The sequence below is a fragment of the Prochlorococcus marinus str. MIT 9314 genome (assembly GCF_000760035.1).
Classification (GTDB): domain Bacteria; phylum Cyanobacteriota; class Cyanobacteriia; order PCC-6307; family Cyanobiaceae; genus Prochlorococcus_A; species Prochlorococcus_A marinus_B.
Window position 1 is genome coordinate 168,331 of sequence record NZ_JNAO01000013.1, and the last position, 115,343, is coordinate 283,673.

The window sequence follows — 115,343 nt, forward strand, 5'->3', positions numbered from 1 at the left end:
TGTAAAAATAGAACTGACAGATGCAAAATCTAAAGAAGTTGTAGAAACTTTAGAAGTTGACGCTGTACTTGTTGCAACTGGCAGAAGTCCTAATAGTAAGAACTTAAATCTTGATTCGGTTGGTATCGAAACAGTAAAAGGGTTCATTCCTGTAGATGATCAAATGAGAGTTAAGAATGGTGATGAAATAATACCTAATATTTGGGCTGTTGGAGATGTCACAGGCAAATTAATGCTTGCCCATACAGCTGCAGCGCAGGGTACTATTGCTGTCGATAATATTTGCGGTGGTAATGTCGAAATTAACTATAAAAGTATCCCTGCAGCAACCTTTACTCACCCTGAGATTAGTTCAGTTGGTCTCTCTGAAGTTGAAGCTAAAGAGATATCTGCAAAAGAAAATTTTACTTTGGGAGTTGTAAAAAGTTTCTTTAAGGCTAATTCAAAAGCATTGGCTGAATTGGAGAGTGATGGATTGCTAAAGTTGATTTTCAATAAAGATAATGGGAAAGTATTAGGTGCTCATATTTTTGGGTTACATGCAGCTGATTTAATTCAAGAGATTTCGAACGCTATTTCAAGGAACCAAGATGTAATTGAATTATCTAAAGAAGTTCATACTCATCCTACTCTTAGTGAAGTAGTTGAGGTCGCATATAAACAAGCGGCTTCTCAAATAAAATAATATCTAAAATTAATGGAGATAAGACGCAGGCCACCAAATCCAACAGTAAGGGTAGAAAATTTAGAATATGCTGTACCTCATAGAGAAGCACAAGCAAAAAATATTCTTGAAGAAATTGTATGGCACAAGGATATTGAAATTAAGAATTTTAAAAAAATAGTCTCTTTAGAAGATCTCATCAAAAAGATTGAAAAACTTCCTACTCCCAAAGATTTTGTTAAAAATATTTTGGAGTCAAAAATAAAACCAGGAGTTATCGCTGAAATAAAAAAAGCTAGTCCGAGTAAAGGAGTTATTAGAAAAGATTTTAATCCTGAAAAAATAGCAATTTGTTATGAAGGATTAGGTGCATCATGTATCTCAGTACTTACCGATAAAAGGTTTTTTCAAGGTAGTTATGAAATACTCGAAACTGTAAGGAAATCAACTAATCTCCCTCTACTCTGCAAAGATTTTATTATTTCTGCTTATCAGATTTATAAAGCAAGGGTATCTGGTGCTGATGCAATATTATTAATCGCTGCGATTTTAAGTGATGATGATTTAATTTATTTAAAGAAAATAGCTGATAATTTAAAAATGAGTGTTCTTGTTGAAGTCCATAACTCTAATGAATTAGAAAGGATTCTAAAGTTAAAATCTTTTAATTTGATTGGAATAAATAATAGGGACTTAAAGACTTTTAAAACGGATTTAAAAACATCAAAAGAATTGATGCATACATATGCAGATATATTTTTAAAACAAAATATTATTCCCATAAGTGAATCTGGAATTAATTGTTCCGAAGATTTAGAATCGCTTAGATCTGTTGGAATCATGGGAGTATTAATTGGTGAAACTTTTATGAGAGAAACTGATATTGAACAATCGTTCAAGAAATTATTTAACTCAATTTAATATTGACTTCAAATCGTGCTATAAAATAGAACAAACAGAGTTGTACTGAATATATATGCAGGCTGTAATTTCAACAGGTATAGTCGCAGGATTTGTGCATGTAGTTAGTGGCGCTGATCATCTAATTGCAATGGCACCAACAGCGATTAATAATCCCCAAAAAGCTCTTAAAAATAGTTTCTCATGGGGCTTGGGACATTCTTCAGGAGTCCTCTTGTTAGCTTTTTTAGCGATTTTTATTAAGGATATTACGCCATTAAACAAATTTTCTAGTATTGCCGAATTCCTAGTTGGAATTTCACTTCTAATTGTTGGAGTATTTGCTATAAAAAATTCTTTTCAATTAAGTATCCACTCGCATTCCCATAAGCATGAGAATGGAATTGCCCATCGTCACTTTCACTTTCATGTTAAGGAACAAAAAAATAATAATAAGCACTCACATGCTTTGACTGGTTTAGGCTTGTTACACGGTATAGCTGGAGGTTCACATTTTCTTGCAGTTCTTCCTGCTTTAGCACTACCTTTAACAAGCGCTTGCTTATATTTGATTTCATATTTGATTGGTTCACTCATAAGTATGAATCTTTTTACTTGTTTAATATCTTTTACTACCTTTAAAGCAAGTCAAAAATTTATTAAAAAATTAATAGCTTTAGCAGGGGGGCTTTCCTTTTCATTGGGATTATTTTGGATTCAAAGAAGTGCTTCTGTTTTTTTGAATTAAAAAATTTTTTAATTTAGGAATAATTAATTTAGAGGTGACAATCCCAATTATTTTTTCGTTATTGATTAATCCAAATTTATTACTATCTTCGCTAAATTCAACATTGTCGCCAATAACCTCAACGTTATTTTGATTTACTGATATTATCCTTTTTATTAGGTTTTTATTTTTAATTGGATGAGTAAAAATAACTGTTTGTCGATTTTTAAGTATTGATTTATTCTTTTTATATTTTTTAAAAAATACAATGTCACCCTCTTTTAGGTAAGGAAACATCGATTCACCACTAATAATCGCGGTTTTTCTTAAACCTAATAAAAATAAAATAAAATCAAGAAAACTTTTTAAAATAACTCTGATTAACTAGCTTTTACAAAAGCGTCTGATCTTTCTTTTGAAGCCCAGAAAATATTATGAATTTTTTCTACATAACTCATGAGTTCTTCAGCTTGGGATAAGTCAATATTAACTTTGCATGCACTGCATAATTTGGCTGCCTTCCAGATGGTTTCATGTAAGTCTGGATAAGTTTCTAAGTGAACTGGTTTAAAGTAATCTGTCCACAAAATTAGAATCTCTTTCTTTGTTTCTTTTGCTTGCTCTTCTTTAACTGCAACATATCTAGAAAATGTATTACTGTATGCAGCCCACTCTGCTGAATCAGTGCTAGAAGGAGCTTCTAATGAAATAAGTTTTTTTGTCATTGATAAAACTGCTTCAGCTGCAACTCTCGTAGATGCTGGGTCGTAAACACCACAAGGACCATCGCAGTGAGCGTGAACTGACATTGGGGATTTTTTATCTAGAAAAGAATTGATGAATTTACTTAACATTTCAAATATTTAGTGTTGTATATATATTACTTGGAGATTAACTAAATTGAAAAGTCTTAGATATTTTTCTTACTTAATTTAATTGACTTTTAATAATTCAACTTCAAATATTAAAGTCGCATTAGCAGGTATTACATTTCCAGCTCCTCTTGATCCGTATCCAAGTTCCGGAGGTATTGTTAATTTTCTTTTGCCTCCAACTTTCATGCCTGCTACACCTTCGTCCCAACCTTTTATTACTCGTCCAGCACCTAAGGGAAAGCTGAATGGAGCTCTGCCGATACTGGTATCAAATTGTGTCCCGTCTTCTAGTGTTCCTGTGTAATTTACAGTAACTGTTTGCCCGGCACTAGCCTCATCTCCTTCCCCGTTTACAATATCTGCAATAATTAAACCACTTTCTGTAGTCCTTGAATTGTTGTCTATTGGTGTTTCTTCTGCCATAGCGAAAAGTATAGGATTTGGGTCAGATGGGTCTAGTTCAAATAAATTATTATTTGAGACATTTGATGATTTTGCAACAGGTGTTCTTTGAACTGACTGAGTTTCTGATTCAGCAGCATTAACAACTTGAGGTGAATTAAATTGACTGAAAAGAGTTAATGAAACACAAAAAACAAAAACTGCAAAACTGATAAAGACTTCTTTCACTAAAATTTTGAAAGTTACTGGAACTTAGTCTACAGAATGAAGGTACAATAAATGGGTGATTATAAATATAATTTCGTAATTTTAGATTGTTAATCCCAACTCAAATTAAAAGTCTAAGACAATATTTTTACCCTTGTTTAGGAGGGATTTTAGGAGGAATTTCAGTTTCAACTCATTTTTGGCTGATTTTTATGCCGATATCTTTATTTATTTTATGGAAGGGAAGTGAAAGGAGAATAGCAAATTTTTGTTGGGGTTTTTTCTTTATCTTGATAAGTCATTCTTGGCTTTATGATCTTCATCCATTGACATGGCTTGGTTTTTCATGGCTTACAAGTTTAATAATCACCATTTTAATATTATTATTTTGCTCTTTTTTGGGTGGGATATTAGTTTATTTATGGGGATTGTTAGTTGAAATCATTCTCTGGAAAGAAGATGTTTTCAAAATGAAAATATTATCTTTAACAGTAAAAGTATTTTTTTTATCTTTGACTTGGGGTATTGGTGAATTGATACTTTCTCAAACATCTTTTTTTTGGATAGGTTTAGGAGAGAGTCTTATCCCAGGTGATATTTATCTTGCTGGTTTAGCAAGATGGATTGGTGCAAGTGGTTTATGCGTACTTCAAATATTGATTGGGTTTTGGATTTTTTATATTCAAGGTAGATGGGAAAGAAAACTTTACTTTAAAAAAGTATTTCTTTTAGGACTTTTGGTTTTTATTCTCTTACATTTACTTGGAGGTTTAACAACTCCGATTAAAAGAAATTATGAATATCCAGTAGCTATTTGGCAAACTAATATACCAACAAGAGAAAAATTAAAAATAAATGATGAATTTATTGAAGAAAAGCTGTCTATCGCTCAAAAGTATGCTTTATCAAATAAAGTGAAACTTCTTGTTGCTCCTGAAGGGACTTTAAATAGTAATTTTTATTTATCTAAAGGCTTTAAGGTTAATACCCTGGCAGGAGGTTTCAGAAATTCTAATAATGAGTTAAGAAGTTCTTTACTGGGATTTAAAATTGGAAATAAATCTTTTACCTCATTTATAGATAAACATAGACTTGTTCCATTAGGTGAAAAAACACCTAGATTTCTAGATAGTTTTTCAAGAGGATTATCTGCTGTAGGAGGAATTCAACCTGGCTCTGATTCAAGATTGTTTGATCCTAAATTTACACAACCTCTAGCAGTGGTTATTTGTTATGAAATTAGTGATGGATTGAAAATAAGAAAGGCTATTAATAGCGGTGCAAAACTAATAATAACTGCAGCAAATTTAGATCCCTATCCAACTAAGCTTTATAATCAATTCCTGTCTTTGGCAAGATTGAGAAGTATTGAAAATAAAAAGGATAATCTACTTGTATCAAACACTGGTCCTTCGGGTTTAGTTAAAGATGATGGGAAAATAATTCAGCTTCTAGATTTAAATGTGGAGCAAAATAAAGTAGTTTTCCCCAATTTTTCATCCGACAGGACCTTCTATACAAAATTTGGAGATAAACCTATTTTGTTATTGTTTATATTTTTTATGGGATTAAATTTCTTTTGGAAAATTAATTAATTAATCCGCCACCTAATAAAATTTCTCCTTTATAAAAAACTGCAGCTTGTCCGGGTGTTACCGAACTTTGACTTTCTTCAAATATTAATTTAAATTTTTTAGTTGGATTATCTAAATTTTTCAAAGGGATTAAAGTTCCTTTTACTGGATGACTTCTATATCTGATTTGTGCTTCTACTTGTATCTCTTGCTTAGGTTCTTCGATTGAAACCCAGTTAACCTTAGTAATTATCGCTTCTTTACTATATAGATCACTTTTATCTGCTACATAAACTATGTTTTTTACCCTGTCTAAACTTTTTACATATAAAGGTTCAGGCCAAGCGATTCCCAAACCTTTTCTTTGACCTACTGTAAAGTGCTGAATACCATTGTGCGTTCCAAGGACTTTCCCATTTACATGCATAATTTCTCCTTCATTGGGTTCAATGTGTATGTCGATAAATCTCTGCATTGATCCATAATGCTCAACTAAACATAAATCTTGACTTTCTGGTTTTTGAGCAGTTCTAAGGCCTAATCTCAGGGCTTCCTTTCTTGTTTCTTCTTTTTTCATTTCACCAAGAGGAAATTCTAATCTGCTTAGTACTTCTTGTGAAAGAGAATAAAGAAAATAACTTTGGTCCTTGTTTTCGTCAGCACCTCTTAAAAGAAGGAAGTCCTTAAGTACAAAGCTCTTGCAATCAGGTGTTTCAGCAGAAGATGATTTTTTTATCCTTGCGTAATGTCCGGTCGCAATATAAGTAAAGTCCTTTTTGTTTATTGCGTAATTAAGCATCTCTTCAAACTTCACATTCTTGTTGCACATCGAACATGGAAGTGGAGTGAATCCTTTCTCATAGCTTTCAGTAGTTTTTTTAATTACCTCTCTTTCGAAAATTTCTCTTGAGTCTATTATTTTATGATTAATTCCCAAATCTTCACAAACGCCAGCAGCATCTACTAATCCTTCAGAACAACAGGAGCCTTGTCCTTTCATTAGCCAAAGAGTTAGTCCCTCAACATTCCAGCCTCTTTCTACAAGAAGAGCAGCTGAAAGGGAACTATCTACGCCACCAGAAAGACCTACAATAATATTTTTCTTCTTTTTAGTTTTATCATTAGAAGAAAAAAAGTTCTCTAATTTTTTATCCTTTTGTGTCTTTAACATGGAAGTTTAAATTTTTGAACAGTACTCCAATTGCTTTGTACTAATTATGAACGAAATTGTATGGCCAACAATTGACTCGAAACATTTAATTGTTGATTCAAAGCAAATGTTGATATTAGAGAAAGAAATGTTTTCTGATGGAATGCCTCAAGAAGCATTGATGGAAAAAGCTGGTATTCAAATTAGTAGATGGCTCTTGAAAAGGAAACCTCTTCTAAAGTATGGAATAACTGTTTTTATAGGTCCTGGGCATAATGGTGGGGATGGTGCAGTAATAGCTAGAGAGCTTTTTTTGAAAGGTTTTATGGTAAAGGTATGGTGTCCATTCCCGATAAAAAAACCATTAACAAATAACCATCTTAATTATCTTACATCTATTGGGGTCACAAAATTAGTAGAGCCCCCTGATGCAAATGGTAAAGAACTTTGGATTGATGCTGTGTTTGGTAATAATCAAACAAGAAAAGTTGATAATAAATTAGTTAAACTTTTTAATCAAAAATTTCTTAACAGATATGGCAAGGTAATAAGTATTGATATTCCAACAGGATTATGTCCTGATAAAGGAGAGCCTTTTTTAGATAACGCAGTAAAGGCAGACCATACCTTAGCAATTGGTCTTAATAAGATAGGGTTGACGCAAGATTCTGCATTACCTTTTATTGGAGAATTGCACCATATAGATATTGGGGTGCCAATTAGTAAACTTTCCAAAGTTGATAAAAAGATTTTTAAGGTTACCTACAAAGATTTGAAAAATATTAATTTACCTTCTTTACCAAGAAATTCCAACAAATATAAAAGAGGTAGAACATTATTAATAGCTGGAAGTGAAAAATATCCTGGTGCTGCATACTTAGCATTAAAAGGGGCGATATCAAGTGGAGCAGGCTATATCTCGGCTGTCCTGCCTGAGTTAGTTGCTGAATCTATTTGGCAAGTTGCTCCAGAAATAGTTTTAAAGGATACTATGCAATCTAATCAAAATGGAAATGCATCTTTATTTAGTGCATTAAAAAATATTGATTTAAGTGCATTTGATTCAGTAGCTGTCGGCCCAGGAATAGGAATTGATAGTGATGATTGGCAAAAAGCAAAAGACATTCTCACTGGTTTTGAAGGATTATTGATTTTGGATGCGGATGCACTCAATAGAATTTCAGAATCTAAATTATGTTCAAAATTCTTCTTAGAGAGAAGATTTAAGACATGGATAACACCTCATAGCAAAGAATTTTCGAGGTTATTCCCCAATATCAAATGCGAGACTAATGTTGAAAAAGCTCTTAATGCTTCGCAAGAATTTAACATAAGTGTTCTGTTAAAGGGAGCTAATAGCATAGTCGCTGACAATAAAAAGGCTTGGCAACTTTTTGGGACTGATTCACACACAGCTCGAGCTGGATTGGGTGATCTTTTATCTGGATTTATAGCTGGTAGTTCTGCGATTGATTTAACATTTTGTAGAAACATAACAACAGATTTTTTTGCTAAATACGTACTTTTGCATTCATTTGCTGCATCAAAGTGTAAAAAAGGGTCAAATGCTTCTGCTATTGGTGACGAATTGTCAAAATTAATGCGAAATATAAAAATGAGACAAATATCTTGAAAGAAACAATTTAAGAGAGTTATTTATAGTTTTAAACACATAAGTGTACAAATATAACTTGAAATCTGAAGCGCGCATTAAATATTTGGCTATTTCTTAAAAAGTGTAGGAGAGTTTTAGTACCTAAATTAGGTCAGAAAATGGTTTCATCATTACCAACCCAAGCAGAACCTCCCAAGAGGAGGAATAATGACCCAATTAGTTGGTATTTGCAGAATATCGGTAGAGTTCCCTTATTAACACCTGCCGAAGAGATTGAATTGGGTAATCAAGTTCAGAAGATGATGATTCTTACAGAAGATGGACAATTAAGTGAAAAGGTCAATGATTTTACAACTCAGCAAAAAAGAACTATAAAAATTGGTCGAAGAGCTAAAGAAAGAATGATGAAAGCTAATTTAAGATTAGTTGTCAGTGTGGCAAAAAAATATCAAGGTAAAGGATTGGAATTACTTGATTTAGTACAAGAAGGTTCTCTTGGATTAGAGAGGGCTGTTGAAAAATTTGATCCGACAAGAGGATATAAGTTTTCTACTTATGCCTTTTGGTGGATTAGGCAAAGTATGACAAGAGCAATTGCCTGTCAATCAAGAACAATCCGATTACCTGTTCACTTAAGTGAAAGGTTAGCATCTATCAGAAAAGTTAGTAGAGATTTGGCTCATAAGCTTGGTGCTATGCCAAGCAGAATTGAAATTGCAGAGGCAATGGAAATTGATGTTGAAGAATTGGATTCTGTTTTAAGACAAGCTTTATCGACAAGCAGTTTAGATGCTCCAGTAAATGGTGATGATGGTAGGAGCTTTTTAGGTGATTTAATTGCAGATAGTAATAATGAAGAGCCTTTAGATCAAGTTGAACAGAAAATGCATCAAGAGCAACTTGGTAAGTGGTTAAGTCATTTAAGCGAGCAAGAACAACATGTTCTCAAACTAAGGTTTGGACTTGATGCAAATGAGAGACATACGCTTGCAGAAATTGGAAGATTATTAGAAGTTTCTAGAGAAAGAGTAAGACAAGTTGAACTTAAGGCACTAAGAAAATTAAGGAACTTAACCAGAAAATTACCTAGCGGTATTTAATCTAATCTTCTGCCCAAATATATTTGGTTAATTCTTCTGAGGGAGGTTCAGGAGCTTCAATTGCATTTTTAACTGACTCAGATATTTCAGCATCAATTTTCTTTTCAATAATTTTTAATTCTTCTTCTGTAGCTAATTTACCGTCAATAATTTCTTGAGCTAATTTCTTAATAGGATCTCTTTTTCCCCAAAACTCCTTCTCTTTTTCAGACCTTAATTCATCTGGATCTGCAAGAGAATGCCCTCTATATCTATAAGTTAAACATTCTAAAAGTGTGGGCCCTTCTCCTGCCCTAGCCCGCTCAATTGCTCTTTGTGCTGCCCCTCTTACTGCTAATACATCCATTCCATCAACTTCCTCGCCTTGCATGCCAAAGGCAGACGCTTTTCTCCAGATTTCAGGATTACTAGTAGCTCTATCATGAGCCATACCAATAGCCCATTTATTATTTTCAACAACAAAAATTATGGGTAATTTCCATAACTGGGCCATATTTAAACATTCAAAAAACTGCCCATTATTGCAAGTCCCATCCCCAAAAAATGCTGCAGTTACCGCATCACTATTACTATTTCCAGCAACTTCCTTTTTGTATTTACTTGAAAAGGCTGCCCCTAATGCAACTGGAATTCCCTCTCCAATAAATGCATATCCTCCGAGTAGGTGATGCTCTCTTGAAAATAAGTGCATAGATCCACCTCGGCCTTTGCTACAACCAGTCGATTTACCAAAAAGTTCACTCATTACTTCAAATGAGGGAACACCTGCACTTAGTGCATGAACATGATCGCGATAGGTACTACAAAACCAATCATGTTTCTTTTTCATGGCGCCAATTACTCCCGTGCTTATAGCCTCTTGACCGTTATATAAATGAACGAAACCAAACATTTTTCCCCTGTAATACATTTCTGCACACTTATCTTCAAACCTACGACCAAGCGTCATGTCTTCATAAAGAAATAATCCGGTTTCTCGATCTAATTCGGCTTTTTTTATGTCTTGAAGATTTGAGATTCTCTCTACGTGTGTTTCCAAGAAAAATACCTTAACGAAGTTTTGATTTGTTAACATTCTAAGCTGTGAAGGGCGATTTTCATGATTTTCTTTAATAACTCTGTAAGACCTTGTGAAAAAAATTTTTAACTTGATAAAATTTGTCTAAGAATTTTCAATAGGATATTTGTTTGGAACTTCCTTTAGACCATTTTCGTTTAATTGGCGTAAGCCCCTCTGCAACTTCTGAGGAAATATTAAGGGCGTTTCAATTGCGGTTAGATAAAACACCTGATGAAGGTTTTACGTATGAAGTTTTAACCCAAAGATCAGAGCTGCTTCGTCTCACTGCCGATCTACTTACAGATCCAGAAAGTAGAAGAGAGTATGAAAATCTGTTATTAAATGGGAATTCTGGATTGGATTTTTCCTCAAATAGACAAGTAGCAGGTTTAATACTTCTTTGGGAATCAGGTTCACCAAAAGAAGCTTTTAAAATTACGAGAAAAGCATTGCAACCCCCACAAACTCCAGCTTTAGGAAGTAGTAGAGAAGCTGATTTAACATTATTGGCTGCTTTAACAGCTAGAGATTCTGCAATTCTGGAACAACAGCTAAGATCCTATTCGAACGCGGCAGACTTTTTACATGAAGGTATACAACTTCTACAAAGAATGGGAAAGCTTGGAGATATAAGAAAAGAACTTGAAGAAGATTTGGTTGCTTTGCTTCCTTACAGAATCCTAGATCTACTTAGTAGGGATCTAAATGATCAAGAGTCTCATAAAAAAGGCTTAAGTATGTTGGAAAATTTAATAATCAAAAGAGGTGGTTTGGAAGGTAATAATAAATCTGAATATAAAGATTATTTAAATCAGCAAGAGTTTGAAACTTTTTTTCAACAAATAAAGCCATTTTTGACAGTGCAAGAACAGATTGATTTGTTTCTTGAATTACAAAAAAGAGGATCATTAGAAGCAGGATTTTTAGCGTTTCTTTCCCTAACAGCTATTGGTTTCTCTAGAAGAAAGCCGGAAAAATTATTTGAAGCGAGGAGAATTTTAAAGAAACTAAATTTATCAGGTCTTGATTCAATGCCTTTAGTTGGTTGCTTAGATTTGCTTTTAGCTGATATTGACCAAGCCTCCGCACGGTTTTCAAGTAGTTCTGATGAAAATTTACGAGATTGGCTTAATAATTATCCTGGAAATAAGTTAGAGGCGATATGTATTTTCTGTAAAAATTGGTTAGAGAATGATGTTTTAGTTGGGTATAGAGATATTGACTCAAAAGAGGTGGATTTAGATTCTTGGTTTGAAGATAGGGAAATTCAAGAATTTATTGAAAAATTAGAAAAGAAATCAAATAAAATTTCAATTAGGTCAAATCTTCAAAACCAACAAACTGAAAAGGAATCCTCCATAAAAACGACTGAAGATTTTGATAATACACTGGGCAATATTGATGAAAGAAGATTACCTTGGCCTGGTGGCATAAAACAAGGCTTTGAAAAGGATGAGACCAAAGAAATTGAATTCAATGAGGAATACTTTAAGAAAAAACCAATAGAATTTTATAATTTTTTAATTGAAAAGATTGCTGAATTAAAGTTTAGTTTTGGGGAATTCTTAAAGGATAAAGAGATAATTAATCGGTCGCCTTATTTGATTTATATCTATGCGTTTTTGATATTATTTGTATTTGGTATTGGTATTGGATTTTTAAGAAATAATTTAAAAAAATCAAATCAGGACCAATCTATTACTGAAAAACCTTTAATTGCAATAGATAAGAATCAAAAGCTTAGTGAGATAGATATTATTCAAGAAATAAAAAAAAATCCTTCAAGTAAATTGGATTCTATTTCTGAGAAATCTACTTCAATTATTTACTATGAATTCAAAGAACTTAATACTGCTTCACCTTCTTTGGAAGATATAAGGAATTTAATTAATGGATGGCTTCTTAGTAAAAGTAATTACTTAGCCGGAAAGAGTGAAATTAATCTTTCTAAGATTGTCAGTAAAGGACTAATTGATCGAACAATCGAAGAAAGACAGAACGATATCAAGAAAGGAATTTATAAGGAGATTAATTCCCAAATAAGTAAGATTGATATGGAATCGCAAACTTCATCTCGGATAGTTGTTTTAGTAGAATTGAATTATTTAGAAAGGTTAGTAAAGAATTCTGGAGAATTGATTAATGAAACATCATTAAATCCCCTTAAAGTTAAATATATTTTGGGGTTTTCAAATAAATCATGGAAATTGGTTGATTTCGTGAGCGGCTTGTAATTACAAACTTCAAGATCATCTATAATAAATAAAATTACTTTTTAATAATGTTTGATGAACTCTCGTCACGCTTTGAAGACGCAGTAAAGGGTTTAAGAGGCGAAGCAAAAATTAGTGAAAATAATATAAACGATGCCTTGAAGGAGGTAAAAAGAGCACTCCTTGATGCAGATGTTAGTTTGTCTGTAGTAAAAGAGTTTATTTCAGATGTCAAAGATAAAGCTGTTGGAGAAGAAGTAGTTAGGGGTGTAAACCCAGGTCAAAAATTTATTGAGGTTGTAAATAAAGAATTGATTAATATTATGGGGAATGAAAATTCTCCATTATACGAAAATGAAAATAGTCCTACCGTCATTTTGATGGCTGGACTTCAGGGAGCGGGTAAAACAACCGCAACAGGAAAATTAGGACTTTATTTAAAGGAAAAAGATAAAAAAGTTCTTTTGGTGGCTGCAGATATTTATCGACCAGCAGCTGTAGAGCAGCTTAAAACATTGGGAAGTCAATATGAATTGGAAGTTTTTTCAGCTAAAGAAAAAAATAGCAAACCAGAAGAAATAGCAAAGGAAGCATTGAATTTCGCTAGTGAAAATGAATTCAATTCGATAATTATTGATACTGCCGGAAGACTGCAAATTGATGATTCCATGATGGGTGAAATGGTTCGAATAAAAGAAGTTTCTAATCCTGATGAGGTTTTGCTTGTTGTTGATTCAATGATTGGGCAAGAAGCTGCAGACTTAACAAAATCATTTCATGAAAAAGTAGGCATCACAGGGGCGATATTAACTAAGTTGGATGGTGACTCAAGAGGTGGAGCTGCTTTATCAATAAGAAAAATAAGTGGTAAACCAATCAAATTTATAGGTGTAGGCGAAAAAATAGAGGCATTGCAACCATTTCATCCAGAGAGAATGGCTAGCAGAATTTTAGGGATGGGCGATGTATTGACACTTGTTGAAAAAGCACAAAAAGAAGTTGAACTTGCTGATGCAGAAGCTATGCAAAAGAAACTTCAAGAAGCGACTTTTGATTTTAATGATTTTGTAAAGCAAATGAGATTAATTAAAAGAATGGGTTCACTTGGTGGATTAATTAAATTGATTCCTGGAATGAATAAAATAGATGATGGGATGATAAAAGATGGAGAAGATCAACTTAAGAAAATAGAATCTATGATCTCGTCAATGACTCTTGAAGAGAAACAAAAACCTGAAGTTCTAGCTGCTCAACCCTCAAGAAGACAAAGAATCGCTCAAGGTAGCGGTTATGAAGCAAAAGATGTAGATAAAGTTTTGGCCGATTTTCAAAGAATGAGAGGTTTTATGAAACAAATGTCTAACGGAGGTATGCCAGGAATGCCAGGAATGGGAGGAATGCCAGGAATGGGAGGAATGCCAGGAATGGGAGGTATGCCAGGAATGGGAGGAATGCCAGGAATGGGAGGGATGAATAGTAATAAGCCAATGAAAAAACAAAAAAATAATAAAAAGAAAAAAGGTTTTGCCGATTTATAGTTTCTATATTTTTACCTTTAAATGATATTATTATTAAAAACGCATTAATTTAAGATGATTAAATTGCGCCTTAAGCGCTTTGGAAAGAAAAAAGAGGCAAGTTTCAGAATTGTTGCATGCAATAGTACTTCCAGAAGAGATGGTAGACCTTTACAAGAACTAGGTTTTTATAATCCAAGAACTAAGGAAACCAGGCTTGATACAGAAGCTTTAAGAACAAGACTTACTCAGGGTGCTCAGCCAACTAATGTTGTGAGAACTTTATTAGAAAAGGGAGGGTTATTAGAAAAAACAGAAAGACCCTCTATCGCAATTGGTAAAGCAAAGTTAGAGAAGGAAAAATTAGCCAAGGCTAAAACTAAAGAAGAAAATGATAGTAGTAAAACTGAAAGCGAGGGTAATGAAGCTGAAAGCTAGTGAGTTGATAAATTTTTATTCTTATTCAATAACTAGATGAAGGAAGTTTCCAAAACTGGTCACTTCAAAATAGATTTGCCAAGCTCTGATGCCGCTACAGCATTATCTGGACATGGTAATTCTTTCTTAAAAAAATTTGAGTCTCTGACAGGAGTTTCTTTAACTATAAGAGGTTTACAACTTGAGATGAACGGTGTCATATCTAAAATTGAAAGAGCCTCAGCATTAGTAGAACTAACAAGACCAATTTGGGAACAAGGGTTAGAAGTCCCAGAGGCAGATCTTAGAGCAGCTTTAAGTTCTTTAAATATGGGCGAATCGTCTTCACATGCTGAACTTGGAAAAAAAATTCTTGCGCGTTCCAAAGAAGGAAGATATTTAAGACCAAGAACTATAAGGCAAAAAGAATATGTTGAATCAATTGAAAACTTTGATCTTACGTTCGCGATTGGTCCAGCTGGAACTGGTAAGACATTTTTAGCAACTGTTTGCGCGGCACGACTCTTGAACGAGAAAAAAATTGAAAAAATTGTTTTAACCAGACCAGCTGTAGAAGCTGGTGAAAGTTTGGGATTTCTACCTGGTGATTTGCAACAAAAAGTAGATCCATATTTAAGACCCCTATTTGATTCTTTACATAGTATTTTTGGGTTTGACAGAACAAATTCTTTAATCGATAAGGGGATTATTGAAGTTGCACCTTTAGCATTTATGAGAGGAAGAACCTTAGATAATTCTATGGTTATCCTTGATGAAGCACAAAATACTACTTGCTCCCAAATGAGAATGTTTTTAACCAGATTGGGTGATAGATCTAAAATGGTTGTAAACGGAGATATTACACAAATTGATTTAAATAAAGATCAGGAAAGCGGCCTCATCGAAGCATCGAGAATTTTCTCTGAAACTAAAGGTATAAAATTTTGTTATTTAACTGTTGAAGATGTAGTTCGTCATCCTTTAGTTCAGAAAATTATTCAGGCTTATCAATAACTTTATAACTCTGGAGATCCGTACCCTGAAATTTTAAAAATCGAGTAGAATAAAAACATATTTAAAAAAGAAAATGCCTGCAAGTAGTAATTTCAATCAAGCTATTCGTGAAGCACAAACTAGTTCAATTGTTGGACCTAACGTTGTTAAAAAAGCTTTACCTTACGTAGGTGGAGGTATGGTTCTAACTTCTTTAGGCGTTTTAGCAGGTGTCTCACTCATAGCAACAAATCCTGGGCTTTTCCAGCCTCTTTCAATAGTTGCATTAATTGCAGAATTGGTTTTGTTTTTTATAGCCACAAGTGCTGCAAATAATGCAAATAATGCAAAGGCTTTGCCTTTATTAACAGGCTTTAGCTTGTTAACTGGATTCACCTTAAGTGGAATAGTTGCTTTAGCAATAGGAACCATTGGTATTGGTTCTGTTGGAACAGCTGCATTAGCTACAGGTATAACTTTCGTTATTGCCTCTTATACTGGCCAAAGAATGAGTGATAGTGTTGGTCAAGCACTAAGTGGGGTAGTTGGTCTTGGGCTGATAGGACTGCTTATAGCAATGTTTGTTCAATTAATTGGAGGATTCTTTGCTCCAGCCTTTTTTGGAGGTTCAGGACTCGAATTGATTATTGCAGGTTTTGGAACAGTCTTATTCGTTGCAATGTCATTTGTCGATTTCTATACAATGCCAAGAAGATATAATGATGAGCAATACCTTGCAGGGGCTTTAGGTATGTATTTAACTTATATAAATCTTTTTGTTTTTATTTTAAGATTAATGATTGCACTTCAAGGCGGCGGAAGAAGAGACTAAACACATTAACTTAAACAATTAAACCTAAAGCGTAGATTTGTTTCTACGCTTTTTTATTGGGCGATATCAAGAATTTGTTTTTTTATAAATTCCTTTTGCTCTGGGTCATACTTTACTGAATTATCAAAACTATTGCCCATATCATCTAAGTCTCTAAGGACTTGATTGACAGACTTTGTAACTGACTTAGTTTCTAACAGTTTTAAAATAGCCTTGCATCTATCTGAAATATTTTTCGATGTTATCTCATATTCATGATTATTATTTCTTTGATGAATAATAATTTGAGCCGAACTCATTATTAAATTTTTTACTACTATATCTGTTACAGCATCACCACCTTCGTTCAGTTTGTAAATTAGTGAAAAAGGAAGTTTATCTAACAAAAAACAGTCTTTATCTGATAAAGCATATGCAAAAAATCCTCTGAGTCCATTTCTCGTTCTAGTTAGCTCTGCGATTCTATCTGCTAAAACCTCTTCGCTGAGTAGATCTTCACCCCACTCTTTGCACCATTGTGCGGATATGTTTATTGCTTGTGTGAACGAAGCTTCTTTTAAATCTATGGTTTTTTTTTCCATTTTTGTTCAGAATTTTATTATTGATGCATTAAAAGTCTTTGACCAATTATAGATCTGGGTTTGTAACTTTACTAGGAAGGCCAAATGTGGGTAAATCTACTTTAATAAATAAATTGATTGGAGAAAAAATAACAATTACTTCTCCAATAGCGCAAACTACAAGAAATAAATTAAAAGGAATACTTACTACAAAAAATGGGCAAATAATTTTTGTCGATACGCCTGGCGTGCATAAACCTCATCATCGACTTGGAGAAATTTTAGTAAAAAATGCAAAATCTGCAATTAATGGAGTTGATATGATAATTTTTGTAATTGATTCAAGTGAAAAACCTGGTAGAGGTGATGAATATATTTTGAACTTTTTACTCGCAAATAAAACTGATTTTATTGTTGCATTGAATAAGTGGGATTTGGTTAATAAAGAATTTAGGAATTTACGATTAGATCAATATAGAAGATTTTTTGGGATTAATAGAAACTTTCAAGTTGTAAGTGCTTCTCAAGGAGAAGGATGTTCTGAACTAGTCGATATGGCTCTTAAATTTCTTCCTGAGGGACCAAAACTTTATGGCGAAGAGACGATTTGCGACCAACCATTAGATAACTTATTATCTGATTTGGTAAGAGAACAGGTATTAAAAAATACAAGAGAAGAAGTACCTCATAGTGTCGCAGTAAAGATAGAAAAGAGAGAGGAAATGAAAAGAAAAAATGGCAAAGTTTTTACAGCTATTTTGGCCACTATTATTGTTGAAAGATCTACTCAAAAAGGCATTCTTATAGGAAAGAAAGGTTCAATGTTAAAAATGATTGGTCAGTCAGCAAGATCAAATATGTCAACATTAATTGATGGTCCAGTTCACCTTGAGTTGTTTGTAAAAGTTGTTCCAAATTGGAGAAAAAAAGAATCAAGGTTAATGGAGTTTGGTTATGAGGAAGAATTCTAGATGAGTGGTTTTAATTTTGATGTAATTACATTGTTCCCTAAAGCTTTTGAATTAATAAATAATTTAGGAGTCATAACAAGAGCTTTAGATAAGAATTTGATCGATGTAAATTTGCATGATTTAAGAGAATATGGAGAAGGTTCTTACAGACAAGTAGACGATAAGCCTTATGGAGGAGGTGCAGGTATGGTATTAAAACCTGAACCTATTTATAAGGCATATGAATCAATTACAAAATCACCTAAAAGTAAAACTTTGTTGATGACCCCTCAGGGTAAAGTCTTAAAGCAAAAGGATCTTGCGAGATGGTCCACTTTGGATCAAATAATAATTATTTGTGGTCAATATGAAGGTTTTGATGAAAGGATTAGATGTTTAGCTGATGAAGAGATATCGATAGGCGATTATGTCCTTTCTGGAGGTGAAATACCTGCTATATCAATAATAAATGGCGTATCTAGATTACTTCCTGGGACTCTTGGAGATTCCGAGTCGTTAGTAGATGAAAGTCACAACTCTTATTTATTAGAATATCCTCAATATACTAGACCTCAAGTTTTTAGAGAAATGAAAGTACCTGATGTCCTAATTAGCGGAAATCATAAACAAATAGAACTTTGGAGGAATGAAGAAAGGTTTAATAGAACTGTAAAAAGAAGAAAAGATTTAATTAAAAATAAATTCTATAATGATCAAAACAATAATAATGAAGCAGATTTATGGTTTTGGGATATGTAATTATAAAATCTCAATAAGAAAATCTTATTCATAAAATCAATATATGTATTTTTTATATATATGCTGTATTTTTTTAAATTAAAATATTGAATAAATAAATGGAGCTACAACTGAACCTTGAGTGATAACTATTAAAGCACCCATTATCACAATTGTAATTATTAGAGGCGCTAACCAATATTTTTTGCGGACTTTTAGAAAATCCCAGATATCTTGAATTAGTTCAAAAAATGCAGACATAATGCTAAAAAATTTTCTTAAGGTTTATTTTCTTTCCTTTTGTAATTTCTTTGTATGAATTTACATTACCATTCACTCTTTTTAGAGGCTCATATTTAAAAAACTTCATAATTATAGATATTGGTATAAGAACAAAAAAGAAAATTAATCCTAAAATAATATGACTATTTATCCAACCTAAAATATTTCCTATTTTCATCCATATTTTATAGGGAAAATAGAGCAAATTAGGTTTAATGATTCCTAGAAAGACAAATGGCAAACCTACTATAATTGTCCATTCTTTAAATGAATGAGCAAAAATTAGTGGTATTAAAAATCCAAAAATTAAAGGCAATCCAAATCCAAAAATTAATCCGAATTCTCTAAGACTTTTTTTAGTTAATAATTTATTCATGATCAATCTAGTTCAAACTTGTCCATCCAAGTTTCATCAATTTCTAACTTTGGTTGATCTTCTTTAAAAAGTAACTGATTTTGTAAAACCAAAACATCCATTTCAGTTCTCATAAAACATCTATAAGCATCCTGAGGAGAACAAACAATAGGCTCACCTCTTACATTAAATGAGGTATTTATAACACTTGAACAGCCAGTTCTCTTCTTGAAAGCTTTTATTAATCCATGATATCTTGGATTTGTTCTCTGATTTACTGTTTGAATTCTTGCTGAATAATCAATATGAGTAACTGCTGGTATTGCTGAACGGATTATATTTAATTTGTCTATACCAAAAAGATTTTCTTCCTTAGTACTCATTTTTTTACAAAGTTCTTCACGTACTGGGGCAACAAGAAGCATATATGGACTTTTTATATTTAATTCAAATTGTGTAGAGACATCTTCCTCTAATATTGAGGGTGCGAAAGGCCTAAAGCTTTCCCTATATTTTATTTTTAAGTTCATAACGCTCTGCATTTTAATATTTCTTGGATCTCCTATTATCGATCTTCCTCCTAACGCTCTTGGCCCGAATTCCATTGGACCATTAAACCAACCAATAACTTTACCATCATCTAAAAGTTCTGCTAATTTTTCAAAAAGTTCCTTATCTTGTAATTCCTTAAAATTAGCTTTTACGTTTAATAAATATTTTTTAATTTCATTATTTGAATATTCACATCCTAGATAAGTGCCTTTCATAGAATCAAAGGGATTAACCTTTCTAGGTTTTTTATGAAAATCATACCAGCCGAGTAAGGCTGCTCCAATTGCAGAACCAGCATCTCCACTGGCGGGTTGTATCCAAATTTCTTTAAAAATATTTTCTTTGAGCAACTTTCCATTAGCTACACAATTAAGCGCGACTCCCCCTGCTAAGCAAAGATTTTCAATACCAGTTTCCTGCCTAATAGATTTGGCAAGCTTCAAAACAATTTCTTCTGTGACTTGTTGAATAGAGGCAGCTAAATCCATGTGAAAACTTGTCAACTCAGATTCACTAGCACGAGGTTTCTGACCAAAAAGTTTGTGAAATGCACTACTAGTCATCCTGAAGCCTCTATGATATTTAAAAAAATTCATATCTAATCTAAAGGTTCCATCATCTTTAATATCAATAAGTTTTTCTTTAATTATTTGAACAAATTTAGGTTGACCATAAGGTGCTAACCCCATTAATTTATATTCGCCAGAATTAACTTTGAATCCGCAATAATAAGTAAAAGCAGAGTAAATTAGACCTAATGAATGAGGGAAGCTGATATCCCATAGGTGCTTTAATTTGTTATCTTTCCCTATCCATAAAGAAGTTGTAGCCCATTCCCCCACCCCATCCATGCATAATATCGCAGATTCTGAAAACTTACTTGGATAAAATGCTGCAGCTGCATGAGATTGATGGTGTTCAGCAAAAAGGAATTTAGGCATGTCAAAATCATCTAATGGGCACAATTCTTTCTGTAAAGATTTAAATTTCTTTTTTAATTCTGACTTCAAAAATATTTTTTCTTTTATCCAAACCTGCATTGCTGCAATGAAAGATCTCATGCCTCTTGGTGCAACACCGATGTATGTTTCCAAAAGTCTTTCAAATGTAAGTAAAGGTTTTTCATAATAAACTATATTGCTCACGTCTTTTAAATTAATATTATGGGAATTCAAACAATATCGAATAGCGTTTATTGGAAATCCTGAGTCATGTTTTTTTCGTGTAAACCTTTCTTCCTGAACAGCTGAAACTATTTCTCCATCCTTAATAAGTGCTGCAGCACTATCATGATAAAAACAAGATATACCAATAATATATGTGCTCATTTAATTAAATATTATATAAATATTATATAAATACTTTATCATTTGGAAATTATAAATTTAAATAGATTCTTACTATAACAATCCAATATTTTAATCTGTAAAAATATTAAAGTATAGATAATCTGCAATATATTCTGAGGACTTATTGTTGAAATGATTTGGATCTGCTGTATAGAAAAAAGGTTGGAAGTTGTTCTCTTTTAAATAGGAATCAAAACCTTTCTTTAAGTATTCTTTTGGATCTAGAACTTTAATATTTAATTTTTCAGAAATTTTATTTATCTTTTCTCTAGGATTTATTGTTGCACATCCGTAGTTTATATATTTTGGGGAATGATATTTATGTATCCCCTTATTATCTATATCGTATAAAATTGGAGATATGAAAATAAAAAGTTCTGCGTCTAAATTTTTTGAAATTATCGATAGTTTTTTAATCTGATTTTCAAACTCTTTCCAAGCTTTTTGAGATAAGCTTTCAAAGCCTTTGCTTCCAAACGTAAATGAATATGAATTCAAAAGTGAACTACTTCCGTTTTCACAGTTTTCTAAATATCTTTTGCTAGCACCTATATAATGTACAAACCAATTAAAAAAGACAGATTTTTCAAGAGAACTGTATTTTATTTGAGCAAGAAGCTTTTTAAACTTTGTTTTATCAGGATTTTTGGCTCCTTGAAGTTCCAATGGAATCAAATCGTTAAAATTAAATTGGTACATAATGTATTTTATCGAAGAATTAAAATCATCTTTAATATCATTGATGGTTTTAATGGAGTCATTTAAATTATTTCCGTAATCGGAAAGTGCAAGAAATTCTATATTGTTATTAATTCTTTTATCTAATAAAACTTTTTTTTGCATTTTTACCCAATAAATATCCTCATATGGCATTCCAAAACCGTTTGTAATAGAGTCCCCTAAAACTATGAATAAATCTTTATTATTATAGTCAAATTTATGATTTTCATTTATCACTCTAGAAATCCAAATATTTTTATATTTTTTTTTGAAAAAATTTTTATTGAGAATTTTTCCATAAATTAAATTTTCTTTCTCAAGAGAATAACTTTCCCTATTTTTAAATTCTGGGAAAAAATTTCTTGCAAATATTTCTAGTAATCCAAATGTAGAAATAAGAATTATTAAATTCCAAAATATAATTTTTTTAAATTTCATTGAAAAGTTTAAAAACTAAATTTTAATAATTACGGTACAGGAATTTTTATCTGAAAACAAAAAAAATTCAAAAAAAAATTTTTTAGAAAATACTTTTGATTTACATATACTCTGTAATTAAAAACAGATCATCTAATTAAATATATAATAGTGACAATATAATTCACACTTAACGTGAGAAAACTAATTCCAAATTTTTTATAAATTTCAATTTCTTGAAAGGTTATTATATGAAAAAAAAATCACCAAACTTCCGTATTGGAAATGGGTATGATATCCATAGATTAGTCAAGGGTAGAAACTTAATAATTGGAGGAGTGCAACTAGAACATCCCAATAATTTAGGGCTTGATGGACATAGTGATGCTGATGTTCTTAGTCACTCAATAATGGATGCATTATTAGGCGCTCTCTCTCTTGGAGATATTGGAAAATATTTTCCTCCATCTGATAAAAAATGGAAAAATGCTGATAGCTTGTTTTTGTTATCAAAAGTAATTGACTTGATAAGACATCATGGTTGGGAAATAAATAATATTGATAGTGTTCTTGTTGCTGAAAGGCCAAAAATCATGCCACACATAAAACTAATGAAAAAAAATATTTCTGAGATCTTAAACATTGATGAAAATTTAATTGGGATAAAAGCAACTACTAATGAAAAATTGGGCCCTGAAGGGAGAGAAGAGGGTATAAGTTGTCATTCAGTAGTACTACTTGAGAAAAAATGAAATTTAATTTAAATTTGAAAAAAAAATTTCAAAAATTTTGTTTAGTATTAATTTGCTTAGTAGTTTTGATTTTTCAATCTGATATTCCAAATTTAAAAGCTTTTACTATGGATAATTTTCAAAGTGAAATGGTTATAGAGGAATTAAGACTTAAAGTACCTGCTGATGTAAAAGCAGCTTGGCTAAATGCGGAAAAAGAAATATGGGAGCCATGGTTATCTTCTCAAGATGGTTTTTTGGGTAGACAATTATTTTGGGATAAAGAAAAAGAAGAAGCTTTAATTTTAGTAAATTGGAAAAGTAAGAAATTATGGAAAAGCATACCAATGTCAGAAGTAAATGTAGTTCAACAAAAATTTGAAGATAATGTTAAAGCTGCTCTAAATGTAGGCAGTAATCCTTTTAAATTGATTTATGAGGGAGAATTAGATAAACAAAGATGAATTTTGATATCAAGTTTGATTTTCAAAGAAGAGATAGGCTTGGACTCATTGAGGCTATTTGGGGGCAAGATAAGAGTATCGACCAATTAGAAAGATTATGTGTAAATGTATTAAGTAAAAATGAGGTTGTTTTCATTACTAGGATTAATAGTGAAAAGGCTAATTATCTTTTAGATTTGTATGATGATGCACGATTCCATGAAGAAGCAAATTGCCTGACAATTGGGAAAAATTTAAAAAAAATAATTACGAATAAAAAAGTTGCCATAATTTCAGGCGGCTCAAGCGATTTGGCCGTAACACTTGAAGCACAATTAGCGCTCGAAATTTATGGAGTGAATTGTCAATCTTTTATAGATGTTGGAGTGGCGGGACTTCATCGATTGATGAGTCAGTTAGAAGAAATTAATAAATATGATGTATTAATAGTTTGTGCTGGAATGGAAGGAGCATTGGCAACAGTTGTGGGCGGATTGTTGGCTCAACCGATAATTGCAGTACCTGTCTCTGTAGGATACGGCGTCAGCAAGGATGGAGCAACTGCTCTAAATAGTATGTTATCAAGCTGTTCTCCAGGTATTGCAGTTATGAATATAGATAATGGTTACGGAGCAGCAATGGCGGCTCTCAGAATAATTAAAAGTATTTCCTAAATAATCACTTTTTTTCGATTTCTAATAGGTTTTCTATCCATAAATTTAGTTGTTTTGATAGCATTCCTTCTTCTCTCATTTTGATTGCTTTTATCACGACTTCTGTATTTACCCACTCTGGAAATCTTTTCGGCATTTATTTTTATATTCAGTATTTTTAATTTGATACAAATTTCTATAAAAACAAGATCTAAGTAACAAATTTAATCTTTTATGTTTGATTTTGCACCTAATCTAGACAGCTCAGATGAGGTATGTTCACTTTCTACATTTTTTAATCTTTCAATCAGCTCGGAGAGATCTTTATGTGCTAATTCCCCATTTTGCTCCCATTTTAAAGACCTTGAGTTGCTATCAATTTTTTCTTTCATTGTTAAATTTAAGTATTAAGAATATAAAACGAAAAAAGGAGAAATTTGGTTATTGTTTCAAGCCTAAACTTAAAAAATTATGAAGATTTTTAATATATTAAATATTTCTCTTTTATCCACCACCAACTATTGAAACAATTTCTAAATTATCACCATCTTTAAGCTTCACTTTTTCCCATTTCATTGAATTTATAATTAAATTATTTAATTCCACTACAATTGTGTTTGGTTTATATCCCATATGGTGAAGAGCTGTAGATAGTAGAGCATTTTCTTGATCAAGTTCTATTTTTGTTTCTTCTCCATTTACCCTAATTTTCATGAGACAACTTTTTTAGAATCATCATAGCGTCTTCTTTAGGATCTTCAGAATTCATTAATTCCGCAACTAAGGCAACTTTTTTAAACCCATTTCTTTTTAAATATGAAATATTATTTGACTTGATTCCTCCAATAGCAAACCAAGGAATATTTAAATCCTTTGTAAGTTTTTTGATATTTTCAATACCTAAAGGTATTTTATTCTTTTTTGTTGTAGTTTCAAATACTGGCCCTATTCCTATGTAATCACAACCCTCTTTAAGAGCATTTGAAATATCAATTGCATTATTTGCACTTATACCGACAATTTTTGAATATCCTAATAGTTTCCTTGCGGTTTTTAAATCTAAATCGTCTTGACCAAGATGAATCCCATCAGCGTTAGTTGCCAAAGCTATATCAAGTCTATCGTTAACGATAAACAGAGAATTATATCTTTTACATAGATTTTTAATCTGAATTGCTTCTTGAAGATGATCTTGATCAGTTCCCGTTTTAAATCTATGTTGAATAATTCTTACTCCAGCGATTAAAATCTCTTCTATTATTTCTAATAAATTGTCTTTTTGATCTGTGATTACATATAAGTCATTTTCTTTTAAAATTTCCTCCGACTTCTTTAACTTGCTATAACTCAATAAGTCAATTTCAATAGTATAAATTTCATATCTAATTTCAGAAGCTATTTTTGAAAGCTCATGATTCTGAAGCCTTGAGAATTCTTCTATGACTCGTAATGCTTCTTGAACTCTGGCTGAATTAGAACTTATAATTTGCTCAGAAGTTTTTCTGTTGAATTGCTCTTTATGAGTCAATCCTTTACATTTGTCCTCAATGTGATTCCTAGATTGTTTATAAACTTCTAAATGATTTTTTCCTAAAATTTGCCGAAAATTTTTAATCCTTTCAACATATTTTTCTTTGCCCAGACCAAATCTAGCCCAATCTTCTAGAACTCTTAATCCTTCTCTAGCTCGGTCTAGATTAGCGTCAATAATTTGATAAATTCTTAAATCTTCAGTGTCTTCAGTATTGGAATTCAGCATTTGTAATTTATTTTTTGTAGTTTTTAAAAATTCTTAGGGCATTCTCTCTATCATTTTTAATTTGACTAGAAAGTTGCTTAACGTTATTGAACTGGATTTGAGATCTAAGCTTTTCAACTGGTTCTACAGATAGATTTAAACCATATAGATCTATATCTTTATTCATTAAATGAACTTCAACTGCAGATGGCAATAAGGGATTTATTGTTGGTTGAGAGCCAAGATTCATAATAGATTCAATTTTTTGGTTGGAATTTTCTATAGTCGTCCATGCTGCATAGACTCCCTCTCCAGGTAAAAATTTTCTTCCATCTATTTCAAGATTTGCGGTGGGCCACCCTATACTTTTCCCAATACCCTTACCTTTGACAACCTTTCCATTAAAACTATAAGGCCTATTAAGAATTTTGAAGGCATTTTTCAGATCACTCTTCTCTAATAAATCTCTTATTCTGCTACTGCTGATTCTACCTTCTTTATCTTCTAAAATTGGAGTAATCTTTAGTTTTATATCCGTGTCTTTAATCATATTTTTTATAGTGTTTATGTCTCCGCTTCTTTTAAAACCAAATTTAAAATTAGCACCCACAGAAATGTTTTTTGCTTGTAATTGATTTATCAAAATATCTCTTACAAATCTTTCTGCACTAAATTTAGATAGTTCCTTATCAAAAGGAATCAGAACTAATTGTTCAATCCCGAGATCTTCAAGAATAGATAGTTTTTCTTCAGGTAAATCAAGTCTAAGGCGAGTCTCTTTGTATAGAACTTCTCTAGGATGAGGCCAGAAGCTCGCAATTGTTGGGGTATATAGATTGTCTTCAACAACACTTTTTATTAATTTTCTGTGGCCGGCATGAAGTCCATCAAAACTCCCAATAGCTATTGAAGTGGGATTCTTAACTTCAGATGGCGATAGTAAAGAGATCAAAAGATTACGTGCAATTTTATGATTTTGATGGCAAATTTGAATAGATTACAATTTATTCAATCAAATGAATGTCAGACAAAATTGATTTTCAGTCCCTTTCATTTGGAATGAGGCGTGTTGGATGGATACGCTTTTGGGTTCAATCCATTTTAGGTGTTGTTGTTGCAGCTGTTTTGCTGTTTTCTAATGTTGTTAATAATAGCGAAGGACAGCTTGGCTTAGCGCCTGGACTATCACTTACAACAATTTCCTTGATTTTACTACTTTTTAGTCTTTGGCAAGGTTGGTTAATAGTTAGAACGGGTAGAGCAATCTCAAGCAATGCAAGACCTTCAAGAGGACAAACGAGTAAATTAATAAAAAGAGGTCTCATAGTCGATTTATTAGGAATTTTGTTTGGATTAATTGGATATCAAGCTCTTATGGGAGCCTTATTTATACAAGCATCCTCACAAACAACCGGACAATTGATAACAGCGACATCTGATATCCCAATTACTGGTCTTGAAATATTATCAGTTCTCAGTAACACGCAAGTTATTGCTGCTCATTTTTTTGGACTTTGTTTTTCTTTATGGCTTTTAAGAAGGATTTACAAATGAATTATTAATTTTAGGTAAGTCATCTAGGTTACCTCTCCAAAATAAATCTGGTTCTACAGGTGTAAGAGATATTTTATTTTCTTGTATTTGAGATACATCGCTAGGCCAATTCTTAGGACCATAACCTTTCGATTTAAGGTCTAAAACAACTTCACCTGCTAACCAATAATAATCATCACCCCTCGGGTCTTCCCTTTTGGAAAATTGATTTTTATATTTTCTTACCGATAATCTTGTCCAGGATAATTCTTTGATTTTGCTTTTCTCGCAAGGAGGTATATTCAAGTTTAGTAGAAGTGAAGCTGGCCAATTATCATTAATTGCTTGTTCGGCAACATTCATTGCAATTTCTCCAGCAAATTCAAAATTCTTCCATTTAAAACTAGCAACACTTATTGCCATGGAAGGAACATTTTCTAAAGTGCCTTCCATAGCTGCAGCGACTGTGCCTGAACAAAAAATATCTGTCCCTAAATTGGGTCCGTGATTTATTCCAGATAGTATCAGATCAGGTTTATGATCCAAGAGTTCAGATAGTGCTAATTTGACACAATCAGCAGGTGTGCCAGAACATCCCCAAGCTTCAATTCCTTGTCCAAATAACTCGTCAGCTTTTTCCACTCTTAATGGGGATTGTAAAGTAAGACCATGACCAGTAGCTGATCTTTCTTGGTCAGGACATACTACTTTTACCTTATGTCCTCTTTTTTTGGCTGATTTTGCTAATGCTCTTATCCCCGCTGCGAAAACACCATCATCATTGCTAATTAATATGTTTAACGGTTTCATTAATCAAAAAATTTTATTTATGGACGATATTTAAGTAAGATAAAGCAATACTTATTTTTACTATATCAGTGAGTCAAATTGAATCATTAAGTCAAATTGAGGAAAAACTAAATAATCTTTCTCTAATAGCAAAAAATAATATAGACAATTCTAATACTCATGAAGAACTGGATCAATTGAGAGTTTCCTTGCTAGGGAAAAAAGGTGATTTATCAATTATTTTGAAAACAATGGGTCAATTATCTGCTAGTGATAGACCAATTATTGGCCAGAAGGCAAATTTAATAAAGATTAATTTGCAAGAACAAATAAATGAAAGAAAAAGTAAACTAAACAGCGAAGCCTTAGATAAAAAGATTAAAAAAGAAAAAATTGATGTAACTATCCCTTCAATTGGAACACCCCCTGGGAATAAACATCCCTTGATTTCAACTCAAGAAGAAATAATAGACATATTTTGTGGTTTGGGATACTCAGTTGAAAGTGGCCCTGAAATAGAAACTGATTTTTATAATTTTGAGTCTCTCAACATACCTAAAAATCATCCCGCAAGAGATATGCAGGACACTTTCTACTTAGATGAAAATAGACTTTTAAGGACCCATACTTCTCCTGTTCAGATAAGGTACTTAGAGAAGAATCCTCCTCCAGTAAGAATTATTGCTCCAGGGAGAGTATATAGGAGAGATGCAGTAGATGCTACGCATTCTCCTGTATTTAATCAGGTTGAGGTTTTATGTATCGATCAAGACATTAATTTTAGTCATTTAAGAGGAACAGTTCTTACATTTTTAAAGGCCTTTTTTGGAGATATTCCTGTAAGATTTAGAGCTAGTTATTTCCCATTTACTGAACCTTCAGCAGAAGTAGACGTCCAGTGGAAAGGTAAATGGTTAGAAGTAATGGGTTGCGGAATGGTTGATCCAAAGGTCTTAGAAAAAATAGGAATAGATTCTGAGAAATGGACTGGTTTTGCTGCAGGATTAGGAGTTGAGAGATTTTGTATGGTGAGACATCAGATCGACGACATCAGAAAATTTTATACAAATGATATTAGATTCTTAGAACAGTTCTAAATAGTATTTAATTTTTAAATTAGGATTGTCCAACAAATTAGTTTAAGATAGTCCTAGTTTTAATTTTTTGATTGGTACGTAAAGCAGGACTAATCGTTAATGATGGAAAGGAACTAGCTGTTCAAACTGCAACTTCTGTTCAAAAAAAATTGGAAAAATCTAATTTTGAAGTTGTAAGAGTTAGTAGCTCTGGAGGGATGGTTGGTTTCGCTAATCCTGATCAACATGTTCGTCCTTTGGGATATACGAATTGTGTCCCTGAGGGGTTTGACTCATCAATGGAATTTGCAATTGTTCTTGGCGGAGATGGGACCGTACTTTCTGCTGCAAGGCAAACTGCACCTGCTAGAATTCCAATTCTTACAATAAATACTGGTCATTTAGGATTTCTTGCGGAAGCTTACTTATCTAACCTAGATGAGGCTATAGATAAAATAATTGCTAGAAATTGGGATATTGAAGAAAGAACTTGTTTTATCATTAGTGTAATGAGGAATGATCAGAGGAGATGGGAGTCTCTTTGCCTTAATGAGATGGCGCTTCATAGAGAACCTCTAACAAGTATGTGTCACTTTGAAATTTCTATAGGTCGACATGCTCCTGTGGATATTTCAGCTGATGGAGTAATTTTATCTACTCCAACTGGTTCTACCGCCTATTCTCTAAGTGCTGGAGGACCAGTTATCACACCTGATTGTCCAGTCGTGCAATTAACCCCAATCGCTCCACATTCATTAGCATCTAGGGCGTTGGTTTTTAATGATTCTGAGCCAGTAACTGTTTTTCCTGCAACTCCTGAAAGGTTAGTAATGGTGGTTGATGGCAATGCTGGTTGTTATGTTTGGCCTGAAGATAGGGTTTTAATAAGAAAAAGTAAACACTCAGTAAAATTTATTAGACTTGAAGATCACGAATTTTTCCAAGTTTTAAGAAATAAACTAGGTTGGGGTTTACCCCATGTGGCTAAACCTGATAAATAACTATTACTTAAATTTATTTTTTCCCTTTTAATAGAAAAACAGGATTATTTGGTTCTAGTCTCATTCCCTCCGCAATACTTAAGCTTTTATAGGTCTGAATTAAATTTAAATTTGTTTTGAAATTTTTATCTTCTAATTCCTCTTTCAATTCTTTAATAGTTTGAATATTAATTATTGGGATAACGATAATGTCTCCAATATCCATATCTTGAGCTAGTTTATTAATAATCTGGAGTTTAGTTTTTTTATCACATCCTCCAATTATTAATCTATTAGGTTTTTCAAGAGAACTTAAATTATTCATATTCAAGGTGTAATTTATGTCTTCCTCAAGAATAAATTTTGGTTTGACTTCAAGCCTCTTCGAGTTTTCTAGTATTAATTCTTTTGAGCCAATCCTTTTATCGATACAAAACAAATCCAAATTAGGCCTTAATTTTAGTGCCTCCAAACCAATTGACCCACAACCTGCTCCTATGTCCCAGATGACTCCATTTCTTGGGAGCTCTAAAGCAGCTAATATTTGAACGCGAATCTCCCTTTTAGTTAATAAGTTTGGTCTATCATCAAAAGTCTTAAAAATATGGTCACTGATTCCGAAAAGAGGGAGATTATTATTTGAGTAATTTTTCTTTGTTTTTTTAAGAACAATAATGTTCAAACTTGATATATCTGATGGTAAAGACTCTTTGAGATTTAATTTTCTTATCTTTTCATTCTCCAAGCCAATCTCTTCACAGAGCCAAAAATCATAGAAGTCAATAAGATTTAATTCTGATAAGTTTTTTTTGATTATTTCTAAACTCTTGTTATTTGAATCTGTAAGAATAGCCAAACTTGAAGGCCTTGTCTTAAGGGCCTCTACGAACCTATTCGAATCTCTGCCGTGAATACTCACATTAACAGTATCTTGCCATGGGATCTTTAACTTACTAAATGCTAATTGAATACAAGTATTTGAAGGGTAGAAACTTAATTCATCCTTTGAAAAATTTTCTAGTAGTATTCTCCCAATACCAAACCAAAGTGGATCTCCTCTTGAAATTAAAATAACATCAGACTTTTGTGATCTAAGCCAGTTAACAAGTTCCTCATTACTGTTGCTCGAAAAAAATAATTTCTTTTTTTCTAAACCATTTTTGCTCCATAATTTTATTTCTTCAAAATATGAATTTGGAACTGCAATAGAAACTGTTTCTTGAAATAAATTTTGTAATTTAAAAGATAGATCCTCAAATTTATAAGAATTAATTCCTACTACATGAATTTTTCTTTTTTTTTCAGTCATGAATATTTAATTAAAAGAAACTTACCTATTTGAATGTTTTATTAAATTATCTTATGATTGTTCGAGCTTTTATAATAAATCAATTGTCTGAAAGAAGAAAGAGATTACATGATTTATTATTAACTCTAATAAATAAAGATAGTGAATTTGAATTTATTGAAGAAGATTCTAACGATTTAACATCTAGCTACTCTGAAAAAGATACTTTGAATTTATCTCGAGTTATAGAAAAAAATCGTAAAATAATCAAAAGATATCAAGCTATTGTAAGAACAGCTGTTACTCTAGATGCTCTGATGGATTCTGAAAATGAAGAAAATTACAAAATCAAATAAAAATATTTTTTTAAAAAAAATATTACCTTTACTTTTATTACTATCATTTATTTTCAACCCATTAAAAGTATCCGCAGAAGTTGCAGAAACAGAAATAAATGGGGCATTAATGAATGCTAGTAGTGAGTTTTTAAGGGATTTGGACTTTGAAACTTGGCAATTAGTGGCTTATAAATCACCTTTTTTTGAAGATAAATTGATCTTGAGAGTAATAGGATATCCAGGAAATCTCAGGATTGATCATCCCACTGACTTGAGGGTTGAATCAGGGAGAAAACAGTGGCTTTTAGATGATAAAACATTACTTAATGTTGAATTAGCAAATGATGGAAGACAAGCTGCAGCAGAATTCGATCTTGATGAATTGATTAAAAATTTAGATAAAAATAGACCACTAAGATTATCTTTGTCGGGAGTTTTTTCTGAGTTACCTGTTCCTCCTTTTGTTGTTAAAGAGTGGAGATCAATAAACTGAATTTGATTTTTGGAGATGACTGAAAAAAATGTAAACCATACAAAATGGATGAAAAGAGCAATTTTTTTGGCTTCTTTAGGCAAAAACACAACGAGTCCAAACCCAAGGGTGGGAGCAGTAATACTTGATAATAATGGAAAGCTTATTTCAGAAGGGTTTCATTTCAAGGCAGGGATGCCTCATGCAGAGGCAATGGCTTTTAATAATTTAAAAAAAGATGCTAAAGGTGGGTCAATATATGTAAATCTTGAACCTTGTTGCCACAAGGGTAGAACACCTCCATGTGTAGATAAGGTGATATCCTCTGGGATAAAAACTGCTTATATATCTATTGAAGACCCTGATGTAAGAGTCGCTGGAAAAGGTATTAAACTGCTAAAAGAAGCTGGAATACAAGTTCACTTAGGATTATGTAAAAAGGAATCCTTAGATTTAAATAAGGCTTTCATTCATAGGAATATTACTGAAAAGGCATTTGGTGTTTTTAAATGGGCAATGAGTATTGATGGTAGAATAGCTTTAAAAAATGGAAAAAGTAAATGGATTACTAATGAAGAATCAAGGGCATTAGTACATTCTTTTAGAGCGGAATTTGATGCAATAATCATTGGTGGAAACACATTAAGAAGAGATAATCCCCTCTTAACTACTAGAGGTTTAAAAAATCCTGAGCCTTTGCGGGTTGTGTTTACAAAAAGTTTAGACCTGCCAACAAAATCTAATCTTTGGGATTGTAATAAGGCAAAAACATTAGTTATTTATGATTCTTCAACAGCAAATGAAAACTACCTAACTAGGATTCCAAAGTCTGTTGAAGTTGAAAAGGTATCATCAGATAATCCAGAGTTAATTTCAAAAATACTTGCTAAAAGGGGATGTAATAAAGTTTTGTGGGAATGTGGCCCTCGATTGGCTACATCTGCTATTAAAACTAATTGTATTCAGGAAATTATAACTTTTATTGCTCCAAAAATTTTAGGAGGAGAAAATAGTATGAATCCCTTTGGGGATTTTGAGTTTGGAGAAATGCATGAAATTATCAAATTAAGCGAATCTCAGCTTAGTTTGATTGGGGATGATATATGCGTTAAGAGTTCATTCAAAAATTAATTTTTAGGATTTTTTATATGGTTAAAGTACCGTACGGTTCTTACCCATAAAAAATAATACAGATACGGAAACTGTTGGTTTAGTTTATAATAAGTTCAAAATTGATCACAATTATGCCAATAAGACAAGACGATAATCAACCTAATAGAAGATTTGGAATTGTAAATATCATTTTGATAGGAGTTGGAGCACTACTTTTATTTAGTAGCCTTTTCCCTAACCAAAATATGCAAATCCCTAGGGTTCCTTACTCCTTATTTATTGATCAAGTTAATGATGGAGAGGTAAAAAGAGCATATATTACCCAAGAACAAATTAGGTATGAGTTGAATGGAGCTGAAGAGGGTGCCCCCTCAGTGTTAGCAACAACCCCAATTTTTGATATGGATCTTCCTCAAAGGTTAGAAAGTAAAGGGGTGGAGTTTGCTGCTGCCCCCCCAAAGAAACCTAATTTCTTCTCAACCATATTAAGTTGGGTTGTTCCTCCTTTGATTTTTATCCTTGTCTTACAATTCTTCGCCAGAAGAAGTATGGGAGGTGGAGGTGCTCAAGGGGCTCTAAGTTTTACTAAAAGTAAAGCTAAAGTTTATGTTCCAGATGATGAATCAAAAGTAACATTCGCGGATGTAGCAGGAGTTGATGAAGCTAAGGACGAATTAACAGAAATAGTTGATTTTTTAAAGAGACCAGAAAGATATACTGATATTGGAGCGCGAATACCTAAAGGGGTACTCCTTGTAGGACCTCCAGGAACAGGAAAAACTCTTCTTTCAAAGGCTGTGGCTGGTGAAGCAGAAGTTCCCTTCTTTATTATTTCTGGTTCAGAGTTTGTAGAACTTTTTGTAGGTGCAGGTGCAGCAAGAGTAAGAGATTTATTTGAACAAGCCAAGAAAAAAGCTCCTTGCATTATTTTTATTGACGAATTAGATGCTATCGGTAAAAGTCGTTCAGGATCGATGGGAGTAGTTGGTGGTAATGATGAGAGAGAACAAACATTAAATCAACTTCTCACTGAAATGGATGGATTTGCATCTACTGATAAGCCTGTGATTGTACTGGCAGCAACAAACCAACCTGAAGTTCTTGACGCAGCACTTTTAAGACCTGGTAGATTTGATAGGCAAGTTTTGGTTGACAGACCAGATTTATCTGGAAGGAAAACTATATTAGAAATATATACAAAAAAGGTTAAGCTAGCCGATTCAATTGATTTAGATTCTATTGCCCAAGCTACTAGTGGATTCGCTGGGGCAGATTTAGCAAATATGGTAAATGAAGCAGCTTTACTTGCAGCAAGAGCTAAAAGGACAAGTGTAGAACAACAGGATTTAAGTGAAGCTATAGAGAGAGTCGTCGCAGGGTTGGAGAAGAAAAGTCGTGTTTTGCAAGATGATGAAAAGAAAGTAGTTGCTTATCACGAAGTCGGTCATGCAATAGTTGGTCATCTTATGCCTGGAGGTTCAAAAGTTGCAAAGATTTCTATAGTACCAAGAGGTATGAGTGCTCTTGGTTATACTCTTCAACTGCCAACTGAAGAAAGATTCCTAAATTCCAAAGATGAACTAAAAGGTCAAATCGCAACACTTCTTGGAGGAAGATCTGCGGAAGAGGTTGTCTTTGGAAAGATTACTACAGGAGCTTCAAATGATTTGCAAAGAGCAACTGACATTGCTGAGCAAATGGTGGGTACATTTGGCATGAGTGATATACTAGGCCCCCTTGCTTACGACAAACAAGGAGGAGGGCAGTTTTTAGGTAATGGAAATAATCCTCGAAGATCTGTTAGTGATGCTACTGCTCAAGCAATAGATAAAGAGGTTAGAGATCTAGTTGATGATGCTCATGAAACTGCACTTAATATTTTGAGAAATAATTTACCTCTTCTTGAATCAATTTCTCAAAAAATTCTCAAAGAAGAGGTTATTGAAGGTGAAGATCTTAAGAATCTCTTAGCAGAAAGTAAAATGCCTGCATAATAGAATTTAAGTCTTTATACAAAGTTAGATGCTAAAGCCAATCAAGCTTGCTAATAAAAATTTTTTATCAAGCTTGGATATATCCACTGAAGAGGTCCTTTATCTTATAGACCTTGCAGAAAATTTTAAGAATAAAGATTTTAAAATTGATCTAAATAACAAAGTATTAGGTTTAATATTTGATAAGTCATCAACCCGCACAAGAGTTAGTTTTCAAGTTGCAATGTCAAGACTTGGAGGCAAAACGATTGATCTGAATCCTACAACCTCACAAATAACAAGAGGAGAGCCAATAAAGGATACGGCAAGAGTACTTAGCAGATATTGCGATGTAATTGCAATTAGAACATTTAATCATTCAGATGTGGAAGAATACGCCAATTGGTCTACTAAACCAGTTATTAATGCTCTTACCGATTTGGAACATCCATGTCAGGCCCTAGCAGATTTTTTAACAATTAAGGAGGAATTTTTTGATTTTAAAAAAGTCGTTTTAACATTTATAGGAGATGGTAATAATGTTGCAAATTCTCTAATTTTATGCGGCGCATTATTGGGGGTGGAAGTAAGAATCGCATGCCCCAAAGGGTATGAACCCAATTCCATGGTGGTTCAAAAAGCAAAAAAAATATACAAAAATAAGAATTTATTAAAGATCACTAATGATCCTAATAAAGCTGTTTTAGGAGCAAATGTTCTTTATACAGATGTCTGGTCATCGATGGGCGAAGAAAATCAAAAGGAAGATAAGGATAAAGATTTTAATGGATTTACTATTGATAGTAATTTAGTTAGTAAAGCAAATAAAGACGCAATTATTCTTCATTGCCTTCCTGCTTATAGATCAAAAGAAATAACAGATGAGATAATTGAAAGTAAGAATAGTAGAATTTTTGATCAAGCTGAAAATAGGATGCATGCTCAACAAGCTCTTTTAGCGTGCTTGCTTTCCTAGAGTTACTTGCATTAGCATTTGAAAAGAGGTACAAATGTATTAGCGAACATTTGTATTGTGGTTGATTCTTCTGAAAATCTTACAGAGGCTCAAAATGAGCTCTATGAATGGATAAAAGTTTATATGAAAGATTTTCAACATAGTCCATCTATAAGGCAAATGATGCAGGCTATGGGTCTTAAGTCTCCTGCCCCTATTCAAAGTCGTTTAAAGCATCTTCAAGAAAAAGGTTATATCTCTTGGCAAGAGGGCAAAGCTAGAACACTCCAAATTGTTGATGAAATAATTGAAGGAGTACCAATCTTGGGCTCTGTTGCAGCAGGTGGATTAGTTGAGACTTTCTCTGATATCAAAGAGAATTTAGATATTTCAGATGTTTTAACAAAAAAGGATATATTTGCTTTGACGGTTAATGGCGATTCGATGATAGATGCATGTATTGCAGATGGAGATATGGTTTTGATGGAGCCTATTAATGATTCCTATTCTCTAAGGAATGGAACAATTGTTAGTGCATTGGTTCCGGGGTTAGGTACTACATTAAAATATTTCGTTAAAAAGGGAGGGAAAATATTTCTAGAGGCTGCAAATCAAGCTTACGAACCTATTGAATTAAATTTAGATGAAGTTATTTTTCAAGGAAAACTTTTAGCAGTTTGGAGAAAAATCTAAATTTTGTAACTATCAGAACTAGAAATAAAAATTAAATTTTTCTTTTTCTTAATTTAAAAAGATATATAAAATTTACAAATTCTAACGGTACCAAAGGAAACTAAATTTTTTAATATTGATGCTGTTTAAAAATTATTTAATTTGTATTACGACTTGTCCCGCATTCATATTAAAAGCTTTGTATTTAAACTCATTTCTTTCAAAAACTTCTATGAGTGCTTTATATTCTCCCTCTTTCCAATTAATATGATTATAAAGTTCATCAAATATAATTACACAACCTTTTACAAGAAATGGTTTAATTTTTTCTAATGTGTATTTTGTTGGATTATAAATATCCATATCCAAATGAACAAAATTTATTTTAGGGTTAAATTCTTTTAAAAATTGATCTAGTGTATCTTCAACATAACCAATTACTGGATTAACGTTTTTATTTAATTTAGGTAATTTACCACCCAAAGATAAACTTCCTTTAGGAGCATTTCCTTCCCATTCTTCTTTGAAACCTTGAAAGCTATCAAATGCGTAAAATTGCTTGACAAATTTTGAGAAAAAATTTGCACTTTCCCCCCTCCACACACCAAATTCTAAAGAATAAAGTTCATCTGTATTATTAATCTGGTTTTCTAAAGCCAAATTTATTGCATAATTCCTGATTGATTTGATATCAAAAAACCTCTGACTTCTTTTTAATTCAGTTGAAAATACCTCCCAAATTTCTTCAGATTTTTGCTTATTAAGCTTATTTATTAAACTATCTTCCTTAAATTCTCTTGGAGTCAGATAATAAATTATTCTAGATGATTTTTCGAGTAAATTTTTTAATAGAAGATTTTTAACTAAGGTTTTCATCTTTAATAATTAAATTATCTTTAATAACTTGAGTATCTTATTCGATTTATTTATTAAGTGCAAAATGTTAAGAGTTCAAAATACTTGAAAATATACTAAAGCAATTACTAATAGTTGTATTATTTCAAATAACTAATAATCGCTCTATGAAAAATTTAAAATTTTATAAAATAAAAATTTTTATAAATAAAAAGTTTAGAAATAAAAAATTTGATTCTAGAAATCATTTTTTTAAAAATTTATTTTTCAAATAGAATTAATTTTTGATATTTAAACTGTTTCATATTTAATAAATTTTTAAACCAATTTATACAGGGCTTAAAAAAGTGAAATTATTAATTAATTTATTTTGTGCCAAATCATAACTATTAATTAACTTCATCTAAAAAATATTTTTATAATATAATTAGGTGTTTTTATAAAATTATGCAAAAAATTTCCATTAAAAATGATTTAGTTAGTGGAAGTGTTAAATATCCATTATTATTTTTAATTTGCATATTATTTTTATTTTATGTATATAGTTTTTTCCATCCAATTCCCACTCCTTCTTTAATTTCAAATACTGTAGGTTTAGGATCAGCTTACTTAGATATTGGCGATAGATCATTTTATTTCCATGATAATAGTAGTTCTTATGGTTATGGAGAAGATGGAAATATTAGAGGGAGTTTCTTATATCCCTTTATACTAAATTTTTTAGCTTATATAATTTCTAAATTAGGTTTTGGGACGACAGCTTGGAATATAGCCGTAATTTTTTTAGCAAGCTTATGTGCTGTTGCTTCATTACTTTTTTTAGATAAATCGGCCAATATAATATTTGATAAGAGAATTGCAACTATTGCATCTTGGTTTTTTGTTTTGTGTCCCTATACTATTTTCTATTGTTTAAGTGGAGGAATAACTATTTATGTGACATTAGGTATTTCTTTTTCTACATATATAATTTTAAAAAGTAATATATTTAATTCATCTAAAAACGCATCAAAAATCTCATTGACGATGATTTTATTGCTATTTAATGTATTATTTTTATCATCTATTAGAGTTACTGGATCAGTATTTTCAATTATATTAGTTTTTAGTATCGCAATTATTACATATAAAAAATCGATTAATCAAATTATAAAATTATCTAGAATCGATAAAATTATTATCTACTCTATAGTAACTTTTTGTTTAGTATATTGTTTTTATCAAATAAAACTAAATACAAATTATTTATCTTTAACTTTAAATAATTTTGTTTCTGAAGGAGGAACTTTATTTGGGTTAGAAAGACAATTTATTAGAGAGAAAATACAATCAATTGCCGTTGAAGATTTAAACTATATAAAATCATATTTTTATTTAATCCTTTGGAAAATTATTGATTTAGTTTCAGGATTAAGTGATATTAGGGATACACACACTAATGATGTAATTTACTTCTTTCCATTTTTTTCAAGAATATTTGTTGGACTTTTTATAATATACCCTATGAATCTATTAGCTTTTTTTGGCATTTTTATTTACTGGAAAAAAATTTATTATTCTGGTTTTTGGATAATTCTTGTCGCAGCCTTAGTATGTTTAGCTCCAAATTTATTGGGTGTTGCTTTTGCAAGATATCTAATAATGGTTTATCCACCTTTCATTATTATTTCTGCAAAAGTATTTGGGTTACTACTAAATGAATTAAATTATCAAATGAGAAAAGAAATTTCTTAATAAAATTCTTGAATAAATTTCAACTATTGCCTAATAGATTTGTAAATTGAGATTTTTGATAGAAGGTAAATACTGAAAAATTTTTTATGTAATTTACTCTAGATTTTAATATCGAAATGATTAAAAAGATAATTACTTATATGATGATTTTTTAATTTTTCAGGGAATAAAACTCTTTGGCTAAATATATCGCCTTCTTTAATATGTTCTCCAGTTCTTTCTCTAATCAAAGTAAAATAATCAAAAAATTTTAGGGATCTATTATTTATAGATAAATATTGATTTAAACTTACTTTTTTATGAAAATTTAATTGAACAAAGAGTTTATTTTTAAATTTAGTATCTATTTCAACATAAAATATTTTTTTATTTTTTATTTTTGCATTGGCAAAAACAATGTAAGCATGATTAAGATCATCTATTGAACTAAAGAATATATGACAATCATTAGTCATACCTTCCTCAAACTTTGCATATTTAATATTTGCTGCATTTAAAAATTCTCTTGAATCAATTTGTCTATAAATATAAATACCTTTTTTAAAAACATTTCTTTGACTTAGTGCATTAACAACTACTACAGATTCATTGGGTTTTAATGAATCTAATAATAAACCAATAATTTTATCTAGAATCCTTAGGCACATTTCCATTTCTTTATTAGTTTCTTTATCGCTCCAGTAATGATGTTGAAGATGTGCTAAAGAATTTAAAAAAATTATTGAAAAATCAGGGCTGGTCGAATTCTTAAATTTTAAAAAAGCAATAGTATTGAACATATCAAACAAGGAAAAGAGAGTCATATTCGAAAGCCCATTTTTAAGGATAATTAATGAAGCATTAATTGATTCTTTTAAAAAGCTTAAAAATATACCTTTCCTTAAAAAGAATAATATAAATTTTAAGAAACCTTTAGCAAGATTTTTTTTTGATGGAACTATATAGTTTTTAGAATAATATCGAGGTAAATCTAGAAAAGAATTTAATGAATCAGGATATCCAATCTCAGAATATGCCCAAGGATCAGGAAGAAAAAATTTACATCCTCTCCTATTATTAAGTGAAGCATTCATTGGCCCCCATATACCAGTGGTAATGCCATTGCTAGCCAATATTTCCCATACTTGAGGCAATTCTAGTTTTGGTATATCTCCAATTCTTAAAACATTATGGACTTTACTTGGTTTGCCTGTGTGTACTGAAACCCATTGAACCCATGGATCAAGCCCTTGACCTTCTAATTGATCATCACTAAAAGTCTTAGAATGGTTTAATTTTAAAATCTTTTTAATATTTTTCAACCCCAAAACTTTTACTCCCTTATTTAGTAAATCAATGCTAAATTCATTTAATTCTATGAGTAGTATTTTTTTTTTCATAATTTATTTAAAATTATTTTGATTACTTAATTCTTAATTGTTAATATTGATTATTTTATCAATATTATTGAGATGATAATAATTTAATGTAAATCTTAAAGTTTAAAGTTCAATGAATCGGAGAATTTAATTTGCATATAAATTAAAAGTTAAAACTGTTGAAGGCAAAAATAGTTTTTGATATGGGTTTCAAATTTGTACTTTTTAGCCTCCATTTTGATTTCATATTTCTAATAATAAGTTAAGTTAATCATATTAAATTTTTTTTTGTTTATTTAAGCAAAGTATAGTTAATTATTGAGTTAGTTTTATTAACTATTTACGTGATCAATTCTCTCTTTAAATGATTTTTATAATAACATCTGCTTTAATTGTAGCTTTGGGCAGTTACTTGCTTAGAAGAGGAGACTTGCTAGGATTAATTTTAATTTTTTTTCGTGATGTAAATTTAACTCGACAAGACTTAATTTTTACTTTGAGTGGAATAGCTTTAAATATTTTAGCAATTCTTCTTTGGCAATATAGTTCAAAATATAACATCCAATTTCAATTGGCCTGGAGTATATACCTTTCTTTGTCTCTTCTATTTGGTTATATTTTTGGATATCTATTTGAAAGGAATAGATTAGAAATTAATTTTTATATAGGAGCTGCACTAGTAATTGGAGGTCTAATAATCCTTGTCAAAAAGTAAATTTTAATTAATAATCTAAAAATAATTATAATTTATCTTTTTTTTTAAAGATATTTCTAATAATTGTTCTAGGTCTTTTCTTAACCTCCACAAAAATTGTTTTAAGATAAATCGCGAGAATCCCATTACTTAAAATTGTTATTCCTACACCAAGCCATGAAAGGCAAACTAAAGTAAGCCAGCCTGGGATAGAAACTGATCTGATAAAACTAATTAAAACAAGATAAACAATCATAAATAATGAAATTAATGAGATGATTAGACCTAAATAAAAAAGCAAATATAATGGCCTATCTGAATAATTTGTAATTGATCTCACCAATATTTGGAATTTTCTAGATAAGTTATAGGTACTTTTTCTTCTTCTGGATTTTTTTATAAATATACTTTTTGTTTTAAAACCATTCAATTCATAGAGACCCGACAGTACAAATTGTGATTCCCTAAAAGATAATAAAGAATTTACATATTTCCTAGTCATAACTCTTGAAGTAACTGCATTATGAGGAATTTTTGCGTCAGCTATAAATTCTAAAAATAAATAATATAGATTACCTGAAAACCTTTCAAAATTATTTCCTCTTCTAGTTAATTGTTGTCCAAAAACCATATCTAAATTATTTTTTATTAGTTCATTATGTAAATCATAAAAATCCTCTGGATCCTCCTCAAGATCTCCATCTATTAAAAAGACAAATTTACCTTTGCTATTTTTTATTCCACAAAATAATGCATTATGATGTCCAAAATTACGGGATAATTCTATAACTTTTAAATTTGAGATTTCTTTAACTAGATTTTTTAATAATTCCAATGAATTATCCGTTGATCCATCATCAACAATAATTATTTCACTACTGAATTTTTTATTTTCAACTATTTTATTTATTCTTTTTACAAATTCTTTACTATATTTTCCAGAATTATAAGTTGTAGTTACTATACTTAAATCCATAATTTTTTTAAAATAAGGGATAAACTTTTATGGATCCCAAAATAAACAAAAAAAAATTTTTTTGAAACTAATTTATCTAATTATATTTTAAAAAAATTCAGTTTCAACCTTGCCCTGATCTGTAAGTTCTGACGTGATCTGGAGGGTTCCTAAATTCATTTAAATCTGCAGGGGGCCTCGCCCACCATCCTAAAAGCCTGGCTAAATCACTTTCCGAATTTGAATATTTATCAATCCATTCTTTTGTTGAACCTAATAAATTTATTTGCTGCTTTATAAATGGTTCAGTAAACATTATATTTAAAAATAATTGTTCATTACTATTGCTTTTTACCCTATGCCACAATTGTGAATTAAAAACTAATATAGAGCCTGGAAAAACAGAGATAATTTTTTTCTCTTTTAATAAAGATTTAGTAGGAGGTCCATAAGAGAGTTGAGAAAATGGTATTAGTTCAAAACTATGTTTTTTTTGTAAGGTAGAAAAATCATTAATATCCAAATATTCCCCTAACATAAATAAGGTATTGAATGACATTATAGGATTTGAAATATGAACTTTATTAAAATCTCTATGCCACAAGGATTGATTGTGATCACTTCCTCTCCTAACAATTTGTCCATTAAAGAGATGACATATACCATTGCCTACTAGATGATCATTTACTAATCTCAATATCATTTCAGAACAAAGTAAATTTCTAATAGACTCTGATGAAAGGAAAGGTGATCTAATCTGGCCATATTCCGAACTATTTATATTGTTCTCTTTATTACTGAATTGGTTAGTGTCTATAAATAATAGATCATTAAAAATTTTCTTTAATTCCTTTATGGGAATAAAATTATCAATAATATAATATCCACAACCATTAGTAAGATCATTATGTCTTAAATTATCTGAATCTTTCCCTTTATTTATCCCAACATATTCTTGAAATATGCTCATTATAAGTTTAATATTTTTTCTACATTACCATAAAATATATTTCTCAATTTATCCTCAGGAACAGATCTTATCAGGGTTAATAACTTTTTTTCTAATTGTCTATAAGACCATTCTGGATAATCACTACCTATGCAGATCCTACGATCAAAATGTTTAAACAGATAACTTATATCATGATCTATCGATGAACCATCATATTTTAGAATTGTCATTGATAAGTCTAGTATTAAATATTTATTATGTCTAACGATTGAATGTGCTTGCAAAATTGAAATATCAAAGGCATGCATAAGCATAATATGAGTAGAGTAAAAATTAGATTTATATGCTAAAAGTTCTAAAAATTTACTTGCTTCTAATGAATTACCAAGAGTTTTAACATTTTGACTTTGATAAGTACATATTTGAACTAAATTTGCTTTTGGAAGCAAGTAATCTAAAATTTTTTCTATTTCTTTCTCGCCGTGTTCTGAGAATCGGGGGTGGATCTTAAATACTTTATACCCTATCTCTATAGCATCATCAATAAAAGATTTTATTTTATTAAGACTCAGATTAGGAATTGTAGCTACTGGTATGATTCTTTTTTTTGTTTTATGAGAAATGATAGATTTATAAAATAATTCAATTGAATTAGATGAGTCAAACCATGGAGACGTTTGTACTAAAGCCCCTTTAAGCATGGTTTCGTTATCAATTAATTCAAGAATTTTAAGTATGTTTATATTTATGCTTGGTTTTGAGGGCCATTTTAAACACATGCCTGAATGTATAATTGTGTCAAATATCTTAATTTCCATAAATTAGTGCAGCTATTTTTTTAGAGTTTTTTTGATTTGAATATTCTCTTTTAAGAATAATAATATTATCGTCTTTATACTGCTCTAACTCTTCTGAAAAAATATAGTTAATAATAGATATTTTTATTGTTATTTTAGAATCAAACTTAAATAATGGATTATTTCTATATACTATTTGAGGCTTCCCATTCAGAATGGATAAATAACTTAAACTATGGTTAATTCCATATTTATGTTCTAAAACTAATGGCAATAAATTCCCTCCTGGTCTAGTTGTGAATTCAATAATAATAATATTTTTATTATTAATAAAGAAATCTATGTTGAAAGCAAATGAAAATTTGGAAATTTCAAGAGACATTTTTAATATTGAATCCTTTAATAAATTCTCAAGATATTTATAAGATAAATTGGTAAAAGTAGATATATTATCTTCACTTATCTGAATACTTCCATCCCATTTAATAGTTTTGGAAGAAGATTTTGAACAGCCTATTACTAAATATACTTTTTTATTTATTAGTAAACCTTCGCAATAATATTTATTACCATCATTGTTAATATACTCCTCAATTATTGCAATCCCATCTAATGAACAGTCTTTAGCTTTTTTAATTGCTTTTTCAATTTCTTTTCTAGAACTAATCAATGATATACCTTTACTTCCACTTGATATATTTGGTTTAATAACCAAATATTTCTCGTTATATTGTTTGTCTAAATTAGCAATTTTTATTTTTGGTTGTTTTTGATCAGCATATACTTTTTTTAAAAGTTTTCTTGCACTAAGCTTTTTTAATAGTTTAATCTGTTTCCCATTTTCTCCCCCAATCATATTGCGTGTTAATTCAGCAATATCTGAACCATAAGAGCTAATAATAAACTTCTGCTTTTTAACTACTTTCTTTATATTTTTAATATCTGTAATTGATATATTATGAGATAGTTTTGCATAATTATGTCCTGGATTATTAGGTATATTATCTAAACATTCAACGTGATAATTATTTAAAGATAGTTCATCTATAAAAAATGATTGATGAAATGCCCCACCTAATTGCAATACTCTCATATTTATATTTTTGAAAAAATAATGCCGCTATCACCGTAACGACCTAATGAGCAAATCATTTTAAACATATTTCCTTCTTTAAAAACATAAGGGTAAGAAAGAGATTTTTTAAATTCAAATATTTTAATATTTGAAACTGAATTAAAAAATTTGTTTATGTTAGCTATGTAAATTCTATAATCCTCATTATTATTTCTTCCAGAGTATATCACCTTGTAGTTATTAGTATTATCTTCATTAGTCTCAATCACATTAAAACAAGTTGTTTTATCGAGACCTGTATTAATATATGAACCCTTTGAGTCTGAAAATTTTTTAATAAAGCTTTCAAATGTTTCTTCTTGATCTAATTTAAAGTCAAATTTATTAATATAATAATTAGGAAATTCAATTTCAAAGTTTTTAAAGATGGGTATAAAAAAATACACACGATTTTCAATCTTATAAGCTCTTATAGCCCCAGATTTTGAAAATATACCTTCTTTAAAAATATAAATTTTACTAACTTCCAACTCATTATTTACTTTACAAATAATTAATCTATTCAGAATTTTTTTAATAGATTCGTCATAATACCAATCTGTAAAGAAAAGAAGTTTTAATTTATTGAGATCTAGTATAAAAGGATAAGATTGCCCTAAAGAATTCTCATAATATTCTTTACAGCCATCAAGAAGACTTGACTTTTGGAGAGTGGTCGAATATTTTGAAATTTTTGCATCATACCTTACCTTATAAAGAGAAATTCTTGATTTGTTTTCATAATTTCTTGTTGAAACTAATAATTTATTTTCAAAATAAAATGTAGAACCTCCATATGATTTGATCCCCCAATTTGGGAGATTTAAATTAATAGGTTGTACGCTTTCTAAGAATTTAATTGTTATTTTGTGGATGATTGCAAAAAACTACTATCTGAATGATATCTATGCACAGAAATTAAAAAATGTTCAGTTCCTTTATCCTTCTCGAGATCATGCTCAACGGCATGTAATCTTGATTGATCAACATATAACGCATCTCCATAAGACATAACTGATTGGACATTTATTTTGTCATTATTAAGGATATAATAAAGCCCTTGTTTTTTCAATTCAGATAAGCTTATTATAGGAGCTGAAAATTGATGACTCCCAATAGGATCACGATGAATTGATAAATAACCTTTAGTTCTTGGGAAATGTTGATAACAAACTCTAACAAAATATTTCTTATTAAATAATCTATTAGATTTTAGACCGGTTAATTCAAAATAACCAGATCCCTTCTTTTCAATACAGTAAAGATTGTTGATTTGAAAAAAAAGGTTTAAAGGATCCTTTAAACCTATAAAGATAGACTCTGAATTTTTATTCCATGGGAAATAATTGTACTGTTCAAAATATCCATTTACAATACTTTTTTTATTTTGATAATTAGACTTCCTAAAATTAGGAGAACCTTCCTCAAAGCTATAGTATTCTGGAATAGATTTCTTTAAATCATTTATTGCTATTTGATGAATTTTTTTTAATTCATCAATATCTGAACAATTGAATATATAGTGACTTTCTTTTACTTTTTGATAAATATTATAAAAATCTTTAATTGAGATATTATTTGAAGTATTATTTTTTTCTTCAAACATTTCCTTTATTAAATTCACATATAATTTTCTAATTATAAATCATATATAGATTTTTTCTAGTTGATTAAAGAATTTTCATTTCAGGTGAATTTTCTTTTTTAAAAGAGTTTAAATGTAAGGGTTATTAAAAAAGAAACATTAAAAATTCCAAAGAAATTAAGGTAAATAAAAAATAATATTTTTGATAACTAAGTTATGTATTTAAAGAACTTATGATTTATAAACTTAAAAAATACTAGAAATTCAATCCATGGCATAACTGGATAAAAATATCTATGTTCTAGACCGTTAAAGATTCCAACAAACATTATTAAATTTGTGCTTAGTACTAATAAACTGCCAATAAGAATAGAATTATTTTGGATTAAATTATAATTATTTTGAGAGAAAAGATTTATCGGGTTGAATAATCTAATAAAGATTAATATGTATTTAAAATAAAGTGAAAAAAGAAATAATCTATATACAAAAATAAGTAATTTAAAAAAAATTTTAGTTATTAATTCACCATTAAATATAGAAAATTTTGCATCTAAGCCTATTTGTAAAGGCCAGCCCCAAGAATTTAATGGATGCAATAAAAGACTTAAAGATTTAATAATGATCAAGAAAGAATTTCCTAAAATACCGTTTGTTTTAATCCTATTCTTTGCTAATTGATTAAAAATTTCTTCTTCATTTTTGGTAAATCCCCTTTTTATTAATGGATTATCTTCATTTAATATTTGCTTTATTTCTTTAAGGTCTGAATCATTTTTAGAGATGAAAGGATTCCATTTTGTATTTATCACAATTTTCTTTCTGTCACCACTCTTGCGGTTGTAAATAGGAAACATAGCTGATGCATATTCATATTCAGTTAATGAAAATGTCGAAACCCAGTTCTTATATCCTTCACTATTTACAGGCGAATTGTTTGGTCTAGATCTAAAAGGAGTATTGTTTCCATATTTCATATCTCTTAATCCCCATGGAATTATAGTAAGCATTAAAATTAAAGAAAAAGAAAGAAAAGCTTTTATAAATTTTTTAATTCCATAATTCTGTAAAGTAATTAAAAAGTGAGGAATGATAAATATTATTGATGTGGGTCTAAATAAAACTGCTAAAATTGTAAACAGAATTATCCTTAAGTAAATAAATTTAAAATATTCTAGTCCTGCTTTTAGTTTAATAAATTCAGCTAAAAGGAGAACACTAAATATGTAAAGCACAGGCTCAATTAATAAATATCTTGAATAACCAAATGATATGGGAGAGAACCCAATCATAAAAATTAAAGTATAAATTTTTTTTTCTTCTAACCCATATTTTAAAAGAGTATTTGATAAATAAATAACAGAACTTATTGCAAGTATTGAGACAAGACTTGGGATCATTTTATCAGTGAAGCCTATTGATTTTAAAAACCAAATAAAATAAGGATAAGCAGGGAAATAACCACCACTTAAAGGTTGACATTCTCCTAAATTATCGGTGAATGCGAAACCACATCCCTGATTTATATTTTCAGCTACTTCTAAATAAAAAAGAGAATCAGCAGTAGTAATTGAATTGAAATAAATATAAATAATTCTAGGTAAAACTAATAAGAAAAAAATAATAATCCATTTACTTCTAAAATTTAATTTCTCAAAAAAGATTATTGTTTTTCTCATGAAAATTAAAAATAATTAATTTTTATACTACTAGAAAAAATCACAGAATAATTTATAGTAGTAGATAAATACATTTAATAATGTAGCCTTATTTATTAGAAAAATGTTGTGATCCCTTTTAACAAACCATACCTCACTGGAAAGGAATTAGAGTATATAAAACAAGCATATAACCTAAATCAACTTTCAGGAGATGGCTTCTTTACGAGGAAATGTAAAAAGTGGTTAGAAATTAATACTAGTACTAATTCCGCTCTCCTAACCAATTCTTGTACGGCTGCCCTTGAAATGGCTGCAATACTTGCAGATATAAAAAATGGTGATGAAATAATAATGCCTTCCTATACTTTCGTTTCTACTGCTAACGCATTCGTATTAAGAGGCGGAATACCAGTTTTCGTAGATATAGATCCAAATACTTTGAATATGGATTACAAACTAATTGAAAGATTAATAAATGAAAAAACAAAGGCTATAGTACCTGTTCATTATGCAGGCTTTAGTTGCGAAATGGATGAGATAATAAAAATTTCAAAGAAATATAATCTATTGATTATTGAAGATGCAGCACAAGGAGTGATGTCAAAGTATAAAAGTAGAGCACTTGGTTCTATTGGGGATTTAGGTTGTTACTCTTTCCATGAAACTAAAAACATATTTGCGGGAGAAGGTGGGGCAATTCTTATAAATAATAAAGAATTTGAAGAAAGAGCCAACTACATAAGAGAGAAAGGGACAAATCGTTCATTATTTAATAAAGGGAAAATTGATAAATATAGTTGGGTAGATATTGGTTCATCATTTCTTCCTGGAGAATTAATAGCAGCATTTCTTTTTGCTCAAATGGAAAAAGCAGAGGAAATTACTAGGGAAAGATTAAAGATTTGGAATTTCTATAAAAATGGATTAAAAATTATGGATGAAGAAGGATTTGTATCAATTCCAAAGTTGCAAAAGGATAGAGAACATAACGGTCATATTTTCTATTTGATTCACAAAAATAACTTTGAAAGAGATTTATTTATTCAGAAAATGAGAGATAAGGAAGTAAACGTAGTTTTTCACTATATTCCACTCCATAATTCCCCTTATGCAAAGAAACATTTTAATTTAACAAGTCAAAAGTTAAAATACACTGAATCAATTTTCAATAGAATTTCTAGAATACCCTTATGGCTAGGAGTAAATAAAGAATATGTCTTAAATGCAGTAATAGAGAGTTTATATGAAATTAAAAAAGAAATTTGAATACTTTAAGTAATCATCAAAGATAGTTTTTTATTTCTTTAATAACTTAATTTATTTTTTGCAATTAAAATTTTTTTTGAAAATCGCTAGATATTATTATGAATAAAGTCTATTTTTAAAATATCATGAGAGGCTGGGAGATACTATTTATCTTGTATTTAAAAAATAATTTAATCAATAATCTCTAATTAAAATATTTATTTAGATTATTAAATTAAATATTTTGCATTGACTAATTTTTTATTCGCTCCACTCAATATTGTATGGTAGTTTACTTTTTTAGTTTTCGTCATTTCTATCTATTTGCCAAACCATCTTGCCAAAGACCTCTCTTACTCTAAATTTGACTCTTTACTTTTGATCAAATTAATAAAAAGGAATATGAAATTTGTTTTTTATTGGTTAAAAGCATAAATACCATTTGAATATTTAGAAAACCTTGAGGTTCTAAAAGGTAATGATTTGAATTCCAAAGTTTTTTGAATATCTAAATCTGAATTGTATTTTAATTCTAAAACAACAGAGTTATCTTGAATTGGTTTTAATTTTAGGATATTTGCATTTATAAATGGCTTCATATATTTAATTTGATAATCTAAAGTTATCCTTAATGTTTTTTCTCTATTAAGAAAATATCTTCTTAGATAAGAGCAATAAAGAGTCGGATTTATAAAATCTAACAAGAATGGATATTGAGAAGCAAATTTCCTATTTGAATTTATTGCTCTAATAGATTGAAATGTAAAAGGTTTTGAAATATCTATTTCTTCTAAATTAAAAATATTTTTAGAACCTACATCACCATTTTTTGACTTAATTTCTAAACTTGGTTTTATTAAATTATTTTCACCATACCATCTAATTCTTACTTTATTTCTAGTCATGATTCCGGAAACCGAGTCGTTATAAGATTCATAATCAAAATTATCTAAATAAATACTATTTACTTTTCTTTCTTTATAAATTTCATTAAATTGTGAGGGGTGAAACTTTATTAGGTCAAAAATTTCGTTTAATAATTCTTTGGAACAAGACATTTTTCTTTCATATCTGTATTTATTTTTATCTAATAGTTTCTTTTCCATAAAACCTCCCATACAAATAATCAAATACATTTTCTACATTTGGAGAATAATTTTTATTATTAATTGAAATACTGGAATCTTTTTCAAGTAAGTACAATTTTGGAATATTAAATAATTTTAAATTGTCTTTATTTTTTGTATTTATTATTATTGTTCCTGGTCCAAATTCAGGTTTCTTTTGAAAAGCTGCAAAACCTAATGCACTATTAATTATAGTAATTTCATTTGCCTCTATAATTGAATTATCTTTACTAGCAAAGCCAATTGCGGATTCTGAAATGTATATATTATTTCCTCTAAAATTACTTGCTTCTCCAACGCTTATTGCTTTATCTCCAACATTTTTTATTACTGCATTCTCAAGAAATATATCAGTTCCAGATATATCAATAGCATCATTACCAATATCATTGAATTTTAAATTAATTAAAGTCCCTTCTCCGAAATCAATATCAATTGCATCAGATTTTATATTATAAAAATAAGAATCTTTGATATCAAATTTTGATCTTATTATATTTAATGCATCTTCAGAATTATTTGAAGAGAAACGTGCATTTGATATATTTACAGGTGATTGATAAAAAGTTACTGAACTTGTAATTCCCCAAGCTTTTTCATATGGGAAAGAAAGATTTTCAAATAATACATTTTCTATTTTAGATAAACCATTAGCATTTAAGACTAAGATACCTTTGCCCCCATCTTTTGCATTAATAGTTATTAGATTATCTTTTGTACCTACAAGTTCAATAGGTCCTCTCAGTAAAATCAATCCATCTTTTGATAATGTCAATTTCACATCTTTGTTAGCCTTAAGGGTATATCCAGATGGAACTATTAATGGATAATTAATTAGCCAATTTCCTTTTTTAATGGTAATTATTTTTTTCTTATGATCATGATCCAAGAAATCAAATTCAAATGAATTAGAATTTTTTCTCATAATATCTTTGGAAGAATCTTGGAAAGACAATTTAGGATATTGCCTAACAACCGTACTTAAGACCTTTGAAGTGCCTAAAACTTTGTATTTAAGTACAAATTGATCAGAGGGATCTATATCTTTATTAATTCTTTTGCCAATAACCTTTCTTTCAAATTCTAATTTCTCATAAAATGGGATATTAAAATTTGATCTGGTAGAAAGAATATAATTAGTTTTAGGTTTATATATGATATTTCCGAAATTTAAATTTAAAATTTGAATTGGGAAGCTTTGTCTGTTTGAAACTGAAATATTTATTTGATCGTTATTATTTTGCTCAATATGCGCATTTATTGGGCTTTTAGGAAATATTAATTTCCTAATAACTTGTTGATTATGATTTATGTATTTTTTATCAAATCTATACCAATGATATGAACTTTTTAAGTATTTTAGTTCTTTTTTAATCAACGTATTATTTCTTTTTAGAAATTCATCCCAAAATTCATTTTTACTTATTCTTTCTAAAGCTTTTAAATATTCTTTTACAAAGTTTTCATCTTCAAAAAAACGAGCCAATGCACCTTTATTATTTGAAAGATTTAGAATTTTATTTCCTCCTTGAGCATCAAATCCAATTGGTATAAATTTTTTAGTAACTGGATTTAAATAAAACCTCATATTATTCCAGTAAAGTGAATGTTCTGAGCCTGTTAAATCAACTATTGCTATGAAGGAAGCTAATTTTTTAATTTCAAAAACTTCTGATGTTTTAAGATCATTATTTAGAAAACGTTCTAAAAGGTTGACTCCTAAAAAATACTGATTTTTTAATTTTGGATTGGCGAAAATTTGTTTTTCCTTAAAAACCTCAATTGACCTTGTTAATACTTCTTCATCAAAATTATTGGGTTCCTTAGACTTCAATCCAATAGAATTTGAAGCCTCCAGCCAATATGGATTCTCATCTAGAGAAAGTATAGGTCCCTCACGAAATTTATTATTTTCAATAAGGATTTTATCGAAATGCTCTTCTAATGCATATGTGCCTAAATTTTTGCCATTAATATAAAGTTCAACAAACTTGTATCTTAAAGAAGGTAGACCTTCATCTTTTAAAAGAAGATGGAAAATAAATTCAGAAAAATAATTTCTTGTTTGAGGGGACTGCAGAGAAAATTTTCTCATGCCATAAACTGATTTATTATCTCTAATTTTAATTCGATATGACCATTTTTTCCCTGCCAAATGATTTAATCGATCTCCTTTTAATCTGATTTTTGCCCTTAAGGTTTCTCCACCTTTAGAAATATTTGCTTTTGCAATATCTTCTTTAGAAGTTATTAAAATTGATTTTGTAAATGCTTTATTTCTAGCATTTATTATTTTATCAAATTCAGTTTGTTTAATATCAATAAATATGTTCTCTCTTTTTATTAAAAAACTAGAAAGATAGTTAAAGGTAATATCTGGTATTCTTTTTATATTTTTTAAATAAGTTTTTAGGTAGGGATCATTGACATTTTGTAAAATTATCTCTTTTTGGTTTGCAAGAAATGATTGTTTCCAAATAAATTTGGAACTTCCTAATAATATTTGTGAAGTTCCTAAAATCAAAGGCGGTGATAAAATAATGCATAAAATCTTTTTATTATTAGGAATTTTTTTTAACTTATTAAAAATCTTGGTTGAAAGTATTTTAAATTTTGAATTTTTAAATTTTTTTCGAGGAAAATTTTTTATTACTAACAATATTAAGCTCCGATGATATTACTCGTATCAATAAAGTCGTAAGTTATTTTATCCGAAATTGATTTTAAATTTTTCTTTAATGCCAATAAGCTGTTAACATCATTAATTACTATTGAAAAAAATAATTCATTAATTTTTTCATTCTGACTAGAGATTCTTTTCAAAGAAACATAATCACAAAATTTGTTTATTTTTTCCAAAATTTCCGATTCTGATATATCACAAGGCATTGTTAAAAATAAGCTAAAAGAGCCTTCTTTTGATTTAGATGAAGATCTCCTTGATTTTGACCTCAAGTATACATAGATAGAAACAAACAAAAAACCTAAAACAGCTAATAAATATTGATCTGCACCAACTGATAACCCAAACGCAATACATAGAAATAAATAAGTAAGTTCTTCGGGATCCTTAATTGGAGTTCTAAATCTTACAATTGAGAGGGCTCCTACAAGTCCAAGAGATAATGCTAGAGAAGATTTGACTACTGAGATAACAATCATAGTGGCTATACCAAGTAGTTGAAAAGTTGATGCAAAAGAATGCCTATTAGAAACACTCTTACCATATCTAATAAAAATGAAACCTAATCCATATGATATTGCAGTAACTAAAATTAATTTAAATATAAATTCAAATGGGGATGACGGAGAATTAAGTGAATATGCCGAGCTATCAATTAGGGGAGCAGTTAAAAACATTATCATTGTTAAGTAATAATATTATAAATTAATAATATCAGGGATATAAATCTTATTTTAAAATTTTTAATTTTAACTTTTAGAAATTTTATTGAAGATAAAAAAATATCTTGATTTAAATCCTAGATAACACTTAGATTGGTATTATAAAGTATAAAAAAATATTAAAATTGAAAATTAAGAACATTTTTTTTTTCCTGCAGATTGTAGTAGAGAAACTTTCGAAAGAGCTACTTCACTCTCCCGAATAATACTCTCACTAATATTGATTCATAGGTATCTAGACCTTCTATATTCTTCTCCTTACCCAAATGATCAAATACTAAAAATTGTTATAGCTTTTTTCTCTTCTTTATTAGTTTTTCTTGGAATATTTACTCCAGTCTTCTTGCCGGTTTTGGCATTTACTAATTCGTTTATATCTGTAAACTTAACATGTCAATTAGTGTTAATAACATGTTTAGTGATTTTCCTCGGAAATGGTTGGAGTTATTATTCTTTCGATAAAATTTTGGCTAAGAGTTCTTCAATATACCAATACTTTATTTACTATTCAAATTCAATTACATTTAATATTAATATTATACGAACCATAGGTGTATACCTTTGGGGTGGAGTATGTATATCTGCATTATCATTTCATTTTAAAGATCCAAGTTGGATAAATGGAACAGCAGTCCTTACATTGCTTCGAACACCTTATTTAAATGACTATTATGAATATTTCAACCAACTTAATACTAATTTTCTATTAGTGCTTTCAAGGCTGTCCCTATATGGAATGGCGATTTGGGAGCTCATTCTTTGGCCTATTCCTGGTATAAAATTAATTAGGCGAATTACATTTGTATGGGGGATTTTATTTTTCATATCTAGTATAGTTTTTATCAACCTATCATATTTGCCTTATGTTGAGTTGCTATTTTGGGTCCTTATATATAGACCTGATATAGTTTCCTTTACTTTTCTGGATAAAGGGAATATTTCTACTAGATTTTCTCCTATAGCTTCCAAAAGTTTCTCAAAAATTATTATCATAATAAAAAATTTTATTAGACTATCAGCAATAGGTTCTTTAATAGTATCTAACGTCCTAAATATATATATTTTAAATTTTGAAAATAGCTCTAGAACGAGCTTTTTTAGGAAGATTTATAATAATAGATACTATAAAAGATGGAATTATTTATGGGGACAGGCTGAGGTTAATGTCTTTAATGAATATGATCTTCATATGAATCGTTATTCAACAGTCATTTGTAGAATTACTAATTCAAATGACATTCAACTAGTTCCTTTTCAGGATTTAAATGGTGGAAGACTCGAATATCTAGCAAATGACTCTTTCTATTTTAACAATAGCCTTACATTTCAAAGAGGATCTATTTATTTAAATTGGGAAAATCTTAGAGATAGGGAACAACTCTTAAAAGATTGGAGACCATTAGTCTCAAGAGTTATTGAATTTGATTACGCAGTTCACAAGTATAGTAAAAATATAAAAAAATATAAGGTATTTTTACTAGAAAATAAACCATATTATTTTAAATCTAATTTTTTGGCGGGTTGGAATATAGATGGTGATCCAATAATTAGAGAAACTCAAAGTTTAAATACTATTTCAATGCAAAAACAAATAGGATTTTCAAGACTTTCTATTCCTCCAGGCCACTTTAATTCTTACAACAGAAGCTTACAAACATTGAAAAAATATTGTGTTAAGTAGCACTATAAATTTCAATAGAAATCATAATATTTTTAAAGATGATTGATCATTAACTTCTAAAATATTTTGAAATTATTAATATTTGTTATGCAACTTTTCTTCAGTAAGTCAGGGGATATTATTCTTAATTTCTTTAATAAGTCTGATAAACCTACTCTATTATTTGCTATTGAGGTATAGCAAAAATTCGCAGCTCCCATCAAAGGACCTTTTAGTAATATTACAAATATATTTAAGACTTTGTTCTTAGGGTCAACTAGTTGCAGTAGTTTTAATAGTCCGCGGACTCTAAGACTGTAGCCTTCCTTTGATAAAAAAATGATTGAATCCCTTGATTTTTCATACATTAATTGTTCTATCTTCTTGGACAAATTTATAGAACTTATGATGTTAATATCACATATTTTACTTGGAGGAATCACAACTAACTGTTCTAATTTATGACTTGCGAATCTATCTAGCCATTGTATAAATGAACTACATAGAAGGCATTCTGAATCATAAATTAATACATAGGTGAATTTATCCACAGTGTTTTTTTTCTTATTTTAGACTAATCATCATAATTTGTTTAGAAAGTTTTTATTAAGCAGGTCTAATTAACTTATATAAGTGGTGTTTAATTAATAAACTAAAATCTTTATAATTTTAGTCGAATTATAATTCAGATAAAATAAAATTGAAAAAATTAGATTTTCCCTAAGAATACAAACTTATAAAATATATGAAAAAACTACTTTCAATTTATACTAAATATTATATCTATTTTTCTACCTAATTTGTTATGTAAAGTAAATAATAAATTGCCTTAAATTTATAAATTATATTTGATTTTAAATATAAAAAATGCTTTCCTTAGATAAGGCGATTTTTTAAAAAAATGAATGGATACAAAATCTTAAAAGATGAATTTGGAGAATTAAAAATACAAATATTAGATAATGATCAAAAAAGAATTACTATAAAACCATCACATGGAGTCTTTTGTCCTGACACTGAAATAGTTACAAAATATCCAATGGACTTAATTGAGAAAATATTCGATTATAAAAGTTCTTGCTGGGTTATTGATGAGATAAAGAGAGATGAATCTCCAAATTATGTTTTTAGAGCATTGAAATATGGTCTGTTTAGTTTTATTAAAGAAATTAATTTTGAAAACAAAGTATTATTGGATTTCGGATGTGGAAGTGGTGCTTCATCAGTAATACTAGGAAGAAAAATAAAAAATCTTGAAATCATAGGCATTGAACTAAATAAAAAACTTCTTGAAATTGCAGAAATGAGAAAAAAATATTATTCGCTTAATGAAAATGTTAGTTTTATTGCATCTGAAGATCCAGAGAGTTTACCGATTAATAATCCAGTCGACTTTATATTACTTAGTGCTGTTTATGAACATTTATTACCTAATGAAAGAAAAAAAATATTAAAAATGTGTTGGCAATTGCTTAAAAAAGATGGGGTAATTTTTATTAATCAGACACCAAATAGATGGGTTGTTTATGAAAACCATACTACAAACTTATTTTTAATAAATTATTTACCCGACAAAATATGTTATTGGGTATCAAAAAATTTTTCAAAACGAAATTTAAAAAAATTTTCATGGAATCAACTTTTAAGAATGGGTATCAGAGGTGCAACTGAGAATGAAATTACAAATATAATTGCTAAGCTTAAAACTCATGGAAAATTAGAAGTTCTTAAGCCCAATAATTTAGATACAAAAAATAAACTCGACTTATGGTATCGTTCAACTTCAACTTTTTCAATGAAATCTAAATTATTAAAAACTTTTATTTGGTATCTTATGAAATGTTTCCCCTTTTTAGAAAGAATCTTATTGCCTGGAATAGTAATGGCTATTTCTAAAAGATAGTTTTTAAAAATGATCTATTTGCCTTTTAGACAAATACAAACCAAAACTTTTGAAGAGAATAAAGAAATATATTTATTAATAAACTTATATCTTTTTTTATTTTTATAATTCCTAATAAACTATCTCATCTTATTAAAATCTCTGAAATAATCTAAACGTAATTATCAAAAAATTTCACCCCTCATTTTATTCACAGACCAAGAAAATGTTGCTGAAGCTTTACTGCTTATTAAAGTTGATTTCCCCAGATCAGTTTTGGCATGCCTTTTGATAATTACAGATACCATAAAAGTAAAATCTATTTGCAAGTGTGGAGACTCCCATTGGATCTGGCAAATAACCCATAATTATCTATTATTATCCTATACATATTATTGTGGATTATTTATCAAAATAATTGGTATAAATAACTAAAATCTCAATGTTGGCAAGTAAATCGAACTTCTAAAACCCTTAATGCAATTTATATAAAGAACTAAGCTATACGAGGTTTTTCATATATTTCCTGTATTTGGATCATAGTTCTTCTCGCTTAGATAAAAACTAAGAGGAAAATAGTTATTTTTATTTTTAATATTTTTTATATTAAAAATAATTAAAATCTTCCAATATATTTTATTATTTTATTTCTCCTAATCATATTAAAACAAATTCTTTCAAACTCGTAAGGTAAATATAAAAGAATATTTAAAGAAATATTTTTTAAAAATAAAATTAGTCTTTTTGAAAATAAATTTTTGCTTTTTATCGAATTTAAATTTTCTTCATCCTTTTCATATTTTCTTTCATTATAAATTAATTGAATTGGTTTTCTCAAATTATCAGATTTATATTCTTTAGACTTTTGAGCAAAAAAAATAAGCTCAATACCTCTAGAAGAAACTATTGGTATTTCTTTACAAGTGTGTTTATATTTAAATAACCTTCCTTTCCTCTCATATAACCTTGGTGAACCCTCATGTAAGTATGCACTTAAATTTGTAAATCCATTAGCTTCAAAGAAATCAAAAAATAGAGTTGGACTAAAACTATAAAATCCATGGTCAATAGAATTTGAGCATGGATATGCTAAAAATAATGAGCCATCAGGCTTTAACATATCGCATATATTCTTAAGAGCAGTAGGGGTATCAAAAATATGTTCCAACGTCCCTGAATCAATAATTGCATCATATTGTTCAAAAAGAGATTTACTAATTGGATTATTTAGATTGTGAATGATATCAGCGCCTTCGTAATCAGAAATATCCATAGCTTCTACATTATCTGCTCCCATTATTGTCAATAATGCTTTGCAACTCAAATTATTTTCTTTAGAAGTATTTTTGAAATACTTATTATTATTTCTATAGTCGATATTTTCTTTTAAATTCCATTTTTTTAAATTGTAATTTTTAAATATTTTAGATGATTGTAAACTATTTATCCAAACACTTTGCTGTCCTAAGGTAAGAACCTTTCCTTTAATAAATCCCGTTTTTTTTTGTTCCATACATAAAGTATGAATATGATGTTTTAGAAGACCCATATGAAAACTTTTTAAATATTAATCCTTATGAAAAATATTTTAATTCTTCAATAATACCCTATATAGTTTAAATAATTTTTATTAAAAATAAATTTTTAAATTTTTTTTTCAAGGCCATAAAGTAAATACCAGTCGAATAGTTATTAATCCTTCAAGGGATCTTTATAAGTAAATTTTAAAAATTCTATAAAAATTTAAAAAATAAGGCAAATAATGCAAAGCATGCGACTCAAACTATTGAATTATTCATTCTTTTAGATATCTTCATATTATGAATTACTTTAAATCAGATTATTCAAATGAATAAAAAATTCAGGAGACCGAGTTAATAATATTTTTTACATCTTTATTTATTTTAATGTGAAGAGTTAATGGAATTATTTTTCATCAGACAACTTTGCAAAATACTATTTTTAGTCTTCTATCAATAATACTTAAATAGAGGAAAACCTTTTTTATTCTCAATTGCAGTAATCTAACCTTAACCACAAACTATAAAAGAATATTAGATATTTGAATTACATGAATCTTTATTATAGAAAAATATATTTTTCATAAATCATATAGTTCCATTAATTACAGCTTTCAACTTTCCATAACCATCCTCCATTCCAACCTCCTAAATTTAAATGCCAACTCCTAACATTTGTTTTTATGAGCTTTTTATTTTTTATACAATTTGATTCTAATTTTTCATCAGTTTTCAAAAAACATTCATTACCTTTAACTGAATTTATATTTGCTGGGATTGTACAGTAAGAAGGAGTTGATTTATTCAAACTAGTAGAAAAGTCATTTAAAGATAAATACTCTTTTGATCTATTTAAATTTGGCAGATCAGCTAAATAATCAATATCCCTAAATTCTATATATTTAAAGTGATCAATAAAATCTTTTCCTTTAAATTTGTTTAATTCTCTATCAACTATTCCATCAAGAGACCAGACTCTAAATCTATCATCTAATCTATTTCTTATTTGAACTTCTACAGTGCCTATATCGATAATATCATTATCATCTTTTGATAATTTTTTAAAAATTTCATCTGAATATTTTTTTACATTTTCAGGAGAAGTAGACTTGATAGTATTTATTAATTGATTATGTGAAACACAATTATAATAATTATTATTATTACAAAAAGAGAATTTATGATTATGAACTACTCCGGAATAAATTGAGAGTAATAAATACAAAATTCCTAAAGAAGCTATAAAAACTTTTGATAAATTCGGAAGAATACGTGCTGCAAATATAAGAAATATTAAACAATAACTGTAAAGGAAATATCTGGAAAATTGTATGTTTGGTATAAAATTAAAAAAATGTAGAAATAAAGGAAGTACTATAAAATTTATAGATATAATAATATCAATCCTAATAAGATATTTCCTAAATAAAATCAATCCAAAAATAAGTGGATATGTATAAATTAAACTTCTAAAAATATTAATACCTAATGATAAATTATATCCAAGTAAATCAACATTAAGATTATTTACTGCACTAACTTCTAAAGTTGAAATATATTTCCTAATAGAGCCAGCATTATGATAATTTCCACCACTTATTATTGAAAGAACATAGTAAGAAATTCCGCAAAATAATATAGATATTAAAGAATAAAGCAAAAGTTTTTTATTTTTTAAAAAAATTGATTTTATAAATAAAAAGAATGGATAGGTAAGTCCTTCAGGTCTAATTAAGAAAAGTAAAATCGTTTTAAAAATAATCCCTTTATTTTCAAATCTTCTTTCTGATTTTAATTCTTTTGAGAGAAAAGTTATTAAAATTGCAGCAAAAAAAATATTTTCCATACCTAACATTACTTGAGTACTGATAAGGCCGATTACTGATAATAAAGTTGATCCAATTAATTTTACAGGTATTGTTTTAGAAGGATTTATTTCGTAAATTTGATATGAAATCCATAAAAAAGAAAAAATTGATATCAATTTCATTCCAAAAACTGTATATATTCCCAAAAATTTATATAAAAATGAAACTATTAAAAAATACAGAAATGAAGATTCTCCTCCAGTCTTATAGCCTGGATTAAATTCAAGAAAATGTCCGTTTATAAAATTTTTAGCATAAATTATATGAATTTCAGGGTCTCCACTATAAATACTTGAATGAAGGGCAAATTGATATACTCCCCAAGAAATCATTAGAAATGAAATGATCTCAAGAACCTTATACTTTTCTATTATTTTTTCTAAATATAATAATATCATTGCAATTATCAAAAAAAAGTTAAGTAATTATGCGGTTAAATTAAAAAATTAACATTGGATATTATCAATTTAATTACTCTAATTTGTTTTCCAGCAATAATTTGTTTTTTATAAAATATATTGTTATATTTTTTATTACTTAATTTAATAGGGAATATTTTTAAATTATTTTGGAAGTAAAGTTTTAAACTTATTGAGATTCAATAAAAACATAAAAAATATCAGCAATTTAAAATAAAATAGAAAGAGAAATAAAAATTTTTTTAGGATAAAAATTCTAGAGAAATTTGGCTTAAAAATTTAAATATTTTGGCTGTATTACATTAATATAGACTATATGATTGAAGAATTATTTTTGAACTCAGATCCATTTAAAACTATATGAAAAACAATTTAAAAATTTTATCTGTGGACCTTGATGGCACATTGATTAAAACAGATATGTTGTTTGAGACTTTTTGGTCTTCATTTTCAAATGATTTACTGATTCCATTAAAAGCTTTTTTTGCACTTTTTAGAGGAAAGTCAAATTTAAAAAAAATGTTATACGATAAATCAAGTTTAGATATAAAGTCTCTTCCCTATAATCAAGAAGTTATTAAATATATTTATTCACATCGTTCCAAAGGTGGGAAGGTCGCACTTGTAACTGCGAGTACCCAAAAACTTGCAGAGGCTATTTCCAAGCATTTAAATTTATTTGACGAAGTATACGGATCTACATCAATAGTCAATTTAGAGGGATTTGCGAAAGCAAAACTTCAAAAAAAAGTATTTGGTGAAGGAAATTTTGATTATATTGGAAATTCCTCTGCAGATCTACAAAGCTGGGAAATATCAAACAAAGCAATTACTTTCAATGCAGGAAAATTTTTAAAAAGAAAGTGCGAATACCTTAATAATAATACCTTTCATTTAACTGATACAAGCAAAAGAGGGATATTGGGTCCTTTTTTAAAAGAAATTCGTCCATACCAATGGATCAAAAATATTTTGATATTCTTACCAATGATTGCAGCTCAGAATTTTGATAAAACTATATTCTTTCAAGCATTATTTGGTTTTATTGCTTTTAGTAGTACAGCATCAAGTGTATACATATTAAATGATTTATTAGATATTAAATCTGATAGAAATCATCCACAAAAATGTAAGAGACCATTTGCTGCAGGAGACTTATCTTTTAGCATAGGTATGACTTTAGGAATTTTAATATTATTAATAGGATTAATTTTTGGATATGCTGTTGGTTTCTCATTTCTAACTGTCTTGTTAACCTATTACGTAATAACTGTCTTTTATTCTATTTACCTGAAAAGAAAACCTTTAGTTGATTTATTTATACTTGCAGGGCTGTATACACTAAGATTGCTAGCTGGAGGTGTTGCAACTAATTTGAATATTTCATTTTGGTTATTCAGCTTTTCCTTATTTATTTTCTTATCACTTGCTGCTATTAAAAGGCAAAGCGAACTAATAGATATGATCAATAGAGGCAAAACTATCGCAAATAACAGGGGATATAAGGTTAGTGATTTAGACTTTATAAGGTCCATAGCTATATCTTCAGGATTAATGTCCGCATTAGTTCTCGCGCTATATGTAAACTCTCCAAAAGTATTAGTTTTATATTCTAATCCAACATTGCTTTGGATATCATGTGGTCTATATCTTTTCTGGATAATTAGAGTTTGTTTTAAAAGTGATAGAGGAGAAATGGAATATGATCCAATTATATTTACATTTAAAGATAGAGTTAGTAACGTTATATTTGTAATAATTATCTCATTTACAATTTTTTCTATAATTTAATGAGAAAAAGTAAAAAATTGTTTTTGTTCATTTTTTTTGCTATCGTTTCAACCCTATTTAATCTCTTAACTCAAAGAATTATATTATTTTTTAATAAAACAAATTTATTTTTCTTTATTGCAATGCTAACAGGGACTATTGTTGGTCTTGTCATAAAATTTTTCCTTGATAAAAGCTATATTTTTTTTGATACAAAAAATGATTTCCTTCATTTAAGAAAAACATTTGGTTTATATACATTAATGGGAACTTTTTCAACAATAATTTTTTGGGGAACTGAATCTATGTTTTGGATTATTTGGAGAGAAGAAAATATGCGCGAAATTGGAGCTATATTGGGTTTAATAATGGGTTATATAATTAAATATAGGCTAGATAAAAGATATGTCTTTAGGAAAGAATAAAATGAAAAATCTAGAAATAATCTCTGGATGGGGCTTATATCCTAGAATTCAAGCAAACATAATAAAACCAAAAACAATAAAAGAACTTAGAGATGCAATTTTGTCTAATTCATTCATAGCAAGAGGAAATGGCCGCTCGTATGGAGACAGTGCAATAAATCAATTTAATACGATTGAAATGACCGAATTTAATCGCTTTTTACATTTTAACGAAAAAGAAGGTTTGGTTATTGCACAAGCAGGAATTTTATTGAAGGATATTATTGAAACATTTTTACCAAAAGGATGGTTTCCTCCTGTAACTCCTGGGACTAAATATGTAACCTTAGGCGGAATGGTAGCTGCAAATGTACATGGCAAAAATCACTACAAATCTGGAACCTTTAGTAAATATATTAAGTGGATTGAAATAATTGATCATAATGGTGAAATCATAAAGTGCTCTAGAAAAAAAAATTCGGAATTATTCCTTTGGACAATAGGTGGAATGGGTTTAACTGGAATTATTCTAAATGTTGCTTTTTATCTTAAAAGAATAAAAACAGCCTGGATAAATCAAAGTAAATTAGTTTCAAAAAATATAAATCAAACTTTTGAATTTTTTGAATCTAATATTGACTCATCATACTCAGTAGCATGGATTGATTGTTACGCTAAAGGTTTAAATATTGGTCGTTCTGTTTTGATGTTAGGAGAACATGCGGAATTAGATGATATTAATAGCTATAAAAAATTAAGTCCATTCAAAACTTTTAAAAAAAGAAAATTATCTATTCCTTTTTTCTTTCCATCATTCGTTTTAAGTAACTTCAGCGTAAAAATATTTAATTCACTTAATTTTATAGTTAGCAAAATTTCAAGACGAAAGGCAATAGTTGATTGGGATACTTTTTTTTATCCACTAGATAAAATTCTTAATTGGAATAAAATATACGGATCTAAAGGATTCGCACAATTTCAATGCGTTATTCCTTTATCAGTATCTAAAAAGGCTATTACTGAAATGTTGAATCTTATTTCAAATTCCAAAAGTAGTTCTTTTTTAGCTGTATTAAAAAGATTTGGACAAGATGAAAGCCATTTCTCTTTTCCAATGGAAGGATACTCATTATCATTAGATTTTCCAATAAATAAAGAAAATTTATTATTAATTAATTCATTAGATGAAATTACTATAAAATATGATGGTCGATTTTATTTAGTTAAAGATAGTAGAATGAAAAAAAAGACATTTGAAAGTTCAGATTTAAGAATAAAAAATTTTAAAGCATTTAGAGAAGATAATTTAAGTAAAAAATTTAGATCTTGCCAAACTGATAGACTCGGCCTATGAAAGGTAAAACTTTATTAGTATTGGGAGCAAAAAGCGATATTGGAATTGCCTTAGCATATAAATTTGCAAAAGAGGGTTGCAATATTCAACTTGCAGCTAGAAATTCAGAAACATTAAAGGACGATTGCTCTGATATAAAAATTAGATATAACGTAGATGCTACTTTTCATGAATTCGATGCATTAGATATAAACTCCCATGAAAGTTTCGTTTCTTCATTACCAAAATTGCCGAGCATTGTAATATCATCTATTGGAATTCTTGGTAATCAAAAAGAAAATGAAAAAGATATTCATAAAGCTATTGAAATCATAAGAACAAATTTCGAGGGTATAGTTAGTGTTTTTAGTTACTTGGCAAATGATTTTCAAAGTAGAGGCTCAGGAACCATAATTGGGATTAGTTCAGTAGCGGGAAATAGAGGGAGAGGCTCAAATTATATTTATGGTTCTGCAAAAGCAGGATTTTCAACTTTCCTATCAGGACTGAGGAATAGACTTTATCCTTATGGGGTTGATGTAATAACGGTTAAACCAGGGTTTGTTCGAACAAAAATGACTTCGCATATTAATTTACCTAAGCTTTTAACTACTAATCCTAATAAAGTTGCTAAATCTATCTATTTAGCTTACAAATACAGAAAAAATATTATTTATGTAAAGTCTATTTGGAAATACATAATGAAATTCATACAGTTAATCCCAGAATCTATTTTCAAAAGAATGAAATTATGAAAATCTCAAGGGATCATAAAATTTAAGTTTCTTCGTAACTGAAGGGCTACCATATATCTAAGGACTTTCAGGACTATTCTATATATATCATTAAATATAATGATTATATGAAAAAGTTTAATTTGATAAAAAAGGATAGACTCAGAATCAAAATATTTTTAAAGGACTTTATTGTTATTACTACTTTATCAATTTTTACATTTTTATTTTGTGATGCACTACTTACAAAAATTTATAGAGTAAGGGGTAACTCTAAATTCTTTGAAAGTAACGAAATAGCTGGATTTATTAATAAAAGAGAATTTGTAGGGAGATTTGGAGGGCCTTTAGATGATTTTTCAAACAAAATTTCATTTGATAATTATGGGACGAGAAAAAGTAACCCGCAGAAGATGTAATTTATCAAAAAATAAAAATAAAAATTTAATTTTTATCGGTGACTCAATGCTTGCTGGTCTTGAAGTCAAAGATTCCGAACACTATGTATCAAGACTAAGTAAAAATTGTATTTCTGACGGATTGATAATAAATGGAGGAGTTAGGGCTCATGATACTCATATGGCTTCAGCAAATGCCGTACGAATTTTAAAGGAGTTTAATTTGGATCAGTTAAATTCAGTTGTTGTTTATGGCTTGACTTCAAATGATTTTTATGAAAATGATCATAAAAATGCTTATTACAATTTGAAAGCGAAATTCGGATCTATTTTTGATCAGAAAAACTATAAGCCTAAAGCCAACTTAAATTATCTGAGAGTTAAAATGTTTGTTGGAGATAATTTTTACTTTACGAAAAAATTCATAATCCAATATATGAAATTGAAAGATTCTTTAATGTTAGACAGAAATAAAGATGAAAATAAAACAGCTTTTTCGATTAGTGAATTAAGTAATCTGAATGAAAAATTTAAATCAGAAAAATGTAGAAGGGCTATTTCAATTTTAGATTCTACGTTTTCTTCAAACTCAATAGAAAGCAAAGTTTTTTTATTTTTACACCCAATGTTTCATAGCTTCGAAGAATTTAAAGTGATGGAGAATTGCCTAATATCTACAGCAAAGAATTATGATCAGATCTCCATATTACCAATAAATAGCTTTATGGATAAGAATTCGGTTGAATTTGATAATCAAGATTTAATATTCAAAAAAGATCGGCACTATTCACCCAAGGGTCATTTATTTATTTCTAAAATAATTTTGCCAAAATTGGAATCTGCATTATTTAAAAATAATTGACCATACCAAAGACTGAGCAGAATAGAGTTATATCGTCAACTATAAACCTTTATCAGTCTAATAATTAGATTTATTAGAATCGCCGCAATCTATTGCCATCACAAATAAATTTCAATGGAGCCAAGCGGATTCGAACCGCTGGCCCCCTGCATGCCATGCAGGTGCTCTACCAGCTGAGCTATGGCCCCAAATACTAAAAAACAGTTATATAAATCTTAAGATTTTTTTCTTAACTGCCATTTTTTTATAGTACTTTATACGGTTTCATTAATCAATTATCCACTTTAAAATACAACTAAAGATTATTAAAGGGCATAATTTTTACACAGGACTTTCAAGTTGTTATATTGTAAATATGACATTTTGAGTTAACAATATTTTATTTATGAACCAAATTATTGGGATAGTAATTCCGTGTTATAAAGCGAGTGGGTTAATAAATTCAGTTATCAAGAGAATAATTGATACCACAAATAAAATTAATAATATTGCAACTATAAAGATCTATTTAATAAATGATTGTTGCCCACAAAATAGTTGGCAAGAGGTTGACAAAAAATTTGATATTAAAATAATTCATCACTCAAGAAATCTTGGAGTAGGTTATGCTTCTAAATCTGGTTTTTATGAGGCATTAAAAGATAACTGTGAAGCTGTTATTAAGATAGATGCAGATGGTCAACACCCTCCAGAATATTTAGCTGAGATAATCCCATTTATAATTTCAAGGTCAGAGAATGAAATGTTCTTATTGAAAGGCTCTAGATATTGTTTTAGAAATAGATTTACAAAGATACCTATCATGAGAAGAATTGGATCATTAATTTTAGAACCAATAGCAAGAGTAGGATTGAATTGTAGAGGACTCACAGATATCGCAAATGGATTTATCGCAACAAACTCTTTGACCTTAAACTATTTACTTTCGGTAAATACAAATACACAAATTTTTTCAAGGTATCTTTTTGAGAGTAGCCTCTTGGAAAAAAGCTGTTCGCTTAAGTGTCAAATATATCAATTCCCAATGGCAGCAAATTATGGGGAAAATTGGATAACATCCATGGAAAGCAATAAAATGATTTTTCCAATTTTAAGCTTTTGGTTTAAAGTAATTTGTAGAAGAATATTTAATCAATATTTATTTAATCTAAATCTTGGAACTTTATTATTAGCTATTTTCTTAATGGCATTTTCTTATGTTATTTATACATTTTTTTTTACAATAAGCCCAAGTATATCTTTAGGAATATTTGTAAGTGCTGGAATAGCTGCATCTTTTACAAGTATGATCACAATTTCCTCAATATGCCTTTGCCTTTTCTTTTTTTATGATTATACATCAGGTACAAGAATAAAAATTGTAAATTTTAGATATTATCTCGATGATATTTTTTTAAGGAAAGTTGATGATTAGTCATTGATAAAAAACAAAAAATTTGTCTATTAAATAACAATTAAATTCAGTCTTTAAATTTATTATTTTTATAGTTATACAATAATATAAAGGTTGATTTTATGAGTGAAAAAATAATTCCTGTAATACTTAGTGGAGGAGTAGGGTCAAGATTATGGCCACTATCAAGAGCAAGTTTCCCTAAACAATATTTAAAAATTGGCCAAAAGAATTCAAAGACTCTTCTACAAAATACTTTTGAAAGAATAAATCAACTTGAAAATCTTGATGATCCAATAATTATTTGTAATGAAGAGCATAGATTTATTGTCGCTGAGCAAATGAGAGAAGTAAATATAAAACCAAAATCAATTATATTAGAACCCTTTGGTAAAGGTACTGCTCCTGCAATAGCATTAGCTGCAATAAAAGCTAAAAGCGAAGGGAACGATCCTTTTTTACTAGTGCTTTCTTCTGATCATGAGATTAAAAATAGTGTGAATTTTTTAAACTCCATCAGGTCAGGTATTAAGGAAGTTAAAAAAGGAAGATTAGTTACTTTTGGTGTTGTACCAAATTCACCTGAGACAGGTTATGGATATATTGAAGCAATGAACAGTTTAGATCCTGTTTCTCTTAAGGGAAGTGAAATAAAAAATTTTTTTGAGAAACCTGACATTGAATCGGCAAAAAGATTTATTTCTGATAGTAGTTTTACCTGGAATAGTGGGATATTTTTATTTCAAACAAGTAATATTTTGCGGCAATTAAAAAATTATTTTCCAGAGATTATTCATCATTGCGAAAATGCTCTTTTAGATAGCAAATTTGATTTGGATTTCCAGAGAATTAATAAAGATTCTTTTTCTAAATGTATGGATATTTCTATTGATATTGCGGTTATGGAAAAGACAAAACTAGGGACTGTTATACCTTTAGATGCTGGTTGGAGTGATATCGGAAGTTGGAATAAGGTTTGGGAAACTTCTAAAAAAGATTCTCAAAATAATTCAGTCGAAGGTAATGTTTTAATCAAAAACTCTTATGACTCTCTACTGAAAAGTGAAAATAGATTATTAGTTGCAATTGGCATAAAAAACCTTGTGATAATTGATACCAGTGATGCGATTTTAGTAGCTAATAAAGATTGCTCCCAGGATGTTAAACAAATTGTTAAAGATTTGAATGATCTAAATTTAAATGATGGTAAAGAACATAAAAAAATATTTCGTCCTTGGGGTAATTACATTTCTATAGCTGAAGATCATACTTGGAAAGTCAAAAAGATTTCGGTAAAACCTTATCAGTCATTATCATTGCAAATGCATGAGCATAGAGCAGAACATTGGATTATTGTAAGTGGTATTGCAAAAGTAGAAATCGACCAAAAAATAATAATTTTAGAAGCCAATCAAAGTGCCTATATCCCACCGAGATCTAGGCATAGATTATCTAATAATGGTGAATCACTTCTAGTAATAATTGAAGTACAAAGTGGAAACTATTTAGGAGAAGATGATATTTTTAGATATGAAGATATTTATGGCAGAATAAATAAAAGCTAAAATCATACGCAAATCGTCTTTACCTGTCTTATTAATTACTCTTATTGATAAATCAATATTTTTTATCTTTAGGATAATAATTATTTAAAAAATAATTTGACGATAAATTATGAAATCTAATAATGAACTCGCCTCTATATCTTTTAACTAAATTAATAATTTAATTACTTTATTGATTTGCATCACTTTACGAGATATCTACAATAGATTTAAATTTAAAAGCTTAACTTACTAGTTCTTATAAAACCGGAAAAGTTCTTCGAGATTTCATAAAGATATCAGTGAAAACTAAAAAAATAAAACTAATAATATTTTTCTTTAAAAATAATTTTAATTTTAAATTGGTGTAATTCTATCTAACCATTGCTGCCACATTCCCTCCATCTACTGTTAACAAAGCACCAGTTGTTTTTTCTAATTTTGCTAAAGATAAAAAAGCCAATGCTACATCTTTTGGTAATATTTCTGATTTCAAAAGATTACCAGTCATATAATCTTCTTCAGTTAAACCTCTTGATGCTGCTCTTTTTTTAATCATTTCTTTGTTTAGTAAGCCAGATCTTATTCTGTCAGCATTTATCCCATTTGCTCTAATTTTATTAGAACCTTCTTCAAGTGAAATTTGCCTCATCAATGCAAGAAGAGCAGTTTTAGGAATACCATAAGATCCAAAATTTGGTCCCGGATTTAGTGATTGTTTACTTATATTAAATAATATTTGTCCCCCCATTAAGTAATCTTCCTCTTTTGATGAGGAATCTTGAGCATGAAAAATTTTGATTGCTTTTTTTGAAGCGTAATAATGAGAAAAAAGATTAAGTTCCATGCTTTTCATAAAGACTGCGTCTTCAATTTTTTCTATACTGCCTTCCCATGCAGACCCTGCATTAGAAATTAATATATCTAATCCTCCAAATTTGTTAATTATTTCTTTAAATGCTTTATCAATCTGAGTCAAACTTGTTACATCACAATTTATTGACAATGTATTTTCCCCACAATTTTGGGCACTTCTTTCCGCGTTCTCTTTATTAAAATCTATAACTACTATTTCGGCTCCAGCTTTTTTAAATTCTCTTGAGATTTCTTCACCAATAACTCCCCCACCTCCAGTTATAGCTACTATATTACCGCTTAAAAATGGTTTTTTTTGTTTTCCTAGTTTTGCTTGTTCTAAGCTCCAATACTCAAGATCAAATGTATCTTTTTCTCCAACGGGTTTAAATTTACCAATTGATTCTGCTGATAAAACAGTTTCTATCCATGCTTGTCCAATATCAGCAGAAATTATCGCAGATTTTTTATTAGAACCAACTCCTATAAGTCCTATCCCTGGAATTAGTATAAGTCTGGGTAATGGGTCTAATTGTTTTTTTTCTTGCTTGGATTGCTTAATATTTCTATTGAAATAATTTTCATATTCCTTTATATATTGTTCAATTTTTTCCTCTGTGTTTTTTACCCAATTTGTAATGTAGCTATCGATTTGACTTTTGTTTTCTGGATTAAATATTTCTAGTAATAAAGGCTTTGATTTTGTACGAATAACATGATCAGGTGTTGCGACTCCACGATTTATTAATTCAAATAGATTATCAGATTCAAAAATCTCATTTATATTTTTATTATTTCTAATTTCAAAAATCCATTTTTGATTAAATTTACCTTTAGTTGCGTATTTACTAATTAATCCTCTTAAATAAGGGATAATTGTTAAGGTTGAAGGATTGTTATTCTCTAAATATGTAAAATTTAAATTAATTTTTCTTGTTAATTGTTCTTCTGCAATATTTACTAATCTAATCATACGTTCGTAACTAGTTTTTGCTGTATCTCCAAAAGTAAATAATCCATGATTAATAAGAACCATACCTTCAAGTTCTATTCTATTTTTTGAAGCTTTTATCCTTGCTTTCTCAAACTCTTCAAAAGCTTTAATGGCTAGGTTAAAGCCCGGCATGACATATGGGACGATTGCAACTTTATCACCAAAAATTTGTTTACATAATTTTGCTGAATTAGGCTGATTTGCAATAGCTAAAAGTGCAAGTGAATGTGTATGATCAATGTATTTGTAGGGAATAAATGCATGTAGTAAGGTTTCAACAGAAGGATTAGGAGAATTTATATTCATTAAATTTTGTCTTTGAGCAGAAACCATATCTTCATCTGATAATTTTCGTAAACTTTTTAGTTCTAAAAGTGGATTTAGTTTTACAGCTGGATGACCTTCTGGTTCAATGGTTGCCAAATCCCATCCAGATCCTTTCACATGAAGAACATCTATATCATTTTCAAAAAGATCTTTGCAAATACTTTTCACTGAAGTATTCCCACCGCCATGAAGTACTAGTTCAGGATCAGAACCCAATAATCTTGCAGAATAAGTTCTTAAAGCTAAATCTTTTGTTACGCCATGTGATTTATATTTCTCAATATATGTATTTGCTTCATTATCAGACCAATTGTTTTGGCAGGCCATTTATCGAAATGTAATATTTAAATTTTAAAAAATATTTTTTATTTTTTTGAAAATATTTTTATATTAAACACATTTTATTACAAAAATTCCTAATCTTCAGCTGTAAAGATTTTTTAAACCATCATAAGTTGCATTACAAATACCTTTTTCTGTTATTAGACCTGTTACTAGCTTATTAGGTGTTACATCAAAGCCAGGATTAAATGCTCTAGATCCTTCTGGAGATAATCTAATAGTTTCTATTTTTTCATTTTTTGTTAATCCAGAAATATGAGTAATCTCTTTTTCAGAACGTGTCTCAATATTTATTTCTTTCAATCCATTTTCAATTTCCCAGTCTATAGTCGAAACGGGTAAAGCGGCATAAAAGGGGACGTTATTAGCATTTGCTGCCAATGCTTTTAAATAAGTCCCAATTTTATTGCAAACATCTCCTCTTTTTGTGGTTCTGTCACTACCTACAATCACTAGATCTACTAAATTTTGCTGCATTAAGTGACCACCTGCGTTATCTACTATCACTGTATGAGGTATCCCTTCATTTTTTAGTTCAAAAGCTGTTAAATTCGCACCCTGATTTCTTGGTCTCGTTTCATCCACCCATACATGAATTTTGATGCCTGCTCTGTGTGCTTTATAAATGGGGGATAGAGCAGTACCCCAGTTTACCGTTGCTAACCATCCTGCATTACAGTGTGTTAATACGTTAATTGTTTTTTCATTTTTGCGAGAAACTAAATCTTGTATTAGTCTTAATCCGTTATCGCCAATTAAAGAACACATATTTATATCTTCTAATTTTATTTTTGTAGCTTCTTTCCTCGCTATTAACGCTCTTTCATCTTTATTCGTGCGAGAAACTTTTTCAAAAACTCTTTTCAATGACCATTGTAAATTCACAGCAGTTGGACGAGTAGATAATAATTTTTCGTATGAATTTTTTAAGTTTTCCATAGAAGGATTTTCTTGAAGAGCAAGCATTAATCCATAAGCTCCCATTACACCAATTAATGGAGCACCTCTAATGATCATATTTTGAATAGCAGAAGCAGCATCTTCATAATTATTAATTTCTTTTATTTCAAAAATATGAGGTAACTTCGTTTGATCTATAACTTCAATTATATCCTTCTTCTTATTAAGCCATATTGTTTCCCATTCCTTATTATCAATTAACATAGTTAAGTTCTAGTATTTATTTAATCTTATCAAAGTAATTTAAAGACATAAAATTGTCAGTTGATATAATCAACTAAGAATAATTTATTGTTTTGGAATCTAATAATTTAAATAACTCAAAGCTTGGTGTTCTCGGAGGTAGTGGTTTTTACTCTATAGAAGATTTAACAAATGTAAAAGAAATTAATGTAGAAACTCCTTATGGAGAAACTTCAGATTCTCTCAGATTAGGAGAACTTAATGGAATTGAAGTAGTTTTTTTGGCAAGGCATGGTAGAAACCATACATTTACGCCATCCGAAGTTCCCTATAGAGCAAATATATGGGCAATGAAATCTTTAGGCGTGAAATGGATTATATCAGCCTCAGCAGTTGGTTCACTTAAAGAAGAAATAAGACCCCTTGATATTGTTTTGCCCGATCAATTCATAGACAGAACTCATGATCGACCAGTAACGTTTTTTGGAGATGGTGCGGTAGCTCATGTTGCATTAGCAGACCCTTTTTGCTCAGAGTTAATAGAAATTTTAAAAAAGTCAACTGAACCTCTCCTTACTGAGGATAGAAAACTTCATGTTGGAGGGACTTATTTATGCATGGAGGGTCCTGCATTTTCTACAAGAGCAGAATCCAATTTTTACAGAAGTTTAGATTGCTCCATTATTGGAATGACAAATCATTCAGAGGCTAGGCTTTGTAGAGAGGCAGAAATCGCATATGCAAGTTTATGTATGTCTACTGATTATGATTGTTGGCATCCTGATCATGATGATGTCACAGTAGAGATGATTTTGAATAATCTAAATTCAAATGCAGAATTAGCAAAAAAAATTATAATTTCAGCTGCAAAATATATAGGAAAAATCAGGCCAAAAAGTATTGCACATGATGCCTTAAAATATGCTTTGATTACACCTAAAGATAAGATACCTCAAAAAACTTTGAAAAAAATAAATATTTTTACTAAAAAATATTGGCAATAGTTAGAAATAAGAGCACAATTTTAAAATATTTTGAAATTTATCGAGCAAAAATTTGTAATTAAATATCGAAATTTGCTCTTATTTATTTAGTAATATAATTGTTCAAATTTAGGAAATAATGATCAAATAGATAAATCAATTTGACCTACTCACCAGCCTAATTATGTGGTTATTGTAAACTAAAACTATTCAGGAAATATTATTAATGGGAATCAATTATATAGAACCAAAAATATATGAAGTTTTTGATGATGAAGCAGAATCTTTTTTTAGTGATGAAGGCTTTATAGTTATGAAGCTTGACATAAGCTTATCTTCTTTAAAAAAAGCTAGAGAAAAGATAATTAAAATAGCCAGTAAGGAGGAAGAAAGTGGTGATTCGTGTTTTTATGAAAATAGAAATAATGAAGATGGAAATATAAAATCTGAAATCAAAAAGTTACAAAGGATTTGGAATATTTTAAATAAAGATAAATTATTTCATGAATTCCCACTTTGTGGTACACACAAAAAAACTTTAAATAAAATTTTTGCAAGAAATACATTACATAATTTGTACACAATAAGTAGTTTTCAAGCAAATATCCTTTATCCTGGAGCAGAAAAACAAAAAATACATGTAGATACTCCGGTTCCTGAACCCCTTCCTGAATGGCCTATTAAAATTACCACAATAAACTTATTAGACGATTTTACTGCAGATAATGGCGCCACAATGGTAGTGCCAAAATCACATAAATCTAGATTAAAACCTAAGCCAGGAACTAATGATGAGCAATTATTGAAAACTATTATTGCCCCTTTTGGAAGTTCAATTTTTACTCATGGTGGGTTATGGCATGCAAGTGGAACTAATCAAAGTAATAGTAAAAGGTTAGCTTTATTAGGAAGTTATGCAGCCAGTTACGCTAAGGATATTGCTTATGAAGAGAACCATATCCAAATTAAAAATAAATTGATTTGTTTTGAAAATGATTTAGCTGAAATGCTAGGTTACAATTTGAAGCCAAATCCTGGTGCGCTTAATTTTTAAAACTTTATTTAAAATTAAATTTACTGTTTATAGTGATTTTTTGTTGGATTACCGCCGGCTCTAAATTTGATTAATTCTTTTCTAATGATTAAAAATATATTATTAAAAAATCTTGGTTTAAATGAGAATTCTTTTTTAAAAAAATAAAACTGTAAAAAAGATGAAATTAATAAAATAAATTTTATGATTTTATTAATTTCGATATTCTTAAGCCATGAGATTAATTTCAAATAGGATTTATAATTTAGATTTGAACTATCTTGCGCTCCATGAATTCTGTAATAGTAATGATTAATATCTTTTAATTCAAGAAAAACGCCCATTTTGGATAAGTAATAATTCATTTTTACATCTTCATGAGCTCCAATAGTATTTGGATTCTTTTCCCAATATTTGTTTAGAACGGATCTTTTATAAAATATAGAAGGACATATTAATGTTCTTTCAAAAGGTAAAAAATATCTAAAAAGTATGGCAATATGATCCAACTTCACCAATTTCTTTGACTTTGAGGAATTTCTCCTCGAAAGAATATAATCTTCAGAGTTTATAAAAGTTGCTTTTAGAGCTAAAGCTGTAGGTAAAAACTTTGAAATTATATTTAAAGAAATTTGAGCAATTGATGAAGAATACAAATCATCATCATGTAAGAAAATCACATAATCTTCTTTGATTTTTTGATTTAAAAACTGCAGCTTATTTCTACCAAGGTTTAAATTCCTTGGCTGAAGAATAATCTCACATTTTTTAATCTTTTCTACTTTGTCTTTAATTAAATTATATGAATCCTCTGGAATTGTTATATATTTATTAATATGCGTATTTGTCGCAATTTCTTTGAATGATTTTAATGATTTAAAACTTAGTTTATTAACTTTTGGCCTAATAAGAAGAATTAATCCGATGCTAGGGTAATTTTCTTTTGATAAGTTATTCTTTTCTATAAAATTTTTGTCCATTAAATTAAATACTTGTTATTGATTGCTTTTTTGAGATTTTTTTACAATAATATTTAAAAAATCAATATCTTTTTACATATTCTTCAATTTTTAAAGAATCTAAATTATCTGAAGTGTTATCAATAAAATAATCACATCCTTTACAACCTATATGAGAATTTAAATCACGCTTTAAATGAGATAACCTTAAGTCTTTAATTTTATTTCCAGACCAAATAGAATCTAATGATTCTTCTAAACAATTACCTAGGAAAACTTCTTTTTTCCAATCAACACAGCATGGAGATAATTTTCCATCTGAATGAATAGCTAAAGTATAAAAAGGGAAAGGGCAAACTTCTTTAAAAGCTTTTTGGTTATTTATAGTAGAATTTTGACCTATACTATCTTGGCTGTCAGTCCATGAATGAATTTGATTAATTTCAATATAATCCACATGTTTGCTAAGTAAGTTCATATATTTGGTTAACTTTTTATCTGAAATTTCCCCAACAGTTTTTGCCATTATTTTTAAATTAGAGGAAGGTGTGCTATTCCTCATTTCAAAAAGCAGTTTGATATTTTCAAGAATTTTATTAAAAGGTATTCCTGAATTTGTTGTAGATTTAAAATCATTATTATTAAAACCGTAAATTGAAATTTTTATTAAATCCAATCGAGAATTAATTATTGAAGAAGCTTTTTGGCTATTTATTAATGAAGCGTTAGAAGTTAATTCAACAGAATCTGCTATGTCAACTTTTTTTGCATAATCAATCATTGAAAAAATATCAGGATTTATCAATGGTTCTCCCATTATCCATAATCTAAGCCTCGATATTTTATTAAATGAGAGTTTAATATTATCTATGATTTTTTTAAAATCATTAATCTTCATAATTTTATATCCACCTGATAAATTGGAGTAATTTGGATCTGATTCAGGACAAAATTTACACCTAAAATTACATCTATTAGTAGTTTCAATATGTATTACTAGAGGTTTATTTAATGGAACTTTTTCTGTGAGACTAATTCTATTTTGGGAATTATTATCATTCATGTAGATATCCTTTCTAAAATCTGATCTCTTTGATGGTCAATAGTATCAAATTCGCTAAATTCATTCATGGTGCATTCTTTGCAGGGTAAAAAAGTGTCTCTTTCACCCCTAAGATGTTTTATCCGCAAATCTCTTAATATTTCACTGTTCCATATATCAACTAAAGATTTTTTATCTATATTTCCTAAATTATTTTTAGCAGACCAATCAATGCAACAAGGAACAACTACTCCATTAGCATTTACCTGAAGGCTCTTAAATATTTGAGGACAAGCTATAACTTTTTCAGCTTCTTTTTTCAAAAACCGATGTTGTTTTGTTTCATTAACACCCATATCAGATTCTAATTCTGGCCACAAATTTACAAGATTCTCAACAAAAATTTCATCTGCAAAATGAAAAGTTTTATGAAAAAAATCAAGTCTCTCTTGATTTTGTACAGCCCCACTATGAATCTTGATATTAAATTTTGCTCTTCTATCTTTTTGTGAACAAAGAAATTTTAAATTTTCTACATGTTTATTAAAATTAACTTTTCTGTTTGCAAATTTAAAATAATCTTCGTCAGATAAACCTTCTATTGAAACAACAATCTGATCTAGTAAATTGATGATTTCATGGTTAACTTTATTTTGTAGAAGGACACCATTAGTAATGAGTTGTAAACGTTCTCCAATTTTATATTTATTAGCTATTTGAAGCATTTCAACAAAATGCGTATTTGTTAGTGAATCCCCTATTCCACAAAATCTTATTAGTTTAGGTAGCTCTGGAAACTTTTTTATTTGTTTACACATATCTTCAAATCTTTCTAAATGCATCCTATTTTTAGGAACTTCATTTGGAGACAAATGTTGAGGACAAAATCCACAGGAAAGATTGCAAAAAGATGAAACCTCAACATAAACAACAAGCGGTGTACTTAAAGGAATGCTTTCAGATAGAGAAATTCTTGATTGGAAATTGTGTTGAGCCTTTAATTCCGCAGCCATTTTAATACTGTTTTTTTGATTCTATCAAATAAATTTAGAGAAACTCTTTATTCATTAAATTTTTTTGATTCAAACAAAAATTTCACAAGAGCAATGTATCTAATGGTACTAAAGGTTCTATTCAAGTAATTTATCTGAGAAGTTATTTATTTCTTTTGTTTCTTTTATGATTTTTAATAACTCCTTTGATGGCTTGTTTAAATTACTTTTTCTTATTTCTAATTTATTATCTTTTAGTTTAACTTTTGTGTTGAAAAAACCTTTTTTATCTTTTCTTGGATAATCATCTCTATTGTGTGCTCCTCTGCTTTCATTTCTAGTTAATGCGCTTAAAATAGTTGCTTCTGCTGTCATTAAGGATGCTTCTATATCAAAAGTTTTTATAAGATCACAAATATTATTTTCCCTAATGCATATATGCATTAGTTTGTTTTTTAAAATATTTATTTTATTAAGGCCTTCTTTAAGACTCTCCCTTTTTTTTACTACTCCGCAATGCTCCCACATTAAATCTCTTAACTGATTTTGCAAGGAATTAGCATCTTCAGAGCCTTTTTTTAGTTTTTTTTCAATATTTTCATGGGCTGATTTAATTATGCTTAAAGGAGCATCTTTATAAGATGAACTTTTAGAGTACTTAGATGCATAAGCCCCAGCTATTTTTCCAAAAACAAGGATTTCTGCTAATGAATTACCACCAAGTCTATTTGCTCCATGAAGTCCTCCAGCAACCTCTCCTGCAGCAAATAACCCTTCAATATCTGTAGAGTGAGAAGCGGCTTTAACTGATATGCCTCCCATAGAGTAATGAGCAGTTGGAGCAACTTCCATCGGGGTTTTAGAAATATCAATATTTTGAAATTCTAAAAATTGTTTATAAGTAGATGGAATTCTTGAAATAATAGTATCTTTTTTGATATGGCTTATATCTAAAAGTACTCCGCCCCTTACAGTCCCTCTTCCCTCTTGAATCTCCGTATAGTTAGCCTTGGCAACTAAATCTCTGGTTGAAAGCTCCAATCTCTCAATATCATAATTTTTCATAAACCTTTCACCCATGGCATTAAAAAGTCTTCCACCCTCACCTCTTACGGCCTCAGTTACAAGAGTCCCTTCAATATCTTCAGGAAATAACATTCCAGTGGGATGAAATTGAACCATTTCCATATCAATTAATTCACATCCTGATTTAAGTCCTAAAAAAAGTCCATCACCAGTGTTTTCCATTTTTCTCGATGAACTTTTTTTCCATATTCTTGTATGCCCTCCTGTACAAAGGATCACTGCATTAGCCAAATGTATTGTCCTCTCACCAGAAAAAATGTCAAAAGACATTGCTCCGAAGCACTTGTTCTCACTGATCAATAAATCAGTAACATATTCTGAATCATGTATTTGTATGTCTAGTAAAGAAGCCTTTTGAAGTAGGGCATTTAGAATAGATTTTCCTGTGTAATCTCCGCTGAAACAAGTCCTTCTGAAAGTGTGAGCACCGAAATATCTTTGATCGAATTTTCCGTTATACAATTTTTTAAAATTAGCTCCCCAAGAGTCAATCTCCTTTACGCTATCAGGAGCATTTCTGGCCATTAATTCGATTGCTGCAGGATCACCAATTTCATATCCTTCAAGGTAAGTGTCTGCGAAATGTTGTTCCCAGGAATCTTCAAAGTCTAGATTTCCAAATGATGCATTAATCCCTCCTGCTGCAAGTACTGTATGACTATCATTTTTAGATCTTTTACCCAATACTTTAACAGTTAGATTATTTTGTTTGGCTTCAATTGCAGCTCTGAGACCAGAACCGCCACAGCCAATTACCAAAATATCGGTTGAATCTGTATTATTATCCATTTAGGTAATGTGGTTGTTTTTAAAATGATTAATAGACTATTTGGGAATCTACAGGTAATTTAATTTTTTCTCTACCATTAAGAAATCCAAGTTCAACAATTGCACAAAGACCAGTCACAATTTTGTTTTCAGCTTTTAGTAATTCTGAAACGCAATGTACAGTACCGCCTGTAGCGAGTAAGTCGTCAATAATAGCAAATTTTTTATATCCTTTAAGAGCATCCTTTTGGATAGTTAGAGAATTTTTACCATACTCTAGATCATAAGAATTAGATATCAACTCTCCTGGTAATTTGCCAGGTTTTCTAGCTAATATTAATGGCTTTGAAATATTCAAAGAAATTGCACTTCCAAGTAAAAAACCTCTTGCATCAATAGCAATTAATGCTTCTGCATTATTACAAATTTCTGAAGCAGACATATCTTTTATAAGAGATTTAAAAATAATTGGATCTCTAAAAATTGGTGTTATGTCTTTGAAGTTAATGCCCTTCTTTGGGAAATCTGGATAGTTTTCTATTAAATTTTCTAAAGAGGTAGCCATGTGCATAATTTTATTTATTAAAAGAATATATTAAATAACAGTTTTATGTAAAAATTTTGTCTCGAAAAAACAAAATTAATGTTTTTCTAAAAGGCAAATTTGATTTTTTATTTCTTTAAAATTTCTCTATAAATATTGCAATGGTTAATGTAGTAAAGTTATTCAATATATATCTTTTGATTAATTGATAAGGACATGAGCAAGTTAATAATTCTCGAAATGGCTAATAATCACTCAGGATTTGTCCAACATGGAAAGAATATTATTAAAACCTATTCAAGTTTGTGCTCTGATTATTTTGATAAATATGAATTTGTTTTTAAATTTCAATATAGAGATCTAGATTCCTTTATTAGGGATGATATGAAAGGTGACTTAAACATTCCTCTTATAAAGCGTTTCTCCGAGACGAAACTAGAAGATCATGAATTTTTAGAATTAATAAATCTCTGCCGAAAATGTAATTTTGGAACAATGGTAACTCCCTTTGATGAGATTTCCGTCGAAAAAGCCAATCAACATAATGTTGACTACTTAAAAATTGCTAGCTGTTCATTTGGAGATTGGCCTTTAATGGAAAAAATAAGCGAGTTTGGTAAAAAGGTTGTTGCCTCTTGCGCTGGGGCAGACCTAGAAAAAGTTGATAACGTTATATCTTTCTTTCTCAATAGAGGTATCTCATTCAGATTACAACATTGTGTAGGTGAGTATCCAACTGCTAATAAAGATCTCAATGTAAATCAAGTTTTATTTTTGAAAAAAAAATATCCTGATTTAGAAATTGGATTTTCTTCGCATGAGAACCCTGATATGACAGTTATTGCTCCTTTAGCGTTAGCTTTAGGAGCAACTTCTTTTGAGAAACATGTTGCTTTAGAAACAGATGAAATTAAAAAGAATGCCTATTCGACATCTCCTCATCAATTCTCTAAATGGTTAAAAAGTCTTGATGAAGCAATGGAGATCCTAGGCGATTCTAATCATAGATATATTCCCTCAAACAAGGAAAGTAAATCTCTTAGGAATTTGCAAAGGGGAGTTTTTGCTAAAAAAAATTTAAAAAAGAGCCATCTATTATCTAGAGAAGATATTTATTTTGCATTCCCTCCTTCAGAGAATCAATTGACAGCAAATGATTTTTCGAAATACTCAAAGTTTTCTCTAAAATTTAATGTTGAAAAAGGCGAACCTATCTTAATTAAAAAAGTAACCGAAGAAAACCTTAGAAATGAAATTAAACAAATAGTTGAAAATGTTTGCAAATTAATAAACTTATCAAATTTAACTATTCCTTCAAATGTTGATTTGGAAATTTCACATCATTATGGCATTAAACTTTTTACAAAATTTGGGTTAACGATGATTACAGTTATAAATAGAAGTTATTGCAAAAAAATATTAATACTTTTGCCTGGGCAAGCTCATCCTGAACAATATCATAAAGTAAAAGAAGAGACTTTTCATGTACTTTGGGGAGAGGGAGTTTTAAAGATAGATGGCAAAGAAAATAATTTATTTAAAGGTGAAATGCATACTATCCTTCCAGAACAAAGACATTATTTTGAGAGTAAAAATGGATTAATTATTGAGGAAATATCATCAACACATGATAAGGATGATTCTTTTTACACAGATAAAAAAATTATGGAAAATAAAGATAGAAAGACTGTTCTCTCTCATTGGAGAATTTCTTAAATAAAAAAAGAATGCCTAGATTAGCTGACGCGGTTTTTGAGTTTATTGAAAATCAAAATATAGACAGAGTATTTTTGTTGCCAGGAGGTGGAGCAATGCATCTTGTTGATGCAGTTTCAAAAAGACCAAAGATAGATTTTGTCGCTGTACATCATGAACAGGCAGCCGGTATAGCAGCGGAATATTATGCAAGAATTAAATCAAAAGTTGGAGTTGCACTTGTTACAACTGGTCCTGGAGCAACTAATGCAATAACCCCTTTTGTAGGGGCTTGGATTGAGTCAATTCCAATATTAGTTATTTCAGGTCAAGTTAAACGATCTGATTTAATGAAAAAAGAGGATAATATCAGACAATCTGGTGTTCAAGAGGTAGATATTGTGCCAATGATTGAAAGATCCTCAAAATTTGCAATAACTTTAAAAGACCCTTTAAAAATTAGATTTGTTTTAGAAAAAGCTTTTTATCTTATGAATCAGGGTAGAAAAGGTCCCGCCTGGATTGATATTCCATTAGATGTTCAAGGCTGTAATATTCCTGATTGGGAAAATTTGGAATCTTTTAAACACCCACTCAAAATTACTTCTAATAAAACTAAAGTGCTTGATGCTTTATATAAAAGTATTTCTTCTTCGCCGAGACCTTTGTTGCTAGTAGGTCATGGCGTAAGGCTCTCTGGATCTGAAATTGAATTAAAGAAATTTATAGAAAAAATGAAAATCCCTACTGTTTTTACTTGGAATGCATGCGATATGTTGGAATTTAATAATAAGTTTTATATTGGTAAACCAGGCAATGTTGCAACAAGGGCGGCAAATTTTGCAATTCAAACATGTTCTAACTTTATTTCAATTGGCGCAAGATTAGATAATATTACTACTGCTTATAATATTAAATTTTTTGCTCGTAATGCTTCTGAAAAATGGGTCTTAGATGTAGATGAAAACCAGTTAAAAATATGTGATTTAAAGGATGCTAAAAAAGTACAAATTGACCTTAAATATGCTTTAAATTATTTGCAAAATAAAAATGATTTAGTAGAGAAATCATTATGGATTGGTCATTGTAATTGGTTAAAAGAAAAATATCCAACTTGTGATGGGGAAATACCTAAAGATAAATATAAATTCACTCATTTTGAAGCTGCAAAAATGTTGTCTGATGCACTACCTGAAAAAAGTACTATCATCACTGGGAGTTCAGGTCTTGCGATAGAGGCATTTTATGTCGCTTATGAACCAAAAAAATTTCAAAGAATTCTTTTAACCTCTGGACTAGGAGCAATGGGATATGGATTACCTGCCTTTGTAGGGGCTTTGGAGGCATTGGACGAAGATAATAAAAAATTTTTAATTGAAAGTGACGGAAGTTTGATGCTTAATCTTCAAGAATTGCAAACACTGAAGACTAGGAATAGAAAGAATCTAAAATTAATCATCTTAAATAATCAGGGTTATTGTTCAATTAGAGCTACTCAGAAAAATTATTTTAAAGGAAATTTTGTTGCCTCCAATAAAAAAAGCGGTTTAGAAATTCCAAGTTTAAGGGATATAAGCAATTCTTTTGGTTTAAAGTATTATCCTTTTGAAAAATCAGATAAAAATAATTTTAATGAAATAATGCAGAAAGAAGAGAATGCCCTGATTGATATTAAAATTGTTGAAGAAGAAGCTTTATGGCCAAAAGTATCAGTTTTATCAAAGGAAGATGGTTCTCTCGTTTCTCTTCCACTTGAGGACATGAGTCCTCTTCTTTCAGAAAAAGAATTAAGAGAGGCTTTAGGTTTTAATAATATCCCTTTAGAAGAATCCTTGATTATTAGAAACGAATAGAAAATTAATCTTTATATTTTAATTTTGATAAATGAAAAAAAATTTCTTCATATAAATTGTTTGATGATGTTCGTATTAAGAAATCCCTAAAAATTTTTAAAAAATAATGTAATATGAATATAGTTTTAAGCAAAATAAATGGAAGCATCTGTTAAGGTTTTGTCCAAAGAAGATTCTCATAAGATTCTTTCTAAAGACGCATCATTAACAAATGAGGAAGATAGGAAGAGAAAAGATCAAAGCCAAAAAAGACCAAGAGTGCATCAAAAAATTCAAAATTACTTTGAAAATATGATTGATGGAGCGATATCTCCAATCCTAAGATTAAAAATCAATAGATCAGCATGCAATATGAAGTGTGAGCATTGTTGCGAAGAGCCCTACATGACAAGGGATTTAATTAAAAAAACAGGTAAAAAAGACCCTAGAAGGCAAATGGATTTAGAAGACTACAGAAAATTATCTGAAGAAGCTGATGAGTTAGGTCTTTTTAGATTTGTAATAACTGGCGGCGAAGCCCTCTTAGATAGGAATTTGGAAGATCTTATAAAAGTTCTTGATCCTTATAAACATTTAATAATTCTTGATACCAATGGATTTTATTTTAATGAAGAAAAAGCAAAATGGTTTGCAGGATTAGGTGGTTACAAGGTTCAAATTTCGTTGGATAGCTGGTACGCAGAAGAACATGATGCTTTTAGAAATACTAAAGGTGCGCATGAAAGAGCTTTAAATGCTTTTAAAGTTGCAAAAGAAGCTGGTTCTGAGGTCCTATTATCAACTTGCTTAGTCAGAGACAGGGTTTTTACAAAGGAATTTCAATTATTATGTGATTTTTGTGAAACAGAAGCAATACCTTTGTATGTGACCTTAGCAAAACCAGTAGGAAGTGCTAGAGGGCATGAAGAGTGGGTATGCACAAAAGAAGACGTTGACCAACTTAAATTCTTGGAAGATAAAAAGAATATTTTTACTCATATGACACCAAACTATGGGCAGCCTGGAAAATGTATAACCGTCAAAGGTATTAATACAGTAAATCATGATGGAGAAATAGTACCTTGCCCATATATGGATTTATCAATAGGCAATGTTACTAAAGAACCTCTAAAAGATATCCTCGATAGAGGAATGAGAAATAAATGGTTAGGGCCTTATAGAGATGAGTGTATTATTGGAGAAAATTTTGATTTTATAAAGTTCCATAATGAGACTGTTGAAAAGCATTTAAAAGAAACTCCTTATTTACCTGTTCCATATGAAAAAGGATTTGCTTTGAATGGTTCGGTATAACTATTGATGGATAATTTAGTTGAAAAATCTCAAATTTTCGATAATAACGGCTGGCGTTTACCAAATGGAATTTATGAAACATTCAGCGACCAACCGAAATGGTTTTTTAAGTTAGGGGAAGATTTACCAGAGGATAAACTTGCAATAGATCGAATTGATAAATATAAGAATATAAATAGAAAAAATGACGCTTTAGAAGGTCTTTCGAGATTAAATAATAAAATTAACAATAATATTTTCATTAAAAATATCAATAATGGTATTAAAGTTCCTTTTGTAATTAAAAAGATAGATGTGGATGATATTGGAAAGTTTTTGGAAGAAATCTTACTAGAAAAAGTTTCAAAATCATTTACTGATTTTTTCCCAGAAAGTCATTTTAAAGCTGTAATTCAAGATAAAACAGATCTTATAAATAAGTTATCCCCATCAGTAAATAGTGGATACAAAGAGTTCTTAAATAAATTGTCTAAATCAGATATTTGTGGTTATTATTTCCCTCAGGTTCTTCAAGAATATTCAGTTGATTCTCAGATTCTCCAAATGAAGGAAATAAATAAAGTTCCTAATCTTTGCTTATCCGGCCCATTAGAAGTTGCAACATCATTAATTGGTACACCAAATCTGCTTATCAGTAAAACGCATTACTCTCCAGTTTTATGTTTAAGTGGCGTTACACACATAGATGAAAGATTAATTTGTTGTTTTAAATCATATGGAAGACATTTGGAATTTTGGTGTTTAAGTCAAATGCTTTCTAAAAATAAAAAACAAGTTTCTGAACAATGGTCTGGAGGCTTATCTGTTTTTACAGAATATTAATTCATTTTTTGGGGATAAATGCGCATAAGTTTAGGTACCATGCAAATGGGCGGAGAATTATCTAAGGAAAAAAGTTTTGAATTACTTAATTACTATTATTTAAGTGGTTATTATAAATTTGATACTGCACAAATGTACCCTGTACCTAGTTCTCAAGAGAGTTTTAACCGAACTGAAAATATTATTGGGGAATGGGTTAACACGCTTAGTAGAGTAGATAAAGACAAAATTCAGATTTCAACTAAATTTCCTAATTTTTCAAAGAAATTAAATTATCTTAGGAAGAACAATAATCCATTTATCTCTTATGAGGAATTAAAAGAATCACTAATTTGTTCCTTGAGAAGATTGAATATAGATTGTGTAGAAACTTTTTTTATTCATTGGCCCAGCAGAGAAATAAATAATTTTGGTAAATCTTTTTATCAATCAAAATATAATGAAAATGAAATATGTTCATCTTTAGAAGAAACTTATTCAAATCTTTTGGAATTAGCTAAAGAGGGATTATGTAAAAGTGTTGGAATATCTAATGAAACCTCAATAGGATTGTATTGTTTGAAAAAGATATCAGAAAATTTCAAACAAATTTCCTTATATATCCAGAATTCTTATAATCTTTTAAATCCTACTGTTGATATAAATATTTCCGAATTTTGTTTGGCGACAAATATAAATATGCAGGCTCACTCTCCATTAGCCTTTGGAGTTTTAACTGGAAAATATAGGAATAATTTATTACCCAAAGATTCTCGGAGATTTATATATCCAAATTATTTTGACAGATACCATAATGAAAGAACTTCTGCTTTAATAGAATGTTTATTAAAAATTTGTGATTCTTTTGAATTAAATCTTACAGAGTTATCTTATAGATATTTACTAAATAATGCATCTGTTTCAGAGATTATTATTGGAGGAAAAAATATTTTACAGATTAAGGAAGCTATATCATTCTTATCAAAAGGAGAATTGCCAAGAGAGATTTATAAAGAAGTTTTCGATCTTATTACAAATTATTCAATAACGGCTTGGTAATGAAAAAGATTTTAAAGTGTTCATTATGCGGAGAACCTTTAAAAGATTCTCAAATGGTTTTGCTAAAAAATATTCCTGAGTCAGCACAAGGCTTTTTAAAAGAACAAGATAAGATTTCAAAAAACTATTCCTCATACCTTGTTCAATGTAATTATTGCAAACATGTGCAATTGAATAGCAAGCCAGTTGAGTATTATAAAAAGGTTATCAGATCTGTTGGGGTTTCAGCAGAAATGGTAAATTATAGAAAAAAGCAATTTGAAGATATTCGTAAAAAATATTTTGGCAACTCCAAAAAAATTAAGGTTTTGGAAGTTGGATCTGCAACTGGCGAATATTCGGAAATTTTATTAAATACTTTTGATCAAGTTGTAGCTACTGAAAAGGGAGCACAGAATATTAAATCTAATCTTGAAAAAGGAATTGATTGTATCAATACTCATCCTGACGACTTTGATTTTATAGAAAAATTAAATAAATTAGGAAAATTTGATTTAATTTGTTGTTTTAGTTATCTAGAACATTTGCCAAATCCAAAGAATACTTTAAATTTGCTTAATAATCTTTTAAATAATAACGGTTTTTATTTAATTGAATTGCCAAATAGTGAAATGATTTTTAGAAGAGGTTTATTAAATGAAATCATTCCTGATCATTTATCTTACTTTACTGTAAATACGGCTACATCATTAATGATGAATTCAGGTATAGAAGTTATTAATGCTTCTTGTAATTGGGATAATTATATAATTTCATTAATTTGTAGAAAAACTATTGAAAATCCAATTCAAAAAATTAATCATGATTATCAATTGTTCAAAAAGAGATTAGATCTTTTATTTAATAAAGAAATTTATTTGCATCAAAATATTGTTATTTGGGGAGCTGGTCATCAATCTCTTTTTACAATCTCCACCACTATTTTTGGTAAAATCGCATCTTATATCGTTGATAGTTCCACTACAAAACAAGGTTTATATGCTCCTGGATCAGGATTAAAAATATATAGTCCAGATAGACTAAAGACTCACACGCCTGATGTTTTGATAATCGCATGTGCAGGCTATAATAAAGAGGTTCTTAATACAGTAAAAAATATGAAACTTACTATTAATTGTATTTATCTTCTTGATGGAATTGATTTAATAAAAGTTTGATATGAAAAAAGCACAAGATGGATTGCCCTCTCATCTTTTTGAATACGTTAGTAGTATTACTCCTATAATTAATGTTGATTTACTCGTTCATAATCCAAGTAAAGGTATTATTTTGTCTTGGAGATCTGATAAGTTTTATGGGCCTGGATGGCATGTGCCAGGGGGGATAATAAGATTTAAAGAAAATTTCTTAGATAGATTGAGGTACGTTGCAAGAAATGAAATTAATTCAAGTGAGGATTTGAAATTCAATTTTATCTCAATTAATCAAATAATGAATCCTAACAGAGATATTAGAGGGCATTTTATTTCTTTATTATTTTCTGCAGAAACATATCAAAGTAGTATTGAAAATAAACTTGCAAAAGAAGGAGATAATGGTTTTCTCAAATGGCACAAATATTCACCCAAAAATTTAATAAAGCAGCATAAAAGATATGAAAGCCATATGAAACAAATATTTAGCAATACTTGCAATAAGAAAATAGATATTGGAAACATTATGGATTGTTATTCTCCTGCTTATGAAAAGTAATATAGATGAACTTGCAGATAATATAAACAATAGCTCTCTCCTGATTCTTGGAGGAACTGGCCTCTTCGCTAAAGAGTTGTTGCCTAGACTAATAAATCGTATCGAAAGAAAGAATATCAAAACAGTTATTTATATTACAACTAGAAGTAAAACAAAAGCAATTTCGTTTATACCTGAAATTAAAAAATCCTATATAAGATTTATAACTGTTGACTTTTTGAAAAATAATGAGATTGGTATAGACATAAATCCTAAATATATTATTCATATGGCTACCACTTCTGCATATGAAACATTTAATAAGATATCCCAATTATCTAAATTCTTGGTTCTAAAAAATTCATCTGAAGCAGTTTCAAAATTGATAGAGAAAAATGATGTCAAGAGATTACTTTTTGTGAGTTCAGGAGTCGCTTATGGAGATGTTGAAATCTATGATGAAAATACTAAAGCATGTTTAGACTATCTTGATTCTAAAAACTCCTTAGCTGTAGGAAAATTATATTCTGAGTTTTTACTTAACTCAGTATGTGAAGCTAATAATACTGAATTTAAGATTGCAAGATGTTTTTCTTTTATAAGTAAATATTTACCTTATGACATTCATTATGCAGTTGGTAATTTTGTTAGGGATGCAGTTAATGAAAAAGATATTGTAATTAAAAGTGATGGTAAAGATATTAGATCCTATCAAGATATATCAGATGCTGTTGAATGGTTATCCTTTTTATTAAATAAAGACTTTCCTTATAAAGTAATAAATATTGGTTCTGACATAGGAATAACAATTTATGATTTAGCGAAAAAAGTTAAGCACCTACTTAATACAAATTCAAAAATAATTGTAAAAAACAACAATATAATTGATGATAATAACAAGAGGGTTAATTATGTTCCCTCTTTAAAATTAGCCTATAAAATTGGTTTAAAACAAAGGGTAAAATTAGAAGATAGTATTATTAAACTTGCAGAACATATTAAAAAAGAAAATTTAAATAATGTTTAAATACTTAATTTTTGACTTAGATGGAACTTTAATTAATTCTGAAGAAGGAATTAAAGAATCTTTAATAAATAGTTTCAAAAAGGCAAAGATTGAGATTTTGATACCTTATCAGAATATTGAAATAGGCCCACCTTTGGATGAAACAATATTATTATGCAATAGTGGTTTAAATTATGAGCAATTAGAAAAAATAAAGACTTTTTTTAGGGAGCAATATGATTTTCTTTATTACAAGAAATTAGAGGTCTTTAATAATGTAACTCTGATTTTAGATAAATTTAAAAGAAGTAAAATTGAAATGTTTATAGCGACTAATAAAAGATATGAACCAACTCTAAAAATAGTGAATTATTTGAATTGGAATAAATATTTTAAAAATATTTATTCAATAGATAGGTATTATTTAGAAACTATGAGTAAAACTAATATGTTAAAAATATTATTAGAAAAGGAAAAAATTCTTGCTAGAGAATCACTTTATATTGGAGATAAATATTCTGACTTTATTGCTTCTTCATTAAACCAAATATCATTTATTGGAGCTAACTGGGGAGGCAGCGACTTTTATAAAAAAGTTCATGATTTTAAAATAATAGATAAAATAAACGAGGAATCTGTTAATTCCTTAAGTTCCCTATTTATAAAGTGATTATTGATTGTTAAGTCTACAAATTAATCGAGATTTTCATTAAAAATATATGTATAAATTTGTCTAAATTTTTTTTTATTAATTAAATAGTGTTTATAACTTTAATAAAGTATAACTACGTTTTAAAGTCACTTTTATCTAAGTTAAATGCAGAATTTTGAACAAATTTCATATGCAAAAACTGTTTATGGACAGGAAGAAGTTGATGCTGTAGTCAAATGCCTGAACGAATCTACTCAAATGGGTAAATGTTCTAGGGAGTTTGAAAGTAAAATCGCTAAACTTTTTGAGAAAAAACATGCTCTTTATGTAAATTCAGGATCATCAGCTTTGTTTATTGGCATAGAAGCATGCAATTTCCCAAAAGGCTCTGAAGTTATTACTCCCGCATTAACATTTTCTACAACAATTGGTTCTTTACTTAAAAATGAATTAATACCTGTTTTTACAGATGTAAAACCATTAACTTACTGTATAAATGTTAATCAAGTAGAAGAATTAATTTCGAATAAAACCAAAGCAATCTTAGCTCCTAATTTAATGGGGAATATATGCGAATGGAAAAAACTTAGAGAAATCGCTGATAAATATGACCTTTTATTAATTGAAGATTCTGCGGATACATTAGGTGCGACCTTCGATGATGGCAGATCTACAGGATCGTTTACAGATATATCAATAACGAGTTTTTATGGATCGCATATTATTAATTGCGCAGGGAATGGGGGTGCATTGGCAATAAATGATAATCAAATTCTGAAATCTGCAAAACTTTTAAGATCTTGGGGTAGGAGTTCATCTCTTTTTGATGAGAAAAGTGAGGCAATAGAAAATAGATTCAATATTGATTTAGATGGAATTGATTATGATGCCAAGTTCGTTTTCGAAACTGTTGGATATAATGTGGAAGGGAACGAGGTAGGAGCTGCTTTTGGTCTGGAGCAACTAAAAAAATTAAAAAAGAATATTACAACAAGGCAGTTAAACTTCAAAAAACAAACTCAGTTTTTTAATAAACATAGCAAATTCTTTTTAAATCCTATAGAAACAGAAGGAGCAAATACCTCTTGGTTGGCTTTCCCAATCTTAATAACGCAAGATGCGCCTTTTAAAAGAAAAGATTTTCAAATTTACTTAGAAAAAAGAAATATACAAACTAGGGTTGTATTTACAGGAAATATTTTAAGGCAGCCAATGTGTGAAGGGATTGAAAAAAGAGTGACTGCTTCAGGATTGCATCATGCTGACGAAGTTATGAAGAGAGGAGTTTTATTACCTGTTCACCATGGTATGACTGATGAAATGTTTAATCGTCTTCATGAAACAATAGAAGAATTTATTAACAAGTTTTAGACTTATTAAAGCTATTTTTCGTTATAGAAATCTGCGAATTCAACAATTAAAAATGCCTTCTTTTTTTTGTATTCATAAGCATATTTATAGGCTGGAATAATATCCTCTGTTTCTTTAAGTTCAATTATTTCGACATTTGTAAGAATTTTCTTGAATCCATCACTCATATTTCCAATATGTTGATGGCCAGGGAATAATGGTTTTTGGGAGCCCACTGCAGTTCTTATGATTGGGTTCGGACAAAATTTATTTTCACTCATGATTGGATATTTGTCGAGATGATTAACTAATTGATTGGTTGCACATAAAAGAAAGTTCCATCTTGGGAATATACTTATTGGCCTGAAATTTGTTAAACATAAACCTGAACTTATTCCAAGCTGAGTTTCTTCAAATACTGGAAGTTCAATTCTTTTTTCTTCTGGAACTTTCTTTAAGGTGTTAAATAATGCAGTGCCTGGGCAATTTACAGCTTGACCTATAAAAATGGTGTCATTCTTTTCTCCAAGCCATTTCATAGATTCAGAAAGTGCGTCAAAATATTTCATAATCTAAAATTGAACTCTTTTACCTGCCCCGGCATGTGGCCAAGGTAGATCATATTCATAAAATCTTACTTTTGGTGACCCTTTAAGTGAATAGTCATTTAGTCCCCAAGTAGGTAATGTATCGGTACAAACTGATTTATGATTAATTTCTATTATGAACTCTATAGGTAAATCATGACCAATAGCATATTTAACTGCTTCATTTGCAAATCCAGTTTCAGAGGTCATTCCGCCCATAAATAAATATACAATAGAGTCTTTAATTTTCCTTTTTTTCAAACCTAAAGCAGTTCCTAAAGCAATAGGAATTATACCTCCAACAATAGCACTTGTATAAACTTTATATTCTGGATAAATAAGGGTTATACTTTTACCATTTTTGATGTCATTAAATAACTTATCTTCTGGAACACCCTTTAGAAGGCAATGATAGTGAGACCTCCATGAACTGAATACCCAGTCTTGATGATTTATGTCTTTAAAAATGTTTATAAGTTGTGTTTCATTATTCCCGTGAAGATGGATTGGTGCTTTTATCTTTGCATCATTGAAAGTATCAGCAACCTTTCTTTCGAAATCTATTAAGGATTTTTTATCTAATAAATTCATAATTTAAATCTTATCTTATAAAATTTATTTAGTTTATGATAACGACTGTTGAAAACTGAAGTTGTGATAAAATTTTACTTTGTTTAGGAATGATGTTAATTGGGATTAGTTCTTATTATGGGGAGGCGAATTTTAAAGATATGGAAAAGCAATCAGAAGATTATAGAGTTTTTAATGATGGTTTAAGAATAACAGAAGTAAGTAGGAGAGGGCTTGAGTTTTTTAAAGAATGTAAGAAGTCTGCTATATATTTAGAAAATTATAATAAAGAAAATCATTCTAGATATGATCTGATAATTTTTTGGGACATCCCAAATTTGATAAATCTATTCAAAATAAAATTTAGGAATATCATTTTTAAAACTAGAACTATTTTGATTATAGAGGATACTCCTGTAGCCAGAAGTAGAAATCTATTAATGATCCCATTTTTATTTCAAAAAATCATTCTTAATACAATTGATTCAAATTATAAATTTAGAAACTATAAAACCTCTACTTTTACTTTACCTACTCTTCCAAGTGTAAAGGAGATAAAAGATATGAAATCTTTTATAAATAATTCAAAAAGGAAGAAAAAAATTAATTTTATTGCTAGTAATAAAAATGCATTAAACAAAAATTCTTCTTTTTTATTTCGAGAAAAAATTGTAAAAGATTTAAATTTATATGAAGGTAAAATATTTGATTTATATGGTAAAGGTTGGGAAAGAAGGCAAATTCCGATGGATATGCCTTTGATTTTTATAATCTTAAGGAACAAATATATTAAAAAATTAGTATTGAAATTTATAAATATTTTTGGATATTCTACAAAATCTAATGGAACAGTTAAATTGAAATCTGAAACTTTAAATCAGTACGATTTCTCATTAGCAATTGAACCTTTTTTGGGAAGACCTAAAATTATTTTAGAAAAATTATTTGATCCTATGCTAGCCGGCTCAATACCTATATATTATGGTCCTGAAATTAATTCTATTCCTAAAGATTGTTACTTAAGAATTAATAAACGTGGGGCTTTAAAGAAAATTTCTAATTATGTAAATAAAATGTCTGAAGAAAAAAAAGAAATTTATAGAAGAAATATATATGAGTTTTTAATATCTAAAGCTGCAGATAAATATAGATATAAAACTTACGCGAAATTTTTACTTAATGAGATCATTTCTTGAAGATTTCGGTAGAATTTTTTATAGTTATAAGAATTTGCTAAAAAATTTATTAAATATTTTATAAAAGTAAAATCCAGAAAATATTATTGAGAAAGAGAATTTTTTTCTAAGTATGCTGTAGTCATATGAAGCCTTACAGATTAATTCATAAAATATAGAAATTTCTTGATTTTTAGAGGTGTGCAACATCGAACTTTCTGAAAATAAATTAAATTTTTTCTTTAAACTATTTATCGAACAATATTTTTTAATTAAATTAAAATTTTCCTCCCTCATTTTATTTATTATTGATTCATCATTTTCAAGTAAACTTTCCAAATTTTTCTCTGAGAAATCACTTAATCTAAAATAATTTACGCCCTCTTTCATTTCAAATGCATAGGAATTTGGAGCATGATCAAGAACTGGGATACAACCCGCAACCATATATTCCCAAATTTTTCCTTTGAACTGATGCTGATAAGTAATTTTTCTTTTAGATAATGGATTCGATGATGGAGCTGAGGCGTTAACTATACCAAATTTACATTTTCTGAAATTTCCATGTAATTCTCTCATCTTTAAAAACTTACAATTTTTAGAAGGTCCAATAAATAAAAATTTAATTTTAGAATTTTTTAGATTATTATAAATTTCGTTTCTTCCTCTTCTTTCATTATCAATTCTTCCACAGTGAACAAAGTCAAAAATTCTTTTACATGATTCATCCAGTTTTGAAGGCTTCTCGAATATATTTTTAGTCTTAATAATGAATAAAGGATGATGAAAAGATGCAATTCCGTAAAATGATTCATACATAAAAGATTCACCAAGTTCTCCAGTAAAACAGAAATCTAAGAATTTTGCATAATAAGAAAATATTTCACTTAAATATTGTTGACTATCAGCAAGATTCATTCCTAGATAAGAATATTTATCATTTATATATTTTTTTAGCTTTTTTAGCTCATCAAGTTTTGGATAGAAGCAGAGTAGACAAAAATCTCCATTTTTAAAATTGTAACTTTGAATTTTTTTGATATTAATGATATGACAAAAGTTTTTACCAAAAGCTAAATCATATATGGCTTTAAATTTTTTAGAAAAATAATATTTAAACTCATCATTAAGATCCTCTTCCCCTTCATTAATTAGTAATATTAAAGACATAAAGATTTATTTACCAATTAAATTATAGTTTTATTTCCTTAAAAGATTTTTTTAAATTGAATAAAATTTATAATTTTTTTGTCTCCACAATTTTTACGCTTCAACTTGTGACTTAACATCTCTCCAAAATTTAATCTTTGTTGTAATCCGAATTTTGTTTCCTCTTTCTTCAGGAAAGCATGATTACTTAAATAAGTTTCTCAAAAATAATCTCTAACTTGAATCACCTCTCTGGGAATTTTGTTCACAAACGAAATATAGAGTTACTCTTAGGTTCAGTTCTTTTACTCTTTTAACACATTTCTCATTCAAGAGATTTTCTTCACAAAAATCTAGTATTTTTACTTAATAAACTTTTATTAGCAATAACCTTTTATCAGCACTATAAGCTAGTAAGAAAAATATTTAGGAAGCTAAATTCTAGAAAATTTATTACTAAAAGTTTTGATAAGCTCTCTTGGCTGAGTTAGAGTGAACAAGTAAACAATCAATACATTCAAATAGTAAATGCTAATCTTAAAGTCAACAATTTAAGGATTTTTATAACTAAATTTTAGAAAAATATTAATTATTATGTATCATGCTTACAAAATTTTAAAAGATATTCTTCAGAATGTAAATACAAAATCACAATACCTAATTTCTCAGCATTTAATTTTTTCTCTTTTAGTTACTTTATTAGATTTAGTATTATATTTTCTCATCGCAGCAGATTATAAAGATAATTTTATTTTTTATAGTTGGGAATTATCACCACCTATTTTAATAATTTTAACAATTATTTTTATTTCTTTTTCAAGATTATTATTGCTTTATTCGACTGTAATTACCACAGCATGTGTTGGTACGAGTCTTCATACAAATCTTGTCTATTCTTATTTACAACTCCCATACATAACATTTAAAAGAAATGAAAAGGGATTTTATATAAATAAGCTTTCAAAACATGTTGAGCTTGCTATACATTCCTTATTTTCCTGCTTTCAACTAATTATTTGCGCTTTAACTCTATTAATATCTGCTATTTATGTCTTATTTAATTCAGATACTAATACTATTTTATTAATCTCTTTTACTGGGTTATTGTTTTTGGGGATTTCTGTATTTGCAAAGAAAAAATTAACAAAAATTTCAGCATATCATCAGGATAACCTTAATCAATTGATGCTAGGCAATGTAAGGTTAATTTCCTCTTTTAGAGAGATTTTCTTTGCTCAAACATTACATCAAGAAATATTCAATGAAGAAAGGTTGATACAAAAAACTTGGATGAATGGAAGTTTTATAGCTTTTTATTCCAATTTTTCTAGGTATATTTTAGAACCTATCATATTAATATCCGCTGTAATTTTTTTACTAAGGGATAATAGTTTTGGAGAAATTTTTCGTAATCCAGCAATTTTATTTTCTCTTTTAAGAGCAATTAGCGTAATTCAAACTTTATTTTCTAGTTGGGCCAATGTAATGGCATATAAAGGTTTTGCATTCTCAGTATGTCAAGATATAAAGTTCTTATTTAATAAAAATAAACTGAACAATTTAGATCATCAAAAAGTTATATTGAGTCATAATGAATCTAACGTAATTGAATTCAGGAATATAACTTTTAAGTACAATAAGAATCAAGTGATATTAAAAAGATTAAGTTTTTGTTTTAAATCAGGAGTAAATGTTTTGATGGGAAATAATGGAACTGGTAAATCAACTCTTCTTGATATTATTTGTGGTCTTGTACCTCCAGATTCTGGAGAAGTTTATATTCAAGGAATTCCTATTTGGAGTAATTCAATTCTTAATGATAAGGAATTAATAAAAAAGAAAAAAATATTGAGTTCAATAGCTTACTTATCTCAAAATCAATTTATTCCTAATGATACTATTTTGAGAAATATCACTAACCAAAATTTACTTGAGAATTGTGATATAAAACTTCTAGAGGAAGTAATTGAAATAATAGGAATGAGGGAGATTATTGGAAAAGATTTCAGATTTGCAAATAAAATGTGTGGGGAAAATGGGGAGCTCTTATCTGGTGGACAAAAACAAAAACTATCCTTGGCAAGAGCTCTATACCAAAAACCTAGTTATTTATTTTTAGATGAATCTTTATCAGCAATTGATGAGAAATCTAGAATAAGAATTTTGAAAAATTTAGGTAATCTGAAATTTATCAGATGCACAATTCTTATATCCCATAATTATGTTGAGAATAATGAAAATATAAATAAATATTTATTATCCCCCAATGGGATAAATTCTATATAATATTTTTTTTAATAAATTTTGTAAAAAATTAAATTAAGATTTACTTTGGATAGTAATAAAGTCTTTATTTTTTTTGAACCATAAACATGTTTCTTTTATTCCATCTTCAAGGGGTGTAAATTTAAAACCAGATTCTTTTATAAATTTAGAATTATCCATTGGTCTTCTGAATATCCCTTTTGGTTTGTTAGTAAGATAGTTTATTTTGCTATGATCAATTTTAAAATACTTACAAATTAGCTTTGCAATATGATCAATTGAAAGTTCTTCAGAGGTGCCCACGTTAAGAATTTCTGGAAGATTAAAATTATTTATGCACCATTTATAAATATGAACATAATCATCTACAAATGTATATTGCCTTAATGGGGTACCATCTCCCCATACCTCTAAATTTTCATTATTTAATTTTGCTAAATAAGCCTTTCTGATTAGTGAAGGTAACATCGCTGAATGTTCAGGATCAAAGTTATCTTCAGGTCCATATATCCCATTTGGTACTAGGCCAATGAAATTAACTTTGTATTGAGCTGAATAAGTTTTAATTAAAGGTTCTAATATAGCTTTCGCATATGCATAGCCAGTTCCAGATGAATGAGGACTGCCTGTTAAGTTAGACTTTTCTTTAATTGGCAGTACTGCATTTTCAGGATACATTCCAACGGATAAAGTGAAAATACATTTGTTTACTTTATTTCTTACACAATTATCGGCAATATTAATTGCCATCAATAAATTATCTCGAAATAATGTAGCCTGATATTCATTGCTTAAACCTATCCCACCACTTTTCGCAGCTAAATGGAATACAAAAGTGGGTTCTATCTTTTCAAAAAGTTTATTACATTCTTGTGGGCTTGTTAGATCACAATCTCTACCAGTTGTATAAACAATCTCATAATCATTAAAAAGTTTTTTATTTCTCCTGAAAGCATTTCCCAATACGCCATTTGAACCAGTTATTAGTATTTTAGATTTAACCATAATCTATATATTACATTAACTAAAATAACATAAATTTTTTGCTGTTATTTTATCCTCTAGGAGCTATAAATTTAAATATTTATTGACGTCCTTAAGGCAAATACCCATTGCATGCTTTGAGTTTAAATAAAAATCTTTATACCAATTTGTTGTCATTTCTACAGATAAATCAAAATTTAATTTAGGACTCCAATTTAGTAATTTTTGAGATTTATTAATACAAAGATTTAAGTTTTCTGATTCATGATGATAAATCGTGTTTTTATCGAAATGATATTTTCCTGGCCAAATAGAATATATTTTTTCTATTAGTTCTAATACCGATTTATTGTAAGTTGTGTTAGGACCAAAGTTAAATGCATGCGAAGATATTTTATTTTCATGATTAATATTATTCTCTTCAAGGTATTCAATTAGTTTTAAATATCCATTTAAGGGGTCTAAAACATGTTGCCAAGGTCTCGTTGAATATGGATTTCTTATCTTAAGAGAATCTTTTTTTAGAATTGATTTAATGGCATCAGGAATTATTCTGTTTTTTGCCCAATCTCCACCACCAATTACATTTCCAGCTCTTGCCGTGGCTAATTTTATAGATTTATTATTCAAAAAAGATAAACGCCAACTCGCCACAGCAATCTCTGTAGCTGCTTTAGAAGCACTATAAGGGTCATATCCTCCAAGAAAATCCTCTTCAGAAAATTCTTGATTTAAATTATCATTCCAATAAACCTTATCAGTTGTAATTATTAAAGAAGTGCCTGAGAAATTTGTATGAGTTATTGCTTCTAATAAATTTAAAGTGCCCATCAAATTAGTATCCCAAGTTTGGAGTGGATTTTTATAGCTCTCTATTACTAATGGTTGTGCAGCTAAATGAATAATTATTTCTGGTCTAAAATTAGATATTTCTTTTTTAAGAAGATCATAATTCCTTATATCGCCAATCACATTTTCTATTTGATTTTTTAATTCTTTAGATACTTTTTTAAATAATGATTCTTTTTCTACACATAAAGAATATCCTTTTATTTTTGCACCTAATTCTAATAATAAAATTGTTAACCAAGTACCTTTAAAACCAGTATTTCCAGTAATAAATACTTTTTTGTTTTCCCAAAATGTACTTCTGAGTGTCATTTACCAAATCTTCCAGGGAGCTGAATTTGAGCTCCACAATTCATTTAAATAAATGAGATCTCTTAATGTATCCATTGGTTGCCAGAATCCATCATGTTTATAAGCACTAATTTGTAAACTTTTAGCTAATTTTTCTAATGGTTCTCTTTCCCATACTGAGTCTTCACCAGATATATCATTTAAGGCTTGAGGTTCTAAAACAAAAAATCCACCATTAATCCATGCTTTTTCACCTATTGGCTTTTCTTTAAATTGGGCAACAAGATTATCTTCATTAATTTCAAGAGCTCCAAATCTTGAAGGAGGTTTAACCGCAGTAAGAGTAGCTTTCTTTTTATTTATTTTATGAAATTTTAAAAGTTCATTAATATTTATATTCGCTACGCCATCGCCATATGTCATGAAAAATGTTTCGTTGTTCAAAAAATCCTTAATTTTTTTTAATCTGCCCCCAGTCATTGTAAGTTTTCCTGTATCGACAAGAGTTATTTTCCATGGCTCAACATTCTTTTTGTGCACTTTTATAGTATTTGATGACATGTCAAATGTTATGTCACTTGAATGCAAAGAATAGTTAGCAAAATATTCTTTAATAACATAGCCTTTGTATCCACAGCATATGATAAATTCATTAACATCATATGCACTAAAGATTTTCATTATATGCCAAAGAATTGGCCTATCTCCAATTTCTACCATTGGCTTTGGTTTTAATTGAGTCTCTTCACTCAGCCTTGTCCCTAATCCTCCTGCTAAAATTACTGCCTTCATTTAAATTATTATTTCTTCTTTTTTATAATTTTGACCTTTAAAGTTAAAAATTACAAGTACTCTTTATTTTAAAAATTGAATTTTAATAATTATTCAAATTTTTAATTAAAACAAAATACTCAAAATTTGTTATTAATTTACGATTGAGTTAAAATTACTTAAAGAAATTTATCTAATTTTTTAAATTTAGATATGAAAAATGAAAATAATAAAAGTTTAATAATCTATGAATTAAATGAAATACCCAAAAAAGTTCTAGAAAATTTCATATATAAATATCCTGAAAGCAACTTAGCAAAACTTTGTATTAAGGATGGATATTCAGAAACCTTCACAAGTGATTCGGGTGAACTCCATCCTTGGAGTTCTTGGCCTACTTTTCATAGAGGGGTTAATTCTCAAAAACATAAAATAAAATTTCTAAACCAAGATATTTCAGCAGCAAATAAATTTCCACCGATATGGCAAAAGCTCAGAGAAGAGGGATTTTCAATAGGCATTTTCGGATCTCTTCAATCTTTCCCTCCTCTCGAGGGGGAAAATGTAAAGTTCTTTTTGCCAGATACCTTTGCGCCTTATCCAAATGCATATCCAAAATATTTAGAGGATTTTCAAGATTTTAATCTTGCTCTTACAATGAGGAACAAAGCCCACACAAGAGATATTGAATATAGGGATATAAGAAAATTTTTAAAGCTCATTTTAAGTGGAATGTTTTCAATTAAAACTTTATACAAAATTTTTAGTCATGTTTTTCTGGAAATATTAAACAAAAAATATAAAAATAGAAGATCTTTAATTCAGCCTATTCTTGGATTTGATATATATTTTAAACTTTTAAAAAAGCATAAGCCTCAATTTTCTACTTTTTTTACGAATCATGTTGCCGGAATAATGCATAGATATTGGAAAGATTCTTTCCCAGAGGATTTCAAAGAAAATAAGAATAATAATATAAGAGATTCTTTTAATGCAGCATCGCTTGATATTGCACTCCAAATAAGTGATTATCAAATAGGTTTACTATTAGATTTCCAAAAGAATAGAGGAGGCAAGATTTGGGTAGTCTCTGCATTAGGGCAAGAAGCAATTAATTGGGGCGAGTATATCCCCCAAATTACTTTAGATTCAGAGAATGATTTGCTTAATTTGATTGGTCTAGAAAAATCAAATTATAAATTTGTTCCTTCGATGCATCCTGATATAAATGTTGAATGTAAAGATAAATTAGCCTTGCAAAATCTCAGAGATTCTTTAGCTTCGCTTAGAGACATGAAAAATAGTAAATTATTTATTGAAAGATATGAACCAGTAAACAATACAATCAACTTCGCTTTAAACTCTTCTAAAGTTTTAAGTAAAACAAATAAATTTAAATATAATAATTCAACTTATGATCTCAGTAATTTTGGATTTTGTTATGTTGAAAGAGATCTTGGTACTGGGTATCATTTCCCAAAAGGTATATTTATATCTAGTGATCCCTCAGACATAAAAATATATACGGAAAACTGTCACGAATGCATAGATACAACTTGTTTTTATAGTCATATTTTGAATTATTTTAAGGGTAAAAATTTGTCAAAAATAAATAATAAATAATTTATATTATGCTAATTAATATTTCTTGAGTTTTTTTTGAAAAATAAACTTATTCGTTTTATTCATCTTTTACCCTTGGATTGTACGGGAGGAGTTGAATGTGCAGCGAAAACTGCAAAAAATATTTCAAAAGGAAATATTTTCTTTTCCTTATTTTATATTTCACAAAAATCAAGAAATTATAAATCTAAAATTTTGGATTTTCTAGATTATCTCCGAGATTCTTTTTTATCAGTATTCAAAATATTAAAATACTCTCCTGATGTATTAATAATTTCATTATGGAAGAGCTGTATTGTTGGCATTTTTATTAAAATTTTAAAGCCAAAAGTTAAAATAATATTATTTCTCCATAGTTCAAATCTAAACTTTGTAGATTATTTTTTTAATAACTTAATAGGAATTATATCATTTGAAATTTGGGCTGATTCTGAAATTACTCTTACAAATAGATTGAATTCTTTTATTTTTATAAATAAGAAAAAAACTAATAAGGTAATTAGTTTTATTTTGAATAAGGAGAAACCATTACCATTTAATTCAGTTGAAACAAATTTTATATTTTGGGGCAGATTACATAGAATAAAAAATATAAGAAAGTCAATAGATATTTTCTATTCAATATATAAAAAGATAAAGAAAAGTAAATTTATAATAATTGGTCCAGATGATGGAGATTATTTAAATTTAAGGAAATATATAATTGAATTAGATCTAGAAAAAAATGTAAAAATATATAAAGAAATGAGTTTTGATAAAATAAAAAACTTTGCAAAAGAATCTTCATTTTTCATTCAAAGTAGTTTATCTGAGGGCATGGGCATTTCAGTTTTAGAGTCTATGCAACTTGGGATAGTTCCAATAGTTACAAATGTAGGCAATATAAAGAATTATTGTAGAGATAATTTTAATTCTATAATTATTGATGAATCATCAACAAAAAAAATTCTAGAAATCTCAAAAAATCATGATAAGTATCTTTATCTAAGAAAAAATGCGATTGAAACTTGGAGGTTTAAGACTATATATAAAAAAGATATTTATGAAAATTGTTTAAGATTATCTTATAAATTAAATAATTGAAATTTTTGTTTAAGTGTAGTTTATTCTTAATATAAATATTAAATCACAATTTATGGCAAAAATATTAATAACAGGCGCTGCAGGTTATATAGGATCTAAGCTAATTCCTAAACTTTTGGAAAATGGTCATGAAGTAACTTGTGTTGATAATTTAATGTATGAAAGGACAAGCCTCATAATTCCTTCAATACATCCAAAATGTAAAATAATTATTGGAGATGCAAGAGATGAAGCTTTAATGGCTCCCTTAATAAAAGAATCTGATGTAATTATTCCATTGGCTTGTATGACTGGAGCTCCACTTTGTGATAAAGATAAAGTTGCTGCAAAAACTGTCAATTTTGATTCTGTAGTTCTATGTTCTAAATTATCTTCCCCCAATCAATTAATAATATATCCGTGCACAAATAGTGGTTATGGTATTGGGCAAGATGGTATTTTTTGTAATGAGGAATCTGAATTAAATCCTATTTCTCTTTATGGGAAAATGAAGGTTCAAGCTGAAAAAGTACTTTTAGATAAAGGTAATGCAATAACCTTTAGATTGGCTACAGTTTTTGGAGTCAGTCCTCGACCAAGATTAGATCTATTAGTAAATGACTTTACTTATAGAGCATTTTTTGATAAAGCGGTCGTTTTATTTGAGGCAGATTTTAAGAGAAACTATTTACATATTGATGACGCAGTTGATGGGTTCATCTTTGCTATTAATAATCCAAACATAAAAGGGCAAACCTTTAATTTAGGGTATAGTAATGCAAATCTATCCAAGAGAGAATTATGTCAACTAATACAGAAACAATTACCAAAATTTGTTTATCTTATTTCTGAAATAGGAGAGGATGTTGATAAAAGAAACTATATTGTAAGTAATGAAAAAATAGAAAATGCTGGTTTCAAAGCTAGTAGATCAGTTGAACAAGGAGTAAGTGAATTAATAAAAGCTATGCCGCTACTAAAGAAGAATCAATTTTCAAATGTATAATCAAAAAAACTTCACATATTAGAACTTGGTTAATATTAATAAAAAAAAGAAGATAATATTTTTCGCTAATACTTTATGGTTTTTATGGAATTTCAAATATGAATTAGCAAAACAATTCGTAAAAAATGGATATATTGTTGAATTCGTTTACTTAAATGAGACATATTTATCAGATTGTGAAAAAGAAGAAGTTGTGGAAAACCTTTACTTATCTAAAGTTAATGTTTTCAATATAAAAAAACATAAATTAAATACTAATTTCATCAACATTTTACTCTCTTACACTATTAAGTGTATTTTGTATTCTCCATTATTTTTTTATAGATGTAATATAAAAATTGCAAATTATGATGGACTTGGAAGAATTTTTTCATCAAGATCAATCTGCGAGAGAATAGCTAGAAGATTATTTGAAAAATTATATTTTATTTTACATAATTTCTTTTTTGATCATACTGTTGTTCTAAATAGTTCTGATTTTATATATTTTTTAAATAGAGGAATTAACATACCGTCAAATATATCAATACTTCCGGGTACTGGGATAAATAAAGACTTTTTTAAATTTAATCCAAAGTATGAAATTGATCTCAATAAGCAATATATAACAATGATAAGTAGATTAAATAATCTAAAGGGAATTAATGATTTCCTAGCTTTGGTTTATATTTATAATTTTATTTTCAAAAATATTATCCCTGATCAATCACTAAAATTTAGGATAGTAGTGCCTCACAAAGATATTCCAAAAATTAATCGACTTATTCAAAAAAATGAAATTATTAGGAAATGCCTTTTAATAGTGCCTTATTCATTGGATGTTAGAACTATATATGATTCTTCTTTATGTATTGTTCATCCAACAATTTATGGGGAAGGTTTACCAAGAATTTATTTGGAAGCTGCAGCCTGTGGAGTTCCTGTTATTACAACAAGAAATCCTGGTTATGTAGATTTTTATGAAAATTATAAAACCGCATTAATTGTTGAGAAGAATAATCCCAAACAAATTCTGAACAAAATAAAAGATATAGTACTCGATTCTTCCTTGAGAAGATCATTAATTGATAATTCAAAAGTAAACCTTGATAGGTATTTTTCAAATACTAACGAACAATATTTTAAGATAATAAATAAATTATTTGATATATAATAAAAAAAGACATTTTTTTTGATGTTTATATCCAGAACACCATATAGATTATCTTTTTATGGAGGATCCTTAGATTACAAAGGTTGGTATCAAAAAAATTCTATCAAAGTTATATGTGCAGGACTAGATTATTATTGTTATCAGTCAGTAAGAAGAATTCCCAAGTTTTTTGATCATAAATATAGGATTTGTTATTCAAAAATTGAAAGTGCTAGTTGTGTAGACGATATTAAGCATCCTTCCGCTAGAGAAATTATAAGAAAATACTCAAACAACTCACCTCTAGAAATATCATATACAGGTGATTTGCCAGCACGCAGTGGTATAGGTAGTTCCTCTGCTTTTACTGTAGGCTTAATTAACTCAATGAGAGCTATTAATAATAAATATATTGGCAGAACAGAGTTAGCTCTTGAAGCTATTGACTTTGAACAAAATGTATTAAAAGAGGTTGTAGGTATCCAGGATCAGTGTGCTTCAGCTTTTGGAGGTTTAATTCTAATAGAGGCTGATAAACAAAGTATTAGACCTAGAAGATTTATCATTAATCCTGATTACCTGAACTACCTTCAAGATAATTTATTAATGGGATTTGATGGAATATCAAGGAACTCGCAAGTCGCAGCAAAAAATGTAATAGCATCTATTTCAAAAGAAGAGAAAAATGATATGTTTTTAGAATTAGCTGATTTGAATTCTCAGGGAGTTGAATTCTTCTCAGAACAAGAAAGTATTGATAAACATGCCTTAATAACAAAAAAAATAAGAGATATTAAATTACAATTGAATGGAGATAGGAATATTGAAAAAATTAATCAAATAATTTTTGATACCGAATCTTCTGGCTCATTATGTACAAGATTTATGGGTGCAGGTGGTGGTGGATTTTTTATTTGCTGGGCTCCAAAATCTAGCCATGAAGCGATAAAAAATTCTGTAAAAATCAAAACTTGGGTAGATGTAAAATTTTGCTCCTCAGGAAGCCAAATAATCTTTTGTGATCAATGAAAAAATCAGAAAATCTTAATTATTTAGAGAGATTAAAAAAAATTATTAAAATAATTTCGAATTCAAATGAATTCCATCAGACAATTTCTGAATTATCTGAAAGTATTATTGCATCCAATTCTGCAAACAAAATTGTTGCAATATACGGTAATGGAGGATCTGCCGCAGATGCTCAACATTTTTCGGCTGAGCTTATGGGCACATATCTTAGAAAAGATAGAAAATCCTATAGAAGTATTGCACTTACTGCTGATACTTCTTTTATGACTGCCTGGTCTAATGATTTTGCATTTAGCTCTGTTTTTAGTCGTCAAATTGAAGCACTGTCTTCAAATATTGGCTTATCAATTGGTTTGAGTACCTCAGGTAAAAGTGAAAATGTTCTAAATGCCTTAAAACTTTCAAATAGTTTAGATATTAAAACGGTATTAATTTCTGGTGAAAATTGTCCTGAGCATGATTTTGTTAAGAAAATTTTTAGAGTCCCATCAGATGAGACTTCAATAATTCAGACCGTAACCCAGATAATGTATCATTCTATTTGTAATGAATTAGAAAAAGTATGAATTATCCATTGATGAGAAATAATATTCTGAAAGAAGACTTAATTCCAGTTATAGATCTTTTAAGTAAGGATGAACCAAAGTTAACTTCTGGTCCTGAAGTACTTACATTTGAGAAGGAGTGGAGCAAATGGCTTGGATGTGAATATAGTGTATTTGTAAATAGTGGCTCTTCAGCAAATCTTCTTTGTTTAGCATTATTAAAAGAACTTTTCCCAAATGGTGGGAAAGTTATTGTACCCCCTTTCACATGGAGTTCAGATATATCTTCATTAATTTGGATGGGTTTTGAACCTCTTTTTCTGGATATAAAATTAGAAACTCTTGGATTAGATTCAAGAAAGGTTATTGATCAGCTTAAAAAAGATAAAACAATTGTTGCTATTTTTTTAACACATGCCCAAGGTTTAAATGCTCTAGATCAAGATCTCATCAAATATATCAAAGAAAATAATATTTTTTTAATAGAAGACGTTTGTGAATCTCATGGTGTACGTTTGCCAAATGGTCAAAAAGCAGGAGCTTTAGGTGACCTTTCTTGCTTCTCTTTTTACTATGCCCACCATATGAGCACTATTGAGGGTGGAATGATTTGCACAAATAATGAATCTTTTTATCAGACGCTAAGAATGCTAAGAAGCCACGGTATGTTAAGAGAGTCTACTAATGAGGTTTTAAGAAATGAATTTGTTTTAAAACATAGTGATTTAAATCCAAAATTTATATTTACACGTCCAGCATTCAATGTAAGAAATAATGAGATTGGAGCGATTATAGGTAGAAGTCAACTTAAACGCTTGGATCAAATAATTATAAAAAGAGCTGAAAATTTCGAGAAGTTTTTAGAACTTATGCCAAATTGGGTTTTTAAAGATTTTAATTTAGAGGGACAAAGTAATTATGCTTTTAATCTTATACTTAAAGATCCTGATAATGAGCTTTTCAATAAACTTTGCAAAAAATTTGATGAAAAATTGATTGAGTATAGGATTGGTAGTGCTGGAGGTGGAAATCAAATTAGACAACCTTATGTAAAAGCTTTTAAAAATATTTCAGAAGATCAAATAAAGAATCTTTTCCCAATTACTGATCATGTACATTTTTTCGGAATGTATATAGGTAATTTTCCAGATTTAGATAATAACGAAATAAATTGGTTGGCAGATATTATCAATAATGTCTAAAAAATTAAATGTAATTATTTTATGTGGGGGCTTTGGGACAAGAATTAAATCTAGTATTGGAAATATACCAAAGATTCTTGCTCCAATAAATCAGATTCCTTTCATAGATTATTTTTTAAAATGGATAGATCCAGTACTTAATATTAATAATGCTCAGCTTATCTTTTCAATTTATTATAACTACTCAAAAATATTAAATTATATTGAAACTCATCGAATTAATTGTAAATTTACAATAGATCCTCAAGCTTATGGTACTTTTGGTGCTGTTTGCAATGCAGCGCTTGATCATCCAGCTGACAATTATTTGATTTTAAATGGAGATACAATTTTTCATGCTGATTTAAGATCAATTTATAAAGTTTTTTTAGAACAAACTGAGGACCCTTTGTTGATATTAAAAAAAACAGACCAAAATGATAGATATGGAGGATATCAACTTGAAAATGGAAAATTTATTTTTTCAAATTACTTTGCTGAAAATATATCATTAGGGGCCTTCTTTATCTCTAATTCTGAATTGATTAATAGGTGGAAATTATCTACTAAATCTGAATTTAATTTAAAATCTTTTAGTGAATTTGATAAATTTCCGCTTATGAATGATAATGATTGTCTTGGTTTAGAACCTATTAATGGGTATTGTTTAGATGAAAATACACCTTTTATAGATATAGGTATAAAGGAATCATTTATAAGAGCACAAAAAGAAATACCTTTTATTGTTGGAGGCTATAATTAATTTGTAATTTCTCGAAAATGAACTGAGATGAAAGTAATAATAGGAGCTGGGTGTGTCGGGTTAAGTATTGCTTATAAACTTCTAGAGACATATAAGACAGCAAAAGACATTGTCATAATTGATAAATTTAATGTCCCATCAAAAGGTACTTCTTTAAGGAATAGTGGGGTACTTCATGCAGGACTTTATTATCCAAAAGGTTCAGATAAATCTAAATTATGTATTCATGGAGGTGAGAGTTTATTTAGATTATGCAAAGACAATAATTTGCCAATCCTAAATTGTGGCAAGTTAATATTACCTTTTAATAAAAGAGATGAAGATAACCTAGATAATTTATATTTAAATGCTAAAAGCTGTGGGAGAACTGTAAAAGTAATAGATTATAAAGAGGCTTTAAAAATTCAACCTTATATAAGAAAGGTTAATAAATATCTTTGGTCACCAAAGACAAGTGTTTTCGATCCTGAAAAAGTATTAAATTTTTTTTATAAAAAGTTACTTGATGGAGGAGCAAAGTTTTTGTTGGATAGTGTAGATGAAATAGATTTTGAGAGTTCATCTATTAAAACAAAGAAGAATTCCCATTTAAAGTATAGTTATGTGTTTAATTGTGCAGGACCAGGTGCTCTTAAACTAGCTGAAAATAAAAATAATTTATATAGAGATCTCACTGTTTTGCCCATACTGGGGCAGTATGGCATTATACCGATTAAAAATTACTTAAAAACTAATATTTATCCCGTACCTGATCCTAATCTTCCTTTTCTGGGGATTCACGTTACCCCTCTTAATGATGGTAATATACTCATTGGACCAAATGCGATTCCCGTTTTTAATAAGGATGTTCAAGGGAAAGAATTAAGTGACTTGATTTCATTATTTCCAAATCTTTTTTATCATTCAAAATTATTTCTATCTAATTCACAAAATTATAGAAAGCATGCTTTAAATGAATTAAGTTTTTATGTCTTAGATAAATTTAAAAAAGAAACTTCCAAATTTTTAAAATTTACTGATAATAGTATAAGTAATATGTTCATGTCTAAAACTAATTATGGGATAAGACCACAACTCTATGATAAAAAGCGAAATAGATTAGTCGATGATTTTATGTATGATGTTGATGAATCATCAATAAATATTGTAAATGCTGTAAGTCCTGCCTTTACCTCATGTTTAGCGTTGGCAGAAAAAATAATTAAAACAATATCTAATTAGTTCAAAGTATGCCTACTTGTTATTTAGATAGGGATGGAGTTATAAATCATAACTTGCCATATGTAGGAACTTTAGATAGGTTTTTCTGGCATTCGGAAATAATAGAAATTTTGAAATTTTTAAAAAGATTCGATTATAGGTTTATCTTGGTAACAAATCAATCTGGGATAGGCAGGGGATATTACTCATTAGAGCAATTTTATCAAATTAATAATGTTATTAAAGAAAGATTTAGATTGAATGATTTATCAATTGAAATAAGATTTTGCCCTCATACGCCTAGCTGCAACTGTAGTTGCAGAAAACCCAAGACTGGGATGATAGATAATGATCTAAGAACAAAAGAAGATATTTTTATTGGCGATCAACCCAAAGATATGATTTGCGCATTTTCAGAAGATGTCATGCATCGGTGGCTTATTAATGAAGAAAATTACAAACTTTCAACACGATGGGCAAAAAACCATAGAGAACTTCTTTTAGAAATAAAAAATTGGTATCAAAATGATATTAAAAAAACAAAATAATTTGATTTTATTCAGGTAATACTGTAAAAATAAATGTTGTGTATATTGGGACAACTGATGACATAAATCTTATCGCACCTCCTGGATTATTTTGAGAAAAGAAACCATTTATGATAAAAAATGATATTAGGAAAAATGCTTTAAAAAAAAATAGATTTCTAATTTTTAAATTTTTAATAAAGTAAATAATACCTAATATAAGAGTAAATATGTGTGTTAAAAAATTATTGAATAGAAGTAAAAAAGCTTTATTGAAAGATTCACTAAAATGAATTGGTGCTACACCTGTGATCATTTGATAAGAATTTTGTAAAAAGTTATCAAATTCAAAATTCGGGTTTGTTTTACTAAAAGTTGCATTTTCAGAGAAAGATGCTAAATATTGATAATAAAACTCTTCATAAAGTATTCCGTATAGTTGATCCCAAAATAAAAAAATAGAAATTATTAAAATTGGAAATAATATAAATGGTAAATTTTTAAATTGATTTCTATTAAATAAAATAAAAAAGTTAAGTAATAAAATTAACAAGAAAAATGCACTTAATTTTCTTAGATAAACTAATAAAATCGAGAAAATCAAGATTTTAATTATTTTAAAAAATTTAAATTTATATGCTTTTTTTTTATAATAATAACTTGATATTTCAACACATAATTCGGATGCTAAAAAAATAGCTGTTATGTCCTTACCAGCAAAACTTGTAAAAATTAGAGTAACTGGAGCAAAAAGAGCAAGTAAGATTGAAAAATATACTATTCTTTTGTTAAGGTAATCTTTAAATTTTGTAGATAAGAATAATAAGGTGGATAACTTAAAAACATTTCTATAGTAAAGTAAGCAAAATAATATTTCCCCGAAAAATTTTAAATTTGTAAATATAAAGTTAGTAAGTCTATCTCTTATGCTGGACCCAGCCAGCCATTCCCCATATAGATACGCTTCTCTATCACCTGTAGTAAAATCAAAATTTTCTCTTACTAAAATAATAGACGCAAGTACAAAAAAAATATAGATATAACTAGACTTAAAACTCATATTAATTATTTTTATAAATATTATTATCGCATAATTTATATTTAAATTTTAATAATATTTAATTTAAACAAATCAGAAATGTTAAATTAATAACTAATGTAAAAATTTTTAGATGCATTTTATATTTATATTAGGTTTAATTTTTTCTTTTATAATTACTTACATTACAACTCCATTTGTAAGGAATTTATCTTTAAAAAAGGGATTGTTAGATATGCCTAATGATAGGAAAGATCATAAAATTCCGATAGTTAGATTAGGAGGGATATCAATTTTCTCTGGATTTATAATTTCAAATTCAGCTTTCTTTACAATTTCGGCATTGGCTGGCGATTATATTTTTGTAAATAAGCAATTTTTAATTCTATTGTTGGGAGTAATAATTTTTTTCTTGATTGGTTTAACAGAGGATTTATTTGAAAATATTGACCCAATTTTAAGATTATTTATACAATTTGCCTCTTCATCTTTAATTTGGAGTCAGGGTTTAAGAATAAATGGAATTTCATTAAATATATTTGGCAATAGTGATAATAATCTAATATTTTCTGATTTTATAAGTCTTATTTTTACGTCTATCTTTATTGTGGGAATCGTAAATGCTATTAATTGGATTGATGGACTAGATGGCTTGGCTGGCGGTATTTCTTTGATCAGTTTAACAACTATGGCATTTATGATAACACCCTCATATATATTTGTTTCTTTTTGTTTGATAGGATCATGCGTTGCATTTCTGAGATTTAACTATCATCCCGCCTCCATAATTATGGGTGATGGTGGTTCTTATTTATTAGGCTTTTCTTTAGCCTCGCTCTCAATAATATATTCATCTGCCTCAAACTCTCAGAATTTAGAAGGTATAATTAATTTGCCTGCTATTGTTTTTTTATTATTTGTTCCCCTTGTAGATATGGTAAGAGTTATTTTTACAAGAATTTTTAACGGGTATTCACCATTTTATCCTGACAAAATTCATTTTCATCATGTTTTAAGAGATAAAGGATTTAACTATAAAATGATAATATTTATTTTTTATTTTTTCTCAATTATTTCATGTGTCATATCCTCCTTTATTATTAAACAAAATTTAAATACTTAATCAAATATCTTATAAGTTGAATAAATCCCCACAAATGGTCTAGTTAAATCGTTTACTATTTCATTAACTACTTTAAGAGAATGCTTCCCAACATATATAATGTCTCCCTCTTTGAGATAAGGATTCTTTTTTGATCCTCTTTTATTGTTTCTATTGAATCTGAATTTTTTATTTGAATAGCCTCCATCACTTGTAAACCTACTTAGTGTTACGTTCCCTTTGAAGAAACTTTGTCCACCTGAAATTAATATTGCTGTGTTTAAATCAGTATCTCTTTTTAAATTAAGTGGTCCAGGACTTCTTATATCGCCAGATATATAAACATTTATAAATGGCGAATTAATATTACTTTTTAGAGCCTCTTTTATTTTAAAGGTTATTTTTTCATTACCTTTAGCGACATAAATATTATCATTATTATTTAATTTAATATTTTGAGATTTATCTCCTGTTGTGAGAACTTCAAGAAGATTTAAATTAGTTTTTATTTGGCCACCACCATTTGATAATGAATTTTGTCTAATAACTTCTATATTTGTTAAATCCGAGTATGGAGAAATTCCCCCTGCTTTTTGTATTGCATTAAATACTGTTGGTGTAAATCCTAAAGTGCCAAAAGAAGTTTCTTCATTATTAGGTAATGGATCACCATAGAAAAAAGTATACATACCAGGATTTTTTACTTCACCACTAACAGTTACTTTTATAGGTTTTGGAGTAATTATACTAATTTTTATGTCAGGCTCTATTATTATTTTTTGGAATTTTTTATTTAATAAATTTTCTAATTCATTTATAGTAAGACCCGAGACGTAAACTCTACCTATTTCAGGAAGAACGATATTACCTTGCATATCAATAAGAACTTGAATTTTTGAGAGATTATCTATAAATTCCAAAACTTTTATTGATAAAAAATCACCTTCACCCAAAATATAGAAATTGTCATTTGTATTTTCTAAATATTCAATATCAATAGTATTTTGAATATTTTTTATCTCTGAATATACTTTGTTGATTTTTGATTGGGAAAATAAAAGAATTGCTATGAAAAAAAATAAAAAGTTTCTTTTCTTTAGATTAAATATTTTTAGCATAATTCTAATTCTTTAAATTAATTTGATCATAAGAAATCGTTTCTTCAAATAATATCCAACCTACAATACTAAATCCACCATAATTTATTCTTCTTTTAAAGTTTTCAATATCTTCTCTTGTTGTTTTTCCAGATTGTATTAAAAGTAATTGATCATTTTTGTTATTAATTTTAGAAATATTATTTAGAATTTTAATTTCTTTATCAGGATTAATTTTTTTGAGTCTTGATAAAAAGAAATCTAATAATTGATTATCTATATCTCCTAATTGTATTATCTCTGTTTTTAAATTATCTTTAAAATATAATCTAGAAATTGGCTCTAAATAATCGTTCCAATTATCCGCAATATTAGTAGGAATTTTTTCTATTAAATTATACGGGATTAAATTTTCTAATTCTTTTGAAGAATAAACATAATTTTTAATCCTCTCTTCAATATATATATACATACTTGCGAAGAATAACAAAAATAAACTATGTATTATTAATATCCTTGACCTTACAGGTGCAATCTTTTGATCAAGAAGTGTAGGAACGGTTATTAATTTATATGGCTCTTTTTTCTTTGCTTTTTCAAGATTAAGTAACCCTAATTGAGATTCTAAATCGATTAAAGTGTAACTATCTCTTAAATATTCATTGTTTAATCTATTAAATTTTACATAAACGCCATCTGCCCTTTTGTTTGATTTAATTAATATATCTGCCGCGTCGATCTTGGCTGTTATCAACT

At 28.9% G+C, this 115,343-nt stretch carries 111 protein-coding genes and 1 tRNA gene (2 of these 112 only partly in view); 63 read left to right on the forward strand and 49 right to left on the reverse strand.

All coding sequences use genetic code 11. From position 1 onward, the window contains the following. The 3 genes in view from lpdA to EU98_RS01100 are tightly spaced (at most 55 nt apart) and all read left to right on the forward strand, a layout consistent with a single transcriptional unit that may run on beyond the window. Positions 1-685 carry the 3' portion of a dihydrolipoyl dehydrogenase gene (gene lpdA / locus EU98_RS01110; RefSeq protein ID WP_032516386.1) on the forward strand. The gene continues 755 nt to the left of window position 1, outside the view, so 685 of the gene's 1,440 nt are visible here — the last part of the coding sequence; the start codon falls outside the window, past its left edge; it ends in the stop codon at positions 683-685. A 12-nt stretch (positions 686-697) separates the two neighbouring features. Beyond that, a complete protein-coding gene (gene trpC / locus EU98_RS01105; RefSeq protein WP_032516387.1) occupies positions 698-1,585 on the forward strand; it encodes an indole-3-glycerol phosphate synthase TrpC in 888 nt (295 codons plus the stop codon). Between the two features lie 55 nt (positions 1,586-1,640). Beyond that, positions 1,641-2,312, forward strand: coding sequence for a hydantoin utilization protein A (locus tag EU98_RS01100; RefSeq protein WP_032516388.1), 672 nt, complete (start codon positions 1,641-1,643; stop codon positions 2,310-2,312). Here the strand turns inward: EU98_RS01100 and sodX are convergent. The 3 genes from sodX to EU98_RS01085 all read right to left on the reverse strand — a co-directional run bounded on the left by sodX (position 2,271) and on the right by EU98_RS01085 (position 3,796). After that, positions 2,271-2,672: a nickel-type superoxide dismutase maturation protease gene (sodX, locus tag EU98_RS01095; protein WP_413353162.1), complete on the reverse strand. Its 402-nt coding sequence runs from the start codon at positions 2,670-2,672 to the stop codon at positions 2,271-2,273. The two genes, EU98_RS01100 and sodX, sit on opposite strands and share 42 nt — an antisense overlap. Then, positions 2,672-3,145: a superoxide dismutase, Ni gene (sodN, locus tag EU98_RS01090; RefSeq protein WP_032516390.1), complete on the reverse strand. Its 474-nt coding sequence runs from the start codon at positions 3,143-3,145 to the stop codon at positions 2,672-2,674. Before sodN ends, sodX begins: the two co-directional genes overlap by 1 nt. Before the next feature lie 78 nt (positions 3,146-3,223). Continuing rightward, positions 3,224-3,796 (reverse strand): FKBP-type peptidyl-prolyl cis-trans isomerase, encoded by a 573-nt coding sequence (locus EU98_RS01085; protein ID WP_032516391.1) that lies wholly within the window; start codon positions 3,794-3,796, stop codon positions 3,224-3,226. An 86-nt stretch (positions 3,797-3,882) separates the two neighbouring features. On the opposite strand from EU98_RS01085, the gene EU98_RS01080 reads away from it, so the two are divergent. After that, a complete protein-coding gene (locus EU98_RS01080; RefSeq protein ID WP_032516392.1) occupies positions 3,883-5,370 on the forward strand; it encodes an acyltransferase in 1,488 nt (495 codons plus the stop codon). Here EU98_RS01080 and mnmA read toward each other — a convergent pair. Next, positions 5,363-6,520, reverse strand: a complete 1,158-nt coding sequence (mnmA, locus tag EU98_RS01075; protein WP_032516393.1) for a tRNA 2-thiouridine(34) synthase MnmA — start codon at positions 6,518-6,520, stop codon at positions 5,363-5,365. The genes EU98_RS01080 and mnmA overlap by 8 nt on opposite strands. Before the next feature lie 46 nt (positions 6,521-6,566). On the opposite strand from mnmA, the gene EU98_RS01070 reads away from it, so the two are divergent. Together EU98_RS01070 and EU98_RS01065 are read left to right on the forward strand one after the other, a co-directional pair. Then, on the forward strand, positions 6,567-8,132 hold the full coding sequence (locus EU98_RS01070) for a bifunctional ADP-dependent NAD(P)H-hydrate dehydratase/NAD(P)H-hydrate epimerase (protein ID WP_032516394.1): 1,566 nt from the start codon (positions 6,567-6,569) through the stop codon (positions 8,130-8,132). Positions 8,133-8,272: 140 nt separating this feature from the next. Continuing rightward, positions 8,273-9,214: an RpoD/SigA family RNA polymerase sigma factor gene (locus EU98_RS01065; RefSeq protein WP_032516395.1), complete on the forward strand. Its 942-nt coding sequence runs from the start codon at positions 8,273-8,275 to the stop codon at positions 9,212-9,214. 1 nt (position 9,215) lies between these two features. Here EU98_RS01065 and pdhA read toward each other — a convergent pair whose 3' ends face one another. Next, positions 9,216-10,289 carry a pyruvate dehydrogenase (acetyl-transferring) E1 component subunit alpha gene (gene pdhA, locus EU98_RS01060; RefSeq protein WP_032516396.1) on the reverse strand — a complete coding sequence of 358 codons (1,074 nt, stop codon included), beginning with the start codon at positions 10,287-10,289 and terminating at the stop codon, positions 9,216-9,218. Positions 10,290-10,402: 113 nt separating this feature from the next. Between pdhA and EU98_RS01055 the strand changes: the two genes are divergently transcribed. The 5 genes from EU98_RS01055 (at position 10,403) to EU98_RS01035 (ending at position 16,246) form a co-directional block, all read left to right on the forward strand. Then, a complete protein-coding gene (locus EU98_RS01055; protein ID WP_032516397.1) occupies positions 10,403-12,508 on the forward strand; it encodes an IMS domain-containing protein in 2,106 nt (701 codons plus the stop codon). A gap of 47 nt (positions 12,509-12,555) precedes the next feature. Continuing rightward, a complete protein-coding gene (ffh, locus tag EU98_RS01050) occupies positions 12,556-14,025 on the forward strand; it encodes a signal recognition particle protein (RefSeq protein WP_032516398.1) in 1,470 nt (489 codons plus the stop codon). Between the two features lie 54 nt (positions 14,026-14,079). Next, positions 14,080-14,442 carry a 30S ribosomal protein S16 gene (gene rpsP / locus EU98_RS01045; protein WP_032516399.1) on the forward strand — a complete coding sequence of 121 codons (363 nt, stop codon included), beginning with the start codon at positions 14,080-14,082 and terminating at the stop codon, positions 14,440-14,442. Between the two features lie 36 nt (positions 14,443-14,478). Next, positions 14,479-15,435, forward strand: coding sequence for a PhoH family protein (locus EU98_RS01040; RefSeq protein ID WP_032516400.1), 957 nt, complete (start codon positions 14,479-14,481; stop codon positions 15,433-15,435). A 73-nt stretch (positions 15,436-15,508) separates the two neighbouring features. Then, positions 15,509-16,246 carry a Bax inhibitor-1/YccA family protein gene (locus EU98_RS01035; protein ID WP_032516401.1) on the forward strand — a complete coding sequence of 246 codons (738 nt, stop codon included), beginning with the start codon at positions 15,509-15,511 and terminating at the stop codon, positions 16,244-16,246. A 53-nt stretch (positions 16,247-16,299) separates the two neighbouring features. On the opposite strand, the gene EU98_RS01030 is transcribed toward EU98_RS01035, so the two are convergent. Then, positions 16,300-16,827 carry a hypothetical protein gene (locus tag EU98_RS01030; RefSeq protein WP_032516402.1) on the reverse strand — a complete coding sequence of 176 codons (528 nt, stop codon included), beginning with the start codon at positions 16,825-16,827 and terminating at the stop codon, positions 16,300-16,302. Positions 16,828-16,865: 38 nt separating this feature from the next. Here EU98_RS01030 and era point away from each other — a divergent pair, with 38 nt between their 5' ends. Together era and trmD are read left to right on the forward strand one after the other, a co-directional pair. Continuing rightward, a complete protein-coding gene (gene era, locus EU98_RS01025) occupies positions 16,866-17,777 on the forward strand; it encodes a GTPase Era (RefSeq protein ID WP_032516403.1) in 912 nt (303 codons plus the stop codon). Continuing rightward, on the forward strand, positions 17,778-18,515 hold the full coding sequence (gene trmD / locus EU98_RS01020; protein WP_032516404.1) for a tRNA (guanosine(37)-N1)-methyltransferase TrmD: 738 nt from the start codon (positions 17,778-17,780) through the stop codon (positions 18,513-18,515). A 78-nt stretch (positions 18,516-18,593) separates the two neighbouring features. Here trmD and EU98_RS10020 read toward each other — a convergent pair whose 3' ends face one another. The 4 genes from EU98_RS10020 to EU98_RS01005 all read right to left on the reverse strand — a co-directional run bounded on the left by EU98_RS10020 (position 18,594) and on the right by EU98_RS01005 (position 22,190). Beyond that, positions 18,594-18,755, reverse strand: coding sequence for a DUF5989 family protein (locus tag EU98_RS10020; protein ID WP_193743044.1), 162 nt, complete (start codon positions 18,753-18,755; stop codon positions 18,594-18,596). 4 nt (positions 18,756-18,759) lie between these two features. Continuing rightward, entirely contained in the window at positions 18,760-19,152 is a 393-nt protein-coding gene (locus EU98_RS01015) for an SxtJ family membrane protein (RefSeq protein WP_032516405.1), read from the reverse strand. 2 nt (positions 19,153-19,154) lie between these two features. Then, positions 19,155-21,011: a carbamoyltransferase family protein gene (locus EU98_RS01010; RefSeq protein ID WP_032516406.1), complete on the reverse strand. Its 1,857-nt coding sequence runs from the start codon at positions 21,009-21,011 to the stop codon at positions 19,155-19,157. 90 nt (positions 21,012-21,101) lie between these two features. After that, entirely contained in the window at positions 21,102-22,190 is a 1,089-nt protein-coding gene (locus tag EU98_RS01005) for a hypothetical protein (RefSeq protein WP_032516407.1), read from the reverse strand. A 230-nt stretch (positions 22,191-22,420) separates the two neighbouring features. On the opposite strand from EU98_RS01005, the gene ispF reads away from it, so the two are divergent. Genes ispF through larB form a run of 3 tightly spaced genes read left to right on the forward strand, consistent with a single transcriptional unit; the run spans position 22,421 to position 24,017 of the window. Then, the gene (gene ispF, locus EU98_RS01000; RefSeq protein WP_032516408.1) at positions 22,421-22,921 is read left to right on the forward strand and encodes a 2-C-methyl-D-erythritol 2,4-cyclodiphosphate synthase; all 501 of its coding nucleotides are present in this window, start codon (positions 22,421-22,423) and stop codon (positions 22,919-22,921) included. Then, a complete protein-coding gene (locus EU98_RS00995; RefSeq protein ID WP_032516409.1) occupies positions 22,918-23,364 on the forward strand; it encodes a TIGR03792 family protein in 447 nt (148 codons plus the stop codon). The genes ispF and EU98_RS00995 overlap by 4 nt, the downstream gene beginning before the upstream one ends. Further along, a complete protein-coding gene (gene larB / locus EU98_RS00990; protein WP_032516410.1) occupies positions 23,361-24,017 on the forward strand; it encodes a nickel pincer cofactor biosynthesis protein LarB in 657 nt (218 codons plus the stop codon). The genes EU98_RS00995 and larB overlap by 4 nt, the downstream gene beginning before the upstream one ends. Positions 24,018-24,021: 4 nt before the next feature. On the opposite strand, the gene EU98_RS10175 is transcribed toward larB, so the two are convergent. From EU98_RS10175 to EU98_RS00975, 5 genes are all read right to left on the reverse strand, one after another. Continuing rightward, a complete protein-coding gene (locus tag EU98_RS10175; RefSeq protein ID WP_011376917.1) occupies positions 24,022-24,153 on the reverse strand; it encodes a hypothetical protein in 132 nt (43 codons plus the stop codon). 67 nt (positions 24,154-24,220) lie between these two features. Further along, positions 24,221-24,388, reverse strand: coding sequence for a hypothetical protein (locus tag EU98_RS10025; RefSeq protein ID WP_072165475.1), 168 nt, complete (start codon positions 24,386-24,388; stop codon positions 24,221-24,223). Positions 24,389-24,500: 112 nt separating this feature from the next. Further along, positions 24,501-24,710, reverse strand: a complete 210-nt coding sequence (gene thiS / locus EU98_RS00985; RefSeq protein WP_032516411.1) for a sulfur carrier protein ThiS — start codon at positions 24,708-24,710, stop codon at positions 24,501-24,503. Beyond that, positions 24,700-25,755 carry a thiamine phosphate synthase gene (locus tag EU98_RS00980; RefSeq protein WP_032516412.1) on the reverse strand — a complete coding sequence of 352 codons (1,056 nt, stop codon included), beginning with the start codon at positions 25,753-25,755 and terminating at the stop codon, positions 24,700-24,702. The genes thiS and EU98_RS00980 overlap by 11 nt, the downstream gene beginning before the upstream one ends. Before the next feature lie 7 nt (positions 25,756-25,762). Further along, the gene (locus EU98_RS00975; RefSeq protein WP_032516413.1) at positions 25,763-26,686 is read right to left on the reverse strand and encodes a bifunctional riboflavin kinase/FAD synthetase; all 924 of its coding nucleotides are present in this window, start codon (positions 26,684-26,686) and stop codon (positions 25,763-25,765) included. A gap of 68 nt (positions 26,687-26,754) precedes the next feature. Here EU98_RS00975 and EU98_RS00970 point away from each other — a divergent pair, with 68 nt between their 5' ends. Further along, on the forward strand, positions 26,755-27,288 hold the full coding sequence (locus tag EU98_RS00970; protein WP_032516414.1) for a DUF3611 family protein: 534 nt from the start codon (positions 26,755-26,757) through the stop codon (positions 27,286-27,288). Here the strand turns inward: EU98_RS00970 and surE are convergent. Beyond that, positions 27,268-28,077, reverse strand: coding sequence for a 5'/3'-nucleotidase SurE (surE, locus tag EU98_RS00965; protein WP_032516415.1), 810 nt, complete (start codon positions 28,075-28,077; stop codon positions 27,268-27,270). The two genes, EU98_RS00970 and surE, sit on opposite strands and share 21 nt — an antisense overlap. A 68-nt stretch (positions 28,078-28,145) precedes the next feature. Here surE and pheS point away from each other — a divergent pair, with 68 nt between their 5' ends. Both pheS and EU98_RS00955 read left to right on the forward strand, forming a co-directional pair. Continuing rightward, the gene (pheS, locus tag EU98_RS00960; protein ID WP_032516416.1) at positions 28,146-29,153 is read left to right on the forward strand and encodes a phenylalanine--tRNA ligase subunit alpha; all 1,008 of its coding nucleotides are present in this window, start codon (positions 28,146-28,148) and stop codon (positions 29,151-29,153) included. Between the two features lie 71 nt (positions 29,154-29,224). Further along, positions 29,225-30,133, forward strand: coding sequence for an NAD(+) kinase (locus EU98_RS00955; protein ID WP_032516417.1), 909 nt, complete (start codon positions 29,225-29,227; stop codon positions 30,131-30,133). 13 nt (positions 30,134-30,146) lie between these two features. Here the strand turns inward: EU98_RS00955 and EU98_RS00950 are convergent, their stop codons facing one another. Continuing rightward, positions 30,147-31,421: a bifunctional cobalt-precorrin-7 (C(5))-methyltransferase/cobalt-precorrin-6B (C(15))-methyltransferase gene (locus EU98_RS00950; protein WP_032516418.1), complete on the reverse strand. Its 1,275-nt coding sequence runs from the start codon at positions 31,419-31,421 to the stop codon at positions 30,147-30,149. Between the two features lie 53 nt (positions 31,422-31,474). On the opposite strand from EU98_RS00950, the gene EU98_RS00945 reads away from it, so the two are divergent. The 6 genes from EU98_RS00945 (at position 31,475) to lexA (ending at position 36,944) form a co-directional block, all read left to right on the forward strand. Then, complete coding sequence (locus EU98_RS00945; protein ID WP_029976516.1) at positions 31,475-31,756, forward strand: hypothetical protein; 282 nt, start codon at positions 31,475-31,477, stop codon at positions 31,754-31,756. After that, positions 31,731-32,231, forward strand: coding sequence for a DUF3122 domain-containing protein (locus tag EU98_RS00940; protein ID WP_032516419.1), 501 nt, complete (start codon positions 31,731-31,733; stop codon positions 32,229-32,231). Before EU98_RS00945 ends, EU98_RS00940 begins: the two co-directional genes overlap by 26 nt. 15 nt (positions 32,232-32,246) lie before the next feature. Beyond that, positions 32,247-33,341, forward strand: a complete 1,095-nt coding sequence (gene ribD, locus EU98_RS00935; protein WP_032516420.1) for a bifunctional diaminohydroxyphosphoribosylaminopyrimidine deaminase/5-amino-6-(5-phosphoribosylamino)uracil reductase RibD — start codon at positions 32,247-32,249, stop codon at positions 33,339-33,341. A 113-nt stretch (positions 33,342-33,454) separates the two neighbouring features. Next, entirely contained in the window at positions 33,455-35,317 is a 1,863-nt protein-coding gene (gene ftsH, locus EU98_RS00930; RefSeq protein WP_032516421.1) for an ATP-dependent zinc metalloprotease FtsH, read from the forward strand. 28 nt (positions 35,318-35,345) lie between these two features. Beyond that, positions 35,346-36,272 (forward strand): ornithine carbamoyltransferase, encoded by a 927-nt coding sequence (gene argF, locus EU98_RS00925; protein WP_032516422.1) that lies wholly within the window; start codon positions 35,346-35,348, stop codon positions 36,270-36,272. A gap of 18 nt (positions 36,273-36,290) precedes the next feature. Continuing rightward, complete coding sequence (gene lexA / locus EU98_RS00920; RefSeq protein WP_428844173.1) at positions 36,291-36,944, forward strand: transcriptional repressor LexA; 654 nt, start codon at positions 36,291-36,293, stop codon at positions 36,942-36,944. A 132-nt stretch (positions 36,945-37,076) separates the two neighbouring features. Here lexA and EU98_RS00915 read toward each other — a convergent pair whose 3' ends face one another. Further along, complete coding sequence (locus EU98_RS00915; protein WP_032516423.1) at positions 37,077-37,799, reverse strand: class I SAM-dependent methyltransferase; 723 nt, start codon at positions 37,797-37,799, stop codon at positions 37,077-37,079. Between the two features lie 426 nt (positions 37,800-38,225). Between EU98_RS00915 and EU98_RS00910 the strand changes: the two genes are divergently transcribed. Then, on the forward strand, positions 38,226-39,512 hold the full coding sequence (locus EU98_RS00910; RefSeq protein WP_032516424.1) for a hypothetical protein: 1,287 nt from the start codon (positions 38,226-38,228) through the stop codon (positions 39,510-39,512). Positions 39,513-39,610: 98 nt separating this feature from the next. Here the strand turns inward: EU98_RS00910 and EU98_RS00905 are convergent, their stop codons facing one another. Beyond that, positions 39,611-40,891, reverse strand: a complete 1,281-nt coding sequence (locus EU98_RS00905) for a hypothetical protein (protein ID WP_032516425.1) — start codon at positions 40,889-40,891, stop codon at positions 39,611-39,613. A gap of 343 nt (positions 40,892-41,234) precedes the next feature. On the opposite strand from EU98_RS00905, the gene EU98_RS0109200 reads away from it, so the two are divergent. Further along, on the forward strand, positions 41,235-41,585 hold the full coding sequence (locus EU98_RS0109200; RefSeq protein WP_032516426.1) for a hypothetical protein: 351 nt from the start codon (positions 41,235-41,237) through the stop codon (positions 41,583-41,585). Positions 41,586-41,610: 25 nt separating this feature from the next. Here EU98_RS0109200 and EU98_RS00900 read toward each other — a convergent pair whose 3' ends face one another. The 7 genes from EU98_RS00900 to EU98_RS00870 form a co-directional block, all read right to left on the reverse strand. Beyond that, positions 41,611-42,540, reverse strand: coding sequence for a glycosyltransferase family 2 protein (locus tag EU98_RS00900; protein ID WP_032516427.1), 930 nt, complete (start codon positions 42,538-42,540; stop codon positions 41,611-41,613). A gap of 103 nt (positions 42,541-42,643) precedes the next feature. Next, a complete protein-coding gene (locus EU98_RS00895; protein ID WP_032516428.1) occupies positions 42,644-43,489 on the reverse strand; it encodes a hypothetical protein in 846 nt (281 codons plus the stop codon). Then, entirely contained in the window at positions 43,489-44,289 is an 801-nt protein-coding gene (locus EU98_RS00890) for a hypothetical protein (RefSeq protein WP_032516429.1), read from the reverse strand. Before EU98_RS00890 ends, EU98_RS00895 begins: the two co-directional genes overlap by 1 nt. Beyond that, positions 44,279-45,361: a hypothetical protein gene (locus EU98_RS00885; protein WP_032516430.1), complete on the reverse strand. Its 1,083-nt coding sequence runs from the start codon at positions 45,359-45,361 to the stop codon at positions 44,279-44,281. The genes EU98_RS00890 and EU98_RS00885 overlap by 11 nt, the downstream gene beginning before the upstream one ends. A gap of 2 nt (positions 45,362-45,363) precedes the next feature. After that, complete coding sequence (locus EU98_RS00880; protein ID WP_032516431.1) at positions 45,364-45,873, reverse strand: hypothetical protein; 510 nt, start codon at positions 45,871-45,873, stop codon at positions 45,364-45,366. Positions 45,874-46,244: 371 nt separating this feature from the next. Next, positions 46,245-46,988, reverse strand: a complete 744-nt coding sequence (locus EU98_RS00875; protein WP_032516432.1) for a hypothetical protein — start codon at positions 46,986-46,988, stop codon at positions 46,245-46,247. A 188-nt stretch (positions 46,989-47,176) separates the two neighbouring features. Beyond that, positions 47,177-48,646, reverse strand: a complete 1,470-nt coding sequence (locus tag EU98_RS00870) for a hypothetical protein (RefSeq protein ID WP_032516433.1) — start codon at positions 48,644-48,646, stop codon at positions 47,177-47,179. A 108-nt stretch (positions 48,647-48,754) separates the two neighbouring features. Here EU98_RS00870 and rffA point away from each other — a divergent pair, with 108 nt between their 5' ends. Continuing rightward, positions 48,755-49,894, forward strand: coding sequence for a dTDP-4-amino-4,6-dideoxygalactose transaminase (gene rffA / locus EU98_RS00865; protein WP_032516434.1), 1,140 nt, complete (start codon positions 48,755-48,757; stop codon positions 49,892-49,894). 395 nt (positions 49,895-50,289) lie between these two features. On the opposite strand, the gene EU98_RS00860 is transcribed toward rffA, so the two are convergent. The 3 genes from EU98_RS00860 to EU98_RS09365 all read right to left on the reverse strand — a co-directional run bounded on the left by EU98_RS00860 (position 50,290) and on the right by EU98_RS09365 (position 54,366). Continuing rightward, positions 50,290-50,979, reverse strand: a complete 690-nt coding sequence (locus EU98_RS00860; RefSeq protein ID WP_193743045.1) for a VTC domain-containing protein — start codon at positions 50,977-50,979, stop codon at positions 50,290-50,292. Then, positions 50,957-53,524, reverse strand: coding sequence for a CotH kinase family protein (locus tag EU98_RS00855; RefSeq protein WP_193743046.1), 2,568 nt, complete (start codon positions 53,522-53,524; stop codon positions 50,957-50,959). The genes EU98_RS00860 and EU98_RS00855 overlap by 23 nt, the downstream gene beginning before the upstream one ends. A gap of 137 nt (positions 53,525-53,661) precedes the next feature. Beyond that, positions 53,662-54,366, reverse strand: a complete 705-nt coding sequence (locus tag EU98_RS09365; RefSeq protein WP_080725820.1) for a DUF4956 domain-containing protein — start codon at positions 54,364-54,366, stop codon at positions 53,662-53,664. A 457-nt stretch (positions 54,367-54,823) separates the two neighbouring features. Between EU98_RS09365 and EU98_RS00850 the strand changes: the two genes are divergently transcribed. Then, positions 54,824-56,086 (forward strand): hypothetical protein, encoded by a 1,263-nt coding sequence (locus tag EU98_RS00850; RefSeq protein WP_032516437.1) that lies wholly within the window; start codon positions 54,824-54,826, stop codon positions 56,084-56,086. Positions 56,087-56,142: 56 nt separating this feature from the next. Here the strand turns inward: EU98_RS00850 and EU98_RS09680 are convergent, their stop codons facing one another. Further along, positions 56,143-56,616, reverse strand: a complete 474-nt coding sequence (locus tag EU98_RS09680; protein ID WP_152557472.1) for a hypothetical protein — start codon at positions 56,614-56,616, stop codon at positions 56,143-56,145. A gap of 350 nt (positions 56,617-56,966) precedes the next feature. Here EU98_RS09680 and EU98_RS00845 point away from each other — a divergent pair, with 350 nt between their 5' ends. After that, positions 56,967-57,968, forward strand: a complete 1,002-nt coding sequence (locus EU98_RS00845) for a methyltransferase domain-containing protein (protein WP_032516439.1) — start codon at positions 56,967-56,969, stop codon at positions 57,966-57,968. A gap of 595 nt (positions 57,969-58,563) precedes the next feature. On the opposite strand, the gene EU98_RS09370 is transcribed toward EU98_RS00845, so the two are convergent. Both EU98_RS09370 and EU98_RS00840 read right to left on the reverse strand, forming a co-directional pair. Beyond that, positions 58,564-59,460 carry a class I SAM-dependent methyltransferase gene (locus EU98_RS09370; RefSeq protein WP_193743047.1) on the reverse strand — a complete coding sequence of 299 codons (897 nt, stop codon included), beginning with the start codon at positions 59,458-59,460 and terminating at the stop codon, positions 58,564-58,566. 608 nt (positions 59,461-60,068) lie between these two features. Further along, a complete protein-coding gene (locus EU98_RS00840) occupies positions 60,069-61,667 on the reverse strand; it encodes a hypothetical protein (RefSeq protein WP_152557473.1) in 1,599 nt (532 codons plus the stop codon). 447 nt (positions 61,668-62,114) lie between these two features. Between EU98_RS00840 and EU98_RS00835 the strand changes: the two genes are divergently transcribed. The 6 genes from EU98_RS00835 to EU98_RS00815 all read left to right on the forward strand — a co-directional run bounded on the left by EU98_RS00835 (position 62,115) and on the right by EU98_RS00815 (position 67,255). After that, on the forward strand, positions 62,115-63,545 hold the full coding sequence (locus EU98_RS00835; protein ID WP_032516441.1) for a UbiA family prenyltransferase: 1,431 nt from the start codon (positions 62,115-62,117) through the stop codon (positions 63,543-63,545). After that, on the forward strand, positions 63,545-63,949 hold the full coding sequence (locus EU98_RS0109220; RefSeq protein WP_032516442.1) for a GtrA family protein: 405 nt from the start codon (positions 63,545-63,547) through the stop codon (positions 63,947-63,949). Before EU98_RS00835 ends, EU98_RS0109220 begins: the two co-directional genes overlap by 1 nt. A gap of 1 nt (position 63,950) precedes the next feature. Further along, a complete protein-coding gene (locus EU98_RS00830; RefSeq protein WP_032516607.1) occupies positions 63,951-65,282 on the forward strand; it encodes an FAD-binding oxidoreductase in 1,332 nt (443 codons plus the stop codon). After that, complete coding sequence (locus EU98_RS00825) at positions 65,279-66,016, forward strand: SDR family oxidoreductase (protein WP_032516443.1); 738 nt, start codon at positions 65,279-65,281, stop codon at positions 66,014-66,016. The genes EU98_RS00830 and EU98_RS00825 overlap by 4 nt, the downstream gene beginning before the upstream one ends. A 107-nt stretch (positions 66,017-66,123) precedes the next feature. Continuing rightward, complete coding sequence (locus EU98_RS00820) at positions 66,124-66,414, forward strand: hypothetical protein (RefSeq protein ID WP_032516444.1); 291 nt, start codon at positions 66,124-66,126, stop codon at positions 66,412-66,414. Then, positions 66,380-67,255, forward strand: coding sequence for a hypothetical protein (locus EU98_RS00815; RefSeq protein ID WP_032516445.1), 876 nt, complete (start codon positions 66,380-66,382; stop codon positions 67,253-67,255). Before EU98_RS00820 ends, EU98_RS00815 begins: the two co-directional genes overlap by 35 nt. Positions 67,256-67,370: 115 nt before the next feature. On the opposite strand, the gene EU98_RS00810 is transcribed toward EU98_RS00815, so the two are convergent. Next, positions 67,371-67,443: transfer RNA gene (locus EU98_RS00810), tRNA-Ala, on the reverse strand. Between the two features lie 197 nt (positions 67,444-67,640). On the opposite strand from EU98_RS00810, the gene EU98_RS00805 reads away from it, so the two are divergent. Next, positions 67,641-68,669, forward strand: coding sequence for a glycosyltransferase family 2 protein (locus EU98_RS00805; protein WP_032516446.1), 1,029 nt, complete (start codon positions 67,641-67,643; stop codon positions 68,667-68,669). A gap of 101 nt (positions 68,670-68,770) precedes the next feature. After that, positions 68,771-70,213: a mannose-1-phosphate guanylyltransferase/mannose-6-phosphate isomerase gene (locus EU98_RS00800; RefSeq protein WP_032516447.1), complete on the forward strand. Its 1,443-nt coding sequence runs from the start codon at positions 68,771-68,773 to the stop codon at positions 70,211-70,213. Between the two features lie 352 nt (positions 70,214-70,565). Here EU98_RS00800 and EU98_RS00795 read toward each other — a convergent pair whose 3' ends face one another. Further along, complete coding sequence (locus EU98_RS00795) at positions 70,566-72,695, reverse strand: bifunctional aldolase/short-chain dehydrogenase (RefSeq protein ID WP_032516448.1); 2,130 nt, start codon at positions 72,693-72,695, stop codon at positions 70,566-70,568. A 96-nt stretch (positions 72,696-72,791) separates the two neighbouring features. Next, positions 72,792-73,874 carry an S-methyl-5-thioribose-1-phosphate isomerase gene (gene mtnA, locus EU98_RS00790; protein WP_032516449.1) on the reverse strand — a complete coding sequence of 361 codons (1,083 nt, stop codon included), beginning with the start codon at positions 73,872-73,874 and terminating at the stop codon, positions 72,792-72,794. A gap of 92 nt (positions 73,875-73,966) precedes the next feature. On the opposite strand from mtnA, the gene mtnP reads away from it, so the two are divergent. Together mtnP and EU98_RS09375 are read left to right on the forward strand one after the other, a co-directional pair. After that, the gene (gene mtnP, locus EU98_RS00785; RefSeq protein WP_241466406.1) at positions 73,967-74,857 is read left to right on the forward strand and encodes an S-methyl-5'-thioadenosine phosphorylase; all 891 of its coding nucleotides are present in this window, start codon (positions 73,967-73,969) and stop codon (positions 74,855-74,857) included. Between the two features lie 205 nt (positions 74,858-75,062). After that, positions 75,063-75,890 (forward strand): phytanoyl-CoA dioxygenase family protein, encoded by an 828-nt coding sequence (locus tag EU98_RS09375; protein ID WP_052045516.1) that lies wholly within the window; start codon positions 75,063-75,065, stop codon positions 75,888-75,890. A gap of 20 nt (positions 75,891-75,910) precedes the next feature. Here the strand turns inward: EU98_RS09375 and EU98_RS00780 are convergent, their stop codons facing one another. The 5 genes from EU98_RS00780 to EU98_RS00765 all read right to left on the reverse strand — a co-directional run bounded on the left by EU98_RS00780 (position 75,911) and on the right by EU98_RS00765 (position 81,281). Next, a complete protein-coding gene (locus EU98_RS00780; protein WP_032516451.1) occupies positions 75,911-76,849 on the reverse strand; it encodes a hypothetical protein in 939 nt (312 codons plus the stop codon). A gap of 61 nt (positions 76,850-76,910) precedes the next feature. Continuing rightward, positions 76,911-77,891 (reverse strand): radical SAM/SPASM domain-containing protein, encoded by a 981-nt coding sequence (locus EU98_RS00775; protein WP_032516452.1) that lies wholly within the window; start codon positions 77,889-77,891, stop codon positions 76,911-76,913. Next, complete coding sequence (locus tag EU98_RS09380; protein ID WP_052045517.1) at positions 77,888-78,883, reverse strand: radical SAM/SPASM domain-containing protein; 996 nt, start codon at positions 78,881-78,883, stop codon at positions 77,888-77,890. Before EU98_RS09380 ends, EU98_RS00775 begins: the two co-directional genes overlap by 4 nt. Positions 78,884-79,000: 117 nt before the next feature. After that, a complete protein-coding gene (locus tag EU98_RS00770; RefSeq protein WP_032516453.1) occupies positions 79,001-80,737 on the reverse strand; it encodes an FAD-binding protein in 1,737 nt (578 codons plus the stop codon). A gap of 28 nt (positions 80,738-80,765) precedes the next feature. Then, positions 80,766-81,281: an adenine phosphoribosyltransferase gene (locus EU98_RS00765; protein ID WP_032516454.1), complete on the reverse strand. Its 516-nt coding sequence runs from the start codon at positions 81,279-81,281 to the stop codon at positions 80,766-80,768. A 195-nt stretch (positions 81,282-81,476) separates the two neighbouring features. Between EU98_RS00765 and EU98_RS00760 the strand changes: the two genes are divergently transcribed. From EU98_RS00760 to EU98_RS00720, 10 genes are all read left to right on the forward strand, one after another. Beyond that, positions 81,477-82,976: an N-acetylneuraminate synthase family protein gene (locus tag EU98_RS00760; protein WP_032516455.1), complete on the forward strand. Its 1,500-nt coding sequence runs from the start codon at positions 81,477-81,479 to the stop codon at positions 82,974-82,976. Further along, positions 82,961-84,808, forward strand: coding sequence for a thiamine pyrophosphate-binding protein (locus EU98_RS00755; protein WP_052045518.1), 1,848 nt, complete (start codon positions 82,961-82,963; stop codon positions 84,806-84,808). The genes EU98_RS00760 and EU98_RS00755 overlap by 16 nt, the downstream gene beginning before the upstream one ends. Before the next feature lie 138 nt (positions 84,809-84,946). Further along, a complete protein-coding gene (locus tag EU98_RS00750) occupies positions 84,947-86,101 on the forward strand; it encodes a radical SAM/SPASM domain-containing protein (protein WP_052045519.1) in 1,155 nt (384 codons plus the stop codon). A 6-nt stretch (positions 86,102-86,107) separates the two neighbouring features. Next, positions 86,108-86,923 (forward strand): hypothetical protein, encoded by an 816-nt coding sequence (locus tag EU98_RS00745; protein WP_032516456.1) that lies wholly within the window; start codon positions 86,108-86,110, stop codon positions 86,921-86,923. Positions 86,924-86,941: 18 nt separating this feature from the next. Then, on the forward strand, positions 86,942-87,961 hold the full coding sequence (locus EU98_RS00740; RefSeq protein ID WP_080725821.1) for an aldo/keto reductase: 1,020 nt from the start codon (positions 86,942-86,944) through the stop codon (positions 87,959-87,961). Then, complete coding sequence (locus EU98_RS00735; RefSeq protein ID WP_032516458.1) at positions 87,961-89,118, forward strand: class I SAM-dependent methyltransferase; 1,158 nt, start codon at positions 87,961-87,963, stop codon at positions 89,116-89,118. Before EU98_RS00740 ends, EU98_RS00735 begins: the two co-directional genes overlap by 1 nt. Position 89,119: 1 nt before the next feature. Continuing rightward, complete coding sequence (locus EU98_RS0109235) at positions 89,120-89,653, forward strand: hypothetical protein (RefSeq protein ID WP_052045520.1); 534 nt, start codon at positions 89,120-89,122, stop codon at positions 89,651-89,653. Continuing rightward, positions 89,643-90,659 (forward strand): NAD-dependent epimerase/dehydratase family protein, encoded by a 1,017-nt coding sequence (locus EU98_RS00730; RefSeq protein WP_032516459.1) that lies wholly within the window; start codon positions 89,643-89,645, stop codon positions 90,657-90,659. The genes EU98_RS0109235 and EU98_RS00730 overlap by 11 nt, the downstream gene beginning before the upstream one ends. Then, entirely contained in the window at positions 90,652-91,308 is a 657-nt protein-coding gene (locus EU98_RS00725; RefSeq protein WP_032516460.1) for an HAD family hydrolase, read from the forward strand. The genes EU98_RS00730 and EU98_RS00725 overlap by 8 nt, the downstream gene beginning before the upstream one ends. A 147-nt stretch (positions 91,309-91,455) precedes the next feature. Next, the gene (locus EU98_RS00720) at positions 91,456-92,661 is read left to right on the forward strand and encodes a DegT/DnrJ/EryC1/StrS family aminotransferase (RefSeq protein WP_032516461.1); all 1,206 of its coding nucleotides are present in this window, start codon (positions 91,456-91,458) and stop codon (positions 92,659-92,661) included. Between the two features lie 11 nt (positions 92,662-92,672). Here the strand turns inward: EU98_RS00720 and EU98_RS00715 are convergent, their stop codons facing one another. Both EU98_RS00715 and EU98_RS00710 read right to left on the reverse strand, forming a co-directional pair. Further along, complete coding sequence (locus EU98_RS00715) at positions 92,673-93,209, reverse strand: hypothetical protein (protein WP_032516462.1); 537 nt, start codon at positions 93,207-93,209, stop codon at positions 92,673-92,675. A 3-nt stretch (positions 93,210-93,212) separates the two neighbouring features. After that, on the reverse strand, positions 93,213-93,818 hold the full coding sequence (locus EU98_RS00710; protein WP_206537608.1) for a thiamine pyrophosphate-dependent enzyme: 606 nt from the start codon (positions 93,816-93,818) through the stop codon (positions 93,213-93,215). Positions 93,819-93,958: 140 nt separating this feature from the next. On the opposite strand from EU98_RS00710, the gene EU98_RS00705 reads away from it, so the two are divergent. Further along, on the forward strand, positions 93,959-94,993 hold the full coding sequence (locus EU98_RS00705) for a glycosyltransferase family 10 domain-containing protein (protein ID WP_193743048.1): 1,035 nt from the start codon (positions 93,959-93,961) through the stop codon (positions 94,991-94,993). Positions 94,994-95,017: 24 nt separating this feature from the next. On the opposite strand, the gene EU98_RS00700 is transcribed toward EU98_RS00705, so the two are convergent. Next, on the reverse strand, positions 95,018-96,142 hold the full coding sequence (locus EU98_RS00700) for a hypothetical protein (RefSeq protein ID WP_032516465.1): 1,125 nt from the start codon (positions 96,140-96,142) through the stop codon (positions 95,018-95,020). A 573-nt stretch (positions 96,143-96,715) separates the two neighbouring features. Here EU98_RS00700 and EU98_RS00695 point away from each other — a divergent pair. Continuing rightward, positions 96,716-98,407: an ATP-binding cassette domain-containing protein gene (locus tag EU98_RS00695; RefSeq protein ID WP_032516466.1), complete on the forward strand. Its 1,692-nt coding sequence runs from the start codon at positions 96,716-96,718 to the stop codon at positions 98,405-98,407. A gap of 33 nt (positions 98,408-98,440) precedes the next feature. On the opposite strand, the gene EU98_RS00690 is transcribed toward EU98_RS00695, so the two are convergent. From EU98_RS00690 to rfbF, 3 genes are all read right to left on the reverse strand, one after another. Further along, on the reverse strand, positions 98,441-99,391 hold the full coding sequence (locus EU98_RS00690; RefSeq protein ID WP_032516467.1) for an NAD-dependent epimerase/dehydratase family protein: 951 nt from the start codon (positions 99,389-99,391) through the stop codon (positions 98,441-98,443). A gap of 63 nt (positions 99,392-99,454) precedes the next feature. Continuing rightward, the gene (rfbG, locus tag EU98_RS00685) at positions 99,455-100,531 is read right to left on the reverse strand and encodes a CDP-glucose 4,6-dehydratase (protein ID WP_032516468.1); all 1,077 of its coding nucleotides are present in this window, start codon (positions 100,529-100,531) and stop codon (positions 99,455-99,457) included. Then, positions 100,532-101,302, reverse strand: a complete 771-nt coding sequence (gene rfbF, locus EU98_RS00680; protein WP_032516469.1) for a glucose-1-phosphate cytidylyltransferase — start codon at positions 101,300-101,302, stop codon at positions 100,532-100,534. Positions 101,303-101,494: 192 nt separating this feature from the next. Between rfbF and EU98_RS00675 the strand changes: the two genes are divergently transcribed. Genes EU98_RS00675 through EU98_RS0109240 form a run of 10 tightly spaced genes read left to right on the forward strand, consistent with a single transcriptional unit; the run spans position 101,495 to position 111,370 of the window. Beyond that, complete coding sequence (locus EU98_RS00675; protein WP_032516470.1) at positions 101,495-102,904, forward strand: hypothetical protein; 1,410 nt, start codon at positions 101,495-101,497, stop codon at positions 102,902-102,904. Positions 102,905-102,940: 36 nt separating this feature from the next. Further along, positions 102,941-103,987 carry a glycosyltransferase gene (locus EU98_RS00670; RefSeq protein WP_032516471.1) on the forward strand — a complete coding sequence of 349 codons (1,047 nt, stop codon included), beginning with the start codon at positions 102,941-102,943 and terminating at the stop codon, positions 103,985-103,987. Positions 103,988-104,039: 52 nt separating this feature from the next. Beyond that, entirely contained in the window at positions 104,040-104,972 is a 933-nt protein-coding gene (locus EU98_RS00665; protein ID WP_032516472.1) for an NAD-dependent epimerase/dehydratase family protein, read from the forward strand. A gap of 25 nt (positions 104,973-104,997) precedes the next feature. Then, a complete protein-coding gene (locus tag EU98_RS00660; protein ID WP_032516473.1) occupies positions 104,998-106,125 on the forward strand; it encodes a glycosyltransferase in 1,128 nt (375 codons plus the stop codon). Positions 106,126-106,146: 21 nt separating this feature from the next. Then, positions 106,147-107,133: a hypothetical protein gene (locus tag EU98_RS00655; RefSeq protein ID WP_032516474.1), complete on the forward strand. Its 987-nt coding sequence runs from the start codon at positions 106,147-106,149 to the stop codon at positions 107,131-107,133. Continuing rightward, positions 107,130-107,699: a D-sedoheptulose-7-phosphate isomerase gene (locus tag EU98_RS00650; RefSeq protein WP_032516475.1), complete on the forward strand. Its 570-nt coding sequence runs from the start codon at positions 107,130-107,132 to the stop codon at positions 107,697-107,699. Before EU98_RS00655 ends, EU98_RS00650 begins: the two co-directional genes overlap by 4 nt. 11 nt (positions 107,700-107,710) lie before the next feature. Then, positions 107,711-108,880, forward strand: coding sequence for a DegT/DnrJ/EryC1/StrS family aminotransferase (locus EU98_RS00645; protein WP_032516613.1), 1,170 nt, complete (start codon positions 107,711-107,713; stop codon positions 108,878-108,880). Then, entirely contained in the window at positions 108,873-109,622 is a 750-nt protein-coding gene (locus EU98_RS00640) for a sugar phosphate nucleotidyltransferase (protein WP_032516476.1), read from the forward strand. The genes EU98_RS00645 and EU98_RS00640 overlap by 8 nt, the downstream gene beginning before the upstream one ends. A 27-nt stretch (positions 109,623-109,649) precedes the next feature. Further along, positions 109,650-110,843, forward strand: a complete 1,194-nt coding sequence (locus EU98_RS00635; RefSeq protein WP_032516477.1) for an NAD(P)/FAD-dependent oxidoreductase — start codon at positions 109,650-109,652, stop codon at positions 110,841-110,843. Positions 110,844-110,851: 8 nt separating this feature from the next. Further along, positions 110,852-111,370 carry an HAD-IIIA family hydrolase gene (locus tag EU98_RS0109240; protein WP_052045521.1) on the forward strand — a complete coding sequence of 173 codons (519 nt, stop codon included), beginning with the start codon at positions 110,852-110,854 and terminating at the stop codon, positions 111,368-111,370. 7 nt (positions 111,371-111,377) lie between these two features. Here the strand turns inward: EU98_RS0109240 and EU98_RS00630 are convergent, their stop codons facing one another. Beyond that, positions 111,378-112,409 (reverse strand): hypothetical protein, encoded by a 1,032-nt coding sequence (locus tag EU98_RS00630; protein ID WP_032516479.1) that lies wholly within the window; start codon positions 112,407-112,409, stop codon positions 111,378-111,380. Between the two features lie 112 nt (positions 112,410-112,521). Between EU98_RS00630 and EU98_RS00625 the strand changes: the two genes are divergently transcribed. Next, entirely contained in the window at positions 112,522-113,511 is a 990-nt protein-coding gene (locus tag EU98_RS00625; RefSeq protein ID WP_052045522.1) for a glycosyltransferase family 4 protein, read from the forward strand. Here the strand turns inward: EU98_RS00625 and EU98_RS00620 are convergent. Together EU98_RS00620 and EU98_RS00615 are read right to left on the reverse strand one after the other, a co-directional pair. Then, positions 113,508-114,608, reverse strand: a complete 1,101-nt coding sequence (locus EU98_RS00620; protein ID WP_032516480.1) for a polysaccharide biosynthesis/export family protein — start codon at positions 114,606-114,608, stop codon at positions 113,508-113,510. The genes EU98_RS00625 and EU98_RS00620 overlap by 4 nt on opposite strands. A 4-nt stretch (positions 114,609-114,612) precedes the next feature. Continuing rightward, positions 114,613-115,343, reverse strand: partial view of a GumC family protein gene (locus EU98_RS00615; RefSeq protein ID WP_032516481.1) — the 3' end only. It continues 994 nt past the right edge of the window; the window shows 731 of its 1,725 coding nt (coding positions 995-1,725); its start codon lies beyond the right edge, outside the window; its stop codon occupies positions 114,613-114,615.

Excerpts from the sequence above, each read along its gene's own strand:
- trpC (WP_032516387.1), top strand. The coding sequence starts at position 698 with ATGGAGATAAGACGCAGGCCACCAAATCCAACAGTAAGGGTAGAAAAT.
- EU98_RS01100 (WP_032516388.1), top strand. The coding sequence starts at position 1,641 with ATGCAGGCTGTAATTTCAACAGGTATAGTCGCAGGATTTGTGCATGTA.
- sodN (WP_032516390.1), bottom strand. The coding sequence starts at position 3,145 with ATGTTAAGTAAATTCATCAATTCTTTTCTAGATAAAAAATCCCCAATG.
- mnmA (WP_032516393.1), bottom strand. The coding sequence starts at position 6,520 with ATGTTAAAGACACAAAAGGATAAAAAATTAGAGAACTTTTTTTCTTCT.
- EU98_RS01070 (WP_032516394.1), top strand. The coding sequence starts at position 6,567 with ATGAACGAAATTGTATGGCCAACAATTGACTCGAAACATTTAATTGTT.
- EU98_RS01065 (WP_032516395.1), top strand. The coding sequence starts at position 8,273 with ATGGTTTCATCATTACCAACCCAAGCAGAACCTCCCAAGAGGAGGAAT.
- pdhA (WP_032516396.1), bottom strand. The coding sequence starts at position 10,289 with ATGTTAACAAATCAAAACTTCGTTAAGGTATTTTTCTTGGAAACACAC.
- ffh (WP_032516398.1), top strand. The coding sequence starts at position 12,556 with ATGTTTGATGAACTCTCGTCACGCTTTGAAGACGCAGTAAAGGGTTTA.
- rpsP (WP_032516399.1), top strand. The coding sequence starts at position 14,080 with ATGATTAAATTGCGCCTTAAGCGCTTTGGAAAGAAAAAAGAGGCAAGT.
- EU98_RS01040 (WP_032516400.1), top strand. The coding sequence starts at position 14,479 with ATGAAGGAAGTTTCCAAAACTGGTCACTTCAAAATAGATTTGCCAAGC.
- EU98_RS01035 (WP_032516401.1), top strand. The coding sequence starts at position 15,509 with ATGCCTGCAAGTAGTAATTTCAATCAAGCTATTCGTGAAGCACAAACT.
- EU98_RS01030 (WP_032516402.1), bottom strand. The coding sequence starts at position 16,827 with ATGGAAAAAAAAACCATAGATTTAAAAGAAGCTTCGTTCACACAAGCA.
- trmD (WP_032516404.1), top strand. The coding sequence starts at position 17,778 with ATGAGTGGTTTTAATTTTGATGTAATTACATTGTTCCCTAAAGCTTTT.
- EU98_RS10020 (WP_193743044.1), bottom strand. The coding sequence starts at position 18,755 with ATGTCTGCATTTTTTGAACTAATTCAAGATATCTGGGATTTTCTAAAA.
- EU98_RS01015 (WP_032516405.1), bottom strand. The coding sequence starts at position 19,152 with ATGAATAAATTATTAACTAAAAAAAGTCTTAGAGAATTCGGATTAATT.
- EU98_RS01010 (WP_032516406.1), bottom strand. The coding sequence starts at position 21,011 with ATGAGCACATATATTATTGGTATATCTTGTTTTTATCATGATAGTGCT.
- EU98_RS01005 (WP_032516407.1), bottom strand. The coding sequence starts at position 22,190 with ATGAAATTTAAAAAAATTATATTTTGGAATTTAATAATTCTTATTTCT.
- ispF (WP_032516408.1), top strand. The coding sequence starts at position 22,421 with ATGAAAAAAAAATCACCAAACTTCCGTATTGGAAATGGGTATGATATC.
- EU98_RS00995 (WP_032516409.1), top strand. The coding sequence starts at position 22,918 with ATGAAATTTAATTTAAATTTGAAAAAAAAATTTCAAAAATTTTGTTTA.
- larB (WP_032516410.1), top strand. The coding sequence starts at position 23,361 with ATGAATTTTGATATCAAGTTTGATTTTCAAAGAAGAGATAGGCTTGGA.
- EU98_RS10175 (WP_011376917.1), bottom strand. The coding sequence starts at position 24,153 with ATGCCGAAAAGATTTCCAGAGTGGGTAAATACAGAAGTCGTGATAAAA.
- EU98_RS10025 (WP_072165475.1), bottom strand. The coding sequence starts at position 24,388 with ATGAAAGAAAAAATTGATAGCAACTCAAGGTCTTTAAAATGGGAGCAA.
- thiS (WP_032516411.1), bottom strand. The coding sequence starts at position 24,710 with ATGAAAATTAGGGTAAATGGAGAAGAAACAAAAATAGAACTTGATCAA.
- EU98_RS00980 (WP_032516412.1), bottom strand. The coding sequence starts at position 25,755 with ATGCTGAATTCCAATACTGAAGACACTGAAGATTTAAGAATTTATCAA.
- EU98_RS00970 (WP_032516414.1), top strand. The coding sequence starts at position 26,755 with ATGTCAGACAAAATTGATTTTCAGTCCCTTTCATTTGGAATGAGGCGT.
- surE (WP_032516415.1), bottom strand. The coding sequence starts at position 28,077 with ATGAAACCGTTAAACATATTAATTAGCAATGATGATGGTGTTTTCGCA.
- EU98_RS00950 (WP_032516418.1), bottom strand. The coding sequence starts at position 31,421 with ATGACTGAAAAAAAAAGAAAAATTCATGTAGTAGGAATTAATTCTTAT.
- EU98_RS00945 (WP_029976516.1), top strand. The coding sequence starts at position 31,475 with ATGATTGTTCGAGCTTTTATAATAAATCAATTGTCTGAAAGAAGAAAG.
- EU98_RS00940 (WP_032516419.1), top strand. The coding sequence starts at position 31,731 with ATGAAGAAAATTACAAAATCAAATAAAAATATTTTTTTAAAAAAAATA.
- ribD (WP_032516420.1), top strand. The coding sequence starts at position 32,247 with ATGACTGAAAAAAATGTAAACCATACAAAATGGATGAAAAGAGCAATT.
- ftsH (WP_032516421.1), top strand. The coding sequence starts at position 33,455 with ATGCCAATAAGACAAGACGATAATCAACCTAATAGAAGATTTGGAATT.
- argF (WP_032516422.1), top strand. The coding sequence starts at position 35,346 with ATGCTAAAGCCAATCAAGCTTGCTAATAAAAATTTTTTATCAAGCTTG.
- EU98_RS00915 (WP_032516423.1), bottom strand. The coding sequence starts at position 37,799 with ATGAAAACCTTAGTTAAAAATCTTCTATTAAAAAATTTACTCGAAAAA.
- EU98_RS00910 (WP_032516424.1), top strand. The coding sequence starts at position 38,226 with ATGCAAAAAATTTCCATTAAAAATGATTTAGTTAGTGGAAGTGTTAAA.
- EU98_RS00905 (WP_032516425.1), bottom strand. The coding sequence starts at position 40,891 with ATGAAAAAAAAAATACTACTCATAGAATTAAATGAATTTAGCATTGAT.
- EU98_RS0109200 (WP_032516426.1), top strand. The coding sequence starts at position 41,235 with ATGATTTTTATAATAACATCTGCTTTAATTGTAGCTTTGGGCAGTTAC.
- EU98_RS00900 (WP_032516427.1), bottom strand. The coding sequence starts at position 42,540 with ATGGATTTAAGTATAGTAACTACAACTTATAATTCTGGAAAATATAGT.
- EU98_RS00895 (WP_032516428.1), bottom strand. The coding sequence starts at position 43,489 with ATGAGCATATTTCAAGAATATGTTGGGATAAATAAAGGGAAAGATTCA.
- EU98_RS00890 (WP_032516429.1), bottom strand. The coding sequence starts at position 44,289 with ATGGAAATTAAGATATTTGACACAATTATACATTCAGGCATGTGTTTA.
- EU98_RS00885 (WP_032516430.1), bottom strand. The coding sequence starts at position 45,361 with ATGAGAGTATTGCAATTAGGTGGGGCATTTCATCAATCATTTTTTATA.
- EU98_RS00875 (WP_032516432.1), bottom strand. The coding sequence starts at position 46,988 with ATGTTTGAAGAAAAAAATAATACTTCAAATAATATCTCAATTAAAGAT.
- EU98_RS00870 (WP_032516433.1), bottom strand. The coding sequence starts at position 48,646 with ATGAGAAAAACAATAATCTTTTTTGAGAAATTAAATTTTAGAAGTAAA.
- EU98_RS00860 (WP_193743045.1), bottom strand. The coding sequence starts at position 50,979 with ATGGAAAAGAAACTATTAGATAAAAATAAATACAGATATGAAAGAAAA.
- EU98_RS09365 (WP_080725820.1), bottom strand. The coding sequence starts at position 54,366 with ATGATAATGTTTTTAACTGCTCCCCTAATTGATAGCTCGGCATATTCA.
- EU98_RS00845 (WP_032516439.1), top strand. The coding sequence starts at position 56,967 with ATGAATGGATACAAAATCTTAAAAGATGAATTTGGAGAATTAAAAATA.
- EU98_RS09370 (WP_193743047.1), bottom strand. The coding sequence starts at position 59,460 with ATGGAACAAAAAAAAACGGGATTTATTAAAGGAAAGGTTCTTACCTTA.
- EU98_RS00840 (WP_152557473.1), bottom strand. The coding sequence starts at position 61,667 with ATGATTTCTTGGGGAGTATATCAATTTGCCCTTCATTCAAGTATTTAT.
- EU98_RS00835 (WP_032516441.1), top strand. The coding sequence starts at position 62,115 with ATGAAAAACAATTTAAAAATTTTATCTGTGGACCTTGATGGCACATTG.
- EU98_RS0109220 (WP_032516442.1), top strand. The coding sequence starts at position 63,545 with ATGAGAAAAAGTAAAAAATTGTTTTTGTTCATTTTTTTTGCTATCGTT.
- EU98_RS00830 (WP_032516607.1), top strand. The coding sequence starts at position 63,951 with ATGAAAAATCTAGAAATAATCTCTGGATGGGGCTTATATCCTAGAATT.
- EU98_RS00825 (WP_032516443.1), top strand. The coding sequence starts at position 65,279 with ATGAAAGGTAAAACTTTATTAGTATTGGGAGCAAAAAGCGATATTGGA.
- EU98_RS00820 (WP_032516444.1), top strand. The coding sequence starts at position 66,124 with ATGAAAAAGTTTAATTTGATAAAAAAGGATAGACTCAGAATCAAAATA.
- EU98_RS00815 (WP_032516445.1), top strand. The coding sequence starts at position 66,380 with ATGGGACGAGAAAAAGTAACCCGCAGAAGATGTAATTTATCAAAAAAT.
- EU98_RS00805 (WP_032516446.1), top strand. The coding sequence starts at position 67,641 with ATGAACCAAATTATTGGGATAGTAATTCCGTGTTATAAAGCGAGTGGG.
- EU98_RS00800 (WP_032516447.1), top strand. The coding sequence starts at position 68,771 with ATGAGTGAAAAAATAATTCCTGTAATACTTAGTGGAGGAGTAGGGTCA.
- EU98_RS00795 (WP_032516448.1), bottom strand. The coding sequence starts at position 72,695 with ATGGCCTGCCAAAACAATTGGTCTGATAATGAAGCAAATACATATATT.
- mtnA (WP_032516449.1), bottom strand. The coding sequence starts at position 73,874 with ATGTTAATTGATAATAAGGAATGGGAAACAATATGGCTTAATAAGAAG.
- EU98_RS09375 (WP_052045516.1), top strand. The coding sequence starts at position 75,063 with ATGGGAATCAATTATATAGAACCAAAAATATATGAAGTTTTTGATGAT.
- EU98_RS00780 (WP_032516451.1), bottom strand. The coding sequence starts at position 76,849 with ATGGACAAAAATTTTATAGAAAAGAATAACTTATCAAAAGAAAATTAC.
- EU98_RS00775 (WP_032516452.1), bottom strand. The coding sequence starts at position 77,891 with ATGAATGATAATAATTCCCAAAATAGAATTAGTCTCACAGAAAAAGTT.
- EU98_RS09380 (WP_052045517.1), bottom strand. The coding sequence starts at position 78,883 with ATGGCTGCGGAATTAAAGGCTCAACACAATTTCCAATCAAGAATTTCT.
- EU98_RS00770 (WP_032516453.1), bottom strand. The coding sequence starts at position 80,737 with ATGGATAATAATACAGATTCAACCGATATTTTGGTAATTGGCTGTGGC.
- EU98_RS00765 (WP_032516454.1), bottom strand. The coding sequence starts at position 81,281 with ATGGCTACCTCTTTAGAAAATTTAATAGAAAACTATCCAGATTTCCCA.
- EU98_RS00760 (WP_032516455.1), top strand. The coding sequence starts at position 81,477 with ATGAGCAAGTTAATAATTCTCGAAATGGCTAATAATCACTCAGGATTT.
- EU98_RS00750 (WP_052045519.1), top strand. The coding sequence starts at position 84,947 with ATGGAAGCATCTGTTAAGGTTTTGTCCAAAGAAGATTCTCATAAGATT.
- EU98_RS00745 (WP_032516456.1), top strand. The coding sequence starts at position 86,108 with ATGGATAATTTAGTTGAAAAATCTCAAATTTTCGATAATAACGGCTGG.
- EU98_RS00740 (WP_080725821.1), top strand. The coding sequence starts at position 86,942 with ATGCGCATAAGTTTAGGTACCATGCAAATGGGCGGAGAATTATCTAAG.
- EU98_RS00735 (WP_032516458.1), top strand. The coding sequence starts at position 87,961 with ATGAAAAAGATTTTAAAGTGTTCATTATGCGGAGAACCTTTAAAAGAT.
- EU98_RS0109235 (WP_052045520.1), top strand. The coding sequence starts at position 89,120 with ATGAAAAAAGCACAAGATGGATTGCCCTCTCATCTTTTTGAATACGTT.
- EU98_RS00730 (WP_032516459.1), top strand. The coding sequence starts at position 89,643 with ATGAAAAGTAATATAGATGAACTTGCAGATAATATAAACAATAGCTCT.
- EU98_RS00725 (WP_032516460.1), top strand. The coding sequence starts at position 90,652 with ATGTTTAAATACTTAATTTTTGACTTAGATGGAACTTTAATTAATTCT.
- EU98_RS00720 (WP_032516461.1), top strand. The coding sequence starts at position 91,456 with ATGCAGAATTTTGAACAAATTTCATATGCAAAAACTGTTTATGGACAG.
- EU98_RS00715 (WP_032516462.1), bottom strand. The coding sequence starts at position 93,209 with ATGAAATATTTTGACGCACTTTCTGAATCTATGAAATGGCTTGGAGAA.
- EU98_RS00710 (WP_206537608.1), bottom strand. The coding sequence starts at position 93,818 with ATGAATTTATTAGATAAAAAATCCTTAATAGATTTCGAAAGAAAGGTT.
- EU98_RS00705 (WP_193743048.1), top strand. The coding sequence starts at position 93,959 with ATGGAAAAGCAATCAGAAGATTATAGAGTTTTTAATGATGGTTTAAGA.
- EU98_RS00700 (WP_032516465.1), bottom strand. The coding sequence starts at position 96,142 with ATGTCTTTAATATTACTAATTAATGAAGGGGAAGAGGATCTTAATGAT.
- EU98_RS00695 (WP_032516466.1), top strand. The coding sequence starts at position 96,716 with ATGTATCATGCTTACAAAATTTTAAAAGATATTCTTCAGAATGTAAAT.
- EU98_RS00690 (WP_032516467.1), bottom strand. The coding sequence starts at position 99,391 with ATGGTTAAATCTAAAATACTAATAACTGGTTCAAATGGCGTATTGGGA.
- rfbG (WP_032516468.1), bottom strand. The coding sequence starts at position 100,531 with ATGACACTCAGAAGTACATTTTGGGAAAACAAAAAAGTATTTATTACT.
- rfbF (WP_032516469.1), bottom strand. The coding sequence starts at position 101,302 with ATGAAGGCAGTAATTTTAGCAGGAGGATTAGGGACAAGGCTGAGTGAA.
- EU98_RS00675 (WP_032516470.1), top strand. The coding sequence starts at position 101,495 with ATGAAAAATGAAAATAATAAAAGTTTAATAATCTATGAATTAAATGAA.
- EU98_RS00665 (WP_032516472.1), top strand. The coding sequence starts at position 104,040 with ATGGCAAAAATATTAATAACAGGCGCTGCAGGTTATATAGGATCTAAG.
- EU98_RS00655 (WP_032516474.1), top strand. The coding sequence starts at position 106,147 with ATGTTTATATCCAGAACACCATATAGATTATCTTTTTATGGAGGATCC.
- EU98_RS00650 (WP_032516475.1), top strand. The coding sequence starts at position 107,130 with ATGAAAAAATCAGAAAATCTTAATTATTTAGAGAGATTAAAAAAAATT.
- EU98_RS00645 (WP_032516613.1), top strand. The coding sequence starts at position 107,711 with ATGAGAAATAATATTCTGAAAGAAGACTTAATTCCAGTTATAGATCTT.
- EU98_RS00640 (WP_032516476.1), top strand. The coding sequence starts at position 108,873 with ATGTCTAAAAAATTAAATGTAATTATTTTATGTGGGGGCTTTGGGACA.
- EU98_RS00635 (WP_032516477.1), top strand. The coding sequence starts at position 109,650 with ATGAAAGTAATAATAGGAGCTGGGTGTGTCGGGTTAAGTATTGCTTAT.
- EU98_RS0109240 (WP_052045521.1), top strand. The coding sequence starts at position 110,852 with ATGCCTACTTGTTATTTAGATAGGGATGGAGTTATAAATCATAACTTG.
- EU98_RS00630 (WP_032516479.1), bottom strand. The coding sequence starts at position 112,409 with ATGAGTTTTAAGTCTAGTTATATCTATATTTTTTTTGTACTTGCGTCT.
- EU98_RS00625 (WP_052045522.1), top strand. The coding sequence starts at position 112,522 with ATGCATTTTATATTTATATTAGGTTTAATTTTTTCTTTTATAATTACT.
- EU98_RS00620 (WP_032516480.1), bottom strand. The coding sequence starts at position 114,608 with ATGCTAAAAATATTTAATCTAAAGAAAAGAAACTTTTTATTTTTTTTC.